We start from the raw sequence: 85,088 nt of genomic DNA, 5'->3' as shown, positions 1-85,088 counted from the left end.
ATTTTTGGCACGCTGTTGAGTTCTCAAGGAACGGACGCTTCCTTCGTACTCACCCTCTCGGGCTTTCCTCCGGGCGCTTCCCTTCGGTGTTTCCAGCCTAGCAGATCCGATTTCCGTTTCCGCCACCCGCTGGAGCGGGCTGCCGGACCGTTCCTCCGCTTTCGCGAATTCCCTTTCCGGCGGTTCCGACTCTACCAGACCCTTTCGGCCCTGATCCCCAGTCAGCAGGGGTTGCCTTTCCGACCTCCCGGCCGTTCCGACACCCAAACTCTAGCGGATTTCCCAGGCGACTCATAATCGAGCCGTTCGAAATGAATTTCGGCATGCGGAATTCATCCCGGTTGGGATGTCGTGCAGAGGTTGTGTGCCGCATGTGCGGCTGGACGGTCGCTCGGAACCGGATCGGCTCCGTGACAACTCGAAGAACCTTACGGATCCGGAAGTGGCCTGTCAACCCCTACGTCCATCTGCAGGACACCTGCCGTACGACCTGGCGAACCGTCATCAGTTCGTCCGCCACCGGGTTCCCCCGGTTCGGAGCGACCAGGGCCCCGGCGGCAGCGTTCTAGTCCAGATCGGTGAGCCGCCCGCCGGCATCGGGCTGGGCGTGTTCCACCCGGCGGAGTACCCGGATCAGCAGCTCGCCGAGGACCGCCCGCTCCTCCCCCGACAGGTCCTGCAGCAGCTCCTCCTCGAAGTCCGTGGCCATGCGCATGGCTTCCAGCCACTTCGCCCTGCCCTCGTCGGTCAGCTCGACGATGACGCGCACCCGGTTGCTCTCGTCCCGATCACGGGTGACGAGGCCCTCCGCCGCCATGCGGTCGATGCGGTGGGTCATGGCGGCCGGGGTCAGCCCGAGCCTCTTGGCCAGGTCTCCCGGACCCTGGCGGTACGGGGCGCCGGCGAGGACCAGCGTCTTGAGGACCTCCCACTCGGCGTTGCTGATGCCGAGGGCAGCGACCTGGCGGCCGTAAGCCACGCTCATCCGGCGGTTGAGTCGGCCGAGGGCCGAGACGACCTTCTCCACCTGGGGGTCCAGGTCCCGGAACTCGCGCTGGTACGCGGCGATCTGTTCGTCGAGGCTCGGCTCCTGGGACGCCGGGGAAGCGGCTGCGGCCGGGGGGGCGTGCCGGGTCCGCCGGGCTCGCGGGCGGTCGGGCTGCTCGGGGGTGTCGGACATGCGCCTCACTATCCCACGGTACGGGTTTGATTCTAAGTCCTTCAATGTGTATTGTTCACGTTCGAACTTTAGTTTCAAAGTCTTCAAATCTCAGTCATTGCTGTGGCTGACCGACCGAAGTGGGTGAGTGTGACCAAGGCGATGGGCGCCGCGCTGCGCCGGATCCAGGCAGGGAACGTGCTGAGCGCGTTCGGGCTCGGGTTCACCGTTCCGTATCTCTATGTGTACGTGGCCCAGGTGCGGGACCTGGGCGCCGGTACGGCAGGGGCCGTGCTGGCCGTCTTCGCCATGGCCGCGCTCGTCGTCCTCCCCTTCACCGGGCGTGCCATCGACCGGCGTGGGCCCATGCCCGTGCTGTTCGTGGCTGCGCTCGCGGCTTCGGCGGGCGCGCTGAGCATGGGTGTGGCCCGCAACGTGCCCACTGCGGTGTTCTCCGCCGCCCTTCTCGGAGCGGGCACGGCCGTGATGCAGCCCGCGCTCGCCACGATGATCGTCTGGTGCTCCAGCCCCGCTACCCGGACCAGGGCGTTCGCCATGCAGTTCTTCCTGCAGAACCTGGGGCTCGGCATCGGCGGTCTCGTCGGCGGTCAGCTCGTCGACGCGAGCAAGCCGGCCAGTTTCACCCTGCTCTTCCTCATCGAAGCGGCGATGTTCGTCGTGCTCGCGGTGATCGCCGCGACGGTGCGGATGCCGGGCGGGCCGTCGATCCAGGATGCGCGGCCGGCGGCCAAGGCCGGTGGAGGACTGCGCTCCCTGCTCGGTCACCGGGCCATGGTGCAGCTGTCCGTCCTGGGCTTCGTGCTGTTCTTCGCCTGCTACGGGCAGTTCGAGTCGGGGCTCGCGGCGTACGGCACGGAGGCCGCGGGCATCGATCCGGCCGCACTCGGGATCGCCCTGGCCGCCAACACGGCGGTCATCGTGGCCGCGCAGTTCCTCGTACTGAGGTTCGTCGAACGGCGGCGGCGTTCGCGGGTGATCGCGGCGGTCGGATTGGTCTGGGCGGTCGCGTGGATCATCGCCGGCTACGCGGGCCTCGGACACGGCAGTCAGTTGATGGCGACGGCTGCGTTCATCACCACCTACGGACTCTTCGGCCTCGGCGAGGCGATGCTGTCGCCGACCGTGGCACCGCTGGTCGCCGACCTCGCGCCGGATGGCATGGTCGGGCAGTACAACTCGGCGTTCGCACTGGTCAAGCAGCTGGCACTGGCGGTGGGCCCGGCAGTGGGCGGGCCGATGGGTGCCGCCCTGCACGGCCCGTACATCGTGACGTTCGTGCTGTTCTCCCTGGGCATCAGCGTGCTGGCGCTACGGCTGGGGAAGCAGCTGAAGCCGGCGCAGGACCGCCCCGCTCTCGCGTCCCGGTCGCGGGTCGTGGCCCAGCACCAGCCCGCACACGACACGGTCGAGGCCGCCGTCTAGTCCCACCTAGTCGGGCAGCGCGAACTCGCACCACACCGCTTTGCCGCCGCCCGGTGTCCGGCGGCTCCCCCAGGACGACGCGATGGTCGCGACGATGGAGATCCCGCGACCCGCCTCGTCCTCCGTTTCCGCACGGCGGCGGCGCGGCAGGTGGTCGTCGCCGTCCGTCACCTCGACGATCAGTCGCCGGTCGGTGCGCCGCAGCCGCAGGCGCATGGGCGGCGTGCCGTGCTGCAGGGAGTTCGCGACAAGCTCGCTGGCTGCGAGGACGCCGAGGTCGCGGAGCTCTCCCGGGAAGCGCCAGGAGGCGAGGACGCCCGAGGCGAAGGCCCGGGCCCGGGGCGCGGCTTCGACGCCGCCGAGCAGTTCGAGGGCTGCGTTGTGGAAGAGCTCGGCGGCCGGGCCGGTGCGGGTCGGGTGCTGGAGGACGAGGACCGCGACGTCGTCGTCGTGCTCGGCGGTCACGCCCAGGGCGCGGATCAACCGGTCGCAGACGACCTGCGGTGTCCCGGTCGCTCCTGCCAGGGCGCGCTCGAGGGCCGCGACGCCTTCGTCGATGTCCTCGCCCCGCCGCTCGACGAGGCCGTCGGTGTAGAGGACGGCGGTCGAGCCGGGAGGCAGGCCGATGGTGCCGGACGTGTGCAGCCAACCGCCGGTGCCGAGCGGGGGGCCGGTCGGCTCCTCGGCGCGATGGACGGTGCCGTCGCCGTCCCGCACGAGGATCGGCAGGTGACCTGCCGACGCGTAGACGAGCCGTCCCTCGTTGGGGTCATGCACCGCGTACACGCAGGTGGCGATCTGACTGGGGTCGATCTCCGCGGCGAGCCCGTCCAGCAGTTGGAGCACTTCGTGCGGCGGCAGGTCCAAGCGGGCGTACGCGCGGACGGCGGTGCGCAACTGTCCCATGACCGCGGCCGCCCGGACCCCACGGCCCATCACGTCGCCGATGACGAGTGCCGTGCGGCCGGCGCCGAGGGTGATCACGTCGTACCAGTCGCCGCCGACCGCGGCATCGGTGCCACCCGGCTGGTACGTGGCCGCGATGCGCAGGTCGTCGGGCTGCTCCAGCTCCTGCGGGAGCAGGGAGCGCTGCAGCGTGACGGCGGTCTCACGGTGGCGCCGTTCGCTGGCGCGCAGCCGTTCCGCCGCTTCGGCGTGGTCGGTGACGTCAGCGGCGAAGACGAGGACGCCGCCGACGGCGGTGCCGTCGTGGACGGGCGCCTCGGCGGGGAGGCAGGTGACCGTGTACGAGCCGCCGCCCTGGCCCCGGCGGGACTTCACCGTCCGGGGCTTGCCGCTGCGCAGCACCTGGTCCATCAGCGGGAGCAGGCCCAGGTCGACGAGCTCGGGGCAGGCGCGTGCGGCGGGAGTACCGGCGAGCCGCGGGCCGAACGCCGCCGCGTAGGCCTCGTTGACGTACGACACGCGGTGCTCGGGGCCGTGCACGAGGGCGACCAGGGCGGGCAGTCGACCGAGCAGCTCCCGCGCGGTGTGGTGCTCCAGCGTGGGGGCGACGTGGGCTTCGGGCGCACCGCCTGGTTCGTCGGCCTCGGCCGGGTCGCCGGCGCCGAGGTCGTCGGGCAGGCGTTCCGGCTGCTGGGCGTACTCACCGCGGGCGGCGGGCACGGAGCCGCGGTCCGTCCGCGCTGCGGCGCGACGCTGCGTGCCGGGAAGCCGGGCGCTCCAACGCGTGAAGTTCACGGATTTTCAAGCCTCGTGGTGTCGTTGCTGTTGTCTTGCGCGGCTGCGCCGTTCGGTGCGGCGACAGCATTCTGGCGGTCGTGGGGGAAGCGTCCCGGGACAGGCCACCCTGTGCAGGTGTCGGTCGACCTATCGTCACACGTCCAGTGTGACCGACCGCACTGACAGGAACCGTCAGTCCCGCCGTCGATCCTCCGATGCGCCCTCCTCCGCGCCGCCCCCGGGCGTCTGGCCCCGGCGCCTCTGCCTGCCCCGGCCCGGCGGGTCCTCGTGCCGGCGCGCAAGGGGTCTCGACGGGGCAGCGCCCGCAGCGAGTTCGAACTCGGCGCGCGGATGTTCGAGCGACCCGAGCGAGACGATCTCACGTTTGAAGAGGCCGGACAGCGTCCATTCGGCCAGGATGCGCGCCTTGCGGTTGAACGTGGGCATCCGGCTGAGGTGGTAGGTGCGGTGCATCAGCCAGGCCGGATACCCCTTGAACTTCTTGCCGTACACATGGGCCACGCCCTTGTGCAGGCCGAGCGACGCCACTGATCCGACGTAGGCGTGCCGGTACTCCGTCAGGGGCTTCCCACGGAGCGAGGCGGCGATGTTCTCGGCGAGCACCTTGGTCTGGCGCACGGCGTGCTGGGCGTTGGGGGCGGTGACCGCTCCCGGTTCGGCCGCGGTCAGGTCGGGCACGGCGGCGGCGTCCCCGGCCGACCAGGCGTGTTCGACACCTTCGATGGTGAGGCGGGCGGTGCACGCGAGCCGCCCGCGCTCGTTGCGCGGCAGGTCGGTGGCGGCGAGGACGGGGGCGGGTCTGACGCCGGCGGTCCACACGACCGTGCGAGTCGGATGGCGCGTGCCGTCACTGAGTACGGCGACGCGGTTCTCGCAGGACTGCAGGCGGGTTTCGAGGCGCACGTCGATGTTGCGGGCGCGCAGCTCCCGGATGGCGTACGTGCCCATCTGCTCGCCGACTTCCGGGAGGATGCGGTCGCTCGCCTCCACGAGGACCCATTTCAGGTCCTCCGGCTTGATGTTGTGGTAGTAGCGGGTGGCGTAGCGGGCCATGTCCTCCAGCTCGCCGAGCGCTTCGACGCCCGCGTACCCGCCGCCGACGAAGACGAAGGTGAGGGCGGCGTCGCGGAGCGCGGGCTCCCGGGTGGAGGAGGCGATGTCCATCTGTTCGAGGACGTGGTTGCGCAGACCGATGGCCTCTTCGACGGTCTTGAAGCCGATCGCGTAGTCGGCGAGGCCGGGGATGGGCAGGGTGCGGGAGACGGAGCCGGGGGCGATGACCAGCTCGTCGTAGTCGATCGGGACCGCGCCCGTGCCCTCTGCCTCGGTGCCGAGGGTGGTGAGGGTCGCGGTGCGCTTGGCGTGGTCGACGGACCTGATCTCGCCGATGACGATGCGGCATCTGCTGAGGACGCGGCGGAGCGGCACCACGACGTGTCGGGGGGAGATCGATCCGGCCGCGGCCTCCGGCAGGAAGGGCTGGTAGGTCATGTACGGCTCGGGCGTCACGATGACGATCTCGATCTCGTCCCGTTCCAGCTCCGTCTTCAGCTTCTGCTGGAGGCGGAGCGCGGTGTACATCCCCACGTAGCCGCCGCCGACGATGAGGATGCGTGTGCGCGGCGGGGTGCCGGGGGTCGTGTCCCGGGAGTATGCAGCCTTCACCATCCCATGACGCAACGGCCTCAGGAGTTTGTCCACAGGCTCAGCAAATTGTGTGACCGGATGTTTTGGCCGGTCAACGTCGGCCCGGGGTCCGGACGGGGGCGAAGGTCTGCAGGTCAGTGGCGGTATGGGGGGTGGATGGAGGGGGCTGAATCAGGAACGTTCCGGCCCTTGCTCCGATCGGGGGGCGCACCGGACGGAACTGCCCCTTCTGAATTGACCCCGACTCAACTATGTTCGTACCTCGTCGGGGTGTCGGGTCGGTGACTCGTCCGGCTCCCCCGACTGTCAAGGAGGGGAAGTCTCCGGGGGGAGACACATCATTACCGGGGGAACACTTATGCACATTCAGGGTACGCATTGGCAGTCTGCGGTCGCGGCCGATGTGAGTGGGAACGGGCACGCGACGATGGCTACGACCAGCCGTTCGACGCCGCTGCGCGTGGACGCGCAGCGCAATCTGGAGCACGTTCTGCGAGCTGCTCGTGAGGTGTTCGGCGAGCTGGGGTACGGGGCCCCGATGGAGGACGTGGCCCGCAGGGCGCGTGTCGGGGTCGGCACGGTCTACCGCCGTTTTCCGAGCAAGGACGTGCTCGTACGGCGGATAGCGGAGGAGGAGACCGCACGGCTGACCGAGCAGGCACGCACGGCGCTGGGGCAGGAGGAGGAGCCCTGGTCGGCGCTCTCCCGTTTCCTGCGGACGTCCGTCGCGTCGGGTGCGGGGCGGCTTCTGCCGCCGCACGTGCTGAGGGTCGGTGTGGATGTGGACGACTCGACGACCGTCGCGGATGCCGTGCGGGACGAGATCCGGGTGCCGCAGCAGCGGCTGGGCCTGGCCGCCCCGTCGGACCTACGGGTGATCGCACAGCGTCCGGCACCGGCGGCCGAGCAGCACGATGCGGGGGCGGGTGAGCTGCTGGACGTGGTGGGGCAGTTGGTCGAGCGGGCGCGGGAGGCCGGTGAGCTGCGCGGCGATGTGACGGTGGCCGATGTCCTGCTGGTGATAGCCACGGCGGCGCCGTCTCTTCCGGATGCGGCGCAGCAGGCTGCGGCCTCGGCCCGGTTGCTGGACATCCTGCTGGAGGGCCTGCGTTCGCGGCCCGTGTGATGGTGCCGTGGCCGGCGGGCTGCGGCGGACGGCTGCGGTGTCGTGGAGGAGCGGCGCCCCCGGACGGGGGAGCACGGCTTGACGGCGGCCGGCCCTCGCGGACAACACGGTTGAGGTGCAGGCGTGGGCGAGTTGTCGGCGCGCTGGCCGAGCGAATGTTCGGGCGGGCCGCTGTCCGAGCGAGCGGGCGTCCTGGCGCGCTGTCAAAGCGCTCGGTGGAGGGCGGCGGACGACGACGCCGAGCCGTGGTGGGAGGCGAGCGAACGGCAGACGGACAGAGGAAGCCCGGGACGGGAGATCAGGAGAACTCGGGAGACCAGGACCGGGCACAGGCCCTTTCAACGGCTGGTCCGGTCCACCGACGGCCGGCCGCAAGACCGACTCGGGTACTCCGCATGGGTGAACGACCGTGCGTGATGTCGGTTGCCCTCCCCGGATGAGTGGTTGCCGCTCGGGGAAGCCTTGACAGTTCACTCCCTGTGGCACGCTGGGCCGGTGTTCAGGTCACGGGGTGCGTACGGGGGCGACCAGGATGGGCAGTGACGGTCGGGACGAGGCCTTCGCCGGGCCTGACGCCGCGGAGACCGGCGAAACGCCTTCCGCTCAGATCCCGGGCCAGCCAGGCCCCAGGCACGCCAAACGCCCGGGACGTCCGCCGGCTGGAAGGCCGCCGAAGGAGGACCGAGCGGGCGTTCCGTCGCAGCGCGAGGCCGGGTCGAGCCCGACCGTTGCTCTGCCGCCCTCCGACGCCGATTTGATCCGGCGTATGCACTCGGGGGACGACCGGGCGTACGAGGAGCTCTACCGTCGGCATGCGGAAGCGGTGCACCGCTACGCCCGCACCTGCTGCCGTGACGCCGACACCGCGGAGGACCTGACCGCCGAGGTGTTCGCCAGGACGCTGCAGGCGGTCCGTGGCGGTGCGGGTCCCGAACACGCCGTACGGGCCTATCTGCTGACGACCGTACGCCGGGTCGCCGCTGCCTGGGCCAAGTCGACGAAACGGGAACAGTTGGTCGAAGACTTCGCGGTCTTCGCCGACCAGGTCTCGCTGGCCACCAAAATGCCCGACCAGCTTGCCGTGGACGTCGGCGCTGATGTGCGGGCGATGCACGAGGCCGAACAGTCCCTGGCCGTACAGGCGTTCCGCTCGCTGCCCGAGCGCTGGCAGGCGGTGCTCTGGCACACCGCCGTGGAGGAGGCGTCGCCCGGAGACGTGGCGGCGCTGTTCGGGCTCTCCGCGAACGCCACGGCGGTCCTGGCCAGCCGTGCCCGGGAAGGGCTCAAGCAGGCCTATCTGCAAGCGCACGTGAGTTCCTCCCTCACCTCCGGCGAGAGCTGCGCCCGGTACGCGGACCGGCTGGGCGCCTACGCCCGGGGCGGGTTGCGGATGCGGGCGGAGCGGGGGCTGCGCAAGCACCTGGAGGAGTGCGCCGGGTGCCGACTGGCGGCCGGCGAACTGGAGCAGGTCAACGCGGGCATCCCGGCGCTGCTGCCCGTGGCACTCGTCGGGTGGTTCGCCGCCGAATTCTCCCTCCGGGTCTCCGAAGTCGTGGCGGGCGGCGCCGCCGGTGCGGTCGGAGCGGGGGCGGGGTCCGGTGGGGGGGCCGGTGGGGCTGTGGGCGCAGCGGCCGGTGCCCCGGCGGCTGCGGGCCCTGCGGGCGGGGCAGCCACGGGTTCCGAGACGGGTGCCGGTGCAGCATCAGGGGCAGCTGGTGGCGGCGGAGCCGGAGGTAGCGGCGGGTCCGGATCAACCGTCGACGCTACGGGCGCGAATTCGACGGCTGTGTCGCACGGCCTGGGCGGCGCGGCCAAGACCGGTATGGCCGCCGCGGTGGCCGTGGCAGCAGCGGTCGGGATCGTCTGGGCGCTGTCCACGGACCCGACGCCCGGGCGGCCTCCCCAGGCACAGCGCGCCTCCACGCAGCCGGTCGCTCCGGACGCCCCGGCGTCGGTCGTTCCTTCGCCGCCCGCCGACGAGCAGGCGCAGTCCCCGGCGGAACCGTCCGCCGAAGCGACCCCGTCCGCAGCTGCCTTACCAGGGCCGGCGGGGTTGGAGCCCAAGGCCCCGGCTCCCGGTTCCGCACTTCCCGAGGCCGAGCCCGAACCCACGGCGCCCGCACGACAGCCCGGCCCGAAGCTCGACTCCCGGTCCCCGACGATCGCGCCCCCGTCGGCTCCGGCACCTGCCCCCGCACCGACCGTCTACCGGGTGGACCAGCTGGACTACCGCGTCCCAGGCGGCAGCCCGAGGACGCGGCCCGCCATGAGACCGGGTGACAACAGCTGGGTCTGGCAGCGCAGCGCCGTGTCTGTCGACGGCGCCGGGTACGCGTACGGGGTGACCGTGCGCTCGCGATCCGCGGTCACCATCGACCTGAACCGGCAGTGCACCACGTACGACGCGCTCGTCGGCATCGACGACCTGTCGCTGGTCCGCGGGTCGGTGAGGTTCTCCGTCCATGCCGACGGGGTACGGCTCTGGCGTTCGCCCGTGATGCGCGCCGGGAATCCCGCCGTACCCGTCCACGTCGCCGTCTCCGGGCGCCGGACGGTCCGGCTGGTGGTGGAACCCCAGGCTCCGTTCGCCGGCGTGGCCCTGGCCGACTGGGCGTTGGCACGGATCAGCTGCGCGTGAGCCCGCCCCCGTCAGACCCGTCAACCCGGTCAAACGCGCTCAACGCGCTCAGCCCCGCCAGCCCTGCCCCAAGGACTCGGAGAACCCGGAGAACCCGAAGAGCCCGAAGAGGCCCGTGCGACCGGTGGGATCTGCGGTGCGAGCGCAACCACGGGCGCCAGCGCATCCAGGACCTGCGGAACGGAGAGGGCAGCCCCTGCCGCGTACTCGGCCGCGTACCGCCGCTCCCCGAGGACGGCGCGCGCCCCGGTCTCGACCGCGTCCGTCACCCGGCGCTCGGGAACGGATCGCGGCATGCCGTTGCGCCAGGTCTCGGCAGCGGCGAGGAGCCGGACGGCGAGTCGCTCTTCGCCGAGCAGGAGCAGCACGTCCGCGGTCGATTCGGCGAGATGGGCCGTGACGACCTCCGAGCAACGGACCTCGTGGGCGTCGCGCAGCGCGGTGGCCAGACCCCGGATGCCGGCCCCGGGCCCACCGCCGGCCCCGTACACGGCGATCCGCGCGTCGACACCGTCGAGCGCCACCATGAAGTGGGGCGGGGACGTCCCGGCGGGACAGGCCGCGCGGGCCTCCCGGGTGAGCTCCTCGGCCCGCGCGAACTCACCGCGCTCCAGCGCGATGACCGCTCGTAGGTAGGAGATGTACCCCTTTCCCGTCGGCACGTTGTGGCGCTCGACCTCCGCCGTCGCCTCCTCCAGCCCCCTCAGCGCGGCGTCCGCGTCCCCCGCGCGGTAGCCCAGTTCGGCCATGCGGGCCAGCAGGAAGGGTGCTTCGGAATGCGCACCGACCTCACGCGCGAGCTCCAGGGACTCGGCGTACGCCGCATGGGCCTCCTCGTACCGGCCCCGCATCATGCTCGTCTCGGCGACGGCGCCCGCGACCTGCGCCCGCATCCAGCGGTCGCCGACGCGACGGCTGATCTCGCGCAGCTCGGCCAGGTCGTCGTCGACCAGGCCGATGCTGCCCGGGTGGTCGATGGCGATGTGCGTGCGGTACATCAGAGTGACACCGACCTCCCAGTCACCGCCGTGGACGCGACAGTTCGCGACGGCCCGGTCGAGGAGTTCCAGGATTCCTTCGGGGCCGTCGGTGAGGTAGGTGGTGAACGGCCACGCCAGCCCCGGGAAGCGGGCGGCTTCGGGCCCGCCCGCGCTGAAGGCGTCCCTCAGCCGCCGCAGCAGGTCCCGGGTGCGCGGATCGCGGTAGACCTCGAAGTCCGGGCCGTTCTCGATGGCCAGGAAGAGGTGGAGCATGCGCAACTGCATGCGCGGCCAGTAGCGGGGGTCGGCCGCACCGTCCTCCGGATCGGGTGACAGGCCGATCGTCCGGGCAGCCCAGGCAAGGCCCTCGGGGCGGTATTCGCGCAGGCACCAGAACCAGCCCATGGCGAGGACGAGGCGCACGGCGAGCGGCTCCTGCTCCGGTCGGGTGGTGGTGCGGTGGAGGGCGGCACGGATGTTGTCGAGGTCCGTCTCCAGGTGCCGGATCCACCGGAGTTGCCCATCGGTGCGGAGCAGTGGTTCGGCCTGCTCGGCGACGGACTGGAAGTGTGCGGTGTGGGCGCTTTCCGCTGCGGCGCGGAGCTCCGGCTCCTCCGCCGCGCGCTCGGCGGCGTACTCGTGAATGGTCTCGAGCAGCCTGAAGCGCATCTCGCCGTCGACGGTCGGAGCAGCGGTGACCAGGGACTTGTCGACGAGCGCGCCGAGGTGGCCGGCGACGTCCGGTCCGGACAACGCCTCCGCAGCGGTGAGGTCCCAGCCGCCGGCGAAGACGGAGACCTGCCGGAGGACGGTGCGTTCGCCGTCGTCAAGGAGGTCCCACGACCAGTCGACGACGGCCCGCAGCGTCTGCTGGCGCGGCTGCACGGTCCGACTGCCCCGGTTGAGCAGCCGGAAGCGGTCGTCGAGGCGGTCGGCGATCTGGCGGAGCGTGAGCATCCGCAGTCGGGCGGCGGCGAGTTCGATGGCGAGCGGCAGCCCGTCCAGACCGCGACAGATCTCGCCAGCCGCCACGGGGTCGTCCTCGACCCGGAAGGCGGGGTTCACCGCTGCGCCGCGCTCGGCGAGCAGTCGGAGCGCGGAGTCCTCGGGCAGGGGGTCCACGGGGCGGACGCTCTCCCCCATGACCCCCAGCGGTTCGCGGCTGGTGGCGAGGATCCGCAGCCCTGGGCAGTGGGTGAGCAGGCTCTCCGCGACCTCTGCAGCGGTGCTGATGACGTGTTCGCAGTTGTCCAGTACGAGCAGCAGCTCACGCGGGGCCAGGTACTCGACGAGCTGGGAACCGGGGTCTGCCTGGGACGGCTGCCCCTCGAGGGTGATCAGGTTCGTCTCGCGCAGACCGAGGGCGGAGACGATGGCTCCCGGCACGGCCGCCTGGTCCTCCAGCGGGGCGAGTTCGACGAGCCAGGCGCCTGCCGTTGCGGACGCGGCTTCCTCCGCGAGCCGGGTCTTCCCCGCACCGCCGGGACCCGTGAGGGTCACGAGCCGCGAACGGCTCAGCTCTTTCCGGATGGCGGAGATTTCCGCCTCCCGGCCGACGAAGGAGTTCAGTCTGGGGCGGAGGTTCCCCTTCGGTTCCGGTGGTTGCTGTGGGGCCCACTGCAGCAACCGTGCGTGCAGAGTGCCCAGTTCGTGTCCCGGCTCGACGCCGAGGCCGTCGGCGAGGGTGCGGCGGGCGTCCTCGTACGCGGTGAGCGCGTCGGCCCGACGGCCTTCGGCATCGAGCGCCCTGAGCAACTGGGCCCTCAGGGTCTCGTCGTAGGGGTGGGCCGCGATGAGCTCTTCGAGCTCCGGTACGAGGCTTCCGGTGGCCCCGCGCCGCAGGTCCGCTTCGATGCGGCGTCGGACGGCCGCTCGGCGTTGCGCCTCCGGGCGCACGGCCGCGTCCGGTTCGGCGAGGTCCGCGAGCGCGGGGCCGCGCCAGAGACCGAGGGCTTCGCGGAAGGTGGCGGCCGCTGCGACGGGATCACCGGCGTCGAGCTGCGTGCCGCCGGTGCGGACGAGGTTCTCGAAGACGTGGAGGTCGATGTCGTCCGGCGTCGCGGCGAGCCGGTAGCCGCCGGGGGTGGACTGGATCGCGTCCCTGCCCAGGGCCCGCCGCAGCCGGCCGACGAGCGCCTGCAGCGCGGCGGAGGCGTCCTGCGGGGGCTCGTCGCCCCACACGTCCCTGACCAGTGCGGGCACGGGCGCGACGCGTCCTCCCCGGTAGGCGAGCGCGGCGAGCAGGGCCCGCAGCCGCGCACCGCCGAGGGGCAGGGTACTGCCGTGTTCGTCGAAGGCTTCCGTGACACCGAGGATGAGATACCGCACCGGGTCATTCTCCGGGCCGAGTGCGGTGGGTGCGCGGCGTTTTCCGACGGAGCGCGCCGGGCGCGGGGCGGCTGCGGAACGGGTCAGGCCGGCCAGGCCGGGAGCTGGGCCGGAGGACGAAGAGGACTCCGAGCGGCATCGGGGACGGGCCGGAGGGCGACAGCGGCAGGGACAGGACGGGGACACGGGCGATCAACGGCGACGGGGTCACCGGGAGGGGACCGCTGACCACCGGAACGGAGGCGAACGGGTGTGGTGGACGCGCGTCCCCGAACGGTCACGGGGCCGGGGTGGGCCGCCCGGCCTCGGTGGAGGTCGCAGCCGTCCCCGCGGTGGCTACGTCTGCAGCGTCGGCCTCGGCGGAACCCCTGCGGCGACCGCACGGCGGCGCGGCGCCGCCGTCCCCGTCCAGCAGGTGCCCCGGCGGGCGAGGAGACGGCGCAGCCACAGTTCGGTGGAGACGAGTTCGGCGAGGCCGTCCAGCGGCACCGGCTCGCCTTCCGCAGCCGCGCGCAGCGCCTTGCGGACCACGCGCGCCTCCACCAGGCCCGCGTCCGCGAGGAGCGGAGTGGCGAACAGGTCGAGCAGATGGGACAGCGACATGCGCAGGCCCGCCCGCATCGCAGAGGTCGAAGCGGCCTGGGACGGGGCGCCCCAGCCGGCCGGCAGGTCGTGGATGCCGGCACCCGCGAGGACCGCGCGCAGGACCGCGGCCCGCGCCCCGGGCTGCACCCGGAGCGCTTCGGGGAGGTCGCGCGCCGCCCGGACCACCTGGTTGTCGAGGAAGGGGGAGTGCAGTCGCTGGCTGCGCACCTCTGCGGCCTGTTCCAGTATCCGGTGGTCCGCGGCGTACCGGGCGAGCGCGGCTCGAGCCCGTGCCTCGCCCGGCCGCTGCACCGAGGACGGCCGGGTGGCCGCCTCCTGGAGGCGAACCGATACTTCGGCGAGTGCCTCCCCGGTGAGCCAGCGTGCCGCGGGGCCCGGCCGTGACCACGCGAGCGCCGCGAGGGACGCCGCCAGCGGGCCGTTCACGGTGTGCGCGGCGCGGTTCGCCGAGGGAAGGTGCGCCGCGGCCGACTCCAGCCCCGTCCGGTACGGCGTGCGGGCGAGCTTGCGCGCGGCGCGATAGACGGTCACGGGGACGAGGAGCGAACCGGCCGAAGTTCCCGCGGCCCGGGCGAGCGCGGAGACGGGGCGCAGCAGCGGCCGCCGCCTGCGGTCCAGCAGCAGGTCGGCCAGCCTCGCCGGGTGGGCGTCCAGCACGTGGCGGGCGCCCTGCCCCGTGAAGTGGTCGGCGCTTCCCGATGCCAGGCGTCTGCGGTGGCGTTCCGCCTCGACCAGCGAGGGACCCGGTTCGTCGGTCAGCGGCCCGTCGAGTTCGGCGAACGGCAGTGCCTCCTCGCCGGCGGCGACCACCACGTGGTGCAGCCTGGGGTTGGCGGCGATGGCTCTGACCCGTTCCATCTCGGCCTCCCTGCCCTGTGGTGTGGCCAGGTCGTTGAAGGTGACGGCGAGGAGGCGTTCGCCGGCGCCGGTTCCGTGTCCGAGGATCGTGCCCGGCACACCGGGCAGTCCTGAGGCGAGCAGGGCGAGGGTGCCGGAGGCACTGCCTCCGGAGAGGTCGGCGCCGATACCGGGTGCAGGTGCCCCCCGTGCCGCGCGTCGTTCCGCCGGCCCCATCCCGGGCACGGGGCCGGGGTCGGGGGGCAGGGTCTCCGGTGCATGCCGGGGGGCGGTGAGCCTGGCGCGCACGGCGTCGACGAGCGCGTCGCGCACCGCGTCCATGGCGCGGTCCGGGTCGAGTTGGGGTGCGGCGACGGCGAGGGAGGCGACCGGCTCGTAGCCCGCGATCTCGCGCGAGCCCTCGCGCAGGATGAGCGCGTGGCCGGGAGGGATCCGCTTCACCCCGGTGTACGGCGTGGAGTCGCGCAGCGCCTCGGGGCTTTCGGGGCAGGCGAGCACCGCTGCGAGGTGGCCGATGTCGAGCTGGGCCTCGATGAGGTCGGCGAGCGGGAGGGCTGCGGTGGCGTAGGCGGTGCCGCCCGACCAGGGCGTGTAGAAGACGGGGCGAGCCCCTGCCAGGTCACCGGCGATGGTGATGCGGCGACCCACTTGGACGACGGCCGTGTAGCTGCCGGCCCACGCGGTGAGGTGACGCAGTGCGCCGCCGCGCGCTGCGAAGAGCCCGACGCGCAACTCTTCGTCGCTCGCCGCGCAACAGCCCAGTACGGCGAGACGGGTGGCGGGGGCGTGGCCGGGCGAGCCGACGGGTGGGTCGACGGTGACGATGCGGACCTCGTCGGGCCGCCAGTCACCGACGGCCCAGAGCGGGTCGGGGTCCCCCCACAGCAGTTGGGCGCCGACGGGGTGGACCGTGAGGCTCTCGTCGCCGGCGCCCGTCGGTCCGCCGCGTACGGTGCCGGCCGAACCGACCGCACCGGCCGTACCGAAGCTTGCGGCGACACTGCTCCACCCCACCAGCCACCGCATCGCGCCTCCACAGCCCGTGGACGAACTCCGGTACGCCTGGTCCGGCACACCCGATGAGGACATGCTGCCACGACGGAGGCGCACAGGAGGGGCTCTGGGTCGCGCGCGCGAAAAGAGAACGCGCCCCTGGCATGAGCCGAATGAGGACGGCCGGAACGCCCGGCGCCTTCCCGTGCCGGAACAGCGGCATTCGGCCAATCTCCAACGGAGAGGCAACCGGACATCGATCGCCATATCACCACAGACGCACAGTCCGGGAGGTGTGGTTAACCTCCCGGACTGGTCCGCCGCCCGCGGGGATTGAGGCGGCGGTGTCCCCCAGCCCGCTGGATCCCATGCCAGCGGGCCGACCCACGCAGCACTCATGGAAGCGCTCCCGTCCCGGCCGGACGAGAGCGCACGGACGGGCGCACGGCCACACACCGGGAGCACGGGCGGGAGTCCTTTCCCCGCCCGAGCACACCACAATCCCGCCATACGGAACACCGCCTCTTAACGGTCGGGATGCGGCGAACTACCCTGTGTGTCACTGCTGTTCTCCGCGGGGGGTGCATATTCCGAGGGGCTCGGCCACGTGCGCTTGCACACGGTCCGGGGTCCACGGCGGAGCCGCTGGTGGAAACCGCGCCCTGGGGAGGACGCAGCGCGAATGCCGGACGCGCACGCCCGGCGGCTGTCTGCGTGTCGAGGGGTGACGCATGTCCAGAGAGCAACGCGGGCCGAACGACAAGCTCGGCACCGTTCTCGCCCTCGCGGGAATCAGCAACGCCGGCCTCGCCCGACGGGTCAATGACCTCGGCGCCCAGCGCGGTCTGACCCTGCGGTACGACAAGACGTCGGTGGCCAGATGGGTGTCCAAGGGCATGGTGCCGCAGGGCGCCGCGCCCCACCTCATCGCCGCCGCCATCGGACAGAAGCTGGGCCGCCCGGTGCCGCTGCACGAGATCGGGCTCGCGGACGCGGATCCGGCCCCCGAAGTGGGGCTCGCCTTCCCCCGCGACGTGGGCGAGGCCGTGAAGGCGGCCACCGAGCTCTACCGGCTGGACCTGGCGGGCCGGCGGGCCGGCGGCGGAGGTATCTGGCAGTCCCTCGCGGGGTCCTTCGCGGTGAGCGCGTACGCGACGCCCGCGTCCCGCTGGCTGATATCCCCCGCCGACTCGTCGGTGGCGCGGCACATCGGCGGGGCCGTTCGCACGACGGGGGCGGAGGGCTCCGAGGGCGGCGCGGACGCCTCGGAGGAGAGCCACGTCCGGGTGGGCCACAGCGATGTGGCCAAACTGCGGGAGGCGGCCGAGGACGCCCGGCGCTGGGACTCCAAGTACGGCGGCGGGGACTGGCGTTCCTCGATGGTCCCCGAGTGCCTGCGGGTCGACGCGGCACCGCTGCTGCTCGGCTCGTACTCCGACGAGGTCGGACGTGCGTTGTTCGGTGCGACGGCCGAACTGACCCGGCTGGCGGGCTGGATGGCTTTCGACACCGGTCAGCAGGAGGCGGCGCAGCGGTACTACATCCAGGCGCTGCGGCTGGCGCGCGCCGCCGCGGACGTGCCCCTCGGCGGCTATGTGCTGGCGTCGATGTCGCTGCAGGCGACGTACCGGGGTTTCGCGGACGAAGGCGTGGACCTGGCGCAGGCGTCCGTAGAGCGCAATCGGGGGTTGGCCACCGCCCGCACGATGAGCTTCTTCCGCCTGGTGGAGGCTCGGGCGCACGCCAAGGCGGGCGACGCGGCAGCCGCCGGCACGGCGCTGAAGGCCGCGGAGGCGTGGCTGGAGCGCTCGCGGGAGGGCGATGCGGATCCGTCCTGGCTGGGCTTCTACTCGTACGACCGGTTCGCCGCCGACGCGGCCGAGTGCTACCGGGACCTGAAGGCGCCCCGGCAGGTGCGGCGCTTCACGGAACAGGCACTGTCCCGGCCGACGGAGGAGTACGTACGCTCGCACGGGCTGCGCCTCGTGGTCAGCGCCGTGGCCGAGCTCGAGTCGGGGAACCTCGACGCGGCGTGCGCGGCCGGTACCCGGGCGGTGGAGGTGGCGGGGCGGATCTCGTCCGCCCGCACGACGGAGTACGTAAGGGACCTGCTGCACCGGCTGGAGCCGTACGGGGACGAGCCGCGCGTGGCGGAGTTGCGGGAGCGGGCCCGTCCGCTACTGATGGCTCCGGCGTGAGCCGTGGCCGGACCGTGACGCGCGTCCCACCCGGTTTAACGCGGTGGCCGGCGGGCCAGTGCATTATCGGGGGGTCCGTCCCGCGGCGCCGGCACCACGGGGTGCGGTGTGCCGCGGAGAGCACGGCCGGGGCGGGAGGTGTGCGGTGTCGGCAACGGCGTTCGACTGTGACGTACTGGTGATCGGCGGCGGGATCGTCGGTCTGTCGACGGCGTACGCCCTGACGCGCGCCGCGCCGGGCACGTCCGTGGTGGTCCTGGAGAAGGAGTCCGGACCGGCCCGCCACCAGACCGGGCGGAACAGCGGCGTGATCCACAGCGGGATCTACTACCGCCCCGGCTCGCTGAAGGCGCGGTTCGCCGTGTGCGGGGCCGCCGAGATGGTCAAGTTCTGCGCCGAGCACGGCATCCCCCACGAGGTCACCGGCAAGCTGATCGTCGCCACCGAACGCACGGAGCTGCCCCGTCTGCACGCCCTGGTGCAGCGCGGCAGGGAGAATGGGATACCGGTGCGCGAACTGGGCCCGGCGCAGATAGCGGAGTACGAGCCGCACGTCCGGGGGCTCGCGGCGATCCGGGTCGGCACGACCGGCGTGTGTGACTTCGGGGCCGTCGCGGCGCAGTTCGCGGAGGCGGCGGGGGCGGCCGGTGCGGAGGTCCACTACGGCGAGGAAGTCCGGGTCGTCGACCGCAGGCTGTGGGGGGTAGCGGTCCGCGCGTCCTCCGGTCGGGTCGTCCGCGCCCGGGCGCTGGTGAACTGCGCGGGGCTGCACTGCGACCGGCTGGCCCGGCTGGCGGGCGACGAGCCGGGCATGCGGATCGTCCCGTTCCGCGGGGAGTACTACGACCTGGCCCGGCCCGAGCTGGTCCGGGGTCTGGTGTATCCGGTGCCGGATCCGGCCTTCCCGTTCCTCGGCGTGCATCTGACGCGGGGCATCGAGGGCGGCGTCCACGTGGGGCCGAACGCGGTCCCGGCGCTCGCCCGCGAGGGCTACGACTGGTCCACGGTCCGCCCGCGCGAGCTGCTCACGACGCTGGGCTGGCCCGGCTCCTGGCAGATGGCCCGCCGCCACTGGCGCTACGGCGCCGGGGAACTGCACCGATCGCTCTCCAAGCGCGCCTTCACCAGCGCGGTCCGCCGACTCCTGCCGGACGTCACGGCCGACGACCTCCGGCCCGCGGAGGCGGGGGTAAGGGCCCAGGCGGTGCTGCGGGACGGCACCCTGGCGGACGATTTCCTGATCCGGGAGTCCACCCGCACGATCCACGTGCTGAACGCTCCCTCCCCGGCGGCGACCGCCTCGCTCCCGATCGGTCGTGAAGTGGCCCGCCGGGTGCTCCGGCAGCTCTCCTAGGCCTCGCGGTCCCGGCGTCGCCGCGGTCCCGGCCAGGTCCGCGGTCCCGGCCAGGTCCGCGGTCGCGGCGTCGCCGCGGTGCGGGAGTACGGCCGGCACCCGGCCTCCACGGCACGCCCGCGGCCCGTGCGGGCTGGGACGGGGCCGCCCCGGGGGCACCCGGCCGGGGTGCCCCGGAGAGACGGCCCGGGCCACTTCCGGCCGCCGTACAATCGGGTCATTGTGTCTGAGTTCGAGAGCGCCACCACCGAGGGTCCCCGCACCGTCACCGCCCCCCGGGCCAAGGGCGAGCCGCGGTTCCCCGGCGGCCCCGCCGCCGACCCCGCAGGGTCGCATCACGAGCGGCGGATCCGCAGCTTCCAACCGCGCCGCAGCCGGGTGACGCCGGGGCAGGCGGACGCGCTCCAGCGACTCTGGCCCACCTGGGGGCTGGATGTCGACGGGCTCCGCGGCCTCGATCTCGAAGAGATGTTCGATGGCCTGCCGGTCGTCCTGGAGATCGGGTTCGGCATGGGCGAGGCAACCGCGCAGATGGCCGCCGCCGACCCCGGCACCGGCATCCTCGCCGTGGACGTGCACACGCCCGGCCAGGGCAATCTGCTCGGACTCGCCGACCGGATGGGCCTGTCCAATGTCCGTGTGGCCAACGGTGACGCGATCATCCTGCTCCGCGAGATGCTCGCCGCCGACGCACTCGACGGACTGCGCGTGTACTTCCCCGACCCCTGGCCCAAGAAGCGCCACCACAAGCGCCGGCTGATCCAGCCCGAGTTCCTCACGCTCGCCGCCCGCCGGATGAAGCCGGGCGCGGTGCTGCACTGCGCGACGGACTGGGAGCCCTACGCCGATCAGATGCTCGAGGTCCTCACCGCCCATCCCGACTTCGAGAACACCCGGGCCGACGGGGGTTTCGCACCGCGTCCCCCGTTCCGCCCGCTCACCCGGTTCGAGGGCCAGGGACTGGACAAGGGGCATGCGGTGCACGACCTGCTCTTCCGCCGGGCGGGCTCGTAGCGGTGGCGTCCGCGCGGCGCCGCGCAACCGGTCAGGGACCGGTAACGGCGTCGCGCGCTGTCAGTGACCCTGGTTAGGGTCGTCGGGTGTCCGAATGGTCCCAGCAGCCGTACGCGGCTGCCCTCCCGTTGGTTCCGGCGTGCGACGAACAGCCGCTGTTCGACGCCGTTCCGGAGCGTTCCCAGTGGCGCTACAAACCTCGCCGCGCCTTCTGGCGCAGCAAGGCGGTCCGAGCGGGAGCCGTCATCACCCTGCTGGCCCTGTCCGGACTGGTGATCCTCGCGATCGTCCGCGAGGAGACCGGAACCGAGGGCTTCCTGGTCGGGCTCGGCCTCGCCGTGCTGCCCGTCCCCCTGCTGATGGCCGCGTTCCGCTGGCTGGACCGGGTCGAGCCGGGCCCCTGGCGCAACCTCCTCTTCGCGTTCGCCTGGGGCGCGTGCGCCGCAGCCCTCGTCGCGATCATCGCGAACTCGTTCGCGACCCAGTGGATAGCCACGTCGACGGCCGACCCGTCGCACGCGGACACGATCGGGGCGACGGTCATCGCGCCGATCGTCGAGGAGAGTGCCAAAGCCGCGTCCGTGCTGCTGGTCTTCCTCTTCCGCAGACGGGACTTCACCGGGATCGTCGACGGCGTCGTCGTCGCCGGCTTCACCGCGACCGGCTTCGCCTTCACGGAGAACATCCTGTACCTGGGGAACGCCTTCGGCGAGGACCAGATGGACGACTCCTCGGGCTTCGCCTCCATCACGGCCGCGACCTTCTTCGTGCGGATCGTGATGTCGCCGTTCGCCCACCCGCTGTTCACCGTGCTCACGGGCATCGGCTTCGGCATCGCGGCGGCGACCGCACCCCACAGGAAGGTCCGTCGGGCCGCACTGCCGCTGCTCGGCCTCGTTCTTGCCATGGGCATGCACGCGCTGTGGAACGGCTCGTCGGTGTTCGGCCCGCTGGGCTTCTACGCCGTGTACGCGGCCTTCATGGTGCCGGCCTTCGGGCTGCTCACCTGGCTGGCCGTGTGGACCCGGCAGCGCGAACTGCGCACGGTCGCCGCGGAGCTCCCCGCGTACGCCGCGGCCGGCTGGCTCGCTCCCGCCGAGCCGCTCGCGCTCTCGTCGATGCGGGCGCGCACGGTCGCGCGCGACACGGCGGGACGTACGCACGGGTCGGCAGCCGCTCGCGCCGTCTCGGAGTACGAGGCCTTCGCGACCTCCCTGGCGTTCCTCCGCCACCGGGCCCACCGCGGCGCGGCGGGCCCCGACTTCGCGGCGCGCGAGCAGGAGTTGCTCCACCACCTCTGGCAACGCAGGGATGTTGCGGGACCGGCCCTGACGTACGCGGCCCGCGCCACCGGCCGGGCCTGGACGCCGCCGCTCTACCTGGACTACGACGGCTACAACCCGTACCGCGGCTGAGAACGGCCGTCCGAGCTCCGACGCCCACCGAGGGCGCCGCGCCGCGCCCTTCCACCCGGGCCGCACGGACGAACGCGACGACAGCGGCGCGGATCCCGACCGGCAGGCCGCCCGGACGGCACCTCGCCCGTGCCGCGGGCGCCGCACGCGACGGGAAGCCAGGAGGGGCTAGGAACCGGTGTGCAGGGAACCGTCACGGTCGACCGCCCGGGCCGCCGAGGCGTCGGAGGGTTCGTCCACGGGGTTCGCTCCGGCTGCGATGAGGATTGCGACAGTCTCGGGGTGGGGACCGTTGTACGCCCATTCCAAGGGGGACCGACCCGTTCCGCAATCCTCACGAAGGTTCGGATCGGCTCCGTGCTTCACCAGCTCGCGCACCGTTTCGGCGTGTCCCCAACAGGCAGCTGCACACAGCGGCGTACCTTCCGATCCGGCTCCCCCGCTCTCCGCGTCGGGGGAGGCACCCGCCTCCAGGAGCAAGCGTGCCGGCTCGCTTTCCCCCTGCACCGAAGCCAGGTAGAGAGGGGTGGTGCCGTCCCCGTCCCCTCGCTCCGGATGCGCACCGGCCCGCAGCAACGCCCTCACCCGCACGGCGTCAGACGTGAGTATCGCTGCAAGGAGATGCCGGGAGAGCTTCTTCTGCCGCCGTTGTTTCATGGTGACGAGGCTAGCGATCACGGATCGATGCAACCGGTCGTACCCGCTCGTCGGGAACGGCGACCAGCTCGTCGTGTCGTAGCGGACGGCCGGTCTTGCGGCCCTCGGCAACAACGGCTGCCGGCCCGCTGGCCGTTCGCTGGCTCACCACGCCCGACGGGTGTGGTGAGCCAGCGATCACGATCCACTGTCGCAACGGTCCCGGGGCGGGCTGGCCGGGGCAGGAGGGCGGAAAGAACTAGACGGACAGGCCCTTGTCCCGCAGCCACGCCATCGGGTCGATGCCGTCGCCGCCCGGGGTGTGCACCTCGAGGTGCAGGTGCGGGCCGGTGACGTTGCCGGTGGCGCCGACCCGTCCGATGGTCTCCGACGTGGACACCTTCTGCCCGGCGGAGACGGTCATCGACGACAGGTGGCAGTACCAGACCTCGGTGCCGTCCTCGAGCTCCAGCACGATGCGGTAGCCGTACGCGCCGGACCAGCCGGCCGATTTGACGGTGCCTCCGTGGACGGCCTTGACCGGCGTACCCGTGGGTGCCGCGAAGTCGAGACCGGTGTGGTAGCCGGAGGACCACATGGAGCCGGCTTCCCCGAAGGTTGAGGTGAGCGTGTACGAGGAGGTCGGCAGGGAATAGCTGCTGGCGAGCTTGGCGAGCCGCTCGGCCTCCGCCTTGCGGGCCGCCTCTTCCTCGGCCTTCTCCGCAGCGGCCTTCTCTGCGGCGGCCTTGGCCTCGGCCGCCGTCTGCTGGGCCTTCGCCTCCGCGGCCGCCTTCTCCGCGGCCGCCTTCTCCGCGGCGAGCTTCGCCTCGGCCTCCGCCACGGCCTGCTGCTGCTCGGCCTGCTGGAGGATCCGGGCGCGCAGTACCTCGCCCGCGTCACCGGTGCCCTGTCCGCCGCCCTCGACCGTGTCGGAGACCGTGAGCGCCGCGAGCGGGACGTCGTGCTGCTCGTCGGAGTCGTCCGAGAGGAGGTCGCCCACGCCCGGGAGCGAGTCCGTGTCCGGGAGGTGGTCCGCGATGGCGTCGGGAAGGGAGATGGAGACCGGTGGCTTGTTCTGCGCGGTGGCCATGCCTCCTGCGCCGACGGCGGCGATGACGCCGACCCCGAGGACGGTGGAGCTCCGGGCCAGTCCGTTCCGCTGCTTGACGACGCGGTGCCTGCCACGCACCGGGCGGATCGATTCCTCAGTCGGATTCCACTCCTCCCATTCGCGGGCGGGGGGCTCCTGGAGGGCAGGCTCGTTGGACGCCACGGAGGCGCTCTCCTTTCCTTCCTTCTCGCCTACCGGGTTAGCTGACGGGTTCGGAGCAGGAAGGTCTCCTACAGGCACCGGAGCACCCGATTCACCCCAATTGATGGTTCCCCGGTCCCCTTGCAGGATTCGGCGTGCGCACGCGGCGCCGTCTCTTACGACGGCCGGGACAACCGCGCTGCGTTATCGAACGTTAATAGACACGAGGGGCGGATTCCAAGCGCTTCCCCTTGATCGTTAGGGCTATCCACCGGGACTTACCAGGCACAAGACAAGTGAAACGGGCAAGTTGACAGCCCCTCAGCATGAAGGGCGAATCTGACTGTTCGTCAAATGTTATTCGGAGGGAGACGCTCCGATTACCGTCCGTCGTCGTTGCCTGGTTCGAGGGGACGAGCCGATCCATCCGGGCCGTGCAGACCGTTCAGGTGGGGGTCATGGACCGGTGATCGACGGATGACCGCGTGACGGAACGGCCGGGACCCACCGGGAGGCCGCCCTGCCGGTTCAGGAGCGAGCAGTTCACGGCACGACCGGCATCGTCCTGCGGCGCTCCGGCTGCCGTTCCCCCGGCCGGCTGATCGCCAGGAGCGCCATGTCGTCTGTCGATCGGCCACCCGTGTGCCTCCGCACGTCGGCCACGACGGCGTCCAGCAGTTCCTCAGGGCCGGGAAAGATCCGCCCGCCCAGCCGTGCACGCGGATCGTAGAAGACGCCGTGGGCGTCACGCGCCTCCGACAGTCCGTCCGTGTAGAACAGGAGTGTGGCACCCGCGGGGTACGGCGCCTCGTACGCCCGCTCCGGCCATGACGCCAGGTCGCCCATCCCCAGCGGTAGCGAGTGGTCGGGCGGTTCCAGCCGGTCGAGGCCACCGTCGGCCTTCAAGATCAACGGAGGTGGGTGCCCCCGGTTGACGATCCTCACACGGCCGTCCCCGCGCGGGATCTCGGCGAGCACGGCCGTGGTGAAGCCCTCCACCGCATCCAGACCTGAGCGGCGGGCGCCCTCCCGCGCGAGCGCGCGTTCCAACCGCTGGGCAACCGCCTCCAGCGAGGACTCCTGCTCGGCCGCCTCACGGAACGCACCGAGGACTACGGCCACCGTCTCGACGGCGTCCAGGCCCTTCCCGCGTACGTCGCCGACGATCAGCCGCACCCCTCTCGGAGTGTCCTCCACAGCGAACAGGTCACCGCCGATGAACGCGTCCGCCTGGGCGGCTTCGTACCGCGCCGCGACGTGCAAACCACCGATCCGTTCCGCGGGAATGGGGAGCACCGCCCGCTGCGCGGCCTCCGCGACCACGCGCGCCGAAGCGAGCTGACGGCCGCTGCGGAACACCACGCGGTTGATGAACAGGGCCAGCACCGAGACCGTGATCACGGTCAGTTGCTCCGTGAGGGCCGGGATCTCGGTGGTCGTGCTGTTGTAGACGTGCAGCCCGGCCACCGCCAGCACGGCGGCCAGGCCCGTCAACAGGGTGAACAGCGGCGAGAAGAAGGGAGCGGCGACCAGCGGAGCCGCGGAGAAGAGCGGTGAGGCGGTGAACGACTCGGGGGTGGCCAGGTCGAAGAGCACGCCGCCCACGATCAGCAACGCCGGGAGCACCCGGACGATGTTGCGGCCACCGTCCCGCCGCCGCCCGTCATCGTCTGCTCGCTGCCACACCAGTGGTCTCCTGCCGGCTCCTCACACGGCTGCGGACGGTACCGCACCCACCTCAGGCTGGCCGGATCCGCGTCGCTCGGCGACCCACCGTCGGCCAACCGGACTAGGGCCCACCCCGCACCGCGGCAGCCGGGTTACTCGGCGGGGTGCGGCCCCGACCCGAGGTTCGGCGGGACGTCGCTCCGGGCCGGTAAGCCCTGGTGACCGCCGCTCGTCCGTCCAGCCTAAGGCGACGCGCGGAGGTCGGCCCGGCTCACGACTCCGACGGAAGACACCGAGGGCCCGGAACCATGTGGTCCCGGGCCCTCGGCCATCAGTAGCGGGGACAGGATTTGAACCTGCGACCTCTGGGTTATGAGCCCAGCGAGCTACCGAGCTGCTCCACCCCGCGTCGGTGAACACCACCTTACGCCATGCGGAGCATGATCCTTTCCATTTTCCCGCCCGGGTCCCGCGAAAGTCCCGGGAGGAACTCAGCGGCGACGGAAATGCGCGGCGGTGAGCGCACCGCCGACGGCGAGCAGGAGCGCCGCGGCACCGGCCGCATACCAGCGCCCGGCGGAGGAGCCGGTGCGGGCGGGCGCACCGGTCGTCGTGCCCGCGTCACCAGTCGTCGTGGACGTGCCGGACGTGAAGGGGGAGGCCTTCGCCGTGGTGGTGGAGCCCTGGGAGGGGGTCGAGAACGGGACGGCAGCCGGGACGGCGGGCTTGGCCTGCGGCGGCCGGTCGGCCGCGGGCTCGGCACCGCCCTGCGCCACCTCCAGCGCGAGCACGGCGCCGGCCCCGGCCCGGGTAGGTGTTCCCGGCGACCACGTGCGTGGAAGAGCGGAGGCCCACGGTGGTGCGCTTGCCGATGACGTTCAGGTCCAGCACCGTCAGGCGCAGCCCGTACCGGTGCGTGGCGCCGTTGCCGAAGCCGCGGCCCATCGCGGGCAGACCCCACGCGGCGTCGTCCATGAAGGGGTGGTGCCAAGGAGGTGCGGTAGCGCAACGCGTAGGTACGCGAGGAATCGCCGCCGGGCGTCCGATTGTGATCGGGGCTCGGCGCCCCGTCACTCCCCCCTCTTCGGCGGGCGGCGACACGTCGATCTTCGGCGATCGTGATCGCCGGAGCGATCCTCGAACCGTCACTACCGCGCAACGGTCCGCCCAGGCGGCCGCCCACCCGTAGCGGCCCGCGACCGCGATGCGGCTGACCGGTGACTATTCAGCGATCTCGGTCCGCTCCCACCACTGGTACACGGTCACCCGACCCTCCGGGCTGTCCTCGTGCCGCGTCGTGGCCTTGAAGTGCTCGTAGCCGCCGAGATGCGGAATCTTCAGCTCCTGTCCCGGCGGCGTGATCGGCACGATCTTCCCCTGCAGATCGTCCGGTCCGCCTTCCAGGAGTGCCTTGCTAGCCATACATCCAGTTTTCCCACCACAGGGGCGACCCCGCACGTCCGGAGCCCCGTTCGGCCCAGCCCGGCGGACGAGCTCAGCCGCCGAGCGAGTCCAGGAACGCGAAGAGGTGGCCCCTCGTTCGATCGATCTGCTGTTCCACCGTGAGGGACTCCTTCAGCCTTCCGCCGGGAACCGGCACCTTGATCCCACGTACGTAGAGGGAGCAGGCGAGGTCGGTGCACATGTATGCCCCGACGGAATTGCCCTCCCTGCCGGCCCGACCCGCCTTGCGGGCGGTCATCAGGGAGACACCGTCACCGGGGTGGGTCGTCAGGCACAGGGAGCACATGCTGCGGTGGAGATAGCCGCGCTGCCGGGACGGAAAGCGGAGGGACACGCCGATCGGCCGGTCGTCCCGCTCGGCGACGAGGTAGCAGCGGTCGGGCGCCGCGGGGTCGCGCCACCCGAGGAAGTCCAGGTCGCCCCAGGGGCGCTCGTCGAGGTCGCGCGGGACGGACAGACGCCTCACCTCTCCCTTCGAACAGTTGACGAACGATGCACGGATGTCCTGCTCGGTCAGTGGCTCCATACCGACGACGCTACGAATCCTAGGGGCCCTAGGCAAATGATTAATACCCCTAGTTTCTGCCCGGGGAGTGTTCATGCGGGGTCACCGGTCCGCAACCGGCACGTCGGTGTCGACGGACGGTCTCTCCTCCACGGACCGACTCAGGACCCGCAGGAACGGAGACCCGGCCGGGACGGGGGCAGCCGCGGGTGAACCGACCCGCTCGGCAGAAGGACTCCGGCAGCCGCCAGCATCGGCGCACCGGGCGAGCTCGATGCACCGCACCGGCCTTCGCCGTAACCAACCCGGCCCAGCCCGGCCGCCTCGGCCGTGCCCGGTGTCAGTCCGGGATCTGGATCTCCAGCGGGCCGCACCCGAGTCGCTTCGCCTCCGCAGCCACATATGCGGGAAAGACCTCACGGATGAAGGTGTAGTTGCGGAAAGCCACTCGCTCCTGCGCGATGAAGACGACGTCACCCTTCTGGCACTCGGCCCGCACGGCGGCGACGGTCGGGGAGTAGGAACCCGTCCGTCGCGACGAGCCGACGACCTTCATGGAAGGGCCGTTGTCGATGGCGGCACTTCCGAAGGCGCCGGTGAGGTCCTGCTCCTGGATCGTCTGGAGCCGCAGCTGCGGACGGACGGTATGCCCCAGAACGATGTCGCACGTGCGGACGGGACTGTCATCCCCGGCCGAGGTGCGCAGGCGGATGTCCGACGCGGAGTAGGGCTTCGGCAGGCGCAGCTCCTTGACGCCGCACAACTCGCCATCGGCGCGCATCGCCGTGAACTCAGGTACGGCGGTCAGCGTTCCGGGCTCAGGGAGCTTGCCCGAGCAGCCGAGTTCCGCCAGGGAGCCGTTCGCGATATGGACGGCGGTACGGGCGAGAGCCTTGTGGAACGAGGCGTTCCTGTCCGCGTCCGCGGTGTTCTGGATCTCGTCGTCGCCCATGGTGACGTCCACGACCGCCGGGCCCGAGAACATCCCGGGCTTGGAGCAACTGTCCGGGAGGGCCACCCAGGCGCGGGTGTCCGAGGCCATGCCCAGCAATCCGTCGCCCAGCGGAGTGAGCCTGGACGACAGGAACTCCTCGGCCCAGGGGATGTTGTCCTTCCTGAGACCGTCGAGTTTGTGGACCCGGACGTCGATCTGACGGCCGGGGGTGCCTCCGTCGTGGCTCGTGATGCGGCAACTGCCGTACAGCGGCGCGCCTGACCTACGTGACCACTCCGGTCGTATCTCCGCGTCCTCGGTGTCCCAGCCGCCGAGGAGTTCGTCGAGGTCCTGGTCCGTCACGGAATCCCAGCAGGGAGACTCGGCGAAAGGCAACGCACCCACCTGCCAGGCGACGATGCCGGCGCCGATGAGCGTCCCGGCGACCGTCAGGGCAACAGCGCCCAGCAGACGGCGACGACGGCCCGCAGGTGGACCAGGCGGCCCCACGGGTGCAGAGTGTGCAGCTGCGAAGCGCACCGAACCGGACCCGGACGTCTCCGACACGGGTGTACTCGACGGTCCGTTCGGCAGTTGGTCGTCCGTGGTCATGATTCCCCGTCCCCCTGGTCGTCCTGGCCCTTGTCATGGCACCTTGCAGAAGCGTAGTCACAGGGCCCCCTGGACGCCGACGAGGGCAGGCCTGCCCAACACGCCGCTGCGCGTCGACGGGACCCCGCAACCCACTGCGTCGCGCTCCGGACATCGCAGCCCGATGCCCTACGAAACGAGGTCCGAAACAACACCCACTACGTGGCGCCAGCCGCATGACCTGCGCACAGGATTCGGCGTCGAGGTCCCACCCGCACCTGTCTCCTTCCGCCCAACTCGGGCTTGTTGAAGACTTCGTGAGTCATGGGACTATCCAAGTCATCGTCGCCTGTGGCGGCTTCCATCCGCTGACTACACTCACCATTTAGCAGCGTGAAGCACTTCATCGACGGGGGCGGAGAACATGGTGTGGGACGAATGGAACCAGATCAAAGCCAACTCAGGTGCACAGATGCGACTGAACCAGCTCGCCCCTGCGAGCGGAGGCGGAGGAGCCCCCGACCTGGCCTCGACACCCGCGCAGAAGAAGGCGGCGGCCAACGCGATCGAAAAAGACCTAGAGCCCGATACCAAGAAGGCTGGTAACACGGCTGAGGAGAGCTCGGGTGCTGCGGTCAAGGAGTTCAGCGCCAAGGACGGGGACGGCTGGGACACCTCAGCCGCGCTGAAGAAGGCGCACGAAGCGTGGGAGAAGCAGGTCAAGGCGCTTATGGGCAGGCTGAGCTCGGAGAAGCACGCCTTGCGCAACACTTCGATCCTCCTCCAGAGCAACGACGTCGGCATCGCTGCTCAGATCCGCAAATCGTCCTCGCTGGACAAACTCTGAGCTCGACGAGTTCCGACCCGCCCGCGAATCTGCTCCAGAGGGAAATGTGCCGACATACCACGAAGTGATGAACACGGAGCTGTCCAAGCTCGCCACCGCTGCTGGCAAATGGGACGACATGGCAGGTGAATTCAAAAAGCTCGAAGAGCAGTACAAACAGGATGTCCATGGCATATCCATGGGGCAGAGTTGGCAGGGCTTGAGTGCGAACGCCGCGAACGACCGGTTCACCGTGACGCTCAACGAGTACAAAGCCGCACAGAAGGAAGCGAAGGCAATTGCCGCGCTACTGCGCGACGCACACGCCCAGTTCGTCGAACTGCGGAGCAAGCTGAAGAGAGTCCGCGACGATGCCGTCAAAGACGGGATGACGGTCTCCGAGCAGGGCTACGTCTCCTTTGACACCTCGCGACTCAGCGACAGTGAACACACCGCCTATGTCCACGACCCCAGTTACCAGGAATCCGTCCGCACCGCGGCAGGTGAGTGGAACCAGGCCATTACGGCAGCGGTCAAGGCGGTTTCCGATGCCGACGACGGCGTCCGGATCGCCCTGGAAGCAGTTGTCATCGACAGTAACCTGCAGGACGGTACGTACAACGGCTTCAACTCCGACGCGAAGAATGACGTCGAGGAATACGAGGCGGAACACGCAAAGGACATCGCCACCAGGATCAATAGCGGCGAAAAGGTCTCCGCCGCGGACATGAGCGAACTTCAACGATCGTTCCGCGATAACTCCGGCAACAGGGAGTTCAGCCAGACCCTGCTCAACGGCCTCGGCGCCGACGGGGTCATCCAGTTGACCAACAAGCTCAACGACGGCGCATATGAATCCGACAAGAAGCGCCGGGGCGAGTACACGGACCTGCAGAAAGGTTTGGCCAACACCGTCGCGACGGCAACCCGCGTCCCGGGTCGCGTTGCCATGATGCCACCGGGCTCGAAAGCCTTCAAGGAATGGGTGAACAGCAACGACGGCGCATTCTATAAGAAGTGGACCGACGAGCTCGACAGGTTCGGCACCAAGAACTACGGGTCGAAGACGAATCCGCTGTACGGGTACCAGTCGTTCGTCAGCATGATGGAACATGGAAACGCCAAATTCGATGACCAGTTCCTGTACGAACTCGGCGACGACCTCATAAAGGCGGAAAAGGACCACAAGGGAATCTTCACCACCTGGGGTGGCGGGCACGACGGCATCAAGGCCGACGCCATTGACAGTCTCCTTGGCGTGATGAGTAAGAACCCCGATGCGGCCACGGCCTTTTTCGACCCCGCTGGAAACGGCAAGCAAGGCGACCGCGTCGACAACAACCACCTGCATTATCTCGCTGGGAGCGGGAACGACGTCCGTGAGTGGCCGAGGCAGGTGACCACCGGGTATAACGTCACGGAACTCGACGATCCGCTCAGCCGGGTCGGGCTCGGAGCCGCACTCGAGGCAGCGTCTACCGGGCACGTTCCACTGAGCCCGGGACAGGATCCCGTACCCAGCTATACGCATTCACCGGAGCAGGCACGCGTAATGAACGCGACCCTCGAGCAGCTGAGCCAGGGGTCCACAACCGAGGTTCACGAAAATCTGCGGCTCCCTGTTTCGCAGGCCCTTGCTGAGTACGCTCCAGATACCAACGAGATCCTCGGCGGATTGGACAATGCATACGCCGAGGGCATGAAAGACGGATACTTCACAGACAAGACGCACGTCGACCGGGCACATCTGTCGACCTCGCCGGACGTCCTCGTTCAGGTTATGCGTGGCTTGTCCGAGGACCCAGAAGCCTACGGCACGCTGACGAAGGCGGAGAACCGGCTCATCGAGGCCGAGCTCGACAAAATCCCTAAGGGGGCATCAGGATACTCTGAAAGCAACCCCCTAGCCAAGGCAGGCGCGACATTGGGCACTTTCACTGCCATTCGTGAAGATGTTCTCAATGATGAGCGGATTAGCGGCTATTCTGACGCCGACTGGAAAGCCAAAGTCGCCTACCACATCATCGGCGGGGCCGTGACGCCTATGAGTATCCCAACTGGCGGTGGTTCCATTGCCGTCGGCGACGGGCTGCAGCGGGGAGTCGATACCTTGGCGTGGATGTGGGGGAACGAGCTCAAGGCCGACGCCGACGCCAAGGCGAATGAAGGGATCAACGACCGCTTCCTCTCGACAAATACCCAGATGCGCCACCTGGTGGACACCTGGGGCAGTGAGCGGTACGACACCGACACCACAGAAGGGAAGGATCGGGTGCAAGGGCTCACCAAGGAGATACTGGCAGGGCATACGGACGGGCTGACGAACGCTCGTGGCTACCTGACGGATTCGACCAACTAGATCCTGACCCATAGCAATAGAGGAAATCTCTTGTCCGCAGCATCGAATCGCAGGTCCATACCCCGCAGACGCGCACTCCTGATCGCCACCAGCACCGCGATGTTGCTCGTCGGCTGCGTCGCCACGTGGTGGTGGACTCGTTCTGCTGGCAAGGAGCAGGGGATCACATGCGTCAGTCTTTTCGAGGACAAACGTATCCAGAATTCCTTGGGGGATACGAACGATAGGCATGGCTGCGCGAAACTCGGCTCCGACCTCAAGGATGCCACTACAGGAAAGGATCCGGACAAGCATTCCCTAAAGCAGGCACGAGTAATGCGAGACATCCTTCTTGTTCTCGACGAGCGTCTGGAGGGCAGCGAATCAAGATCGATCGAGCCGTCCCTGCAAGTACCACTGGCTGAAATGCTCGCAGACTATGCGAACGACACTCACGAGATACTCAAGGACCTGGACGCCGAATATCTCAATCACGAGCTTTCAGGGAACGAGCCATGGGAAGACAGCTTTGGCGTGCACATGGTAGTGCCTCCTGAGTCGCTACTCCGGGTGATGCGTGCTGTATCCGAGAACCCAACCGCGTACGCGACTATCAGGATGGCGGAGAGTCGCCGGTCAGCCCGAGTACTCGCCGAGACCCCACAAGGCGCTGATGAAGCGATCGTGAATATTCGCGCATGCGGCAACGCACTCGCATTCGGGTCGCTGGACGCCATCGCCTCGAACGTCACAGCCAATCTGACTGACGAGAAATCGACAGCTTGGGTGTCACGTGTAGCCAAGTCGATATCATCGAGCATGACGGCAACGCCGGCATACACGACGGATCCCGCCTCCCATATCACTGGAACCTGGGCAAAATCCCTTGAGGCTGGCAACAGGGCCCTGCTGACACTCCGCAATCAGAGCGTGACCATGCTTAACATCTGGGCTGAAAAGGGAAACGTCAAGCTACCGGAAGGTCTCGTGCGCGACTGTAAGAGCGACGCAAGTCGCAAGCATCAGGTGGTTACCGAGTTCTTCGAGGGCGGGATCTTGGAATCGCGATCCTGAGCACGCCAACTGGCCTCTGCGGTGGGAACGCCTACTCGGTCTGCTGTCATCCCTGCGAGACCATATCCCGGCGACCTTGAGGAGCGATGCAGGCAGTAGTGGTCACTCTCAAGCGCCCCGGGGTTCGTCGCAGTCTCAGTTGATGGCCGGCCCCGGCGTTTCGAGTCGGGGAGATTGACCCTGCGGGTTTCACCTGACGGTGACCGGATCTTGATCCGAAAGACGAAAGCTGCCTCGGCGACCCCCTTCGCAGCTCCGACATCGAGGACGCACAAAGCAGAGCCGGTTTCGGCGCGGCACTGGTGGCGGGGACGACAGGCATCGACCCGAACAACTCGGGCGGCGGCTACGCCCAACACACCGACGCGAACAACCGCGTGTTCGAGAACGCCCTGAAGCACCTCTCCGCGGAGGGCAACGACTTCCCGCCGAGCCTGCGCACGCCTATGGCTGTGGTTATGGGCAACTACGGCGACGATGTACACGCTACGACGAGCGCCCAGAGCGATTCGAGTAGCCCACTGGATCGCCGCGAGGTTCTCGAAATATCAAAACAAATCTCACGCGACCGGTTCGCCTACTTCACACTTCAAGACTCCATTAACCGGGAAATCGTGCACGACATCAACACGGGGGTGGGTGGTCACGAGGAGACGTGGAGAAAAGCGGGCCATACCGTCGGCTTCCTGGAAGAGGCCCGTTATCAAGGGTTGGCCGTGGATGCCGACGACGCGAAGAGCAAAGCTGCCTGGAACGCAAAGATGGACTACCACACCTGGGGTGGTGTGGTGAACTTCATTCCGTACGCGGGCGATGCCGCGCAGCGGGGTGTCGATGTCCTGACATCCAACTGGCTCGACGAAGAGACCAAAAAGATCAACGATGGACTGGCGATGGAAAATACCGAGTCCTCCATCGACAAGGAAAAGCGGGTAGAGACTCTTGCTGATATATGGAGGCGAGCGAATCCGAACGAGATCGACGGTGATTCGCGAGACACCACGATCTCCAAAATAGATGGCACCGTGAATGACGGACATAGTACCGCGCGCGGCCTGGCAGGTAAGGGATCATGAAACGTAGCCACTTTTGCGGCATGCTTGGAGCCACCGTTCTCCTTGCTTCCGGATGTTCGAACGAAAAGCCCGGGTACGACTACGCCATGCCCCCGCAAGTCTGCGGCATCGAGGTCGATATGACTGCCCTGAAGCAGATCCTCCCACCCGGGAAAGAAGGAAAGACAACGGAGGTTGGGACCAGTAATTTCGACCACAGTACCTGCTGGGTAGTCGTCGACAAGAAGAGAGAGCTAGGCGTATCAATTTTGCGAGATAACGGTGTCGACGACTCCGCAAAATACTGGGAAAAAGAGTTTGAGAATTTCAAGAGAGTCTCACTTGGTGGAGTCGTCACCAGTGCTGGAGTAGGGAATAACGGCGCCGCGGCATCGATGAAATGCCGGCCGAAACCCGGTCAACCTCAGGAAGAGATGCCGAATTTTCCGTACACGCGCCTGAGGTTGAAGATCGAAATCAAGGATGGGGCGCAGAAATTCGAGGATGTAACCAAGCGCAGGGCGGCCATAGATGGATTCATGCAGTCCTACATTCCAAGGCTGACCAAAGCCTGGTGCAGGTGAAAAAATTCTTCATCTGTCGCCTTCCCGGACGAGAAATCATGAAGCATAAATCGCAACTGCGAGTCGCTCGGGAAGTCGGGCGTCCGACGGCGAGCAACACAGGGCGCCCGCTGCCACGAGTCCCGGTATTCCCGTCCTCTGACCGACCGGGACTCGTGATCCGCACGCCCGCTGACGCCTCTTCGGCATGAGCAGCGGTCGGGTCCCCAAGACTCCCGCCTCGACCGGGCTCCTGGCCGGATGCGGTCGAGGCGGAGCGGACCCCGAAGGGTCCGGCATCTGCACGACGGCACGGGGGCAGGCCCCGCACCAAGCACACACCCACAGAGTGGGGCATGACCACAGCACCGGTGAAACTCCGCCAGGGCCACGACCTCGTCGAGCCCGAGCTGTTCGACCGGCTCGTCGACTTCTGCGCCAAGGAGTACGGACTGGAACGAGTCGTCGCCGAGCAGGTCCAGGACCAAGCCCTCGCCCTGCTTTACGTGATGGGCACCACCAAGTCCGGCCACACCTTGGCCTCTTCGGAGACCGTGGACCCGGGCTGGCACACCTTCATGCTCCACAGCCCCGAGCACTCCCAGCGGTGCCACGAGAAGTTCGGCTACTACCTCCACCACCAGCCCAACTCGAAGGTCCGCACCAAGGGCTTGATGGTCGATGTCGTCGGGCGCATCAAGGCCGCGGGGTTCGAGGCCGCATGATGGCACCCTCCTACGGGGACCTGCCCGACACGGAGTGAACGCGGACCTGACCCGCCGCTTCGAGCTGGGCATGCTCTTCGCCAACCACGCGGTCCTGACCACCGGCCGGCTCACCCTCGCGCAACGCCCTTGCGGTTGAGCACATAGAGGTCGAACCGACCGTGCCGGCCACTGCCAACTGACCCGACCGGCGCGGGACCGGTATAACGTTCGCTATACCGGTCTCATCGCATGGGGGAGCTTTTGCAGTGTTCGTGGTGCCGTTGCTCGCTGGTCTCTGGTTTCTCTTGATAGCGCTCGGCGTGATTGTCGATGCGGTTTCCAGCAGTGCGTTCACTCTTGCGCTGTTCTTCGTGGGAAGTGCGCTGATCGTCGCGGGAGTCCGCATGGCGGCGGGTAAGGCGTCAGCGGTGCGGTTGGCGCGTCGCAGTGCGGCATTCGGGCTGGCCGTTGTGTTGTTTCCTTTCATCCTGGTCGTGTTGGGATTTGCTTTTACGCGAGATGTGGAGCGTCTGTCGCTCGCTTCCGGCGTCCTTTGGTGGAGCGCTGCTGGCACGGTCCCGGCCCTGGTCGTCTTGGGGACATGCCGGGGGAGGCGGGCGAGCTGATGGGTCTTGCAATTCGGTTGGGATGAGCCGCCAGAGGCGGCTTCGGTGCTGTGGCATTGAAGTCCAGCTAGCCGATCGCTCATGTCGCACGGGAAATCGCTGTGAATCCGGGGACGCTGCGCACGTGGGTGTGCCAGTATCACCGCGAGCACGGATGGCAGGATGGGCCGCTGCCGGTGGACATCCTGCTGTTGGCGACCGCAAGCAGGGGATTGAAGCCGTCCGGTCCCGAGAAGTGACGGCCGGGCAGAAACGAGGTCTCCAGATAGCAGATCGCCTGCTCGACCAGCTCTTTCGCCTACGGAGCACGCGGCAATCAGCGAGCTTGCCCGCGGGCGCGGCGAACTCCGAGGTCGGACGGCCGCAGCCGATGCCGGCCTCGTTGTCCAACCAACATCTTCGGCACCGCACCCCGGCCGGTCACCAGCCGACAGTGCCCGTCGAACAGGTCCCCGATCCGCCGCGAGGGCAGCATTGGCCGTTCCCGACACTGACGGACGTCCCCGCACCCCGTACGCTGACTTTGCTCGGGTGGTATGCCTGTGAGCGCTCCCGGCTACGTCGCAGGTTTCGACGCACGCGGCGGCCCGCCGGGCCCCTGCCCGTCCTCTGGCAGGCAGAGCGAAGGGCATCAGCCGTTGGTCGAACGGCACCCCGCTCGCCGGGCGGCCTGGCCGGGCTTGATCGCGCTACGTAGCCGATAACCTCTGACAGACATGCCAGAGTGGCAGTGGCCAACCCTTTCGCGCCGCCGCCGAGGAACGCGCAACGGCAAACATGGTCAGCGTCGGACGAGCATCTGTGGCACACGTGCGACATCCTCGCCGACCGCCTCGAAGGCCGCCTGGCTAGCCGCCCTCTTCCTCCGCCGACACGACGCGCCCCCTGTCTGGTCTACGAGCCGGGCAGAGGGCGCATTCATGCGTCCGGGGTCAGGCTGGCCGCCGGCTGTACGCCTCCAGAGTCGCCTTGTTCGTCGAGGCGTCCTGGAAGACGAGCTCCCACGGTCCGGTGTTGACGTCGAACTCCTTACCGAATCCCACCCACTTACCGGTCATGCGTCGACCGGTCGGCTCGACGAGCAGCTGGATTGCGCCGTGGTAGCGGGCTCCGCGGTAGTAGCCCTCGGTTGCGGTCTGCTCCGTCCACGTGCCGGTGGCGACGTGGCCGTCGACCTCAAGGTCCATGGTGAGCGGGCTGTCGGACGAACCGGGCAGACTGCGGGCCGTGAGTCGGCCGCCGTGCTGCAGAACGACCACGTAGTGCTGTCCGGTATACGACGAGTCGCGGCCGCTTGAGAAGTACTCGTAGCGGGACAGCCACACCCCGGAGTAGTTCCGGTGGGCACTCTGCGGGTCGGCCTGCGGCGTGGCGGTCACGGGCGCGATGCCGCCTGCCGCTGGCTCGACGTCGTGCCCACCGTGCCCGTCGTCGATGACCCGCCCCACGGCCGCGGCGACGAAGCCGAGCGACTCTATGGGCAGGCCGGTGACGGACTTCGCGCAACTCTGAGTACACGCGCCATCTTGATCGCGTGACGACCACCAGTGACGGCTCATCACGTGACGGCCTGACCGTGCGCGTGTACCGGGTCAACCCCGCCACAGGAACGCGGACGCCGGTCAAGCAGCGCACGCTCCCGCCCACCGACGCACCGACGCACCGACGCACCGACGCACCGATAGTGACGTCCGCATTCCCGCCGTGCTCCTGTCGATGCTGCCGGCAAGCAAACACGCGATGAGCCCGATTTGGGACGAGCAGGCGGAGCGCGCATCCGGCACCTGCGCCGCCTGCGGACTGCGCACCGATGACGGGATCGTCACCTGGCTGCCACGTATGTCGGCCGCGCACCTGCGTCTCATCGTCCACGCCCATCCCGACGCCTGCCAGCCACCCCAGAACCCCAGCCCGCTGCCACTGCGGCGGCTCTAGCAGCGAGCTGGGCACCACCCTCCACCACCACGAGAGGACTCCCATGGCCCAGACCGCGCGCACCTTACTCACCGACGTGCAGTCCAACGACGTCCGCGCCACCATCCTCGGCAACAACCCCGGCATGGACTCCGACCTCGCCGGCCGCATCCTCGTCGACGCCCTCGCGTTCGTCGGCACCGCGGCGAGCAGCCGGGGCCGGGCGCTCGTTCCGTCCCGCGTCGTCGACGAGGGACGGAACGCGCTCATCCTCCGCACCGGTCTCTACTACAACCTCTGCCGGACCTTCGGGAACTTCGTGCACCACCTGCCCGAGCGCCCCGACCCCAGCCGCCACGACCAGGCCGTCATCGACCGGACCATCGCGCACATCGAGGCCGCCGGGTACACCGTGGACCATGACCTGTGGCACGGGCCGACCGACACCCTCGTCTCCGTGGCCGCCGAGTGCCAGCACTCCGACGAGTCCGGACCGATCGTGACCATCCCGAAGCCCGAGGGCTGACGGACCCTAGGCTGCGGCACGGAAAGGAGGACGCCATGTCCGAATGGATCGATCCCCGGCACGCCGAGCTGGTCGCCGCGTGGAAGCGCGCGCAGGTACCGAGCTCGCGGAACCCGGAGCCCCGCCCGCGGCGTGCGTTCGTCGTACCGCAGTAGTGATCGCATACCGCCCCGACCAGCCGCACCCCGTCCTGACGCGGCTGGTCGAGGCTTCCGCATGTCTTGATCGTTTACCCGCCGGGCCAGCAGCCGGCCAGCACGTACCCCCGATACGCCTCTCCAACGAGATCAGCACCCGGCCGGGATAGTCCCTGACCGGGTGCTGAACGAGTAGGCCGTGTGGGACTCGAACCCACAACCAACGGATTAAAAGTCCGCTGCTCTGCCAATTGAGCTAACGGCCCTCGACGAGTCACCACTGAGCATAGCGGCACGAGGCCCGGCATCCGATCGGGTATCGGACACCGGGCCTCGCCGCAGGTGGCGTCGGGTGGTGCGGGCCGTGTGCGGTCGGTGTCCCGCGGAGGGTTGCGCAGTTGTGCCCCGGCCGGATCCACTCGCGGGAGGGGCACGGCGGCTCCACCCGCAGGAGGCCCACGGAGCGCCTCCCGCTGGGCCCCACCGCCCGGGCGTACGGACGTGCCACCGGGATGGGGCCTGGACGGGACGTGGTGACGCAGAGGCGGGTCTCGTGCCGTTGCCGGTCCGCACCGATCGCTCAGTCGCTACCAAGGGCCGTTGCCGCACCCGAGGTTGCGCAGCACCTCGCCGTCGACGTGCCGGGCGACGGGTCGGCACCGTCCTGTCCGCGCGTTCCTCGACGGCTCCGACCGGCGAACGCAGCACGGTCACCGGCGTGACGCCGTGGCGCTGCTGGGCGTTGGGTACGGGCGACGTGACCGCCGAACTGTCGACGGCACGGAGCCCGTTCACCGGCGAAGTGTTTGCCGGCGTCTCCATGGCCGCCGGGCCATCCGCGCGGACGTCGGCGAACCTGCCGCTGCCACGGCGCGGCCGGCCGTCCTCAGCGCCCTCCCGTGCTGCCACGTGCAGTGGGCCGCCTCCCGCGCTCCCGCTGCACGTGGGTCGAGCCTGAAGCAGTCGCCGGCAGCGCTCAGGGCAGCCGTTCGTCTGGGCACCGCCGGGCGACGGCGGGCGCCCCAACGCCGAAGGCCCGGGCCGCACCAAGGGGTGCGGCCCGGGCCTTCGGCGTAGTCATGCGCGGAGCCGCGTGTGCGGCCGCACGTCAGCCGTTGCGCTTCCAGCGGGGCTTGTCCTCGCGACGGCCGCCGCCGAACGAGCCGGAGCCCGAACCACGGTGGTCGTCACGACGGCCGTACGGGCGGTCGTGGCTGCCGGAGCGGTAGCCGCCCGAGGGGCGCTGCTCGTCACGGCGGTCGCGGTTGAACGGACGGTCACTGCCGCCACGGTGGTCACGACGCTCGAAACCACGGCCACCACGGTCGTCACGACGCTCGAAACCACGCTCGCCGTCCCGACGGTCGCGGCGCTCGAAGTTGCCGCGCTCGTCGCGGCGCTCACGACGCTCGTACGAGGAGCGCTCGTCACGGGAGTCACGGTCGGAACGGGCCTCGGGGCGCTGCTCCGGTACCGAGACCTCGGCGACGACCTCGGCCTGGGCCGCCTCCGTCACCTCGGCGACCGCGGCCTCCGGGTCCTCGCCCCGCTCGCGCGCGGCGCGGGCCACCAGCCTGTCGGCCTCCTCGCGCAACTCGGCGGCGCGGCGCTGTACCCGCTCCAGCTCCTTGGCGAGCTGGGCGGCTTCGCGCTCGGCCTGCTTGGCGGAGTTGCTGGCGGACTCCGCCTGCACCTCGGTCAGCGAACGGGCGCCGGTGATTTCGGCAACCTCCGGGTCGAAGGCCCCTGCGCCTCCGACGATGTGGCGCGAGGCGTCGACGCCCGCGTCCTCCATCAGGCGGAAGATCTGGCGGCGCTGGTGCGGGAGCGCCAGCGAGACGACGGTGCCGGACCGGCCCGCCCGGGCGGTGCGGCCGGACCGGTGCAGGTAGTCCTTGTGGTCGCCGGCAGGGTCGACGTTCAGGACGAGGTCGATGCCGTCGACGTGGATGCCGCGGGCCGCGACGTCGGTCGCGACGAGGACGTTGACGTAACCGTCCTTGAAGTCGGCCAGGGTGCGGGTCCGCGCGCCCTGCGTCATACCGCCGTGCAGGGCGTCGGCCTTCACACCGGCGTCGCGCAGCTGCTCCGCGACGCGGTCCGCACCCAGCTGGGTCCGGACGAAGATGATGGTGCGGCCCTTGCGGGCGGCGATGGCCGCGGTGACGGGCGCCTTGTCCTTCGGCTTCACGACGAGGACGTGGTGCGACATGGTCGTGACCGCGCCCTGGGCGGCGTCGACCTCGTGGCTGACGGGCTCGACGAGGTAGCGGTCGACCAGGGTGCCGATCTCGTCCTCCAGGGTGGCGGAGAACAGCATGCGCTGGCCGCCGACGGGAACCTGGTCGAGCAGCTCGGTGACCTCGGGCAGGAAGCCGAGGTCGGCCATCTGGTCGGCCTCGTCGAGGACGGCGACCTGGACCTGCTCCAGGGAACAGGCGCCCCGGTTGATGATGTCGCGCAGCCGGCCCGGGGTGGCGACGAGGATGTCGACGCCGCGCTCCAGGGCGTAGATCTGGTTGCCCATGGACGTACCGCCGCAGACGACCTTCATCTTCAGGCCGAGGACGTCGCCGTACGGCTGCAGCGCGTCGGCGACCTGCATGGCGAGCTCGCGGGTCGGGGTGAGGATGACGCCGCGGGGCTTCTTCTTGTCGGTGTGGCCGCCGGCCAGCGTCGAGAGCAGCGGGAGGCCGAAGGAGAGGGTCTTTCCGGAGCCGGTGCGGCCGCGGCCCAGGATGTCCTTGCCGGCCAGGGCGTCGGGGATGGTCGCCGCCTGGATCGGGAACGGGACGGTGACACCGTTCTGGGCGAGCTTGCGGACGACGCCCTCGGGGAGGCCGAGGTCCGCGAACGTCACCTCGGGAGCCTCGGCGGTCGCGCCGTCGGTCGTCGTGGGCTCATCGACGAGCTGTGCGTTCTCGTCGTTTTCGGGCAGGACGGCACGGTCAGAACTGGCAATGGACATGCGAAACGCAAAACCTTCCGGAGTCTTGGCACGCGCCCAAACTCCGTGTTCGCAATTCGACCGCCTCGATGCGGTCAGCCACGGCAAGGGAGAGTACGCGCCACACGCGGCGCGCTTCTGTGGTGGCGCCGGGCAAATGGGATCAAACGATCTACCACCATACGCACCTCCCCCCTCCTGATGCAAACTGCTGCCGTGCGGCGCTCGTCACACCCCGCGGTCCATCGGGGTGAAACACCCGCGCGGCAGCACGCGGACCGCCCGCCGGGACCCGGCCGCACCGGTACCGGCGGCCGCACCGCCGCGCCCGGGTCACGCCGGGCGCCACCGTGGCGACGGCGGCGACCCGGCCCACGTGAACGCCTCGTCGTCCTCCTTCCGCAGCGCGCCCAGCTGGGTCTCGGGCTCCGGTGACAACGTCGGCAGGTCGGTCGGTTCCGGCGGCGTGGGCTCCGGGTCCGGAGGCGTCGGGGTGGGCTCCACCGGCGGGGGCTCCGAGGACGTCGGGGGATCCACGGGAGGCGTCCGGGTACCCGGGGCGGGTGCGGTAGCCCGGGGCCTGCCGGGCTGCGGCTCGACACCCGGGGAGGGACGTACGGGCGGCGCCGAGGAGGCACCCGGGCGGTCCACCGGTGTCCCGTACCTGCCGTCGTCCTTCCCGACTTCCTTGGTGGCTTCGGACCGTTCCGACGCGCTCCGCCCCGAACGCATGTGCACACCGCCGCCCGGCTCCCCGCCGTCCGGTTCGGGTGCGGCTCCCTTGGGGTGCGTCGGCTTCGCGGGAGCCGGCTCGTCGCCTTCGTCGCTCACGCTCATACAGCCCGAAGAGGCCGCGGCCACCAGGGCGGTGGCGATCCATAGGGCACAACGGCCGGGGGCTGACAACTGGCGCACAGGGGGGACCTCCGGGGCCACGGGACGCGGGTTTCCCTGCCCAACTCCCTCGGGCTCGCGCGGGACACGCCCGAACGGGGGGCGCTAACGCCCCAGTCCGCCCGCGAGGTCCGCCCCGACCAGCACCGCCCCCAGGCCCACCAGCATCGATGCCGCAACGTTCATGGCCGCCAGGAACGTCCAGCCGCGCTCGGCGAGCCGGAGCGTCTCGTAGCTGAAGGTCGAGTAGGTCGTCAGCGCCCCGCACAGCCCGGTGCCGACCAGCGCGAACACCGCCGAGTGGGACGGGACCGCCGCCCCGGCCAGCACCCCCAGGACGAAGCAGCCGGCCGCGTTCACCACGAACGTGCCCCAGGGGAACACCGAGTCGTGCCGCAGCTGCACCGCACGGTCCGTCAGGTACCGCAGCGGAGCACCCACCGCGGCGCCGAGGACCACCGCCGGCCAGTTCACCGTCCCACCGCCCTACGCGTCACCGTTGCCCCCAGCCACACCGCGCCCATCGCCGCGCACACGGTCGCGGCGGCGTATCCGGCCGCCTCCGCGACCCGCTGGCGCTCCAGCAACTCCGCGACGTCCAGGGCGTACGTCGAAAAGGTGGTGAAGCCGCCCAGCACACCCACTCCGGCGAACGGCCTGACCAGTGGATGCGTCACCACCCGACGCTCGCTCACCAGCACCATCAGCACGCCGATGAGCGCGCAGCCGACCACGTTGACCCAGAACGTCCCCCAGTGGGAGGGCCAGACCAACGACACCCCGTAGCGGGCGGAGGCGCCCAGCACCGCGCCCGCCGAAATGGCGGCCAGGATCTTCCACTTCCCGGTGCCCGCCGTCTCGGCGCGCTGCGCGGAGAGGTGGAGGTCGACATCCGGGTCGATGGCCTCGTCCGCGTACGAATCGGGATGGTGGCGCGCGTGGGCGTGGTGCGGCGGGCGGGGGTCGGGGCGCTGGCCAGGGCGGGAGCTCATCCCCGCCCCCGGGCGGACGGCCGTTCGCCGTCGATCTGCAGGGGGCGGGCGATCCGGGTCGCGCTACACCCGCAAGACGTGCCTGCCGCCGGAGGACGGGGGCCGATCCGCGGGGCCGGGGGAAGTTCGCATGTCACCACGGGAGCCATTCTCGCGCGCGGTCTCCGTGCTGCGCGCGACCGCGGGCCCGCTGCCCCCTGCCCACGTCCACGTCCACGTTTCACCCCGTCCGCGGACGACCGGGTGGGGCCGGACGACCCGGGCGCCGCATGGCCGAGGTCCTCACGGGCACGGACGAGTCGGGCCCTCCCTCGTGCCGGCCCGACCGGGCAGGGACGACGTACGGGACGTGCTCCGGGCGCGGCCGGTACGTACCGGTGGGCCCGGGGCGGACCGCGCCGCTCTCCAGGGCGTCGCACGGGCGCCCCGTGGCGGACGACCGGGGCCATTGCCCTCCCGGAACCGCCTTCGTCCCTGACAATGGTCCCTGTGCTGGAGATGTCGCGGGAAGCATTCGAAGAACTGGTGAGCCAGGCCCTGGACACGATCCCCCCGGAGCTGACCCGGGTCATGGACAACGTGGCCGTCTTCGTGGAGGACGAACCCGACCCGTCCGACCCGGAGCTGCTGGGACTGTACGAGGGGACTCCGCTCACCGAACGCGGGGAGTGGTACGCCGGCGTGCTCCCCGACCGCATCTCCCTCTACATGGGCCCGACGCTGCGCTACTGCGAGACCCAGGACGACGTGGTGCGCGAGGTGGCCGTGACCGTCGTCCACGAGATCGCGCACCACTTCGGCATCGACGACGAGCGGCTCCACGAGCTCGGCTGGGGCTGACCGCCCGAACCGGCCGCGGAAGGGGCCGAATCTGCCTTCTCCGTCCCGTACGGGCGCCGAAGCAAAGCTCGCGGTCCTGTTCGATCAGGTCCCGCGCTCCACGGCCCCGCAGGCGCGCGCAAGCACACGCCCACACATGCGCGGAAACGCGGAAACCCCGGCATGGCCACCGCCGCACATGGGCATACGGGACCAATGGCCCGCCCTCGTGAACGGATCAGCGCCGCCCGTACCGCTCTCGGGCGCCGCTTTCGGCTCCACCGCTCCGCACCCACCGGCCCCTTCGTCCACGGCCCCCACCCGTTCGCCAGAGCCGTCGGGCTGATCGCCGTCGTCCTGACAGGGGCGTGGCTCGGCCTGCTGATCGTGGGGTCCGTCCACACCCCCGTCGGACCGATGGACACGAGCATGACGCTGCGCCCTTCCCTCAGCGGCGGCACGAAGATCAACGTCTCTCCGCTCGGTGCCCTGGAACTGGACTCCCACCACGCGCCCATCCGCCTCGACGTCGACGTGGACCTGCTCGACCCGGTGCGGTCCCAGGCGCTCGTCGAGCACCCGGAGCGCCTCTCCGGCCTCCAGCAGGAGATCAGCCAGGACGTGGCGGACGGCACCCGCGAACTCGCCGTGCGCTCCTGCGTGGCCGTGGTCCTCGGCGCCTGCGCCCTCGGCCTCGCGGTCTACCGTCGCCCGCGCAAGGCCCTCGCCGCCGGCGGTCTCGCACTGGCGCTCCTCGCGGCGTCCGGCGCCAGCGCCTACGCCACCTGGAACCCCCGGTCGGTATTGGAACCCAAGTTCTCCGGGCTGCTGAGCAGCGCCCCCTCCGTCGTCGGCAACGCCCGCTCCATCGTCACCGAATTCGACGTGTACCAGAAGGAGTTGGCCCGGCTGGTCACCAACGTGACCAAACTGTACGAGGCGACCTCCACGCTGCCCGTCTACCAGCCGGACCCGGGCACCATGCGGGTGCTGCACGTCTCCGACATCCACCTCAACCCGGCGGCGTGGCACATCATCGGCTCGCTGGTCGAGCAGTACGACATCGACGTCATCATCGACTCGGGCGACACGATGGACCACGGCACCGCCGCCGAGAACTCCTTCCTGGACCCGATCCCGGACCTCGGCGCGCCCTACGTGTGGGTCCGCGGCAACCACGATTCGCTCGTCACCCAGCACTACCTGCAGAAGCTCAAGAACGTGCACGTCCTCGACGAGGGCCGGGCGGTCACCGTCTCGGGCCTGCGGATAGCGGGAGCCGGCGACCCGCAGTTCACCCCCGACCGTTCCGTGGTGGCCCAGGGCGACCCGGCGGAGCGCATGACGGGCATCCGCCTGGCCTCCAGCCTGCGGGACCAGCGCCGCGCGGGAACTCCCGTCGACATCGCGGTCGCCCACAACCCCGTCGCCGCGCGCGAGACCGACGGCGAGGTCCCGCTCGCCCTGGCGGGGCACGTGCACCACCGAGAGACCGAGGTCCTCCCGCGCGGCACCCGCCTCAAGATCGAGGGCTCCACGGGGGGCGGCGGGCTGCGCGCCGTCCAGAACCAGGAACCGGAGAAGGTCCGTGCGTCCGTCTTCTACCTGGACCGGAACACGCGGAAGCTCCAGGCGTGGGACGAGATCACCCTCGGCGGCCTGGGGCTCACCACGGCGGAGGTCAGCCGCCACCTGGCCACGGCCCCGCCGTCGGGCGGCCCCGCGTCGCCGGCACGGTCTCCCTCGACCGGTCCTTCCGGGTGATCCCGGCCGTGTCCGGCTCCGTCCCCGGCAGCACCGCTGGCCGGGCGGGAGGCGGCCGACACCCGGGCTGGAGCCGCCCTCAGCGGTCGCGCTCGGCCGTCTCCGGGAAAGCGTTTTGGCGATAGCTCCCGGCATCCCATATGCTTCTCACGTCCCCGACGCGCTGCGAAGCGCCCACGGCGGGCCTTTAGCCCTCATCGTCTAGTGGCCCAGGACGCCGCCCTTTCAAGGCGGTAGCACGGGTTCGAATCCCGTTGGGGGCACGCACAACCGTGTGCGAGACTTGCTCTCGCACAATGCATCACCTTTGGTCCTGTGGAGCAGTTTGGAGTGCTCGCCACCCTGTCAAGGTGGAGGCCGCGGGTTCAAATCCCGTCAGGACCGCTGCGATCCCCCGTGGATCGCGTGGCTGGGTAGCTCAGTTGGTACGAGCGTCCGCCTGAAAAGCGGAAGGTCGCCGGTTCGACCCCGGCCCCAGCCACCGCAGCCCACCAGGGCGGACACCCCCTCCGGGATTTTCCCGAGGGGGTGTTCTCGTGTTGCTTGCGCCCATCCGTACGCCAACGGGTCCCAGGTGAGGGTGCCGCTGGCGACCGGAGCGCCCTGCGCCGCGCGTCCGGCGGGGCGCGGTCCACCGGGGGGCTTCGCACCACGGAACGGCCCCTCTCCTCTGCTGGGGTCCGGACTCCGGGTCTCCGCCCCGGCCCGGCCGCGTTCCACCGTCCCGCGACGACCCCTCGACCGGTGAAACGGTTCGGCCGACAGCGGTCGAGTGTCGCCGGAGTTCCTTCACTCCTCCCTCGGTAGGGTGCTGCGCGGGTTCGCACGGCGCGCGTCCCGCGACGGTGCGGACCGTCCCGCCCCGGCGCCCGGTCGCCGGGGACCCCGATCCCCGAATCCTGAGACCGCCGATGCCCCCGTGCTCTCCGATCCTGCTCGGCCTCACCTTGGCGCTCGCCGCCCAGGTGCCCGCTGCCGAGTCCGCCGCCATCGCCCCGGCTACGGTCCCGCTCGCCGCGGGAACCCTGTCCATCACCGCCCCGGCGGCGGCGGACGTCGGGGTCGCCACCCCCGGGGCCACGCTCCAGGTGCGCTTCACCGCGGTCCAGGTCACCGACGGACGGGGGCTGGCCCCCGCCGTCTGGACCGCGAGCGTCACCACCAACCACTTCACGGATCCGCAGAACAGCTCACGGCGGATCAACAGGAACGCCGCCTCCTACTGGTCAGGCCCCGCCACCGCGACCACCGGGGTCGGGACCTTCACGCCGGGCCAGCTCACCCGAGCGCAGCAGGTGAACCTGGCCACCACCCGCACCGCCTTCAAGCTCACCGGAGGGCAGGGGAACACCACGGCCCGGTGGTCACCGACCCTGGTGGTCAAGATTCCGGCGGACGCACTCAGCGGGCGGTACGTCGGCGTCATCTCGCACTCCGTCGTGTAGGCCCCGGGGGGGGGCGGGATCCGTGGGAGGAGCTCCGCAGGAGCGGGGCTCCTCCCACGCGTTCACACCCGGCTGCGTCCCGCCCGGCTCCGGCGGCGCCGGGCGCGCGCCGCCGGGACGATGGCCGCGACCAGCACGACCAGGGCAAGCAGCACCCAGTCCGGGACCGCACGTCCGGCCCCGGCGACCCATTCCTCCACGGCGAAGGACGCATCGACCGGGAGGAGTCCCGGCAGGGCCGTGGTGCCGTCGAACGTGAGGAAGAGGACGCCCAGTGCGATGAAGAAGAGCCCGGACAGGGTGGACGTGGTGTGCAGTTCGAAGCGGCCCGCGATACGGACCGTGCGGCCTCGCAACCACGTCCGGCCGCCCAGCTCCCACCGCTCCCAGAGCAGCGCGAGCGCGAACAGCGGCAGGGCCATGCCGAGCGCGTAGACGGCGAGGAGCAACCCTCCGTAGACGGGACTGCCGCTCACCGCGGCCACCGTGAGGACGCTCCCGAGGATCGGCCCCGCGCAGAAGCCGGCCAGTCCGTAGACCATGCCCAGGGCGTAGACGGACACCGCCGTCGTCGGACGGATGCGCCCGCTGACGTCGGAGAGCCGCCGGAACGCGAAACCCCGCCCCAGGATCTGGACGATCCCGAGCGTGATGATCAGCCAGCCGCCCGCGGTGACCAGCAGGTCGCGGTGACCGTAGAAGAGCCGCCCGGCGAGGGAACCGGCGGCTCCGAGCGGCACCAGCGTGGTCGCCAACCCCGCGTAGAAGATGCCGGTGCGGGCGAGGAGCCTGGTCGTGGTGTCGATCGAGTAGGCGAAGAACGCCGGCAGCAGCAGGGCGCTGCACGGGCTGAGCAAGGCGAGCAGGCCGCCGAGGAAGGCGGCGAGGTACCCGATGCCGGTCACCGGGAGGAGCCCTCCGCCGCGCCGGTCGGCCTCTCCGGAGCTCCGGCCGGTACCGAAGGCCCCCGGGAGGCGGAGGGGTCCGCCGCGCCGGACGGCACCCCGGGGCCGGCCGCCTGGCCCGGGTCCGCCGCCCTGCGGGCCGCCTCGATGGCGTCCACGAACGTCTGCACCGACTGGGCCCCCGCGATCGGACGGCCGTTCACCAGGAACGACGGTGTGGACGTCGCGCCGAGGGAGTAGCCTTCCTCCTGGTCCCTGGCCACCGCCTGCCGGGCCGCCTCACTGTTCGCGTCGCGCGCGAAAAGGGACAGGTCCTTCACACCGGCCTGCCGCGCGATCTCCTGCAGCCGCGCCTCGCCGAAGCCCTTCTCCTTGGCGTCGGCGGCGTACGCCGTGTCGTGGAACTGCCAGAAGCGGCCCTGCTGGCCGGCGGCCCAGGAGGCGCGTGCCGCGGACTCCGACTCCTCGCCGAAGATGGGGAAGTTGCGCCATTCGATGCGCAGCGTGCCGTTGTCGACGTACTTCTTCACCAGCGCGGGCTGGGTGTCGCGGGCGAACTTCCCGCAGTAGCCGCACTTGAAGTCGGCGTACTCGACCAGCACCACGGGGGCGTCCGCGCGCCCCAGGGCGAGGGGGTCGCCGGGGGCCCGCCGTGCGAGCTTCTCCAGCTCCGAGAAGGCCCCGGAACCCTGCTCCGTGGAGGCGTCGGTGACCTCGCCCGACGGGGACGAGTCGGGTGCGGTGGCCATGTACGAGGCGACGCCGAGGGCGACCGCGGCGGCTGCCACGGCGGCACCGAGCGCGAACGGCTTCAGCGAGGTGCGGGAACGGGAATCGGGCATGGTTGTGGGGTCTCTCCTGGACGCGAAGGGATGGGCGTGGGCACGGGCGTGCCGCGCCTATACGCGCAGGACGGAGAGGCTGACGGGACTGGGGGCCGCCACCGGCGGCGGACCGCGCTCCAGGACGGTCTCCGCGCCGCCGTCGACGGCCCCACAACCGGTCACGACGTGCGCCCCCTGGAGGGACGGCAGCAGTTCGTGCGCCGAGGGGCCGCGCGGTGGCGTGGCAGGGCCGAGTCCGCCGTCGTCCTGGGAGCCCCGGCAGCCCGGGGTTCCCTGGTGGACCTGCGCGTCGTGGGCCGGTGCCACTGCTGCGGTGAGCCTCGTGCCCGTGTCGGTGGCCGCGGCACTGTCCGTGCCGACCGTGCGCCCCGTGCAGAGCAGCACCGCGACGAGCACCGCCGCCAGCACGCCGGTGGCCGCGGTCACGCGGCTCCACCGGCTGCGGAAGCGGGACATGGGCGCGGTCTCCTGTACGTCTGCGTTATCCGGTACGTCTGGTTCGATCTGGTCGCCATCGTACGGGGACGGGCCTGGGCCCACCCGGCGAGCGGTCCGTACGGTCCGCGGGGCACCGCGCCGACGGCGCGGGCGGGACCCGGCTGCGCCCGGGCGACGGCGTACCCGGTCCCGTTCGGTGCAGCCGCCCCCGTGGCCGGTCCGCTCATGCCGGGCGAGCCGACGCCGCCTCCGACAGCCGTGACTCCCGCTGTTGCGAGGACGGGGGGGCCGCCCGACGGGACCGTCCCGGGAGACGCGGTGCCACCGACCGTCACCGGCCGGCCGGTCAGGCGCCGCGGTGCCACCGGCCGGCCTCCCGCTCGTCGTGATTCGTCTGCCCGTCCCGGTGCCCGCACGGACGCACCAGTCGGAAATGGGTTCGCCACTCCGCTCGCGCGGGTGCGATCCTGGATCCCGTATGTCTACTTCCTTCGCCGATCTCCAGACCCAGCTGGCCGAGATCTCGCTGCGCGATGCGCACCGGCTCGGACGGCGGCTCGAGGGCACCCGCCGCATCCGCAAGCCCGAGGCCCGGCAGGCCGTGCTGGACGAGATCGCGGCCGAGGCCGTGAAGGCCGCCGCCCGCACCGCGGAGCGCGCGGCACGGGTGCCCGGGGTCACGTACCCCGAGCAACTCCCGGTCAGCCAGAAGAGGGACGAGATCCTGGAGGCGATACGGGACCACCAGGTCGTGATCGTCGCGGGTGAGACCGGTTCCGGCAAGACCACCCAGATCCCGAAGATCTGTCTGGAACTGGGACGCGGTGTGCGCGGCATGATCGGCCACACCCAGCCCCGCCGGATCGCCGCCCGCACGGTCGCCGAGCGCGTCGCGGAGGAACTCGGCACCCCACTGGGCGAAGCCGTCGGCTGGAAGGTCCGGTTCACCGACCAGGTCGGCCAGGACACCTTCGTCAAGCTGATGACGGACGGCATCCTCCTCGCGGAGATCCAGACGGACCGCGAGCTGCGGACGTACGACACGATCATCATCGACGAGGCCCACGAGCGCAGCCTCAACATCGACTTCCTGCTCGGGTACCTGGCGCAGTTGCTGCCGAAACGTCCCGACCTCAAGGTCGTGATCACCTCCGCGACCATCGACCCCGAGCGCTTCTCGCGACACTTCGGCGACGCCCCCATCGTGGAGGTCTCCGGCCGTACGTACCCGGTCGAGGTCCGCTACCGCCCCCTGCTCGAAGAGAACTCCGACGAGTCCGACCGCGACCAGATCACCGCTGTCTGCGAAGCGGTCGACGAGCTCCAGAAGGAAGGACCGGGCGACGTCCTGGTCTTCCTCTCCGGGGAGCGCGAGATCCGCGACACCGCGGACGCGCTGAACAAGAAGAACCTCCGGAACACCGAGGTCCTCCCCCTCTACGCGCGGCTCTCGCACGCCGAGCAGCACCGCGTCTTCCAGCCGCACACCGGCCGCAGGATCGTCCTCGCGACGAACGTCGCCGAGACGTCGCTCACCGTCCCGGGCATCAAGTACGTCATCGATCCGGGAACCGCCCGCATCTCCCGCTACAGCCACCGCACCAAGGTGCAGCGGCTGCCCATCGAGGCGATCAGCCAGGCCAGCGCCAACCAGCGCAAGGGTCGTTGCGGCCGGACCTCCGACGGCATCTGCATCCGGCTGTACAGCGAGGACGACTTCCTCTCCCGGCCCGAGTTCACGGACGCGGAGATCCTCCGCACGAACCTGGCGTCCGTCATCCTGCAGATGACCGCGGCCGGCCTCGGCGACATCGAGAAGTTCCCCTTCATCGACCCGCCGGACCACCGCAACATCCGCGACGGCGTGCAGTTGCTCCAGGAGCTGGGCGCGCTCGACCCGGCGCAGAAGGATCCCAAGAAGAGGCTCACGCAGATGGGCCGCAAGCTGGCGCAGTTGCCCGTCGACCCGAGGCTCGCCCGCATGGTGATGGAGGCCGACAAGAACGGCTGCGTCCGTGAGGTCATGGTGATCGCGGCCGCGCTGTCGATCCAGGACCCGCGCGAGCGCCCGGCCGAGAAACAGGCACAGGCGGACCAACAGCACGCCCGCTTCAAGGACGAGACGAGCGACTTCCTCGCCTTCCTGAACCTCTGGCGCTACGTCCGGGAGCAGCAGAGGGAGCGCGGCTCCTCCAGCTTCCGCCGGATGTGCCGGCAGGAGTACCTGAACTTCCTGCGCATCCGCGAATGGCAGGACATCTACTCGCAGCTGCGCACGGTCGCCAAGCAGATGGGGATCCACCTCGGCGAGAACGACGCCTCCGACCAGCAGGTGCACGTCTCGCTGCTCGCCGGGCTCCTCTCCCACGTGGGGATGAAGGACGTCAAGGACACCGGGCGTGAGGACGGGAGGAGCACGGCCAAGAACGAGTACGTGGGCGCGCGCAACGCCAAGTTCGCCGTCTTCCCCGGCTCCGCCCTCTTCAAGAAGCCGCCACGCTTCGTGATGTCCGCCGAGCTGGTCGAGACGTCGCGGCTGTGGGCACGGGTCAACGCGAAGATCGAGCCCGAGTGGATCGAGCCGCTGGCCCAGCACCTGGTCAAGCGCACGTACAGCGAGCCGCACTGGGAGAAGGACCAGGCGGCGGTGATGGCGTACGAGAAGGTCACGCTGTACGGCGTGCCGATCATCGCCGACCGGAAGGTGAACTACGGGCGGATCGACCCGGAAGCGAGTCGCGAGCTCTTCATCCGCCACGCGCTGGTCGAGGGCGACTGGCGGACGCACCACAAGTTCTTCGCCGCCAACCGCAAGCTCCTCACCGAGGTCGAGGAATTGGAACACCGGGCACGGCGCCGGGACATCCTCGTGGACGACGAGACCCTGTTCGACTTCTACGACCAGCGGGTCCCCGAGCACATCGTGTCGGGCGCACACTTCGACTCCTGGTGGAAGAAGAAGCTCCGCGAAGGAGGGGAGGCGGCCGAACTCCTCGACTTCGAACGCGAGATGCTCATCAACGAGAAGGCCGGGGAGGTCACCAAGGACGACTACCCGGACTCATGGCGACAGGGCCCGCTGAAGTTCCGGGTCACCTACCAGTTCGAGCCCGGCGCGGACGCCGACGGCGTGACCGTCCACGTCCCGCTGCACGTGCTGAACCAGGTCACCGACGAGGGCTTCGACTGGCAGATCCCCGGCCTGCGCGAAGAGGTCGTCATCGAGCTGATCCGCTCCTTGCCGAAGGCGATCCGACGTCACTACGTACCCGCGCCGAACTTCGCGAAGGCCTTCCTGGAGCGGGCCGTCCCCCTGCAGGAGCCCTTGCCGGTCACCCTCGCGCGCGAGCTGCAGCGGATGGTCGGTGTACCGGTCACAGCCGACGACTTCGACCTCGCCAGGGTCCCTGACCACCTCAAGATCACGTTCCGCATCGTCGACGAGCGCCGGCGCAAGCTGGCGGAGGACAAGGACCTGGAGGCCCTGCGCCTGAGGCTGCGACCGAAGGCCCGCCAGGCCCTGTCCAAGGCCGCCGCAGTGACCGCCGAGCGCTCGGGCGGCGAGGCGATCGAGCGCACGGGCCTGACGGACTGGACGATCGGGTCGCTGGCGAAGGTCTTCGAGACCCGGCGCGCGGGCCAGCCGGTCAAGGCGTACCCGGCCCTGGTCGACCAGGGCGAGTCCGTCGCCGTGCGCCTCTTCGACACCGAGGCCGAACAGGCCGCGGCGATGCGGCGGGGCACCCGACGGCTGATCCTGCTGAACATCCCGGTCAACCCCGCGAAGTTCGCTTCCGAGCGGCTGACCAACCAGCAGAAGCTCGCCCTGTCCCGCAATCCCCACGGCTCCGTTCAGGCCCTCTTCGACGACTGCGCGACGGCGGCCGCGGACCGGTTGATCGCCGACCACGGTGGTCCCGCATGGGACGAGTCGTCGTTCCGGAAGCTGTACGACGAGGTCCGCGCGGACCTCGTCGACGTCACCGTGCGGACCGTGGACACGGTCGGGCAGGTCCTGGCCGCCTGGCAGGCCTGTGAGCGCCGCCTGAAGGGCACGAACAGCCTGGCCCTGGTCACCAACGTCCAGGACGTGCGCGCGCAGCTGGCGGAGCTCGTGCCCGCGGGCTTCGTCACGCGGACGGGGCTGCGCCGGCTCCCCGACCTGATGCGTTACCTGGTCGCGGTGGACCGACGGCTGCAGCAGATGCCGACGGCCGTCCAGCGCGACACGACGCGTATGGCGAAGGTGCACGAGATGCAGGACGAGTACGCCTGGCTGCTCGAACAGCTGCCCAAGGGGCGGCCGGTGCCCCAGCAGGTCCTGGACATCCGCTGGATGATCGAGGAGCTCCGGGTGAGCTATTTCGCCCACGCCCTGGGCACGGCGTACCCCGTGTCCGACAAGCGGATCATCAAGGCGATCGACGCGGCGGCACCGTAGCGCGGCCATCGCCTTGAGTGAGTTCGACCGGACCGTCTGACCTGCTGTACAGTCTCTCTCGCAGCCAACGAAGTACAGGGCTGCGAAACCTGGTCCTGTGGAGCAGTTTGGAGTGCTCGCCACCCTGTCAAGGTGGAGGCCGCGGGTTCAAATCCCGTCAGGACCGCCCATGATGAAGAGCCCGCACCGGATGGTGCGGGCTCTTCTCGTCTCTCGCCGCACCCACTCCACGCAGGCACCGCTTCCCCGGACGACGGCGTGCGGTGCGCCCGCACCGCCGGCCGGCACCGGCTCCACGACCCGAGGGACGGCCTGGAGGCCCGCACCAGGCGGTGGGGGCCTCCCGGCGTATTGACGGGGCCGCCCGTCCCCGGTACCCAGGCATCACAGGGCTAGCGGGGCTATCGACCGCGGAGGTGGCGCATGGCGGCATCCACAGCGAGGCACGAGACCCGGGCGCTGCTGCGCGCCCATCTGGCGGCCGTCTCCGGCTATCGCCACCTCACCCGGCAGTGTCCGGTGTGCCATCGGCTCCTGCGTCTGGCGATGGAGCCGTCCGAGTCCCTCCCGGTGGAGCCGGAACACGACATGAGCGAAGAGGACGAAGGTCCTGGCAACGTATGACCTACGCCCCCCCGCCTCGGATCCCGAGGGGTGGCAAGCTCGAAAGAGCAAGGCCCGACCGTGTGACGGGAGTCACCGGAAGAGTTTTGAGAACAAGTGAACTTACACCCGCCCTACAACACAACAATTTAATACGTGCAATTGCACCCCATCGGGGACAGCTCCGACGGGTCCACCGGGTCCTCGCCCCCGGGCACAAAAAAGATCGCGCTGGACCCGGCGGAGTCCAGCGCGATCGACGACGAATCCTGTTGGGGCAGGCGCCCGCCGTGTCGAGCTCTGTTGCAGGGGTACCGGATTGGGGGTCCCGGCAATCCCGTCAATCGGGGTGTCAGGCCTCGCTGCGCTGCTGCGGGATACCCGCCAGCAGGGCGCGGACCTCTGCCTCGCGGTACCGGCGATGTCCACCGAGCGTACGGATGGACGTGAGCTTGCCTGCCTTGGCCCAGCGCGTGACCGTCTTCGGGTCCACGCGGAACATCGTGGCAACCTCAGCCGGGGTCAGCAGCGGCTCGGCATCAGGGGTGCGAGCGGTCATGAGCGGCCTCCTCGGGAGAACCGAACCTTCTCGGTTCTTTCCTCTAAATTCTGCACCTTGACCCGCGTTGCCCGAAATGGCAGACGCGGGCCGAGTCGGTTATAGGACGAACGGCTTGTCCTCGGCACTACAACTACACCATCTGTCCAGCCACGTCGGCCAAACCGATGGAATTGCCCTCTCAGGTGTTCATCCGCGGCGGAAGCCGATGGACCCTCCCATAACGGACAGTCACGCCACAGTGACGATCAGTCACAGAGCGATCAGGAGTCATCAGACCCCCCATAGAGTGCAATGCTGAGCAATTCCGCCTTTAGGTAGGCGGAAGGAACCCTCCCCGGACTCCTTGTCCTATTTTGGCACGAGGATGGGCGAGGGACGCAAGAGAGGACTTAGTGCTGTCCGTCACCCTTGATATAAAGGCCCGTATAGGCACCTACGTCACAGACATCCCTATTTGACCCACTACGCAGCAGCGTCAGTTGGCGAACTGACGGTCCCGGACCGCCCGCCAGCGCTCCGCGAGCCGCCCGTACGCCTCGCCCGCACCCTCGCCGTCCCCAGCCCGCAACGCGGCGATCCCCTGAGCCACGTCCGCCGCCGAGCGGTCCTCGGCCAGCTGTGCCGGGGACAGCGCGTGGACGAGCCCGCCGTAGTCGAGCTCGACCAGCGAGCGCGGGTGGAACTCCTCCAGCCACCGCCCCACGTCTACCAGGCCCTCAGTGAGCGGCCCCTCGTCGATCGACTCCTTCAGCACCTTGAGCGAGCGCGCCAGCCTGCGCCTGGCCTGCACCATCGCGGTCCGGTAGCGCAGCACAGGAGTCGCACCGGGCACCGCGCCCGGCTCATACTCGCGCTCGTCGTCCGCGAACAGCGCGAACCACCGGACCGGGACCTGCCACAGCGCCGTCCTGATCCACGGCCGGGCATCCGGATGGCGCTCGCGCCAGGCTTCGTAGTCCGCAGCGGCCTGCCCCCGCACCACCGGAGGCAGCACCGCGTCGAGCACCGGTGCGGGAAACAGCTCCACCAGCTCCTCCAGGGCCAGCCAGCCGCGCAGCCTGGTCCGCCAGGGACAGACGCAGACCACGCCGTCCACCTCGGCGACGAAGGCGTCCGCGCTCTCGTGGACCGGCACGGGAACGGGAGGGGTGGGCAGCAAGTCCGTCAGGGAACGTCGGAGTTCGTCCTGGGCGGTGGGCGTGCGGCCGCTCCGGGCATAGCGCCCCCAGTGGCTGCGTTCCGGCTCGGGGAACGCCGCCAGCGGCTCGTACACCCGCAGGTAGGACGCGTACGGGACGAGCACAGAAGTGGCGGCCGACATGTCATGAATCCTTCCACGCGCGTACTCCGGGAGAGGGTGATCCTGAGCACTGCTGCGGATCTACCCCGGCGTAGGACTTACCCTCTTGCCCATCGGGTCCCTCCCCACCCGCAGGAGGGCCGCCAATCGCCGCTTCGTACTTGGGAGTCACCACCGTGACCGATGTGACCGACGGCGTCCTGCGCACCCTGTTCCACTCGGACCAGGGAGGGCACGAGCAAGTCGTGCTGTGCCAGGACCGCGCCACCGGCTTGAAGGCCGTCATCGCCATCCATTCGACCGCCCTCGGCCCTGCCCTCGGCGGCACCCGCTTCTACCCGTACGCCTCGGAGGAGGCCGCCGTCGCCGACGCGCTGAACCTCTCCCGCGGGATGTCGTACAAGAACGCCATGGCCGGCCTGGAGCACGGTGGCGGCAAGGCCGTGATCATCGGCGACCCGGAGCGGATCAAGACCGAGGACCTGCTCCTCGCGTACGGCCGGTTCGTGGCGTCCCTCGGCGGCCGGTACGTCACGGCGTGCGACGTCGGCACGTACGTCGCCGACATGGACGTGGTGGCGCGCGAGTGCCGCTGGACCACCGGGCGCTCCCCCGAGAACGGCGGTGCGGGGGACTCCTCCGTCCTCACGGCGTACGGAGTCTTCCAGGGCATGCGGGCCTCCGCGCAGTCCCTGTGGGGCGACCCGACGCTGCACGGCCGCAAGGTCGGCATCGCGGGCGTCGGCAAGGTGGGGCACCACTTGGTCGAGCACCTGCTGCAGGACGGCGCCGAGGTGGTCATCACGGATGTCCGCGAGGAGTCCGTGCGCCGGATCACGGACAAGTACCCGCAGGTCCGCGTGGCGGTCGACACGGACGCACTGATCCGTACCGAGGGCCTGGACGTCTACGCGCCCTGCGCTCTCGGCGGTGCTCTGAACGACGACACCGTGCCCGCCCTGACCGCCTCGATCATCTGCGGCGCCGCCAACAACCAGCTCGCACACCCGGGCGTCGAGAAGGACCTGGCGGACCGCCACATCCTGTACGCACCCGACTACGTCGTGAACGCGGGCGGGGTGATCCAGGTCGCCGACGAGCTGCACGGCTTCGACTTCGACCGGTGCAAGGCCAAGGCTGCGAAGATCTTCGACACCACCCTGGCGATATTCGCACGTGCGAAGGAAGACGGTATTCCGCCGGCTGCTGCGGCGGACCGGATCGCCGAGCAGCGCATGGCGGATGCGCGCCGGCGATAGCGGCTTGCGCGGACGGCTCGGCGACCGGGGAGAGAAGACTCACTGCCAGTCGGCGAGCCGTCCGCCGAGAAGAGGTTAAAATCGCGGTTGACCAGCGAGGACGGGGCGCCTCGCAGGTCCTGCGAGGTGGCACGTGATGCGGGCGGCGTACCGTATGGCCGCGGAAGCAGGTACCGTTGAAGCCCTACGGACCGGTCTCTCCACGGAGAGCCCGCTCCGAACCATGAACGCGTGTCAAGACTCTGGGGCCGTCGAGCCCCGTCATCGAGGGGGTCGAGCCATGGGGCGCGGCCGGGCCAAGGCCAAGCAGACGAAGGTCGCCCGCCAGCTGAAGTACAACAGCGGTGGGACGGATCTCTCACGCCTGGCCAGCGAGCTGGGCGCATCGACTTCGAGTCAGCCGCCGAACGCGGAGCCGTTCGAGGACGACGAAGAGGAAGACGACCCGTACGCCCGCTACGCGGAGATGTACAACGACGACGAGGACGAGGACGAGGAGTCCGGTCCGACGTCGCAGCGTCGCGGCGCTTGACGCCTGCACACTTCCAACCCGGTCCTGGGGCTCTGCCCCGGACCGGGTTCTGTGCTGTTCAGCTCGCGTAGCCGTTCACCAGGGCCGCGCCCGTGGTGTGTTCGCCGCGCTCCGTGATCTCGCCGGCGAACCAGGCGTCGACTCCGCGGTCCGCGAGCGTGGCCAGGGCCACCTCGACCGATTCCCGCGGCACGACGGCCATCATGCCGACCCCCATGTTGAGGGTCTTCTCCAGCTCCAGTCGATCGACCTGACCCAGGCTGCCGACGAGGTCGAAGACCGCGCCCGGTGCCCAGGTGGACCGGTCGACCACGGCGTGCAGGTCGTCCGGTACGACCCGGGCGAGGTTGGCCGCGAGGCCGCCGCCGGTGATGTGGCTGAAGGCGTGGACCTCGGTGGTCCTCGTCAGCGCCAGGCAGTCCAGCGAGTAGATCTTGGTGGGCTCCAGCAGCTCCTCGCCGAGGGTGCGACCGAACTCCGGGACTTCGCGGTCCAGCGCCCAGCCGGCCCGGTCGAAGACCACGTGCCGGACGAGCGAGTACCCGTTCGAGTGAAGGCCGGACGACGCCATGGCGATGACCGCGTCACCCGAACGGATGCGATCCGGTCCGAGCAGCCGGTCGGCTTCCACCACGCCGGTGCCGGCCCCCGCGACGTCGAAGTCGTCGGGCCCGAGCAGCCCCGGGTGCTCCGCGGTCTCTCCGCCGACCAGGGCGCAGCCGGCCAGCACACAGCCCTCGGCGATGCCCTTGACGATGGCGGCGACCCGCTCCGGGTGGACCTTGCCCACGCAGATGTAGTCCGTCATGAACAGCGGTTCGGCACCACAGACGACGATGTCGTCCATGACCATGGCGACCAGGTCGTGGCCGATCGTGTCGTACACGCCCATCTGACGGGCCACGTCGACCTTCGTGCCGACGCCGTCGGTGGCGGAGGCGAGGAGCGGACGCTCGTAGCGCTTGAGGGCGGACGCGTCGAAGAGGCCGGCGAAGCCGCCGAGTCCGCCGAGGACTTCGGGGCGCCGGGTCTTCTTGACCCACTCCTTCATGAGCTCGACGGCGCGGTCGCCCGCCTCGATGTCGACGCCGGCGGCTGCGTAGGAAGCACCTGTCTCAGACATTGCCTGGGATCTTTCGGTTGGAATGAGGGGCCTGGTCAGGGACGACGAAGGGCGTCGGCGGCGTCGGCGCCGCCCGCCAGTTCGGTCTCCAGGAGTTGCTTACCGAGGAGCTCCGGGTCCGGCAGCTCCATCGGGTACTCGCCGTCGAAGCACGCACGGCACAGGTCGGGCTTGTCGATGGTCGTGGCCTCGATCATGCCGTCGATGGAGATGTACGCGAGCGAGTCGGCGCCGAGGGAGGTACCGATCTCGTCGATCGTCATGCCGTTGGCGATGAGCTCCGCACGGGTGGCGAAGTCGATGCCGAAGAAGCAGGGCCACTTCACGGGCGGGGACGAGATCCGGATGTGGACCTCGGCGGCACCGGCCTCGCGGAGCATCCGGACCAGGGCGCGTTGCGTGTTGCCGCGCACGATCGAGTCGTCGACGACGACCAGACGCTTGCCCTTGATGACTTCCTTCAGGGGGTTCAGCTTGAGCCTGATGCCGAGCTGCCGGATGGTCTGCGAGGGCTGGATGAAGGTCCGGCCGACGTAGGCGTTCTTGACGAGTCCCGCGCCGTAGGGGATGCCCGATGCCTCGGCGTAGCCGATGGCGGCCGGCGTGCCGGATTCCGGCGTCGCTATGACGAGGTCGGCCTCGACGGGTGCTTCCTTCGCGAGCCGGCGACCCATCTCCACACGGGAGAGGTAGACGTTGCGGCCGGCGATGTCGGTATCGGGGCGGGCCAGGTAGACGTACTCGAAGACACAACCCTTGGGCTTCGCTTTTGCGAAGCGAGAGGTGCGGATGCCGTTCTCGTCGATGGCGATCAGCTCGCCCGGCTCGATCTCGCGGACGAAACTCGCACCGCAGATGTCGAGGGCTGCGGACTCGGAGGCGACCACCCAGCCGCGCTCCAGTCGACCCAGGACCAGGGGGCGGATGCCCTGTGGGTCACGGGCGGCGTAGAGGGTGTGCTCGTCCATGAACACGAGGGAGAAGGCGCCCCGGACCGCGGGAAGAACCTTGGCGGCCGCCTCCTCGATGGTCAACGGCTTGCCGTCGTCGTCGGCCTGCCCGGCAAGCAGGGCGGTGACGAGGTCGGTGTCGTTGGTGGCGGCCACCTGGGTGGCGCGACCGTCCTGGCGGGGCAGGTCGGCGACCATCTCGGCGAGCTGGGCCGTGTTCACCAGGTTGCCGTTGTGGCCGAGCGCGATGGAACCGTGGGCGGTGGCCCGGAAAGTCGGCTGCGCGTTCTCCCAGACGGAGGCCCCGGTGGTCGAGTAGCGGGCGTGACCGACCGCGATGTGACCCTTGAGGGAGCCGAGGGAGGTTTCGTCGAAGACCTGGGACACGAGGCCCATGTCCTTGAAGACGAGGATCTGGGAGCCGTTGCTGACCGCGATGCCCGCGGATTCCTGGCCCCGGTGTTGGAGGGCGTAGAGCCCGAAGTAAGTGAGCTTGGCGACCTCTTCGCCCGGAGCCCAGACACCGAAGACGCCGCAAGCGTCCTGGGGGCCCTTCTCGCCGGGGAGCAGGTCGTGGTTGAGTCGTCCGTCACCACGTGGCACGGCACCGAGTGTAGGCGAGATCGACCACCGGTCCGAATTGGGGATGGGCCCCGGAACCTCGTGATCACAGTCGGATGTTCACACAAAAGCCGCGTAATGAAGCCTTTGGGGGGTCGTACGGGACAGTTCCGCAGGTGCGCGAGCGTGCCGCACATCACTCTCCGGGGGCTCCGCGGTGCCGCTCCTCCTCCGTCCCCGCAGCCGCACGGTGACCGCCCGTCACCGGGAGTCGGGGCGGGGCCCACGGAGGGGCCCACGGAGGGACCGACCACCCCGCCCCGCAGCCATCAGCTCATCACCGGCAGTACGCCGGAGAGGTCCGAGCGCTCACCGCTCGCACTCACTGCGGCGGAGCTCCGCGCGGCGTCCCACCCGACCCGCCCGGTCGCGAGCCGGATCCAGGTCAGCGAGTCCGTTTCGACGACGTTGGGCGGCGTGCCGCGGGTGTGCCGGGGCCCTTCGACGCACTGGACCACGGCGTACGGCGGGATCCGCACCTCCACCGAGCCTCCGGGGGCCTTCACCGCGAGGGCATCCGCGAGCAACCGTACGCACGCCGCGAGCGCCTGCCGCTCGTAGGGCAGGTCCAGCCCCGTGGCGTCGTTCATGTCGTCGGTGTGGACGATCAGTTCCACGGTGCGCGTGACGAGCTGGTCGCCGAGCCGCATGGCTCCCTGCCGGGTCTGCACCAGCCGGTCATCGGAGGCGCCCGCCAGCACGCCGGCGAGATCGGCGGCCGTCCGGTCGTACAGCTCGACCAAGCCCTCCCCGGCGAGGGAGGCCGCCCGGACGCCCTCGTCGACGGCATCCGCCCACGCTGCCGTCGTGAACGGCCACTGGAGCAAGCGGACTTCCGCCTCCGCCGGCTCCGGCAGCCCGACCGCCCTGGCGACGGCACCCACCGTCATGGCGATGTGGACGGCCAACTCACGGACGGTCCAGTCCCCCAGCCGGGTCGGCAGCTCCAACTGGTCCGGGGTCAACGCCCCCACACCGGCCCGAACATGATCGAACTGGGCGACTACGGCAGCTCTGGTCCTCGCGGAGTCGTACGAGCGGGCGCGCTTCCTGGCCGGTGGCATGGGCCGAGGCTATCCCCTCCCCCTGACAGCGGCGTGACCGCGCCGCGTGGCAGCGCCCGAGCCACCGGCGGACCATGAGAAGAGACACGCGTACCGACACGAGAGGTGTGTGGCGGAGATGTCCGAGCACCCGCACAGCGCCCTGGTCCGGCGGGGCTACGAAGCCTTCAACAAGGGGGACATGACGACCCTCCGCTCCCTGATGACGGCGGACTGTGTCCACCACATGCCGGGCGGCAGTCGCGTCTCCGGGCACTACAAGGGACAGGACAACGTCCTCGCCATGTACGGCGAGCTCGGGGAACTCACCGGCGGCAGCCTGCGGATCGAACTCATGGGCGCCTACCCCGACGGACGCGGCCATGTGATGGCCGTCCACAAGTACTACGCCGAGCGCGGGGACCGCGGCATCGAGATGCCGGGCGGCCTGTGGCTCACCATCGTCGGCGAGAAGATCTCCGACATCGACGAGTGCGTCCAGGACATCGACGAGGCCGACGCGTTCTGGGGCCCGCCCGACTGAGGAGTACCCGCCCGCCTGAGGAGTAGAGGACAGGGGCCGCCCGACTGGGGCGGTGCGGGGGCACGCAGGGCGGACAGCGGCGGCGGCGAGCGCACGTCGGCCCCCGGCGGGGCCGCGGGCCGACGTGCGGACTTGCTCAGGCGAACAGTGCCGGAACGGTCTCCTCGTGCGCGGTGCGGAGCTCGCTCAGCGGGACGGCGAACTCTCCCTGCAGCTCCACCGCGTCCCCGTCGACCACACCGATCCGCGTGGCGGGCAGTCCCCGGGCCCCGCACATGTCGGTGAAGCGGAGTTCTTCGCTGCGCGGGACGGCGACGACCGCACGGCCCGCCGACTCGCTGAAGAGGAACGTGAACGCGTCCAGTCCTTCGGGCACGACCAGCCGTGCACCCGTGCCGCCACGCAGGCAGGACTCGGTGACCGCCTGGATCAGACCGCCGTCCGACAGGTCGTGCGCCGCATCGATCATGCCGTCGCGCGAGGCGGAGATCAGGATCTCCGCAAGGAGCTTCTCGCGGTCCAGGTCGACCTTCGGCGGCAAACCACCGAGGTGGTCGTGGACCACCTGCGACCAGGCGGAGCCGCCGAACTCCTCGCGGGTGTCACCCAGCAGGTAGAGGAGCTGGCCCTCTTCCGCGAAGGAGATCGGCGTGCGGCGGGTGACGTCGTCGATAACACCGAGCACCGCCACGACCGGGGTGGGGTGGATCGCCGTCTCACCGGTCTGGTTGTAGAGCGACACGTTGCCGCCGGTGACCGGGGTGCCGAGCTGCTGGCAGCCGTCCGCCAGGCCGCGGGTCGCCTCGGCGAACTGCCACATGACGGCCGGGTCCTCGGGCGAGCCGAAGTTCAGGCAGTCGGAGATGGCGAGCGGCTTGGCGCCGGAAGCCGCGACGTTGCGGTACGCCTCGGCCAGCGCGAGCTGCGCCCCCGCGTACGGGTCGAGCTTGGCGTACCGGCCGTTGCCGTCCGTCGCGACCGCGACACCGAGGTTGGAGTCGGGGTCGATCCGGACCATGCCCGCGTCCTCGGGCTGCGCCAGGACCGTGTTGCCCTGGACGAAGCGGTCGTACTGGTCCGTGATCCAGGACTTGGCCGCCTGGTTCGGGGACGCCACCAGCTTGAGGACCTGCTCACGCAGTTCCTCGGAAGTGGTCGGACGGGGAAGCGCACCCGCGTCGTCGGCCTGCAGCACGTCCTGCCAGTCGGGGCGCGCGTACGGGCGGTGGTAGGTCGGGCCCTCGTGGGCGACGGTCCCCGGCGGCACGTCCACGATCTGCTCGCCGTGCCAGAAGATCTCCAGCCGCTCGCCGTCGGTCACCTCACCGATGACGGTGGCGATGACATCCCACTTCTCACAGATCTCCATGAAGCGGTCGACGTGCTTGGGCTCGACGATCGCGCACATGCGCTCCTGCGACTCGCTCATGAGGATCTCCTCGGGCGAGAGCGTCGCGTCACGCAGCGGGACGGTGTCGAGTTCGACCCGCATGCCGCCGGAACCGGCGGAGGCCAGCTCGCTCGTCGCACAGGAGAGACCGGCGCCGCCGAGGTCCTGGATGCCGGCGACCAGCTTCTCCCCGAAGACCTCCAAGGTGCACTCGATGAGGAGCTTCTCCTGGAACGGGTCTCCGACCTGGACGGCGGGGCGCTTGGTGGGCTTCGTGTCGTCGAAGGTCTCGGAGGCGAGCACCGACACACCGCCGATGCCGTCGCCACCCGTGCGTGCGCCGTACAGAATGACCTTGTTGCCGGCGCCCGAAGCCTTGGCGAGGTGGATGTCCTCGTGCTTCATGACGCCCACGCACAGCGCGTTGACCAGCGGGTTGCCCTGGTAGCAGGAGTCGAAGACGACCTCGCCGCCGATGTTCGGCAGGCCGAGGCAGTTCCCATAGCCGCCGATCCCCGACACGACACCCGGCAGGACACGCTTGGTGTCGGGATGGTCGGCCGCGCCGAAGCGCAGCGGATCCATCACGGCGACGGGGCGGGCACCCATGGCGAGGATGTCGCGGACGATGCCCCCGACGCCGGTGGCCGCGCCCTGGTAGGGCTCGATGTAGCTGGGGTGGTTGTGCGACTCGACCTTGAAGGTGACCGCGTACCCCTGACCGACGTCCACGACGCCCGCGTTCTCACCGATGCCCACGAGCAGGGCGTCGTTCTCCGGGGCCTTCTCGCCGAACTGCTTCAGATGGACCTTGCTGCTCTTGTAGGAGCAGTGCTCGGACCACATGACGGAGTACATGGCGAGCTCGGCACCGGTGGGACGGCGGCCGAGGATCTCGCGGATCCGCGCGTACTCGTCCTCCTTGAGGCCGAGCTCCTTCCAGGGCTGCTCGACCTCGGGCGTCTCCGTGGCGTGCTTGACGGTGTCGAGGGTCACGCTCGGTCGCTCCTTCGCGTGAGAGTGCTGCTGTGACCGCGAGCGAGGCGCTCAGTCGCTTCCTCGGCTGCTCCGGTGTCGAGAGTCATGCGGCAACCAGTTTCTTGAGGACCGAGGTGAAGAACCCGAGGCCGTCGGTGCCGCCGGTGCCGATCAACGGCTCCACGGCGTGCTCGGGGTGCGGCATCAGACCCACGACGTTGCCCGCGGCGTTGGTGATGCCCGCGATGTCGCGGAGCGAACCGTTCGGGTTCACGTCGAGGTAGCGGAAGGCGATCCGGCCCTCCGCCTCCAACGCGTCGAGCGTCCGCTCGTCGGCGACGTACCGGCCGTCCATGTTCTTCAGCGGGACGGAGATCTCCTGACCCTGCTCGTAGTCCGCGGTCCAGGCGGTTTCCGCGTTCTCCACCCGCAGCTTCTGGTCGCGGCAGATGAAGTGCAGGTGGTTGTTGCGCAGCATCGCGCCCGGCAGCAGGTGAGCCTCGGTGAGGATCTGGAAACCGTTGCAAATGCCCAGGACCGGCAGTCCGGCCTTCGCCTGGTCGATGAGCGTTTCCATCACGGGCGAGAAGCGGGAGATGGCTCCGGCCCGCAAGTAATCGCCGTAGGAGAAGCCGCCCGCGAGGACCACCGCGTCGACCTGCCTGAGGTCCTTGTCGCGGTGCCACAGCGAAACGGGCTCGGCGCCCGCGAGGCGGACGGCACGCAGTGCGTCCTGGTCGTCGAGGGTTCCGGGGAAAGTGACGACTCCGATACGAGTAGTCACGACTCCACCTTTACGACGAAGTCCTCGATGACGGTGTTGGCGAGGAACGTTTCGGCCATCTCATGGATACGGGCGAGGGCGGCGTCGTCGACCGGACCCTCCACCTCGAGTTCGAAGCGCTTCCCCTGACGTACGTCCGCGATCCCCTCGAAGCCCAGGCGGGGCAGTGCGCGCTGCACCGCCTGTCCCTGCGGGTCGAGGATCTCCGGCTTGAGCATGACGTCGACTACGACGCGTGCCACTGGCACTCCCGGTGGTGTGGTGCTGAAGGCGGTTCCCTCAGCGTACCCGCCCGAAAAATCTACGCGCATAGATATCAGGAGAACCCCGTGTGAAAATCCAGGAAAAAACTTTCCCGCCCCATTGCGAGGGACACGCGGATGTAATTGGCTGGGCTTCACAATGCGACGCCGGGCGCTGTACAAAGGAATGCAGCGGGAAAGCAGCATTGCCTCCCCCGACAACCGGAATACCGGTATCGCCGCACGTCAGCACCGAACCGTACCGACACGGAGCGGCGATCCGCAGGAAAGGACCGATAACCGTGGCGCAGCGCGTAGTGGTCACGCTCTTCGACGACATCGACGGCGGAGCGGCGGCGGAAACGGTTTCGTTCGGTCTGGACGGCAGGTCCTACGAGATCGACCTCAATCCCGCCAATGCAAAGAAACTGCGCAAGGCCCTCGCGCCGTACGTCGCGGCCGGCCGCAAGCAGCGGAAGGCGGGCACGTCGCGCCGGGAGTACCGACACACGACCCTCGCCCCCGACCCGGCCGCCGTACGCGCCTGGGCGCTCTCCAACAAGATGGACGTGCCGGCACGCGGCCGGATCCCGAAGCGCGTGTACGAGGCCTTCCGCGAGGCGAGCTGAGGCACCGTCGCCCTCTCCCGCGCGAACGGCACCCCAGGTGAACCGAGTTGCACGACACCCCCGCAGGTGGGCTAGAGTCTGGAGCACGCCGAGGGGCGAGGCCGACGGGCCGAACCTCACGGAGCGTGCGGGTGTAGTTCAGTAGTAGAACAGCCCTCTTCCAGAGGGAAGGCGCAGTGTGCAATTCCTGTCACCCGCTCCGCACCACATCACCGAACCACTCCAGTGGATCAGGTACAGTGGTGGACGCACCGCCCGGTGAAAGCCGGACGGGAGCAATGCGGACGTGGCTCAGTTGGTAGAGCATCACCTTGCCAAGGTGAGGGTCGCGAGTTCGAATCTCGTCGTCCGCTCAGAGTACGAAGGCCCTGGTCAATTAGACCGGGGCCTTCGACGTTTACCCGTCCCGACTCCTGACGTTTGTCATGAGGAGCGGTGACAGCCCGCACTGCCCACGGCAATGCGGGGGCGGAAGCCTGGAAGCAAGGAATCCGATGAGCACGTGATCGAAGCCCGGCAACGGCACCGCCGGTACACGGGCGACGTCAAGGATGTGAGCGGGATCACTTCTCGGTGACGCGCGGTGAGGTGTTCGCCCTGCTCGGCACCAACGGGGCGGGCGAGCCCCTCCACCATGGAAGTGCCGGAGGGGCTCGCCCGGCCGAGCTCCGGCACCGTACGGGTCAAACAGCTCTCCGGCGGCGAGCGGCGGCGCCTGGACCTCACACTGGCCCTGCTCGGCCGGCCCGAGATCCTCTTCCCGGACGAACCGACAACCGGCCTCGACGCGGAAGGGCGGCGCCGCACCCGGGAGTTGGTACGGAGGCTGCGCGAGGGCGGCACGACGGTCCTCCTGACCACGCACCACCTCGAAGAAGCCGAGGCGATGACGAGCACGTGACCCGCCGCGCGCTCGCCGCGCTGCTCGGGCCGGAGGACGACCTGACCGTCGTCGAGGACCGCCGCATCGAGCCCCGAGGCGCTGTCCACGGCCGGGCCCACCGGCCCGACGCGGCGGTCCTCGACCTGCTGATGCCGGGCGCCGACGGTGTGAAGGTGGCCACATCACTGCGCACCGAGCTGGCGGAGTGCAGGACCATGATCGTGGCCGGTCACGGCCGCCCCCGGCACCTCGAGCGGGCGCTCACCGCTGGGGTGCGCGGCTTCGTACCGAAGACGGTGGGCGCCCAGCGACCCGCCGAGATCACCCGAACCGTCCACGCGGGAAACCGCTACGTGGACCCGGAGTTGGCCGCGGACGCGATCGCCTCCGGAGACTCCCCACTGACCGCGCGCGAGGCCGAGGTGCTGGAGTCCGCTGAGGGCGGGGCTCCGGTCGCAGGGAGCACCCAGCAGGCTTCGCTCTCCCCGGGACGGTCCGCAACTACCTGTCGTCCGCGGGCACGAAGCTCGGAGCCGAGAACCCGCACACCGCGGTTCGTCTCGCTCGTGAGCGAGGTTGGGTATAGTGGGCTCCGCGCCACGGCGCATGCGGACGTAGCTCAGTTGGTAGAGCGCAACCTTGCCAAGGTTGAGGTCGCGAGTTCGAGCCTCGTCGTCCGCTCAAGGAAAGGAATGAGCCCCCGGCCGATCGGCCGGGGGCTCATCTGCGTGCGGCGCCCGCGCACTATGCCCAGCGGAGGCCGGTGAGCCGCTCGTAAGCCTCCAGGTACTTGGCGCGCGTCGCGTCCACGACCTCCGGTGGAAGCGGCGGGGGCGGCTGCTCGCTCGTACGGTTCCAGCCGGAAGCCGACGAGGTCAGCCAATCGCGCACGTACTGCTTGTCGTACGACGGCTGGGCCCGTCCCGGCTGCCACTGGTCCGCGGGCCAGAAGCGGGAGGAGTCCGGGGTCAGCACCTCGTCGGCGATGATCAGCCGGTCACCGTCGAACCCGAACTCGAACTTGGTGTCCGCGAGGATGATGCCGCGCGCACGGGCGATGTCCCGGGCCCTGCCGTACACGTCGAGCGTCGTCCTGCGCAGCCGGGCTGCCGTGTCCGGGCCGACCTGGTGCACGACTTCCTCATAGCTCACGTTCTCGTCGTGATCGCCGACGGCGGCCTTGGTGGCCGGAGTGAAGATGGGGGCGGGGAGCTCGGAACCGTCCACGAGGCCATCGGGGAGGGCGAGACCGCAGACCGTGTGGGACTGCCGGTACTCCACCAGCCCAGAGCCGGTGAGGTATCCGCGGGCGACGCACTCGACCGGCACCATGTCCAGGGCCTTGCAGACCAGGGTCCGTCCGGCCCACTCGGCCGGAGCGCCCGCCGGGAGCTCGGTGGTGACCACGTGGTGGGGGACGAGGTCGGCGAGCTGGTCGAACCACCAGAGGGAAAGCTGGGTGAGCACCCGGCCCTTGTCGGGGATCTCGGTCGGCAACACCCAGTCGTACGCGGAAATCCGGTCGCTGGCGACCATCACGAGGTCCCCGGATTCGGTCTCGTAGAGGTCGCGCACCTTGCCGGTGTGCAGATGCACCAGGCCGGGCACCTGAACTGGTTCGGGCTTTTCGACGAATCCGGACACGGTTCCTCCGCGTAGGTTGATCCAGGAACGGTTCCGATTCTCCCGCATGCGGGAGATGCCGCCCGTCGGCGGGGTGGGCCCGGCCCGCCGGCAGCGGCGGCGAAGGGGCCGGGGCGGGCGCTCGGAGGCATCGGGGGATCGGCCCGTGCCGCGGGCGCGACCGGGACGGTGCCCGGTACGCGTCCGGCAGCGAGCTCAGCCCCGTTTGCAGATCCGGTCGAGGAGATTCGCGGTGGCCCGCTGGATCCGGGCGTCCACATGGCCCGGGCGGTCCAGTGCGGGGGACCAGGCGAAGGTCCCCGAGGCGAACACCAGGGCGCCGGAGGGAGCCCGGTACAGCGACGTCTCCTGGTGGCGGGTCACTCCTTCACCGTCCTGGTAGGGAGAGTGGGCCAGCAGGATCCGTTCGTCGTGCTCGGGCAGCACGGTCCGCGGGAAGTAACGATCGGCCTCGCCCGCGACGAGACCCGGGACTTCGTCGCCGTCGCCCGCTTCGGTCGCCTCCCAGAGCCAGTGCCGGGCATTGCGCACCACGAGGGGGCGGGGCTCGGGGACCCGTCCCGCGTACTGGATGCCGAGCAGTTGCTGCTCCGGCCGGTCGGCCTCGCGCCACAGGGCGGCGCGACCGGGACCTCGGCGCTTGCGGCAGGTCAGCAGGCGGTCGGGCGCCCCCGATGCGGACGGGCCGAGCTCGACCTGCCAGTACATGGTGTTGGCGGAGAGGAAGACGAGGGACGTGCCGTGCTCGCGGGCCAGCTCCACGGTGCGCCGCATGGGGACTGACCAGTATTCGTCGTGCCCCGGGAAAACCAGGCCCCGGTAGCGGGTGGGATCGACGCGGCCCGCGTGCAGATCGCGGGTGTCGGCGTACGCGAGGTCGTAGCCGTACCGCTCGGCCCAGCGGATGAAGTCGTAGGCGTGCCCGACGTGGAGGGGGAGGCCCGCACCCGCGTAGGGGCGGTCGAAGGAGACCGTGGTCGCCGCGTCCTCCTCGCCGAGGAGTCGACCGTGCTCGTCCCAGGCGTGGTAGAGGCTGGCGCCGGTCCGGCCGTCCTCCGGGTAGAGGTTGTACGCCTGCCAGGTGATGTCGGGCAGGAGCAGGAGGAGATCCGCCGGGTGGCCGTCGCGCACGGTGAACGGAATGTGCGAGCGGTAGCCGTCGGCTGTGGTGAGCACCGCGACGTACGCGCCGATCGACCAGTAGGACGGGATCTGCAGCCGCCACGAGAGCCACCAGTGGTGGCAGGAGACCGTGCGGTCGGCGGTGAGGGGGGCCGGCTGGACGATGCCCGGGAGCCGTGGACTGGTCGTGATCTTGGAGGCTCCGTCGCCGCCGTAGTGGCCGATGCGGTAGACGTCGGCGGAGAACTGCTGGGGCGGATCCACCGTGATGTGGAAGTCGATGGCCTCGCCCGGGGCGACGGCCCCCGTGGACGCGAAGCCCTTGATCTGCTGGTGCACGTCGTCAGCCGTGCGCGGACCGCTCTTGCGCCGGCCGCGGTCCGGATCCGCGTACCAAGGGACGGCCTGACCGGTGTCGTCGACGTACCACTCGCTGCCGCGCAACCACGGCAGCGGCCCCTGGCCGAAGGGATCACTGACGGCGTGGGCCAGGGCGCCCGATTCCCACCGCCGGATGTGCTCCGCCCCCATGCCGCGCCCCTCCCTCGTCGTCGAGAACAGTTCTGGTGCGCCGACTGGTCGGCGCCGATCCCAGCACATCACATAACGCACGCACTCCGTCACCGTTCGTCGTGAATTCATGTGGGCGGAATGCGCCATTGCGGACCGACCGGCTCCGGGCGGGCAGACGACCGGCTCCGGGCGGGCAGATCAGCAGGTCCACACCTGGCGGCGCCGCGCGGGACGGGGCACACCACAGGGACCACGACCGGAGGATCAGCGGACGCGCTCCCGGCACCGCCCGGCCGTGTGGCGCCGGGCACCGGACCACCGGACGGGGGGAGGCACGACCGGTCGCCGCACGTCAGATCAGGTGGACGTCAGACCAGCCGGACGGGTTTCTCCGCGCGGACCCCGGTGGTCGCCAGCCACGCCCTGAGCGGCTCGGGATCCCCGTCCTCGACCAGGCTCAGCACCCGCGCGGCCAGGTCGGTTCGGCGCTCGCCACCGATCAGCAGGGCGGGACCGTCGAGCCAGTCCATCCCGGGGGTCGCCCCTGCGGTGTCGACGGCCGCACAGCACACCATCGCGGTGACGTGGTCGGCCAGCAGCTCACGGGACGTCCGGGGCGGCTGGAGCAGGACGAGCGGCAGTGCGTCGCACCCCCAGACGGCCTCGGCGCCGCCGCCCCCGGTGACGTGGTGATCGGTCGAGCGCTCGCGCGCCGCCTCCGCACGGGACACGTCCGCGCTGATCCCGGCGGCCAGGGCATCGCCGCGTGTCCTGGTCGTGGGGTCCGCGGCACCGTCGAGGGAGTCGTCGACCGGCAGGTCTGCGGCAGGCTCGGGGTCTCCGGTGAGGTGTTCCACCACCCGGGCGAGGGTCGGTCCACCGGCGGCACCGGGCGCCCTCCGCACCCCCATCGTGTCCAGGACCCTGTGCAGGCGGGCGGCTTCCGTGCGCCACTTCCGGTCCACGACCTCTTCCGGGTAGCGCTGCCAGTCCACGGGCGACCAGTCGGGCCCGGCTTCGGCGGGCCCGCCGTGGAAGAGACGGGCCGCCAGCAGCGAAGCGGCTTCGTCGACAGCTCCGGGCTCCTCCAGCAGGTCACAGGCCGGGCGCTCGCCGAGCCGCGAAGTGAAGCCCTCTGCCAGCCGGTCGCGACGGGACAGCTCGGTCAGTGCGGAGACCACCCCGGCGTCGAGCCGGCTCGGCCACCGACCCATCCGCCAGGCGGGCAGCGCGACCCGGGTGAGCAGGCGGTCCCAGCCCGCGTACGCCAGGCCGACCTGTTCCTGGGCGACGATCCGCAGACCGTAGTCCACAGCCTGTGCACGCTCGGACGCGGCGGCGGCAACCCCCCGTTCCATCTCCCCCGCGTGGCCGCGGCAGGCGCGCAGCAGCAACCGGGCGACCGGGCGGACGAGAGTGCCGGCGATCCTGCGGACCGGTCCGAGACCCGGCTTGGCGCTGAGCCCCGCCGCGGCGTCGAGGCCGCGCACGAACCGGCGTGCCGCGGCTATGTCCGGGTGCGCGGACGGGCCCGTACCGGCGACGACGGGAGCGAGGACGGCCCGCAGCTCGGCCACCCGCATCCACCAGAGGAACGGGGACCCGATGACCAGCACCGGGGCGTCGTCCCGGCCATCGGCGCGAGGGCCGTGAGCAGGATGCGTACGGTCCTCCAGCCAACTGTCGCAGTCCGGGGTCAGGGCTATCGCGGAGGGCGGCGGGACCTCCAGCCGTTCGGCGAGGTCGCCCACCAGCCGGTACAGGTCGGGAGCGGATGCCTCGGTCAGCTGGACCGTCGGGCTGACCGCCGGCTTCGCGCGGGCGATCACCGCGGCGACGGCGCCCGCGGCCAGCAGCACGACCACCGCGACGGACGTCACCGTCCATCGGGCGGTATCCCAACCGTCCCCACCGAACCGGCCCGTGGCCCCGCCGACGAGCAGGACGACGGCGACGGCAGCGGGCAGCAGCACGACGGCCAGCGCCGTGCTCCGCACCCGGAGCACGGCGAGGGCCCTGGAGCGCGCGGCCAGCGCGCCCATCTCCTCACCGATGACGGTTCCGGACACGGCCGGACTCACCCCCTCTGCCCTGCGGCGGCGTTGCTCACTCCCCCACTGTGGCACCCGCCACCGACATCGCAATGTCGGTGGGCCAAGTGCCGGAACGCTTGCGCCGCACCCTAGTTGGGCCGTCGACGGCCGTCATCCAGATGGGGCAGCGGTCACTCGATGGAATGGCTTTGGCCGAGCTACCGGCATGGGCGGGAAGGCGCCCGGGCACGGCACCCGGCATCCGGCGGAGAGCACGCGGTTGCCTCGTGCGGGACCGGCGCCCCGGCCCCGCCGTTCGCCGGCCGAACCGGACGCGGGCCGAGCGGGCGGCAAGCACCCGAACGGACCGGAAACCTGAGGCTGCCCGGGGCGGACGCATCGGGAGCTGCCGACCCGACGGCACTCGACGCAGGCACCGAAGGGGCGGCGCGAGGCAGGACGGGACGAACGGGAACGCGGGACGCACGGCGACTCCGAACGGCGGTCGCACCCCGCGGGGACTGCCGCGGCCGGCCGGACCGTCCGCTGAGCGGCTCAGGTGCCCGCGGCGGCCTTCGCTGCGATGTCCGTGCGGTGGTGGGAGCCGTCCAGGTGAATGCGCCCCACCGCTGCGTACGCACGATGCCGAGCCTGCGCGAGGTCCTCGCCCGTGGCGGTCACCGACAGCACCCGGCCGCCGGCGCTCAGCACCGTTCCGCCGTCTTCCTTGGTCCCTGCGTGCAGGACGTAGGCGTGCGGGGCGTCCTGCGCCGCGACCTCGTCCAGTCCTTCGATCGGGTCACCGGTACGGGGCGTGGCCGGGTAGTCGTGGGAGGCGATCACGACGGTGACCGCCGCGGCTCCGCGCCAGTTCAGCGGGGGCTCGTCGGCGAGGGTGCCGTTGGCGGCGGCGAGCAGGACACCCGCCAGCGGGGTCTGGAGACGGGCCAGGACCACCTGGGTCTCGGGGTCACCGAAACGGGCGTTGAACTCGATGACGCGGACCCCACGGCTGGTGATCGCGAGACCCGCGTACAGGAGTCCGGAGAACGGCGTACCCCGGCGGCGCAGCTCGTCCACCGTCGGCTGCAGGACGGTCTCCATGACCTCGTCGACCAGCTTGGGGTCCGCCCACGGCAGCGGCGAGTACGCGCCCATGCCGCCCGTGTTGGGGCCCTGGTCGCCGTCCAGGGCGCGCTTGAAGTCCTGCGCGGGCTGCAGCGGCACCACGGTCTCGCCGTCAGTGATGGCGAACAGCGACACCTCGGGGCCGTCGAGGTACTCCTCGATGACGACCCGGTCGCACCCGAGGGCGTGCGCGCGGGCAGCGGCGACGTCATCCGTGACGACGACGCCCTTGCCGGCGGCGAGACCGTCGTCCTTGACGACGTAGGGGGCCCCGAAGGCGTCCAGCGCCTCGTCGATCTCCTCAGGCGTCGTACAGACGTAGGCGCGGGCGGTCGGCACGTTTGCCGCTGCCATCACGTCCTTGGCGAAGGCCTTGGAGCCCTCCAGCTGGGCGGCCTCCGCGGACGGGCCGAAGCACGGGATGCCGGCGCCCCGGACGGCGTCCGCGACACCGGCGACCAGCGGGGCCTCGGGGCCGACGACGACCAGGCCCGCGCCGAGCTCTCCGGCCAGGGCGGCGACGGCTGCGCCGTCGAGGGCGTCGACCGGGTGCAGCTCCGCGATCTCCGCGATTCCGGCGTTGCCGGGCGCGCAGTGCAGAGCGGTGACGTCGGGATCGAGGGAGAGTGCGCGGCACAGGGCATGTTCGCGGGCGCCGCTGCCGATGACGAGGACCTTCACGGCAGCCAGGGTAGCCCGCTCGGCGACGGCGACCTTGTGCGGGCCACCGAAGCACCCCTTCCTACTCGTTCGTGTATTCCTCCACAACCGTCGCCCCGAGCTCCCGGACGATCAGGTCGTGGCCGGAGAGGGCGGAGTCCACGAGGTCGGGGTCGTCCTCCTCCGGGATGTCGTCCTCGAGTGCGACGGGCGGCGGCGCGGGCGGGGCCTGCGGGGCGGTGGCACTCGGCGGCTCCGGGGTGGAGGTCCGCGGCTGCGGTCCGGCCGGGGCGGGGGGGTGGGGGGGCTGCTGGACGGGGCGGGGCTCCTGGGCGGGTGCCGGCGGCGCCTGGGCGGGCCTTCCGTAGCCGCCCCCCGAGCCGGCCGCGGGCTGCCCCGCGCCACCGGAGGGATCGATGATCGCCTCGATCTTCCACTGAACGTTGAACTGCTCGGCGAGCGCCTGCCGCAGGACGTCCTCACTGCCACTGCTCGCGAAGTTGTCGCGCGCTCCCGCATTGAGGAACCCCAGCTGGAGGGTCGTCCCGTCGAAACCGGCGACCTGTGCGTTCTGACTGAGCAGGATCCAGGTGAAGCGCCGGCGGTTCTTCACGGCTTCCAGGATCGCCGGCCACATGGAGCGCACCTGGGCCGCGCCCTGGGATGCGGCGGGCGCGACGGGTTGCTGCGGCCCGGGCGACTGCGCGGGCTCGGCTGCCTGCGGTTGGGGGGCGGCCGCGGCGGGCACCGGGCGGCCCTGGCCGGGCGCCGCCGCGGACGGCCAGGCACCGGGGCGCTGCGCGCCGGGAGCGCCGGAGCCGGGGCTCGCGGCGCCCGGCCACGCACCTGGACGGGGTGCGGCGGACTCCTGGGCGACGGCCTGCGCAGCGGGCGGGGCCGGCGCCGCGGCGGCGGGCTCGGCGGGCGCCGCCTGGGCCGCGGGTGTCTGCGCGGGGGGCTGCTCCTGAACGGGAGGAGTGGACGGCGGTGGCGCCGCAGCGGGCTCCGGTGTCCCGCCCCGTACGGCCGCACGGGCAGCCGCTGGGCCGCCGCCCGGCACCATCGGGGGATGGGCCTCCGGCCCGGGCACGTAACCCATCGCAGGCCCCGGGCCTTGGGCCGTGAACGCGGCACCCGCCCCGCGCTCCAGCCGGTCGAGCCGAGCCTGCAGGGAACGCTCGTCGTCGAACGCGCCGGGCAGCAGCACCCGTGCGCAGATCAGCTCCAGCTGCAAACGAGGCGAGGTGGCCCCCCTCATCTCCGTCAGCCCCGCGTTGACCAGGTCCGCGGCCCGGCTGAGCTCGGCGGCGCCGAACACCTGCGCCTGGGCCTTCATCCGCTCGACCACGTCCGCGGGCCCGTCGATGAGCCCCTTTTCCGCCGCGTCCGGAACGGCCGCGAGGATCACGAGATCCCTCAGCCGCTCCAGCAGGTCGGCGACGAAGCGACGCGGATCGTTGCCGCCCTCGATGACCCGGTCCACGACCTCGAAGGCCGCGGCGCCGTCACCGGAGGCGAACGCGTCGACGACCGCGTCGAGCAGTGAACCGTCCGTGTACCCGAGTAGGGCCGTCGCCATGGCGTACGTCACACCGTCGTCGGCGGCTCCGGCGAGCAACTGGTCCATGACGGACATCGAGTCACGCACCGAACCGGCGCCGGCGCGCACGACCAGAGGCAGCACCCCTTCCTCGACGGGGATCTCCTCCCTGGCACAGACCTGCCCCAGGTACTCCCGCAGGGTCCCCGGGGGCACCAGCCGGAACGGGTAGTGGTGCGTGCGCGAGCGGATCGTCCCGATGACCTTCTCGGGCTCGGTGGTCGCGAAGATGAACTTCAGGTGCTCCGGGGGCTCCTCGACCACCTTCAGCAGGGCGTTGAAGCCCGCCGAGGTGACCATGTGGGCCTCATCGATGATGTAGATCTTGTACCGGCTCGACGCCGGCCCGAAGAACGCCTTCTCACGCAACTCACGGGCGTCGTCCACGCCACCGTGGGACGCGGCGTCGATCTCGATGACATCGATCGAACCCGGCCCGTTCCTGGCCAGGTCACGACAGGACTGGCACTCCCCGCACGGTGTCGGCGTGGGGCCCTGCTCACAGTTCAGGCAGCGAGCGAGGATGCGCGCACTGGTCGTCTTCCCGCACCCCCGCGGCCCGCTGAACAGGTACGCGTGGTTGACCCGGTTGTTCCGCAGCGCCTGCTGCAGCGGGTCGGTGACATGCTCCTGCCCGATGACCTCGGCGAAGGACTCGGGGCGGTAGCGGCGGTACAGCGCAAGGGACGACACGCATACGAGGTTATCGGGGCCCACCGACAACCGGACCGCCCCACCGGACCCCGCCCCCCCGGGGGCCGACGCGGCCCGTGCGACGGACACCCACCCCCGGCAACGCAAACGCCCCCCACGCACCCGCCAGAGCCGACCTACCCTTGCTGCCTTCCGGCCCTGGGGGAGTTCAGTCAGATAGCGCCACGTGAGGGGCTCCGCACAGGGTACCCGATGGTGGGGGTGGGGAACGAGTTCGCGAGCACTCCTCAGCGTCATGTAATGTTTCCGGCGGAGGATTCGCCTAGAGGCCTAGGGCGCACGCTTGGAAAGCGTGTTGGGGGCAACCCCTCACGAGTTCGAATCTCGTATCCTCCGCCAGCTCAGAGGGCCGGATCGCGAAAGCGGTCCGGCCCTCTGGCGTTCGTCCGTCTCAGTTTCCGTCTCAGTCGGGTTGTCCGTCCTCTCCTGGCTGCTCCCAGAGGGCGTCGCCGACTTGCTGCGCGACCTTCCGCAGCAGCGTCCCCGTCCCGTCCATGTGCCGGGCCCGCATGCGTACCGCTCCCCCGGGCTCCCAGCCCGTGATCGCGTCGACCACGACATCCGGGACGCCCAGGATCAGAAGGACGGTCGCGACGGTGTGGCGGGCGTCACGGAGACGACCGTCTCGCACCCCCGCGTCCCGCAGCAGTCGCTTCCAGACGTGGAAGTCGGTGTTCGGGCCAAACTGCGTGACCACCCCCGCAGAGGCAAGGCTTCGGCCACGCTTCGGCCCCGGCAGGCGTGGACATGATTCGCCGCATGAAGCGCAAGCGCACCCTCCAGATGGCCGCCCTCGTCGTCGTCGCGGCTGGCTACCTACACCTGATGTGGCGCGGCCCATGGATGATCGACGGCAGCCACCTGCGCACACATGATCTCCAACCGGCCGATGGTGTGATCGTCACCGGTTTCAGGACCACCTTGGTCGCAATCGGGGCTGGAGTCATAGCCTGCCTGGGCCTGTACTACACGCACCACTCGTTTCAGCACACACGCGCCCGGGACCAAGAGCAGGCCGAACTCACTCGCGAAGGTCAAGTAACGGACCGTTACGTTGAAGCCATCAAGCTGCTGAGTGCTGACCACCCAACCCAGCGCCTCGGCGGCATCTACAGCCTTGAACGGATCATGCGGGACTCGGAGAAGGACCATACGACGGTTGTCGCGGTGCTCGCCGGATTCATAAGACAGCACGCGCACCGACCGGAAGGCGGCACACCAGAACCCCAGCCCCTCGCCGAGGAGATCCAAGCCGCACTTTCGGTGCTGGGCAGACGCCCAACACGTGCAGAGCCCACCAGGCTGGACCTCCGCCGCACGAACCTGCGCGGCGCGGACCTCACCAACGCCCGCTTCAGCCGCGCCCGTTTAGCTGGCTGCGACCTCAGTCAGGCTGATCTACGAGACATCAACTTGGAGAACGCTTGGCTCCCTGGGGCCGACCTGACCAACTCATTTCTCACGAGGGCCGTTCTCAGCAGAGCCAATCTGCGAGGCGCAACCTTCAGTGGCGCCGTGATCTCCAATGCTCAGCTGCACGACACAGACCTGCGCGGCGCCGATCTGCGCAGTGCCAAGGGGCACGACGCCAGGCAAATCGGCATGGCTCTCACCGATGCCACGACAGTCCTGCCCCCATCGGCATGATCTCCTCCGGGCACATGAGCCTCGGGCTTGGAGATCCGGCTGGCCCGTCTCAGTTCCCGTCTCGTCCACCGCCGTTCGCCAACGCTCAGTCGAGACCAGGACTCCGAAAGGGAACCAGGGCGCGATGAGCTTGCGGTACGCCACGTGCGCCCAGGAGCACGGCAGGCCGCCGGGGCACGAGCGTTCACGGTGCCGTGCCCGCCCGGCCAAGGCACCACTACGATCGCCGGTCATGGACTGGCTGGAGCAGACCGCGAACTTGAGGCAGTGGAGCAGAAGCGGGACCCGCGCTCCGCACAAGCCGCTACTGCTCCTGTACGCCCTCAGCCGGTTCCAGCAGGATGCCGAAGGCGAACTGCGGTACAGCGTCGTTGAAGAGGATCTCCAGCAGCTGCTGAACGACTACGGTCCGCCCAACAAGACGACGCCCGCCTATCCGTTCCACCATCTGGCGAGCGACGGCGTCTGGGAGGTGCGCACTGACCGCGGACCGGGCAGTCCGGGTAGCGGGGTGCGGGAGCTGCGGTCGGCGGGGGCCGCGGGACGGTTGGTGCCTGAACTGCGGGCGGCGCTGCGGCGCGAGCCGTCGCTGCTCGGCCGGATGGCACGGGTCTTACTCGACCTGCACTTCCCGCCCTCCCTCCACGGCGAACTGTGCGCATCGGTCGGCCTGGAGCTGGAGCCCACGGAGTCCGGACAGCTCTCGGCCGTCCGCCGGCAGCGCGATCCGCGGATGCGGGAACTGGTCCTGACGGCCTACGAGTACCAGTGCGCCTTCTGTGGCTACGACGGCAGGATCGGCGCGGTGCCGGTCGGGCTGGAGGCCGCGCACGTGCGCTGGTGGGCGTTCGGCGGCCCGGACGACGTCGACAACGGCCTGTGCCTGTGCTCGCTGCACCACAAGCTCTTCGACAAGGGCGTCCTCGGCATAGGCGACGGCCACCGCATCCTGGTCTCGCAGCGCTTCGTCGGCCGCAGCCCCGCCGCCCGTGAGCATGTCGTAGCGCTCGCCGGACGCCCGATCATCGGACCGCAACCGGGTGTCCGCCCCGTCGCTGCGGCCCACCGTTCCTGGCACATCGGTCAGGTGTTCCACGGCAGCCCGCGCCCCGTCACGGCCGCCTGATCGCCGGATATCACCGGATCGTCAGTTACGGCGCGGTTGAGGACCCTTCGTGGCGGCGAGTGTCTCTCCGATGGAGGGGACGGCTCCTGATCAAGCGGAAGAGGAGAGCTGTTCGCGCACCCATCGAGGGTCGGGGTTGGTGTGCGGCCGGCCAGCCACGACGACAGTCGGCACGGTCTCATTGCCGTTGTTGAACGCCCTCACCGCTGCGGCCCCTGCCGGGTCGCGCCAGATGTCGACCCAGTGCAGTTGGCGGGCGCTGCGGCCCAATCGGATGCGCAGTCGCAGACAGTACGCGCAGCCCGGCCTCCAGAAGACGACCGGCCGGCCGTCGGCCGCACTGCGGCGTTGTGCCTCCAGTGCACCGATCGACCTCGGGAACGCCAAAGGTGAATTGATGCCTGCGAGCAGTACGAACACCAGCAGGAGTACCGCGGCTTCGACGAGGCTCCCCCTGATGACCAGCCCCGTGGCAGCGACTGAGCCGCCAAGCACGAACAACATGGGCAAGATCCAAGCGCGTGTCATGGTGACGCAGGCTATCGGCAAATCGAAATGCTCTTCGAGCCAGGCAGCTCACCCGGGTATGCGCCGGACGGACTGCCCTGCAGGAGTGTGCGTTCAGGTCGCCGAACCGACGCATGCGGAGGAGCACGCCCAGCCCACCACACCCAGGCTCCCGTCGACGAGCGGCGCCTCATCCAGGGCGACGGCACCTGGTGCCGGTTGAACGCCAGCGCGTAGAGCCGGTGGATCGGTGGGCCTGGCCGAACGTCTTGTTCTGCGGTGAGCGGGCGAGGCACGTCGTCGCGACGTCGTGGCCCCCCGCCAGCAGCTCACGGCCCCGGCCCGGCTCGAGGAGTCGCGCGCCTGGTGGCGGGCCCGCGGGTCCAGGCTGATCATCGAGCGCGCGGTTTCCCGTCCTGGGCGTGGTCACCAGGCGGGGGCGGGTCGTCGGACTGCTGGTCGGAATGCGGAAGATCCCCCGGTGGGTGCCGCTCCGGGGGCGACTGGTCCTGCGGTTGCGCGTGACCTCAGTGAGGCTGGTCGGCAGGGGGCCGGTGGGCGGGCGGAGGCTGGTTCTCCTGAGACGACCCGCCCCCGGACGGAGGCTGGTCCGCCGGGGGCTGGTCGCCATGGGGCTGGTCCCCCGACGGTGGGGACTCACCCCCAGTCGGAGGCTGGTCCGCCGGCGGGGCTTGATCCCGGTAGCGGGGTTGGTCGCCGGGCGGCTGGTCCGCCGGAGGCGGTTGACCGGGTGGTTGACCACCCGGCGGTTGACCACCGGGCGGCTGGTCACCGGGCGGCTGGTCACCGGGCGGCGAGGATACGCCGGCGGACGGTGTCCGGTCCGCAGGCGGCGCTTCCCTCTTCTCCTGCTTGCCCTTGTCCGGAGACTCTTCGTCCTTGTGACCGCCGCTTTCCCGACCCTTGTCCGGAGACTCCCCGTGCCCACCACTCTCACGGCCCCCGTCCGGGGACTCCCCGTCGTTGTGGACGCCGCTTTCCCGGCCCTCGTCCGGAGACTCCTCCAGCGAAGGGGAAGTCGGCGGTGGCAGGGTCGGGGCCGCGGAGCCGGGCTTCCGGTCGTCCGGGTGATCCACCTGCTGGTCGTGGCTGCCCTGTGCGTCCCCGCTCGGGCGCTTGAACCATTCCCGGCCGCCCTGGTCGTACATCGTGACGGCCTTCAGCGGCTCGTCGGCGGGTGCCACGGCCACGAGGCGCGAGGGGCGGAAGGTCGGCCAGGCGCGGCCGGTGTACTGCTGCTCGCCCTTGACGGCGACCGGGGTGGTCAGGGGATTGCCGCAGGCGCAGCGCACCCGCGGGACGCCGCGGTTGTCGACCAGGACGGCGGTGCCGGCCTGCAGGACCGCCTGGTAGTCGGTGGTGGCCCCGTTCCTGTACCCATGGTTGGTGACCCGGGTGTCCCAGGTCAGATGGGCGGGCGTCAACGATCGCAGGTAGGCGGGGACGGCGGACTGCCGGATGCCCAGGGCTCCGGCGAAGGCCTTCGCCTTGGTCCCGTTGCGGCCGAGGAAGGTGATCTGCTTCTCGACGTCGCAGCTCGCGACGTTGCGGCTGCCTCCGTACAGCCCCGCGTACGAACCGTCGACCTGGAAGGTGCGGGTGCCCCCGTCCTCGGTCCTCGGAGTTCCTCGGTACGTCGTGGAGGCGGCATTGCCGTCCTCACTGACCGTCGATGCGGTGAACGCGTCGGGACCGGCAGCCGAGGCGGTCTGGAGGAAGACCTCCCCGCCCGTGTCTCCCCCGCCCTGGAGGGTGACGGCGGCCATCACCGCAAGCACCAGGACGGCCACGGTGCTCACGCTCAGCACGGTGCGGCGCCCGCGCCACCAGGAAGACGGGCCTCCACCGCGTGGATCCGGAGCACGGGAGACACCGACGCCGGAACCGGGCGGGCCTGACGGCGGTGGAGGGGGCGAGGCTGCAGGTACGGGCGCCCCCACCGGCTGCCCCTCCGTCGGGCGGCCGGTCAGCGGACCCGACGGAGGGCCGGTCGGGCGCTCGGACGGAGGGGGCAGAGAGGTCACGGGACTCTCCTCGGACGTGGGCAACGGGCGGTCGGCCGGACCGTGTGCCCGGCGCCCCGCACCACCGGGTGTGCCGGATGCTGCGGGTGGGCCACGTGTTCGGCGTGGGCCCACGCCTCAAGTAGGCCCCGCGCCCCGAGACTCGTCATGTCCCTGTATTTCGGGACTTGACACAGGAAGGCGTACCTGACTTCGCCGGTCCACCCCCACAAGGGGAAACCGGTGATGCGTGGCAGGCTCCGTGAACCGTCCGGCCAGCGCGCCAACCGCCGGCGGTCCCGCCTTCGACCTCGTTCGCCGGTTCCGCACCAGCCGAGCGGTGACGCCGAAACGGAATCATTAGTTCCGTGACATCCCTCACGTCCGCTTCTGCCACTAAGGCTGCGGATTAGTAGATGCCGTCCAGGCGACATAAGAGATTTGTCCGTCTTGAGGGGCAAGCATCCAGGGCGGCTTTCGACGACATTCCCCCCGTGTGATCCATTCACCCGTCCGGCGAACGCACAACGGCTCCTGACGGGGCGCCAGGTAGGCCCGGAGGACACGGAGCGCCGTACCAGCACGCGGCTGGGCCCGTGGCAAGAGCCGCCCACCGCTACGAGACGGGGTAGTACCGAGGCTCGTTGCCCCGCGCGCAGGTCGGTTTTAACAATGACGGCCCGCAAGGCGTTCTGGCAGCTCAGGCGGGTCTCCGTAGACCTCGCCACGGTCCGGGGCGCTCCGCGAACAGCGAGTGAGGTCATGCATGAGGAAGCATCGCAGGAAGACGCACTACCGGCAGATAACCGTCGCTGCCGTTGCCATAGGCGCCGTGGCCGTGCCCTCCGTCGCCATGGCCTGCATCGATCAGCCGGAGGACCCGGCCGCGCAGGCCCGCCACCAGCAGTGGAGGAACGCGAACGCCAATCCGTGGTGGCAGGCCAAGTGGGGCCACAAGCCGACCGCTGGAGCATCGGAGGCCCCCACCGCCCCCACCGCGCCTGCCGCGCCTGCCGCGCCTGCCGCGCCGAAGGCTCCTTCGGCACCGAGCACCCCGACGGCCACCGCGACCCCGAGTGCCCCGGCTTCCGCCGCCCCTGCCTCCGGTGCCACCGCGAAGGTCGTGGCGCTCGTCAACAGCGAGCGTGCCAAGGTCGGATGCTCGCCGGTGACGGTAAACGCGAAGCTGACCAAGGCGGCACAGGACCACAGCCAGGACATGGCCGCCCACAAGAACATGTCCCACACGGGCTCCGACGGCTCCGACCCCGGTGACCGGATCACGCGGGCCGGTTACAGCTGGAGCACGTACGGCGAGAACGTCGCCTACGGCTACAGCACCCCCGAGAGCGTCATGCAGGGTTGGATGACCAGCCCCGGGCACAAGGCGAACATCCTCAACTGTTCGTTCAAGGAGATCGGCGTCGGGCTGGCGCAGCCCGGCAGCTACTGGACGCAGGACTTCGGCACGGCGCGCTAGCCGGCCGTTTCGGCGGACGTCGCGCATCCCCAGCGTCCGCACCGACGGACGTCGCGCATCCCCAGCGTCCGCACCGACGGGCTTCACGCATCCCCCAGCGTCCGCACGTCGGGACGAGGGCCCGACCGCCGGGCGGTTTCCGCGGTCGGGCCTTCGCCGTGTCCGGGCCGGGACGGGCACGGCCACGTGCGGGGCGGTCCCGGCCCCGCAGCGCACGGAACGAGCCCGGTGTGGGAGCGTCGACGGGTGATGACGTATACACGGATATCGGGTCGGAACGGTCCCGGCCCCGACGATCCGGAGGACTCATGACGCACGACACTCCCTCGCCCGCAGCCTCCACCCGGCCCGAGGCGTCCGGTGCGACCGAACTGCCCGAACTACGCCTCAGCCTTCCCGCGCTGGACCACAACGTCGAGTTGTTGGCGGGCTGGTGCCGGGAGCAGGACGTCGCGCTCTGCCCCCACATCAAGACCACCATGACCCGCCCCGTCGTGGAACGGCAGATGAGCGCGGGCGCCTGGGGGGTCACGGTGGCCACGGTGCGACAGGCGGGGATCGCCCTCGGCTGGGGCCTTCGGCGCGTCGTGATCGCCAACGAGGTGGTGCACGCCGCCGATCTGGCCGTCATGCGGGAGTGGCTCGACACGGTTCCCCGACTCGAGCTCTACGCTTTCGTCGACTCCGCGGAGGGGCTCGCGCTGATGCGCTCGGCCCTGCGCGGCGTGCGCAACCCGCTGCGGATCCTGGTGGACGTCGGTGCGCCGCAGGGTCGCACCGGCGTGCGGGGAGCCACCGCGGCGCACGCGCTCGGCAAAGCCGTCGCCGACGCCTCGCCGGAGGTCGCGCTGGCCGGTGTCGCGGCGTACGAGGGCGTCCGGCCCAACCGCCGTGACGCCGCCACGCTGAGCTACGTCGACGCGCACTGCCGCGAGGCCGCCGAGGTGTTCCACAGCCTGGTGCCGAAGGTGCGGGCCGGGCAGCCGGTGTTCAGCATGGGAGGCTCGGCCTTCCCCGACCGTGCCGTCATGGCCCACCAGGAGCTGCAGGCCAAGCACGGCAACCGCGATGCGGTGTTCGTGCTGCGCTCCGGCTGCTACGTCACCCACGACCACGGCACCTACGAGGAGGTCTCGCCCTTCCCCGGGCTGGAGGCGGCCCTGACCGTGCGGGCGGTGGTGCTGTCGGCCCCGGAACCGGGACGGGTCGTCGTGGGTGCCGGCAAGCGGGAGCTGCCCTACGACGCGGGGCTCCCGGTCCTCGTTGCCGCGCGCGACGCCCAGGGCAGCCCGCGCACGGACGCGGCCGCCACCGCGACACAGATCTTCGACCACCACCTGATCCTCACCGACGCGTACGACCTGCACGTCGGCGACGAGGTCGACCTCGGCATCTCCCACCCGTGCGCGGCCTTCGACAAGTGGCCCGACATCAGGGTCGTCGACGCGACCGGCAGCACTCTGGAGACGTGGCACCCGCAGTTCCGCTGAGGGGCAGGCCGCACTTCTCCTGAGGGGACACGGGCGCGGCAGCGGACCCGTACGAGGGATCGGGGGGGGGGAAAAGGGGGGGGGCAGGAGAGGGGGCCCTCTTTTGTGCCTCCCCCACCCCCACAACCAACACAAACTCTCCCCTCTTTTTTTTTTCCCCCCCCCCCCCCCCCCCCAACACCACCCCA

The 85,088-nt window shown here is 70.3% G+C and carries 64 protein-coding genes, 10 tRNA genes, 1 other RNA gene, 2 pseudogenes and 1 riboswitch; of the genes and pseudogenes, 39 read left to right on the top strand and 38 right to left on the bottom strand.

Annotated features, from left to right (window positions below):
* Positions 1-565: 565 nt before the first annotated feature.
* Positions 566-1,180: a MarR family winged helix-turn-helix transcriptional regulator gene (locus tag ACFXOM_RS27295; protein ID WP_384945638.1), complete on the bottom strand. Its 615-nt coding sequence runs from the start codon at positions 1,178-1,180 to the stop codon at positions 566-568.
* 141 nt (positions 1,181-1,321) lie between these two features.
* Between ACFXOM_RS27295 and ACFXOM_RS27290 the strand changes: the two genes are divergently transcribed.
* Entirely contained in the window at positions 1,322-2,602 is a 1,281-nt protein-coding gene (locus ACFXOM_RS27290) for an MFS transporter (protein WP_384945740.1), read from the top strand.
* Positions 2,603-2,608: 6 nt separating this feature from the next.
* On the opposite strand, the gene ACFXOM_RS27285 is transcribed toward ACFXOM_RS27290, so the two are convergent.
* Both ACFXOM_RS27285 and ACFXOM_RS27280 read right to left on the bottom strand, forming a co-directional pair.
* On the bottom strand, positions 2,609-4,303 hold the full coding sequence (locus tag ACFXOM_RS27285) for a SpoIIE family protein phosphatase (protein ID WP_384942798.1): 1,695 nt from the start codon (positions 4,301-4,303) through the stop codon (positions 2,609-2,611).
* Between the two features lie 174 nt (positions 4,304-4,477).
* Positions 4,478-5,974, bottom strand: a complete 1,497-nt coding sequence (locus ACFXOM_RS27280) for an NAD(P)/FAD-dependent oxidoreductase (RefSeq protein ID WP_384942800.1) — start codon at positions 5,972-5,974, stop codon at positions 4,478-4,480.
* A 337-nt stretch (positions 5,975-6,311) separates the two neighbouring features.
* On the opposite strand from ACFXOM_RS27280, the gene ACFXOM_RS27275 reads away from it, so the two are divergent.
* Both ACFXOM_RS27275 and ACFXOM_RS27270 read left to right on the top strand, forming a co-directional pair.
* Positions 6,312-7,079, top strand: coding sequence for a TetR/AcrR family transcriptional regulator (locus ACFXOM_RS27275; protein WP_384942802.1), 768 nt, complete (start codon positions 6,312-6,314; stop codon positions 7,077-7,079).
* 532 nt (positions 7,080-7,611) lie between these two features.
* Entirely contained in the window at positions 7,612-9,717 is a 2,106-nt protein-coding gene (locus ACFXOM_RS27270; RefSeq protein ID WP_385039697.1) for a sigma-70 family RNA polymerase sigma factor, read from the top strand.
* A gap of 29 nt (positions 9,718-9,746) precedes the next feature.
* Here ACFXOM_RS27270 and ACFXOM_RS27265 read toward each other — a convergent pair whose 3' ends face one another.
* Together ACFXOM_RS27265 and ACFXOM_RS27260 are read right to left on the bottom strand one after the other, a co-directional pair.
* A complete protein-coding gene (locus tag ACFXOM_RS27265) occupies positions 9,747-13,025 on the bottom strand; it encodes a BTAD domain-containing putative transcriptional regulator (RefSeq protein ID WP_385039694.1) in 3,279 nt (1,092 codons plus the stop codon).
* Positions 13,026-13,361: 336 nt separating this feature from the next.
* Positions 13,362-15,515, bottom strand: coding sequence for an asparagine synthase-related protein (locus ACFXOM_RS27260; RefSeq protein ID WP_384945644.1), 2,154 nt, complete (start codon positions 15,513-15,515; stop codon positions 13,362-13,364).
* 698 nt (positions 15,516-16,213) lie between these two features.
* Here ACFXOM_RS27260 and ACFXOM_RS27255 point away from each other — a divergent pair.
* The 4 genes from ACFXOM_RS27255 to ACFXOM_RS27240 all read left to right on the top strand — a co-directional run bounded on the left by ACFXOM_RS27255 (position 16,214) and on the right by ACFXOM_RS27240 (position 21,463).
* Positions 16,214-17,680 (top strand): MFS transporter, encoded by a 1,467-nt coding sequence (locus ACFXOM_RS27255; protein WP_385039692.1) that lies wholly within the window; start codon positions 16,214-16,216, stop codon positions 17,678-17,680.
* Positions 17,681-17,825: 145 nt separating this feature from the next.
* The gene (gene lhgO / locus ACFXOM_RS27250) at positions 17,826-19,034 is read left to right on the top strand and encodes an L-2-hydroxyglutarate oxidase (RefSeq protein ID WP_385039689.1); all 1,209 of its coding nucleotides are present in this window, start codon (positions 17,826-17,828) and stop codon (positions 19,032-19,034) included.
* Between the two features lie 222 nt (positions 19,035-19,256).
* A complete protein-coding gene (gene trmB, locus ACFXOM_RS27245) occupies positions 19,257-20,048 on the top strand; it encodes a tRNA (guanosine(46)-N7)-methyltransferase TrmB (RefSeq protein WP_385039686.1) in 792 nt (263 codons plus the stop codon).
* 86 nt (positions 20,049-20,134) lie between these two features.
* Positions 20,135-21,463, top strand: coding sequence for a PrsW family intramembrane metalloprotease (locus ACFXOM_RS27240; RefSeq protein ID WP_384942816.1), 1,329 nt, complete (start codon positions 20,135-20,137; stop codon positions 21,461-21,463).
* Positions 21,464-21,631: 168 nt separating this feature from the next.
* Here the strand turns inward: ACFXOM_RS27240 and ACFXOM_RS27235 are convergent, their stop codons facing one another.
* From ACFXOM_RS27235 to ACFXOM_RS27200, 8 genes are all read right to left on the bottom strand, one after another.
* A complete protein-coding gene (locus tag ACFXOM_RS27235; protein WP_384942818.1) occupies positions 21,632-22,120 on the bottom strand; it encodes an ankyrin repeat domain-containing protein in 489 nt (162 codons plus the stop codon).
* Between the two features lie 238 nt (positions 22,121-22,358).
* Entirely contained in the window at positions 22,359-23,372 is a 1,014-nt protein-coding gene (locus tag ACFXOM_RS27230; RefSeq protein ID WP_384942820.1) for a M23 family metallopeptidase, read from the bottom strand.
* A gap of 11 nt (positions 23,373-23,383) precedes the next feature.
* Positions 23,384-23,517, bottom strand: a riboswitch (cyclic di-AMP (ydaO/yuaA leader).
* Positions 23,518-23,894: 377 nt separating this feature from the next.
* Positions 23,895-25,037, bottom strand: coding sequence for a PP2C family protein-serine/threonine phosphatase (locus tag ACFXOM_RS27225; protein ID WP_384942822.1), 1,143 nt, complete (start codon positions 25,035-25,037; stop codon positions 23,895-23,897).
* Positions 25,038-25,354: 317 nt separating this feature from the next.
* A tRNA-Met gene (locus ACFXOM_RS27220) sits at positions 25,355-25,428 on the bottom strand.
* 82 nt (positions 25,429-25,510) lie between these two features.
* Complete coding sequence (locus tag ACFXOM_RS27215) at positions 25,511-25,810, bottom strand: hypothetical protein (RefSeq protein WP_384942824.1); 300 nt, start codon at positions 25,808-25,810, stop codon at positions 25,511-25,513.
* Between the two features lie 430 nt (positions 25,811-26,240).
* Positions 26,241-26,441 carry a DUF5988 family protein gene (locus ACFXOM_RS27210; RefSeq protein WP_384942826.1) on the bottom strand — a complete coding sequence of 67 codons (201 nt, stop codon included), beginning with the start codon at positions 26,439-26,441 and terminating at the stop codon, positions 26,241-26,243.
* 73 nt (positions 26,442-26,514) lie between these two features.
* A complete protein-coding gene (locus ACFXOM_RS27205) occupies positions 26,515-27,009 on the bottom strand; it encodes an FBP domain-containing protein (protein WP_385039683.1) in 495 nt (164 codons plus the stop codon).
* A 319-nt stretch (positions 27,010-27,328) separates the two neighbouring features.
* Positions 27,329-28,432, bottom strand: a complete 1,104-nt coding sequence (locus tag ACFXOM_RS27200; protein WP_384942830.1) for a hypothetical protein — start codon at positions 28,430-28,432, stop codon at positions 27,329-27,331.
* A 505-nt stretch (positions 28,433-28,937) separates the two neighbouring features.
* On the opposite strand from ACFXOM_RS27200, the gene ACFXOM_RS27195 reads away from it, so the two are divergent.
* From ACFXOM_RS27195 to ACFXOM_RS27165, 7 genes are all read left to right on the top strand, one after another.
* Positions 28,938-29,360 (top strand): hypothetical protein, encoded by a 423-nt coding sequence (locus ACFXOM_RS27195; protein ID WP_385039680.1) that lies wholly within the window; start codon positions 28,938-28,940, stop codon positions 29,358-29,360.
* A 67-nt stretch (positions 29,361-29,427) separates the two neighbouring features.
* Positions 29,428-31,698: a hypothetical protein gene (locus tag ACFXOM_RS27190; protein ID WP_385039677.1), complete on the top strand. Its 2,271-nt coding sequence runs from the start codon at positions 29,428-29,430 to the stop codon at positions 31,696-31,698.
* 30 nt (positions 31,699-31,728) lie between these two features.
* Complete coding sequence (locus ACFXOM_RS27185; protein ID WP_385039674.1) at positions 31,729-32,751, top strand: hypothetical protein; 1,023 nt, start codon at positions 31,729-31,731, stop codon at positions 32,749-32,751.
* A gap of 302 nt (positions 32,752-33,053) precedes the next feature.
* A complete protein-coding gene (locus tag ACFXOM_RS27180) occupies positions 33,054-33,827 on the top strand; it encodes a hypothetical protein (protein ID WP_385039671.1) in 774 nt (257 codons plus the stop codon).
* 20 nt (positions 33,828-33,847) lie between these two features.
* Positions 33,848-34,390 carry a hypothetical protein gene (locus ACFXOM_RS27175; RefSeq protein WP_385039668.1) on the top strand — a complete coding sequence of 181 codons (543 nt, stop codon included), beginning with the start codon at positions 33,848-33,850 and terminating at the stop codon, positions 34,388-34,390.
* A gap of 335 nt (positions 34,391-34,725) precedes the next feature.
* The gene (locus tag ACFXOM_RS27170) at positions 34,726-35,094 is read left to right on the top strand and encodes a hypothetical protein (RefSeq protein WP_385039665.1); all 369 of its coding nucleotides are present in this window, start codon (positions 34,726-34,728) and stop codon (positions 35,092-35,094) included.
* 248 nt (positions 35,095-35,342) lie between these two features.
* Entirely contained in the window at positions 35,343-35,702 is a 360-nt protein-coding gene (locus tag ACFXOM_RS27165) for a hypothetical protein (RefSeq protein ID WP_385039663.1), read from the top strand.
* A 932-nt stretch (positions 35,703-36,634) separates the two neighbouring features.
* Here the strand turns inward: ACFXOM_RS27165 and ACFXOM_RS27160 are convergent.
* Positions 36,635-37,261 carry an XRE family transcriptional regulator gene (locus ACFXOM_RS27160; RefSeq protein WP_385039661.1) on the bottom strand — a complete coding sequence of 209 codons (627 nt, stop codon included), beginning with the start codon at positions 37,259-37,261 and terminating at the stop codon, positions 36,635-36,637.
* A gap of 181 nt (positions 37,262-37,442) precedes the next feature.
* Here ACFXOM_RS27160 and ACFXOM_RS27155 point away from each other — a divergent pair, with 181 nt between their 5' ends.
* Positions 37,443-37,637 (top strand): hypothetical protein, encoded by a 195-nt coding sequence (locus ACFXOM_RS27155; RefSeq protein WP_385039658.1) that lies wholly within the window; start codon positions 37,443-37,445, stop codon positions 37,635-37,637.
* Positions 37,638-37,680: 43 nt separating this feature from the next.
* The gene (locus ACFXOM_RS27150) at positions 37,681-38,142 is read left to right on the top strand and encodes a hypothetical protein (protein ID WP_385039655.1); all 462 of its coding nucleotides are present in this window, start codon (positions 37,681-37,683) and stop codon (positions 38,140-38,142) included.
* A gap of 330 nt (positions 38,143-38,472) precedes the next feature.
* On the opposite strand, the gene ACFXOM_RS27145 is transcribed toward ACFXOM_RS27150, so the two are convergent.
* The 4 genes from ACFXOM_RS27145 to ACFXOM_RS27130 all read right to left on the bottom strand — a co-directional run bounded on the left by ACFXOM_RS27145 (position 38,473) and on the right by ACFXOM_RS27130 (position 43,112).
* Positions 38,473-38,545: transfer RNA gene (locus ACFXOM_RS27145), tRNA-Lys, on the bottom strand.
* Between the two features lie 842 nt (positions 38,546-39,387).
* Entirely contained in the window at positions 39,388-41,247 is a 1,860-nt protein-coding gene (locus ACFXOM_RS27140; protein WP_385039653.1) for a DEAD/DEAH box helicase, read from the bottom strand.
* A 978-nt stretch (positions 41,248-42,225) separates the two neighbouring features.
* Positions 42,226-42,594 carry a fluoride efflux transporter CrcB gene (gene crcB, locus ACFXOM_RS27135; protein WP_384943190.1) on the bottom strand — a complete coding sequence of 123 codons (369 nt, stop codon included), beginning with the start codon at positions 42,592-42,594 and terminating at the stop codon, positions 42,226-42,228.
* Positions 42,591-43,112 carry a fluoride efflux transporter FluC gene (locus ACFXOM_RS27130; protein WP_385039651.1) on the bottom strand — a complete coding sequence of 174 codons (522 nt, stop codon included), beginning with the start codon at positions 43,110-43,112 and terminating at the stop codon, positions 42,591-42,593. The genes crcB and ACFXOM_RS27130 overlap by 4 nt, the downstream gene beginning before the upstream one ends.
* 489 nt (positions 43,113-43,601) lie before the next feature.
* Here ACFXOM_RS27130 and ACFXOM_RS27125 point away from each other — a divergent pair, with 489 nt between their 5' ends.
* From ACFXOM_RS27125 to ACFXOM_RS27100, 6 genes are all read left to right on the top strand, one after another.
* Entirely contained in the window at positions 43,602-43,952 is a 351-nt protein-coding gene (locus ACFXOM_RS27125; RefSeq protein ID WP_384943186.1) for a metallopeptidase family protein, read from the top strand.
* Positions 43,953-44,147: 195 nt separating this feature from the next.
* Positions 44,148-45,695, top strand: coding sequence for a metallophosphoesterase (locus ACFXOM_RS27120; protein WP_384945665.1), 1,548 nt, complete (start codon positions 44,148-44,150; stop codon positions 45,693-45,695).
* Positions 45,696-45,885: 190 nt separating this feature from the next.
* Positions 45,886-45,958 (top strand) — tRNA-Glu (locus tag ACFXOM_RS27115).
* Positions 45,959-46,004: 46 nt separating this feature from the next.
* Positions 46,005-46,079, top strand: a tRNA-Asp gene (locus tag ACFXOM_RS27110).
* 23 nt (positions 46,080-46,102) lie between these two features.
* Positions 46,103-46,176 (top strand) — tRNA-Phe (locus ACFXOM_RS27105).
* 430 nt (positions 46,177-46,606) lie between these two features.
* On the top strand, positions 46,607-47,140 hold the full coding sequence (locus tag ACFXOM_RS27100; protein ID WP_384943183.1) for a hypothetical protein: 534 nt from the start codon (positions 46,607-46,609) through the stop codon (positions 47,138-47,140).
* 62 nt (positions 47,141-47,202) lie between these two features.
* Here the strand turns inward: ACFXOM_RS27100 and ACFXOM_RS27095 are convergent, their stop codons facing one another.
* The 3 genes from ACFXOM_RS27095 to ACFXOM_RS27085 are packed head-to-tail and all read right to left on the bottom strand — an operon-like array spanning position 47,203 to position 49,346.
* Positions 47,203-48,045 (bottom strand): cytochrome c biogenesis CcdA family protein, encoded by an 843-nt coding sequence (locus tag ACFXOM_RS27095; protein ID WP_385039648.1) that lies wholly within the window; start codon positions 48,043-48,045, stop codon positions 47,203-47,205.
* On the bottom strand, positions 48,042-48,887 hold the full coding sequence (locus ACFXOM_RS27090) for a DsbA family protein (protein WP_385039646.1): 846 nt from the start codon (positions 48,885-48,887) through the stop codon (positions 48,042-48,044). The genes ACFXOM_RS27095 and ACFXOM_RS27090 overlap by 4 nt, the downstream gene beginning before the upstream one ends.
* A 57-nt stretch (positions 48,888-48,944) precedes the next feature.
* A complete protein-coding gene (locus ACFXOM_RS27085) occupies positions 48,945-49,346 on the bottom strand; it encodes a hypothetical protein (protein ID WP_384942902.1) in 402 nt (133 codons plus the stop codon).
* Positions 49,347-49,806: 460 nt separating this feature from the next.
* On the opposite strand from ACFXOM_RS27085, the gene hrpA reads away from it, so the two are divergent.
* The 3 genes from hrpA (at position 49,807) to ACFXOM_RS27070 (ending at position 54,393) form a co-directional block, all read left to right on the top strand.
* Complete coding sequence (gene hrpA, locus ACFXOM_RS27080; protein ID WP_384942904.1) at positions 49,807-53,769, top strand: ATP-dependent RNA helicase HrpA; 3,963 nt, start codon at positions 49,807-49,809, stop codon at positions 53,767-53,769.
* Between the two features lie 91 nt (positions 53,770-53,860).
* Positions 53,861-53,935 (top strand) — tRNA-Asp (locus ACFXOM_RS27075).
* 257 nt (positions 53,936-54,192) lie between these two features.
* Positions 54,193-54,393: a DUF6274 family protein gene (locus ACFXOM_RS27070; RefSeq protein WP_384942906.1), complete on the top strand. Its 201-nt coding sequence runs from the start codon at positions 54,193-54,195 to the stop codon at positions 54,391-54,393.
* 331 nt (positions 54,394-54,724) lie between these two features.
* Here the strand turns inward: ACFXOM_RS27070 and bldC are convergent, their stop codons facing one another.
* A complete protein-coding gene (gene bldC, locus ACFXOM_RS27065) occupies positions 54,725-54,931 on the bottom strand; it encodes a developmental transcriptional regulator BldC (RefSeq protein ID WP_003949541.1) in 207 nt (68 codons plus the stop codon).
* Positions 54,932-55,409: 478 nt separating this feature from the next.
* Positions 55,410-56,255 (bottom strand): hypothetical protein, encoded by an 846-nt coding sequence (locus tag ACFXOM_RS27060; RefSeq protein ID WP_384942908.1) that lies wholly within the window; start codon positions 56,253-56,255, stop codon positions 55,410-55,412.
* A 155-nt stretch (positions 56,256-56,410) separates the two neighbouring features.
* Here ACFXOM_RS27060 and ACFXOM_RS27055 point away from each other — a divergent pair, with 155 nt between their 5' ends.
* On the top strand, positions 56,411-57,493 hold the full coding sequence (locus ACFXOM_RS27055; RefSeq protein WP_384942910.1) for a Leu/Phe/Val dehydrogenase: 1,083 nt from the start codon (positions 56,411-56,413) through the stop codon (positions 57,491-57,493).
* Positions 57,494-57,773: 280 nt separating this feature from the next.
* The gene (locus ACFXOM_RS27050) at positions 57,774-58,025 is read left to right on the top strand and encodes a DUF3073 domain-containing protein (RefSeq protein WP_384942911.1); all 252 of its coding nucleotides are present in this window, start codon (positions 57,774-57,776) and stop codon (positions 58,023-58,025) included.
* A 58-nt stretch (positions 58,026-58,083) separates the two neighbouring features.
* Here ACFXOM_RS27050 and purM read toward each other — a convergent pair whose 3' ends face one another.
* The 3 genes from purM to ACFXOM_RS27035 form a co-directional block, all read right to left on the bottom strand.
* A complete protein-coding gene (gene purM, locus ACFXOM_RS27045) occupies positions 58,084-59,148 on the bottom strand; it encodes a phosphoribosylformylglycinamidine cyclo-ligase (protein ID WP_384942912.1) in 1,065 nt (354 codons plus the stop codon).
* Between the two features lie 35 nt (positions 59,149-59,183).
* Positions 59,184-60,701, bottom strand: a complete 1,518-nt coding sequence (gene purF / locus ACFXOM_RS27040) for an amidophosphoribosyltransferase (RefSeq protein WP_384942914.1) — start codon at positions 60,699-60,701, stop codon at positions 59,184-59,186.
* 287 nt (positions 60,702-60,988) lie between these two features.
* Positions 60,989-61,783 (bottom strand): sterol carrier family protein, encoded by a 795-nt coding sequence (locus tag ACFXOM_RS27035; protein ID WP_385039643.1) that lies wholly within the window; start codon positions 61,781-61,783, stop codon positions 60,989-60,991.
* A 118-nt stretch (positions 61,784-61,901) separates the two neighbouring features.
* Between ACFXOM_RS27035 and ACFXOM_RS27030 the strand changes: the two genes are divergently transcribed.
* Positions 61,902-62,306: a nuclear transport factor 2 family protein gene (locus tag ACFXOM_RS27030; RefSeq protein ID WP_384942918.1), complete on the top strand. Its 405-nt coding sequence runs from the start codon at positions 61,902-61,904 to the stop codon at positions 62,304-62,306.
* A 136-nt stretch (positions 62,307-62,442) separates the two neighbouring features.
* Here the strand turns inward: ACFXOM_RS27030 and purL are convergent, their stop codons facing one another.
* The 3 genes from purL to purS all read right to left on the bottom strand — a co-directional run bounded on the left by purL (position 62,443) and on the right by purS (position 65,700).
* Positions 62,443-64,692 (bottom strand): phosphoribosylformylglycinamidine synthase subunit PurL, encoded by a 2,250-nt coding sequence (gene purL, locus ACFXOM_RS27025; protein WP_384945668.1) that lies wholly within the window; start codon positions 64,690-64,692, stop codon positions 62,443-62,445.
* Between the two features lie 85 nt (positions 64,693-64,777).
* Positions 64,778-65,458, bottom strand: coding sequence for a phosphoribosylformylglycinamidine synthase subunit PurQ (purQ, locus tag ACFXOM_RS27020; RefSeq protein WP_384942921.1), 681 nt, complete (start codon positions 65,456-65,458; stop codon positions 64,778-64,780).
* Complete coding sequence (gene purS, locus ACFXOM_RS27015; protein WP_266379892.1) at positions 65,455-65,700, bottom strand: phosphoribosylformylglycinamidine synthase subunit PurS; 246 nt, start codon at positions 65,698-65,700, stop codon at positions 65,455-65,457. The genes purQ and purS overlap by 4 nt, the downstream gene beginning before the upstream one ends.
* Before the next feature lie 302 nt (positions 65,701-66,002).
* Here purS and ACFXOM_RS27010 point away from each other — a divergent pair, with 302 nt between their 5' ends.
* The 6 genes and pseudogenes from ACFXOM_RS27010 (at position 66,003) to ACFXOM_RS26985 (ending at position 67,893) form a co-directional block, all read left to right on the top strand.
* A complete protein-coding gene (locus ACFXOM_RS27010) occupies positions 66,003-66,329 on the top strand; it encodes an Lsr2 family protein (RefSeq protein ID WP_384942924.1) in 327 nt (108 codons plus the stop codon).
* A 127-nt stretch (positions 66,330-66,456) separates the two neighbouring features.
* Positions 66,457-66,528: transfer RNA gene (locus tag ACFXOM_RS27005), tRNA-Gly, on the top strand.
* 81 nt (positions 66,529-66,609) lie between these two features.
* A tRNA-Gly gene (locus ACFXOM_RS27000) sits at positions 66,610-66,682 on the top strand.
* A gap of 107 nt (positions 66,683-66,789) precedes the next feature.
* Positions 66,790-67,218, top strand: a pseudogene (locus ACFXOM_RS26995) (ATP-binding cassette domain-containing protein); the annotation flags it as partial.
* Positions 67,219-67,226: 8 nt separating this feature from the next.
* Positions 67,227-67,798 (top strand): annotated as a pseudogene (locus tag ACFXOM_RS26990) (response regulator).
* Between the two features lie 22 nt (positions 67,799-67,820).
* Positions 67,821-67,893 (top strand) — tRNA-Gly (locus ACFXOM_RS26985).
* Between the two features lie 63 nt (positions 67,894-67,956).
* On the opposite strand, the gene ACFXOM_RS26980 is transcribed toward ACFXOM_RS26985, so the two are convergent.
* From ACFXOM_RS26980 to ffs, 6 genes are all read right to left on the bottom strand, one after another.
* Positions 67,957-68,856 (bottom strand): phosphoribosylaminoimidazolesuccinocarboxamide synthase, encoded by a 900-nt coding sequence (locus tag ACFXOM_RS26980; RefSeq protein WP_384942925.1) that lies wholly within the window; start codon positions 68,854-68,856, stop codon positions 67,957-67,959.
* Between the two features lie 195 nt (positions 68,857-69,051).
* Positions 69,052-70,509, bottom strand: coding sequence for a N,N-dimethylformamidase beta subunit family domain-containing protein (locus tag ACFXOM_RS26975; RefSeq protein ID WP_384942927.1), 1,458 nt, complete (start codon positions 70,507-70,509; stop codon positions 69,052-69,054).
* Positions 70,510-70,859: 350 nt separating this feature from the next.
* Positions 70,860-72,560: a hypothetical protein gene (locus tag ACFXOM_RS26970; protein ID WP_385039640.1), complete on the bottom strand. Its 1,701-nt coding sequence runs from the start codon at positions 72,558-72,560 to the stop codon at positions 70,860-70,862.
* A gap of 519 nt (positions 72,561-73,079) precedes the next feature.
* Positions 73,080-74,333 carry a phosphoribosylamine--glycine ligase gene (gene purD / locus ACFXOM_RS26965; RefSeq protein ID WP_384942931.1) on the bottom strand — a complete coding sequence of 418 codons (1,254 nt, stop codon included), beginning with the start codon at positions 74,331-74,333 and terminating at the stop codon, positions 73,080-73,082.
* 61 nt (positions 74,334-74,394) lie between these two features.
* The gene (locus tag ACFXOM_RS26960) at positions 74,395-76,605 is read right to left on the bottom strand and encodes a DNA polymerase III subunit gamma and tau (RefSeq protein WP_384942933.1); all 2,211 of its coding nucleotides are present in this window, start codon (positions 76,603-76,605) and stop codon (positions 74,395-74,397) included.
* Between the two features lie 104 nt (positions 76,606-76,709).
* An RNA gene (gene ffs, locus ACFXOM_RS26955) (signal recognition particle sRNA small type) lies at positions 76,710-76,804 on the bottom strand.
* Positions 76,805-76,877: 73 nt separating this feature from the next.
* Here ffs and ACFXOM_RS26950 point away from each other — a divergent pair.
* Positions 76,878-76,965 (top strand) — tRNA-Ser (locus ACFXOM_RS26950).
* A 64-nt stretch (positions 76,966-77,029) separates the two neighbouring features.
* Here ACFXOM_RS26950 and ACFXOM_RS26945 read toward each other — a convergent pair.
* Positions 77,030-77,323: an integrase gene (locus ACFXOM_RS26945; protein WP_385039637.1), complete on the bottom strand. Its 294-nt coding sequence runs from the start codon at positions 77,321-77,323 to the stop codon at positions 77,030-77,032.
* 62 nt (positions 77,324-77,385) lie between these two features.
* On the opposite strand from ACFXOM_RS26945, the gene ACFXOM_RS26940 reads away from it, so the two are divergent.
* Together ACFXOM_RS26940 and ACFXOM_RS26935 are read left to right on the top strand one after the other, a co-directional pair.
* A complete protein-coding gene (locus ACFXOM_RS26940) occupies positions 77,386-78,273 on the top strand; it encodes a pentapeptide repeat-containing protein (protein WP_385039634.1) in 888 nt (295 codons plus the stop codon).
* A 232-nt stretch (positions 78,274-78,505) separates the two neighbouring features.
* The gene (locus tag ACFXOM_RS26935; RefSeq protein WP_385039631.1) at positions 78,506-79,399 is read left to right on the top strand and encodes a phosphorothioated DNA-binding restriction endonuclease; all 894 of its coding nucleotides are present in this window, start codon (positions 78,506-78,508) and stop codon (positions 79,397-79,399) included.
* Positions 79,400-79,489: 90 nt separating this feature from the next.
* Here the strand turns inward: ACFXOM_RS26935 and ACFXOM_RS26930 are convergent, their stop codons facing one another.
* On the bottom strand, positions 79,490-79,927 hold the full coding sequence (locus ACFXOM_RS26930) for a glutaredoxin domain-containing protein (RefSeq protein WP_385039629.1): 438 nt from the start codon (positions 79,925-79,927) through the stop codon (positions 79,490-79,492).
* Positions 79,928-80,433: 506 nt separating this feature from the next.
* Complete coding sequence (locus tag ACFXOM_RS26925) at positions 80,434-81,726, bottom strand: DUF6777 domain-containing protein (RefSeq protein WP_385039626.1); 1,293 nt, start codon at positions 81,724-81,726, stop codon at positions 80,434-80,436.
* Between the two features lie 970 nt (positions 81,727-82,696).
* Between ACFXOM_RS26925 and ACFXOM_RS26920 the strand changes: the two genes are divergently transcribed.
* Together ACFXOM_RS26920 and ACFXOM_RS26915 are read left to right on the top strand one after the other, a co-directional pair.
* A complete protein-coding gene (locus ACFXOM_RS26920; RefSeq protein WP_385039623.1) occupies positions 82,697-83,410 on the top strand; it encodes a CAP domain-containing protein in 714 nt (237 codons plus the stop codon).
* Positions 83,411-83,718: 308 nt separating this feature from the next.
* Positions 83,719-84,900 (top strand): alanine racemase, encoded by a 1,182-nt coding sequence (locus tag ACFXOM_RS26915; protein ID WP_384945676.1) that lies wholly within the window; start codon positions 83,719-83,721, stop codon positions 84,898-84,900.
* The last annotated feature ends 188 nt before the right edge of the window (positions 84,901-85,088 follow it).

Source organism: Streptomyces sp. NPDC059169, assembly GCF_042755225.1.
Classification (GTDB): Bacteria; Actinomycetota; Actinomycetes; order Streptomycetales; family Streptomycetaceae; genus Streptomyces.
The sequence above is the reverse complement of the archived record's forward strand: the minus strand, read 5'-3'. Positions and strand labels throughout refer to the sequence as shown.

Excerpts from the sequence above, each read along its gene's own strand:
- ACFXOM_RS27295 (WP_384945638.1), bottom strand. The coding sequence starts at position 1,180 with ATGTCCGACACCCCCGAGCAGCCCGACCGCCCGCGAGCCCGGCGGACC.
- ACFXOM_RS27290 (WP_384945740.1), top strand. The coding sequence starts at position 1,322 with ATGGGCGCCGCGCTGCGCCGGATCCAGGCAGGGAACGTGCTGAGCGCG.
- ACFXOM_RS27280 (WP_384942800.1), bottom strand. The coding sequence starts at position 5,974 with ATGGTGAAGGCTGCATACTCCCGGGACACGACCCCCGGCACCCCGCCG.
- ACFXOM_RS27275 (WP_384942802.1), top strand. The coding sequence starts at position 6,312 with ATGCACATTCAGGGTACGCATTGGCAGTCTGCGGTCGCGGCCGATGTG.
- ACFXOM_RS27270 (WP_385039697.1), top strand. The coding sequence starts at position 7,612 with ATGGGCAGTGACGGTCGGGACGAGGCCTTCGCCGGGCCTGACGCCGCG.
- ACFXOM_RS27260 (WP_384945644.1), bottom strand. The coding sequence starts at position 15,515 with ATGCGGTGGCTGGTGGGGTGGAGCAGTGTCGCCGCAAGCTTCGGTACG.
- ACFXOM_RS27255 (WP_385039692.1), top strand. The coding sequence starts at position 16,214 with ATGTCCAGAGAGCAACGCGGGCCGAACGACAAGCTCGGCACCGTTCTC.
- ACFXOM_RS27235 (WP_384942818.1), bottom strand. The coding sequence starts at position 22,120 with ATGAAACAACGGCGGCAGAAGAAGCTCTCCCGGCATCTCCTTGCAGCG.
- ACFXOM_RS27210 (WP_384942826.1), bottom strand. The coding sequence starts at position 26,441 with ATGGCTAGCAAGGCACTCCTGGAAGGCGGACCGGACGATCTGCAGGGG.
- ACFXOM_RS27205 (WP_385039683.1), bottom strand. The coding sequence starts at position 27,009 with ATGGAGCCACTGACCGAGCAGGACATCCGTGCATCGTTCGTCAACTGT.
- ACFXOM_RS27195 (WP_385039680.1), top strand. The coding sequence starts at position 28,938 with ATGGTGTGGGACGAATGGAACCAGATCAAAGCCAACTCAGGTGCACAG.
- ACFXOM_RS27190 (WP_385039677.1), top strand. The coding sequence starts at position 29,428 with ATGAACACGGAGCTGTCCAAGCTCGCCACCGCTGCTGGCAAATGGGAC.
- ACFXOM_RS27175 (WP_385039668.1), top strand. The coding sequence starts at position 33,848 with ATGCTTGGAGCCACCGTTCTCCTTGCTTCCGGATGTTCGAACGAAAAG.
- ACFXOM_RS27170 (WP_385039665.1), top strand. The coding sequence starts at position 34,726 with ATGACCACAGCACCGGTGAAACTCCGCCAGGGCCACGACCTCGTCGAG.
- ACFXOM_RS27160 (WP_385039661.1), bottom strand. The coding sequence starts at position 37,261 with ATGAGCCGTCACTGGTGGTCGTCACGCGATCAAGATGGCGCGTGTACT.
- ACFXOM_RS27155 (WP_385039658.1), top strand. The coding sequence starts at position 37,443 with ATGAGCCCGATTTGGGACGAGCAGGCGGAGCGCGCATCCGGCACCTGC.
- ACFXOM_RS27150 (WP_385039655.1), top strand. The coding sequence starts at position 37,681 with ATGGCCCAGACCGCGCGCACCTTACTCACCGACGTGCAGTCCAACGAC.
- ACFXOM_RS27140 (WP_385039653.1), bottom strand. The coding sequence starts at position 41,247 with ATGTCCATTGCCAGTTCTGACCGTGCCGTCCTGCCCGAAAACGACGAG.
- ACFXOM_RS27130 (WP_385039651.1), bottom strand. The coding sequence starts at position 43,112 with ATGAGCTCCCGCCCTGGCCAGCGCCCCGACCCCCGCCCGCCGCACCAC.
- ACFXOM_RS27120 (WP_384945665.1), top strand. The coding sequence starts at position 44,148 with ATGGCCCGCCCTCGTGAACGGATCAGCGCCGCCCGTACCGCTCTCGGG.
- ACFXOM_RS27100 (WP_384943183.1), top strand. The coding sequence starts at position 46,607 with ATGCCCCCGTGCTCTCCGATCCTGCTCGGCCTCACCTTGGCGCTCGCC.
- ACFXOM_RS27090 (WP_385039646.1), bottom strand. The coding sequence starts at position 48,887 with ATGCCCGATTCCCGTTCCCGCACCTCGCTGAAGCCGTTCGCGCTCGGT.
- ACFXOM_RS27085 (WP_384942902.1), bottom strand. The coding sequence starts at position 49,346 with ATGTCCCGCTTCCGCAGCCGGTGGAGCCGCGTGACCGCGGCCACCGGC.
- hrpA (WP_384942904.1), top strand. The coding sequence starts at position 49,807 with ATGTCTACTTCCTTCGCCGATCTCCAGACCCAGCTGGCCGAGATCTCG.
- ACFXOM_RS27070 (WP_384942906.1), top strand. The coding sequence starts at position 54,193 with ATGGCGGCATCCACAGCGAGGCACGAGACCCGGGCGCTGCTGCGCGCC.
- bldC (WP_003949541.1), bottom strand. The coding sequence starts at position 54,931 with ATGACCGCTCGCACCCCTGATGCCGAGCCGCTGCTGACCCCGGCTGAG.
- ACFXOM_RS27060 (WP_384942908.1), bottom strand. The coding sequence starts at position 56,255 with ATGTCGGCCGCCACTTCTGTGCTCGTCCCGTACGCGTCCTACCTGCGG.
- ACFXOM_RS27050 (WP_384942911.1), top strand. The coding sequence starts at position 57,774 with ATGGGGCGCGGCCGGGCCAAGGCCAAGCAGACGAAGGTCGCCCGCCAG.
- purM (WP_384942912.1), bottom strand. The coding sequence starts at position 59,148 with ATGTCTGAGACAGGTGCTTCCTACGCAGCCGCCGGCGTCGACATCGAG.
- ACFXOM_RS27035 (WP_385039643.1), bottom strand. The coding sequence starts at position 61,783 with ATGCCACCGGCCAGGAAGCGCGCCCGCTCGTACGACTCCGCGAGGACC.
- ACFXOM_RS27030 (WP_384942918.1), top strand. The coding sequence starts at position 61,902 with ATGTCCGAGCACCCGCACAGCGCCCTGGTCCGGCGGGGCTACGAAGCC.
- ACFXOM_RS26975 (WP_384942927.1), bottom strand. The coding sequence starts at position 70,509 with ATGGGGGCGGAGCACATCCGGCGGTGGGAATCGGGCGCCCTGGCCCAC.
- ACFXOM_RS26940 (WP_385039634.1), top strand. The coding sequence starts at position 77,386 with ATGAAGCGCAAGCGCACCCTCCAGATGGCCGCCCTCGTCGTCGTCGCG.
- ACFXOM_RS26935 (WP_385039631.1), top strand. The coding sequence starts at position 78,506 with ATGGACTGGCTGGAGCAGACCGCGAACTTGAGGCAGTGGAGCAGAAGC.
- ACFXOM_RS26930 (WP_385039629.1), bottom strand. The coding sequence starts at position 79,927 with ATGACACGCGCTTGGATCTTGCCCATGTTGTTCGTGCTTGGCGGCTCA.
- ACFXOM_RS26920 (WP_385039623.1), top strand. The coding sequence starts at position 82,697 with ATGAGGAAGCATCGCAGGAAGACGCACTACCGGCAGATAACCGTCGCT.
- ACFXOM_RS26915 (WP_384945676.1), top strand. The coding sequence starts at position 83,719 with ATGACGCACGACACTCCCTCGCCCGCAGCCTCCACCCGGCCCGAGGCG.